The sequence below is a fragment of the Roseovarius mucosus DSM 17069 genome (assembly GCF_000768555.3).
In the GTDB taxonomy this organism is placed as follows: Bacteria; Pseudomonadota; Alphaproteobacteria; order Rhodobacterales; family Rhodobacteraceae; genus Roseovarius; species Roseovarius mucosus.
In genome coordinates, this window is the sequence record NZ_KN293990.1 from 1 (window position 1) to 85,327 (window position 85,327).

Below are 85,327 nucleotides of genomic sequence, written 5' to 3' on the forward strand. Positions count from 1 at the left end.
GGAAGTGAATCATGTTCTCATAACCGCGTCGAGGGCCGACTTTTTCAGCAGCCTGTTAAGGCTCTGCGCAGCATCCTCCAATGCCCTGAGGTCCGCAGTGCGGGACGAAGCTGACGCTGGCCTATCCGCAGAAGTGCATCCCGAGCACTCAGGCGACGGCATTCGCGATGCGTATGTCCCTCCCAGGAGGTGCATCGAAAAGACGGCCGTATTCCCGAGTGAACTGCGTCACGCTAGCGTAACCGACCGTGTGGGCTGCCTGCGCGATCTTCGCGCCCTCTGCCAGCATGAGCCGCCTCGCTTCAATCAGGCGAAGCTGCTTCTGGAACTGGAGAGGCGAAAGGGTCGTGATGGCGCGGAAGTGCTTGTGGAACGCGGGCTCACTCATTGCGGCGGCCTCCGCGAGTTCCTCGACCCTGATCGGACGGGCGTACTCCCGCCGCAGGATATCGACCGCGCGCGCGATCCGTCCCGCGTGGCTGTCCGGCACCCCGAGCGCAGCGATGGCGGGGCCGTGAACCCCCATGAGAAGCCAGTAATGCAGCTCGCGCAGCAGGCCGTCGGCAAGGACCGAGAGGGCCTCGGGCCGATCCAGCAGGCGCGCAAGTCGAAGGGAGGCATCGATGACCTCTGTGTCAATCGGCTCCACCCTCACGGGCGGCGCTTTACCCGACCGCACGGAGACGGCCGAGCGCAATGCTCGCAGGATCGCGGGGTCGAGTTCGAGCACGAGCGCGTAGTAGGGTTCCGCGATGCTAGCGTGGGCGATCCGGCTGACTGTCGGGATATCCGCCGCGATGACCATCGCCTCCCCCGGCGCATATTCGAAGCTCGCGCCCAGCGTCGTCACACGCTTCCTTCCCTGCAGCAGCATGGCGATCACGGGCTTCTGGACGGCAACCATCAGCTCTCCCGGGTGCAGGGCACGCACTACGGACAGGCCTCGGGCCGGAGTCGGCGCCGAACCGTCGGGCCCGGCATTGGCGTCGGCGAACCGGCGGCAATGGACGAGCAACTGAGCAAGGGGCGAACTGCTTTGGGCAATGGTCATGCAATATCTTATGTTCTGGATTGGCCTGCCGGGGAAGGGAATAATGGAAACAGGCAAGTCTTGGCGAGGTTCAGGCAACTACAAGCGCCGGCGCACTTTTATTTCAGAGTGACACCATGACACCCTGAAAGGACACTCCCATGAGCAAGATCGCTCTCGTCACCGGCGCCAATCGCGGCCTCGGTCGCAACACCGCTCTCGCCATCGCCAAAAGCGGCGGCGACGTCATCGTCACCTATCGCTCGAACGCCGGGCAAGCACAGGAGGTCGTGACCCTCATCCGCGAGATGGGGCGCCAGGCCGTGGCGCTGCCCCTCGACGTTGCCGACACCGCAAGTATTCCGGCCTTCGTCGAAAGCCTGCGCTCGGAGTTGCGCAACACTTGGGGCCGCGACAGCTTCGATCATCTAGTCAACAATGCCGGGCATGGCGAATTCGCCCTGATCGATGAGACCACCGAAGCGCAGTTCGATGGCCTGTTCGCAGTCCATGTGAAGGGCGTCTTCTTCCTCGCTAAAGCCCTTCTGCCGCACCTGGCCGACGGCGGGCGGATCGTGAATCTTTCGTCCGGCCTGACGCGGATCTCCTTCCCCGGCTTCGCGGCCTATTCGGCGGCAAAGGCGGCGGTCGAGATGCTCACGGTTTACATGGCGCGGGAATTCGGAGCGCGGGGCATCGCGGTAAACACGGTTGCTCCGGGTGCCATCGAAACTGATTTCGGCGGCGGTCTGGTCCGCGACAATGCCGAGGTGAACGCTCAGTTCGCGGGGATGACGGCGCTCGGCCGCGTCGGGCTGCCGGACGACATCGGTCCGATGATCGCCAGCCTTCTGCGGGACGACAATCGCTGGGTGACTGCACAGCGCATTGAGGTGTCGGGCGGCCAGACGATCTGATCACCCTGCATGACGCGCCGGCTCCCTCGGCGCGTCATTTCATTGGCCGATCTATGTTGCGAGAGTGGAGCGTGACGGGCCGCGCCTCGCCCCCGTTGGGCTCAAAGCGATCATGCGGCGCTGCGGCGGGCCGCATGACCGGCTCGGCGGTGCCGCAAGACGCTCGCGGCCCTCTCCGGACGTTCGCCTGGACCACCAACCCCGCGGCGCAGCTTCTCCAAACCGGACATTCACAGGACCGCGCTGCATCGCGTAGGAGCCAGAGGTCCTCAGTGCGAAACGCAGCGCCACATCGTTGCGGTTGCTCCAAATTTAGTTTGTGTTTATTTTCTGTCGAGCATATCGGCGTATGCCTCAAACATGAGGTGTGCTTCGGGCCACTTATCATCGATTGTAAGCAATGCTTCTAGCACATGATGATCGCCTTCCCGTTTAGCCTTTGACATTGCCCAGAGAAGGTAATCCAAAGTAATCGGGCTTCCCGCTGCTTCAAACGCATATGTATTATTGATTGGAGCGTGAGATGGAAACCTCGCATTTTGCACTTCAATCTTCTCTCGAAGTTGCTCTGACTTAGCTCGTAAAGAAGCCGCTTCTGCTCGCGCAGCGGCAGCTTGATGCGCGGCGACAGTTTCTTGAGCTGCGGCCAGCTGCGCCTTAAGTGCATGCAATTCTTCTTGAGTTGGGCGGGGCGGAACTTCAATTGGGCCAAGAGCTCTGAGTAGGGCTTCTAGGGAAGCTCCGTACTGATCCTCATTTCTAAAATCTCCATAAAGCTTTCCTTTAAGAAAACCAGGAAGCGGCACATCCTCAAGAAGCAATGGCAGGACAACTACCCGCTGTTCATCAATCTCTCGATTTGATGCAATATCTAGCTCTCGCTGCACCCAAGCACTTTCAATCGATACGCCCGAGAGAAGAGCGCAAACATGGTCCACTTGATCAAGGCCATCTCTGATTTTCTCAATCAATGAATCACCGATGTTGATTTCGGCCTCATCAATCCAAACTGTATGCCCATTCGCTCGAAGGTCAGCGGCGAGCTTCCTAGCAAAGGGTTTGTCAGGATGCGAGTGGCTAAGGAAAACGTAAGACATGTTGCGCTTCGTCGGTCTTTGACCGGCCCTCCGTATGAAAATAATTTGGCGCCGTATCCGCCACCGCGCATCGCTCTACTACGCTTGCTGCCGCGCGACCCACTGGGTGTGTTCTCGCGAGAAGGCCTGCTCCGCATCGTTTACGAACTCAGAAAAATTCTCCTCCTCATTTATTTCCTCGACACGATTCTGAATTATTCCGATTTCGTGAGCGGTAAGAGTGTATGAGGAGGCTAGTTCATTGAACTTTTTGATCTGCGTCCAGCCAATGAAAGAAGAGGCCATGACAATCACCGGCTCGATGGGCCAGAGTTCCCAATTCGGGTATTCCACTCGGGTAAGCGCCAGACCAATGGCGACCGCGTACGCTGCGATGCCCAGAAACATCCATCGCTTGCTCGCTCGCTTGTTGGCACCGGCCTTCGCCGCATACCATTTTCGCTGATCCTTGATCCGATGCTCTAAATAGAACACTTTCCGCTGCTCAAGATTAAGCGAACGAACTTCTTCCATGCTTGCCGGGATTTGTTGTTTAGCAGCGCTGTCAGGCGGCATCTTGTCACCAATGAAGCGATTGGCCTTTAAAATGGCCAGAAGATGTTCCCTGAACTCCCCTCTCGGTATAGTGATGGAGTCCGCATCCTCGAATGGGCTGGACCTCATCACAAAGCGCCACGACGAGGTCTTAATCGACTCCGCTAGCGCTCTTCCTCGATACCAATCTTGCTCAGGTTTCATCCAACTCCGACAGATGAGGACGCCTAACGAAGCAAGGAGAACAACCGCATAAACGATGAAGAAGGTGGGTTCCTTGCTCCAATTCATCGAAAGAACTGCAGCTAAGAACAGCAGAGCGTATTCAATTCGAATCAGAGAAAGATAGGTGGATTGCGACTTGGCGGACAAGTCGCCGGCAGTCTCGTACAGCGCCGGATACTCAAACATAATCTAGGGCACCAGACGGCGGATTGCAGACACAATAGAGGCCGAGTTCCATGCCACCATCTCATCCGCGCAGTTAACGACCGACTGAGGAGTGCGCTGCTCTCCCCAGCGTTTTATCCCGAGAATTGGTTTGCCGATTTTCTTTGCGAAATCCATTTCGTATTGAATCCAGTCACTGTGGTTTACATACATGCCGGAGACTATCACTACGCACTGAACTGGCCGAATTTGGCGCTTCATCTGCTCGCCTAATTCTTCAGAACTCATGCCCACGAAGGCTTTGTCCTCGGGTACAGAGTAGTTGGACCACTTGAAATTTTGTGCATCGTTCAGAAACTTGACGGCCCTCGTGTAGCGGTCACTGTATTTCCAAGCATGGCTGATGAAGAGCTTATGGTCGTGTAGGTAAGGCATTGAGTCCTCCTTCTCGCGTTACTCTATGTCAGCATTACTGACGCGCCAAGTGCGAGTCGGGCTGGGACGGGAATGATAAGCGTACATGTTACCCCGATTCAGTCGACAGTGGGAACGCTGGCCTTTCCCCTTGTCCCGTTCCTGCCAACATCCACGCGGAAAGCCAAGGTTTTCCGCTCAACACGTCGATGGTTGACCATCAATCTTTGCATGTCATACGCAACGCCCTCCCATTGAGATGAGGAGACCTCTTTGAACAAAGGTCATGTCCGCAGCTGCTGACCAGGTCACCGGCTCGCCGGCTTTCCAATCTTCTGTGATTGGAATCGAGCAGTAAAATATGGCCAAAGCGGACATCCGTTGATCCTGCGGAGAACGACCACTTCCCGCCCTTGATTCCGATGATTACGTAAGGTCGTTCGACCTCCTTCCAGGTCCCATTGTGATCGAAACTCGATTGATAATAGACAATTATCACCATACGATCGTCGAAACTAAGGAGCAGACGTGACCCATCCCGGAATCCTTGTTCGCCAAGAATGCCTTGACCCCAACGGCCTCTCCGTGACCGACGCCGCACAGGTGCTCGGGTGCAACCGTCAGACCCTCAGCAACCTCCTGAACGGGCGATCCGGCATCTCTCCAGAGATGGCGCTGCGCCTTGAGAAGGCGTTCGGCACCTCCGCCCGCTCCTGGATGGAACGACAAATGAACCACGAGCTGGAAACGGTCATGGCGCGCGCCCATGAGATCGAAGTCCAGCCATTTACGAGGCAGACCCCATGAACCCCGTTGAAATCGAGCAGGCCATTTCCGACCTCGCCGAAACCCCCTTTGATGCGGCCGAATTTCCATTTGCCTTCCTTGAGGCCTTCGGGCGCAAGGCGACCGAGATCAAGAAGCTGCGCAAGGGCGACACCAACAAGTCGGACCTGGGCGGAGTTCTGCAACGCAACAACATCCACATGGCAACCTGCGCGCCGGGTGAGGTCTCCCAGACCCTCGCCGCACTGAAGGACAGCCCTGCCACGACCAAACACAAGGCCAAGTTCATACTCGCGACAGACGGCCAGACCTTCGAGGCCGAGGATCTGATCGGCGGCGACACCGTGGCCTGCGCCTACAAGGACTTCCCCGACAGCTTTGGCGTCTTCCTTCCCCTCGCAGGCATCTCGACCGTCAAGCAGATCAAGGAAAGCGCCTTTGACATCAAGGCGACGGGCCGCCTGAACCGCCTCTATGTTGAGCTGCTGAAGGACAACCCCGATTGGGGCAAGGCCGAGCGTCGGCACGACATGAACCACTTTATGGCGCGGCTGATCTTCTGCTTCTTCGCGGAAGATACCGACATCTTCACCACCGCCGACCTGTTCACCGGCACGATCGACCGCATGTCGAACCGCGACGGCACCAACACGCATGAGGTCATCAGCGAAATTTTCCGCGCGATGAACGTAGCCACCAAGGACCGCGCCAGCGCAAACCTGCCCCGTTGGGCCGATGCCTTCCCCTATGTGAACGGCGGCCTGTTCTCCGGCTCGACCGAGGTGCCGCGCTTCTCCAAGATCGCACAGCGCTATCTCAGCCATATCGGCGGGCTGGACTGGACCAAGATCAACCCCGACATTTTCGGCTCGATGATCCAGGCGGTCGCGGATGAGGGCGAACGCTCTGTCCTCGGGATGCACTACACCTCTGTGCCGAACATCCTGAAGGTGCTGAACCCGCTCTTCCTCGATGATCTGAACGCGGCGCTGGAGGAGGCAGGCGACAACGCCCGTAAGCTGCTGAACCTGCGGTACCGCATCGCCAAGATCCGGGTGTTCGATCCAGCCTGCGGGTCGGGCAACTTCCTTGTCATCGCCTACAAGCAGCTTCGCTCGATCGAGGCCGAGATCAACCGCCGTCGGGGCGAAGCCGATCGCAAGACGGACATTCCCCTGACCAACTTCCGCGGCATCGAGATCCGGGATTTCTCGGCCGAGATCGCACGCCTGGCGCTGATCATCGCGGAATACCAGTGCGACGTGACCTATCGCGGTCAGAAGGAAGCGCTGGCCGAGTTCCTGCCGTTGGACAGTCAGAACTGGATCACCTGCGGCAACGCTCTGCGGCTAGACTGGCTGTCGATTTGCCCGCCCACGGGGACAGGCGTGAAGTTCCAATCCGAAGATCTGTTTCAGACGCCTTTGGATCAGGCTCAGATCGACTTCGATAACGAGGGCGGGGAAACCTATATTTGCGGCAACCCTCCATACAAGGGCGCGAGGAAGCAGGAGCCATACGAGAAAAACGATCTTGAGAGAACATTTAAGGGACATGCTGACTTCAAAGATGCTGACTATGTGACAGGGTGGTTTCTCAAGGCATTTGATTTTGTTTCGAAAACACCCGCTGCTTTCTCATTCGTTGCTACAAGTTCCATATGTCAGGGGGAGCAGGTCCAGTTCATATGGCCACGCATGTGGGCTGAAGGACAGGAGATACACTTCGCGCATACTCCTTTCAAATGGCAGAACAATGCTACCGATAACGCTGGTGTTTACGTCGTAGTGGTGGGTGGCCGTAGAAAAGGTTCGGGGCAGAAGTTCATCTACGAGGATGACACGAAGAGATCTGTGGGCAATATCTCGCCTTATTTGACGGCGGGCGAGAACGTTGTTGTTCGATCAGCAGATCGTCCAATCTCCCAGCATCTATCAAAAATGATAATGGGAAATATGGCTAGGGATGACGGCCATTTAATTCTGTCACCAGACGAAGGGCGCGCCCTACTAGAGGCAGAACCGTCGGCCGAAGCTTTTTTGGTTCCATTGTTGGGAACCAAGGAAATCGTGGGCGGAACATTCCGGTATGCTCTGCATCTAAAAGAGGCTACGCAGGAAACTTGGTCGAAAATTCCTTCGATCGTAGAGCGAGTAGAACGAGTAAAATCATTCAGGATGTCTTCAAAAGCCAAGACGACCAATGGTTACGCGTCAGTTCCGTATCGTTTTGCTCAGTATTGCCATAGGAGCGAGCCTGCTTTGGCTTTTCCCTCTGTGACGCCGGAGGAGCGAAGCTTTACAACACCAATCCTAATTGCCTCTGATACGATGGTCACGAACCTTGCTTATATCACCTATGGTTTTTCGATGTTTGAATTGTCACTTGCATCCTCCACAATGCATCTAGCGTGGGTTCGCGCGGTGTCCGGGCGTCATGGAACAGGTGTAAGATATACGCCATCAATTTCATTTCATACCTTCCCCGTCCCAAAGCTGACCGAGAAAAACCGTGAAGACCTGACCCGCTGTGCCGAAGACATCCTTCTGGCGCGCGAGGCGCATTTCCCGGCCACCATCGCGGACCTCTACGATCCTGAAAAGATGCCCGCCAACCTCCGCGCGGCCCATGACCGCAACGACGAGACCCTGGAACGCATCTACATCGGCCGCCGCTTCAAGAACGACACCGAACGCCTCGAAAAACTCTTCGACATGTACACCAAGATGACGACGAAGGTTCCGGCCTGAGATGTTCGCTCGTGTTCCCTACGCCGACCTCAACTCCCGACAGCGGGAAAACTACAACTTTCACAAGCTTGCGGCCCGCATGGCGGACTACGGGTTCAACTGCATTCGGCTGACGGATGATTGGCAGGGAGCCGATTTCATCGCGGTTCACGTTGACGGTGAAACCTTCCTCAAGGTGCAGTTGAAGGGGCGACTGGTCATCGACCGGAAGTACCTCGGCAAACAGATCTACGTCGCCTTTCTGCACGGCGATGAGGCCTATCTCTACGACCATGATGCCTTTGTTCGGCACCTGGAGACGAATGGACTGATCGGGGATGCCAGCGTGACCTGGCATGACAAAGGTTTCCGCAGTTGGCCCAGCCCGCCAGCATGGGCCATCACCTATTTGCAAGACTACAGGATTTCCGCATGACCAAGTCTGTTCCCTCTGTTTCCGTTTCCTATCCGGCCAATGGCAGCTCCACCAAGTCCAACGAGCTTGGGATGCGCACTATGCAGGAGCGCGCCTATGAAAAACGGGGCGAGCAATACCTGCTGATCAAGTCGCCGCCCGCCTCGGGGAAAAGCCGGGCGCTGATGTTCATCGCGCTCGACAAGCTGCACAATCAGGGTCTGAAGCAGGCCATCATCGTGGTGCCGGAGAAGTCGATCGGATCGAGCTTTGCCGATGAGCCGCTGTCGAAGTTCGGATTTTGGGCCGACTGGACCGTCGCGCCGCGCTGGAACCTCTGCAACGCGCCCGGTGGTGACAGCGGCAAGGTAGGGGCGGTCGGCAAGTTTCTGGAAGGCGACGACCAGATCCTCGTTTGCACCCACGCCACTTTCCGCTTTGCCGTCGACAAGTTCGGGATCGAGGCCTTCGATGACCGGCTGATCGCGGTGGACGAATTCCACCATGTCTCGGCCAACCCCGACAATAAGCTGGGCGCGCATCTCGGCACCCTGATCGCCCGTGACAAGGCGCATGTGGTCGCCATGACCGGATCGTATTTCCGCGGCGACACCGAGGCCGTCCTGTCGCCCGAGGATGAGGCGCGGTTCGAGACCGTGACCTACACCTATTACGAACAGCTCAGCGGCTACACCTACCTGAAGACGCTCGACATCGGGTATTTCTTCTACAGCGGTTCCTATGCCGACGAGTTGCTGAAGGTACTGGACCCGACCGAGAAGACGATCCTGCACATTCCGAACGTCAATTCGCGCGAAAGTACGAAGGACAAGCATCGGGAAGTCGAACACATCATCGACGCCTTGGGCGATTGGCAGGGCACTGACCCGGCCACGGGCTTCCAGCTGGTGAAGCGCCCCGATGGGAAGGTGCTGCGGATCGCCGACCTGGTGGATGATGATCCGGCCAAGCGAGACAAGGTTTCCGCCTCGCTCAAAGACCCGAGCCAGAAGAACAATCGCGATCATGTGGACATCATCATCGCGCTCGGGATGGCGAAGGAAGGCTTCGACTGGATCTGGTGCGAACACGCCCTGACCGTAGGATATCGTTCGAGCCTGACGGAGATCGTGCAGATCATCGGACGGGCCACACGGGATGCAAAGGGCAAGACCCATGCACGCTTCACCAACCTGATCGCTGAACCGGATGCTTCGGAAGAAGCGGTACGCGAAGCCGTCAACGACACGCTGAAGGCCATCGCGGCGAGCTTGCTTATGGAGCAGGTGCTGACGCCCAAGTTCGAGTTCAAACCGAAGACCCCAGCCAATACGGCACAGGACGGCTTCGACTATGGCGAGAATGGTTATGACGACAGCAAGTGCAATGTGGGCTTCAACGAAGAGAAGGGTACGTTCCAGATCGAGATCAAGGGCCTGACCCAGCCCAAGAGTCCGGAAGCGAACCGCATCTGTGAGAACGACCTGAACGAGGTCATCACGGCCTTCGTGCAGGACAAGACCACGATTGAACGTGGGCTGTTCGATGAGGAAATGGTCCCGGAAGAGCTGACCCAGGTGAAAATGGGCAAGATCGTTCGCGACAAGTATCCCGAGCTGGACGAGGCCGATCAGGAGGCCGTGCGCCAACATGCTATTGCCGCGTTGAATTTCACGCAACAGGCCAAGAAGGCACTGTTGGGGGATGGCACCGACGCGCCGTCCAACACCGCCTTTGTCGATGGCGTTCGCCAGTTCGCCCTGAGTGTCAAAGAGCTGGACATCGATCTGATCGACCGGATCAACCCGTTCAGCGAAGCCTACGCAATCCTCGCCAAAACCATGAGCGAGGAGAGCCTGAAAGAGGTGGCGGCCGTGATTGAAGCCAAGAAGATCAAGTTGTCCCCCGAGGAAGCTCGAGACCTCGCCAAGCGCGCTGTGAAGTTCAAGCAGGAGCGCGGGCGGTTGCCATCATTGACGTCCACGGACGCGTGGGAGAAACGCATGGCCGAAGGCGTGGCCTTCCTTACCCGAATGAAGCAGGAGGCGATGAATGGCTAACAACTTTACGGACGATGATGACGCCCTTCTCGCTGAATTGGGGATCGAGGTCGAAAAGAAAAAGCAGGTGAAGCGCACCCCCCGGGAAGAGCGGATCATCGCCGGGTTCGAGGATATTCAGAAGTTTGTTTCTGAAAATGGACGCCTGCCGCGCCATTCAGAGGATGGTGACATCTTTGAGCGGCTCTATGCAGTGCGCCTAGAACGGTTGCGGGAGCTTCCTGAAGCAATGGACCTCCTTACTGATTTTGACGGCGGTGGCCTTCTATCCGGTGCAGCCCCATTGGTAGAAGACGAAGAACTGGACGACGATGAGCTTCTTGCTGCGCTCGGTGTGGAAGTGGAAACGTCACCAATTATGGAGTTGAAACATGTCCGATCGGCCGTCGAACGCAAGGCTGCGGAGGACGCCGCCAATCGCCAGAGGTGCGAGGATTTCGATAAATTCAAACCGCTCTTTGAAAAGGTGCAGCGAGAACTGGATAATGGTGAACGTGAGACGCGCCCATTCGAATTGAAAGCCGAAATCCAAAAAGGACGCTTCTTTATCGTTGAGGGGCAGAAAGCGTACGTCGCGGAGATGGGGGAGAGCACTCTCACAGATCAAGGGCGCACGGATGCCAGGTTGAGGGTCATTTTCGACAATGGCACGGAAAGCAACATGCTGATGCGCTCTCTACAGCGGGCTCTAAACAAAGACGACGCAGGTCGCCGGATCACGGAATCCGTTGCAGGCCCACTTTTTTCTGACGCCCCAGAGGAAGGTGACAGCACAACTGGCACGATATACGTTCTACGCAGCAAATCCGAACACCCCATGGTCGCCGAGAACCGCGATCTGGTCCACAAGATCGGTGTTACGACACTTGGTGTTGAGAAGAGAATTGCAGGCGCACAGCTGCAGCCTACCTTCCTCATGGCGCAAGTAGAAGTGGTGGCGACCTATGAACTCTACAACATCAACCAGACCAAACTGGAGAACCTGATCCATCGTATCTTTGGGGCGGCCCAGCTCGACATTCAAATCCCAGATCGTTTCGGACGCCCCGTGACCCCGAGAGAATGGTTCCTCGTTCCACTATTTGTGATTGATGAGGCAGTCGAGAAGATCCGGGATGGCTCCATCACGAACTTTCGCTACAATCCAGATAGTGCAAGTCTGGTACCGAGAGAGAGTATCTAACCGCGCTGGCCAACTGAGCCTCAATATTCATCGCTTCTGTTGACCAACTTGCTCCCGGAGATCACGTGCTCCCACTTCGCGTCAGGCCAAAACCGCGAGAAACTCTGCCGTCGTTCCTATCCAGGATGGCGGCGGCAAATGGCTGCGGATCGGCCCAGTTTTCGATCGAAATGGGATTTTCTATAAAGCGTGTTCTGAACCTTGAACCATGGCCGCTCGAACGGCTCTGTCAAATGGCAGGTATCGATGAGCACGAGATGGAAGACTTGGTCTCCTGGACAGGAACTAGCATTGGAGAAGCGAGGACGCGCTTTCGGAATGAAGTCTTTGTTTCACGCGCTCTTCGAAATCCGACGGTCAGAGGCTGTCCCGCCTGCTTGAGTGTCAATGTGCATTCAAAACTGACCCGGTTTGATCATTTAAAAATGACCCGCCCCTGAGGTGGCAAAGCCCACAGGCGAGCGGCCTTCAAATAGCAGGCTCGTCTGTGGGCTTTGCTTTTTTCAGGTTCAGGTTTTGTTGCGGGATTTGCTTTGGGCGAAGCGGAAAGATGTGTTCCCGGTCTCGATGATGCTGCAGTGGTGCGTGACGCGATCAAGCAGGGCAGTCGTCATCTTGGCGTCACCGAATACAGACACCCACTCGCCGAACTCAAGGTTGGTCGTGATGATGACACTGGTGGTTTCATACAGTTTGCTGATCAGATGAAACAGCAGCGATCCGCCGGATTTTGGAAACGGAATATAGCCAAGCTCGTCGATGATCACGCAATCCAGCGCTGTCAGTTGCTTGATGATCTTTCCGGTGTTTCCCTCAGCCTGCTCCGCGATCAGGGCATTGATCAGATCGACGGCGTTATAGAACCGAACCCGCTTGCCCTGATTGACCAGGTTGGTTCCCAAGGCGATCGAGATATGCGTTTTGCCGGTGCCGGTTCCGCCGACAAGAATGATGTTGTGCGCGTCCTTGGTGAACTGGCCAGAGCAGAACGGGTCGATCTGCGCTTTGGTGACGGTCGCAGCGCCATAATCGAAGGTGGCAAAGTCCTTGTGATGGGGGAATTTGGCAATGCGCATCTGATATTGAATGGATCGCACGCGGCGTTCCTGAGTTTCCGCGTCGATCAAGGTCTTCAACGCTGTTGTCAGGCTGGGCGGCGTGCGGGCGGACAGCAAGTCTGCCGCGCAGGCCGCCATCCCATGGAGTCTGAGGGCTGCAAACTGATCGATGAGGGCGTTCATGCTGCCGCCTTCCCGGCGTCACACAGCGCCTCATATCGCTTGCAATCGGCCTCGGGCCGCAGAGTCAGCTGCGGGTAGGTATGGGTGTCCTCCAGCGGCGGGATCGTAGGTTCCAGCAACTGATTGACCAGGTTGATGATCGCGGGCAAGCGCAGGGTGTGCTGTTCCAAAGCCATGTCGCAAGCCGTCTCGACCACGTCAATGCCATGCTCAAGTGCCAGCAGCAGCAGGTCGACAAACTCCCGGTCGCCGCCGCATCCGCGCATGTAGTGATCCTTGATCTGTTCCATCGCCTTGGGCAGTTCCCAGCCGACAAAGGGGGCGCCATCCCGCAGGGCGCCGGGCTTGCGATCGAGCAACGGCACATAGTGCCAAGGTTCAAAATAGCTGATATTGCGCGTAAAACGGCGTTTGTGCTCGGCGATGACCTCGTTGCACACAACCGCGACGATCCGATCGGCATAGGCGCGCAACGAGACATGGCGCCCCGCGTGTTCGGACGGCACGCTGTAGCGATTGCTGTCGTATTGCACCAGGCAGGTGGATCTGACGCGCACGGCTTTTTCGACATAGCCATCAAAGGGGCGGCCCAGTGGGCGCAACACGATCTTCTCATCCGCAAAAACGTCGGCAATCGTGCGATCCTGCTGATCGGGATGCCGACGGTTTGCCAACTCCTCGCAGCGCAGCCGCAGCCAGGCATTCAGCGCATCCAGATCGTCAAAGGCAAGCCTGGGAGTGAACAGCTCGCCTCGCAGAAACTGCACCTGGTTCTCGACCTGACCCTTCTCCCAACCTGACGCGGGGGTGCAGGCGACAGGCGTGAGGACATAATGGTTCATCAAGGCCAGAAAGCGTGGATGAAAGATCCGATCCTTCGATCGCGAGACATAGGTCACCATGGTTTTGGGGTTGTCGATGATCACACGGCGCGGAACACCGCCGAAGAATGCAAGCGCCCGCACGAAGGCATCCAGCACCATCTCCTGCTTCTCATTCAGATAGGTCACGACGAAAGGCTTGCGGCTGTTGCACAGACGGAAATGAGCGACATGAACCTTGTGCTCGACGCCGCCCAACATGACATACTCCTCGCTCCAGTCGAACTGAAGCGCATCGCCCGGCGCGAAATACAGCGGAATGAATGCATCACTCGTATCGGTTCCCGATGACTTCTTGAGCCCGCCGACAAAGCGCTGAACCGGTGAATAGGAGCCCGTGTAACCCTCCGCAACAAGCGCCTCATAAAGCTTCTTCGCGGTGCGACGCTCACGGCGGCGAAGCTGCAGATCGTGCTTGAAAAACTCCCTGAGGCGCGCCTCGAATTGCGCGTTCAGCTTGTGGCCAACGCGTAGTTGCCGTTCCCGATACTGCGGTTGCTCCGGGTCCTTCAGATACTTCTTGATCGTCGTCCGTGAGATCCCAGTCTCGCGCGCCACAGCCCGGATGCTGCGGCCATCGCCCAAGATCCAGCCACGGACCTTCATTGCCGTTTCCATCAGTAACACCTGCTCTTCCTCCGCGCCAAAACGCACGGATGTTAACAATGCAGGTGGGTCAATTTTAGATGATCATAACCCACCCAAGTGGGTCACTTTTGCATGCTGATTCACATCGAAGGCGTCCAGTTCGGATCGGCTTGCCCGGAACGACACCGCCTCGCTCGGATCGCGCATCGCGATCCCCTCGCCCGCCTCTTCTTTCGCGAGCCGGTTTACGTGGCGCGGGGAGATGCCGAACGCAACTGCGAGGTCCTTCGCGCTCTCGCCTGCCGCAAAGCGCCGCGCAACTTCGATGCGCTCTTCAAGCTTCAGGTTTTTCGCTGGCCTCGGCACGGGTCAGACCCCTCGGACAAAATGTGCAAACATTGGACATATCCTGCCAACGTCTTCCTTCTCTCCTTCGCTTATACTTCAATACATCAAAGCGCACAATATTACATTTTGTGCTTTGTATATTTTTGCGGGGCTTGTCGACGCTATTAAGGCCCCGCGAAGCGCAACATGGAACGGGCGAAGTCCTCATCGATGCTCGCCAACCAGTTGGAAAAAAGCTGCCCAAACTTTTCTAGAGCGGCACGCGACGACAGGCAAACCGAGCGCCAGAGCCAGCCCCCGATCAGGCACCAGGAACACGACAACGGCCCGCGTTAAATGGCGCGGGTCACGCCCTCAGACGGCGTCGCGATGCTGTTAAGGGCGAGCGTCGGACCCCTGCGGATCTGAAGACCCGCAGGGGTGTCTGGGTCAGTGACCCAGTCCCTGGGAGCGGAGGTCGTCATCGCGACTGCGGGCGATCAGCGCCTCGGTCTCGAGGCTGTCGAGGGGCTCGGGATGGGCGTCTTCAAAGAAGGCGGCGAGGTAGGCCTCGAAGGCCATGTCGGCTTGCAGTTCGGCGACGTCGATGGATCGTTCGAGTGGCATGATGTGATCGGCCCCATCGGAAGGTTTCTTCGTAGAACCCGCTAAGGGAGAACGAAGCCTGAGCTTGTCTTACTGCGTGGTGTTTCTGATGACCTTGTATGCCGTTGATCTGCCTATGCCGAGATGTTTTGCGGCCTGGGCTACGGATTTTCCGGCACCGACAAGATCTTGGAGGGCTGAGATTGTCTCTGGTGGCAATGTCGGCCGTCCAGGGTTGCGACCATGCTTTCGGGCGTTGATCAGGCCATCTTTGGTGCGCTCTGAGATCAGGCGGCGCTCGAAATGCGCAATGCAATGCGGGCCTGAACAAGGGTGAAGCGCGCCACTCGCTGGCGAAAGCCGTCTTTGCCCACTCGCAAGGGCGCATTCATGATCGCTCTGACGCGGCACAACAGAAATGCGCCATGGCACTCAACCTCGCCATTGCTGCCATCACGTTCTGGAACACGATCTATATGGACAGAGCGGCCAGCCACCTTGCGCAGACCAGCCCGCTCTACGACGCCAAGCTGCTTCCACACACGTCACCGCTCGGGTGGGCGCGCTGAACCGGACCGGGGAGCGGCGGCATCCGCGGTATTGGCTACGGCTCGCGGAGACAACGATATCGCAGTGTTCATCGTAACCCAAACAAGCACAGCTCAAACAGGGGAAGAGCTGGATCAGACGCCCCTTGGAAAATCACAGATCCACCCGTGGATAAGGTCGAGAAAGGCCCGTAGGAGCAAAAGAGATTGAAATCTGTAATGGAAGAATGGAAGATAAGTCATTGTCCGCGAGGAGATGCCCGATGGGCGATGACGACGCGAAACTTTCGAACCTAAATTTGAAGATCACCGCCGACGAGCGGTGGGCCTTCAAGGAGCTCTGTGTCCGGCACCGGATGAGCCAAGTCGACGGTTTCCGTCTGGCGGCCCGGCTTCTGGAAGACCACCTCGAAGCGAATAAGAAAAAGAGTGAAGGCGAATAGATGAACACCCAGACGACGAACACTTCCCTCGCCGATTTTATCTGGAAGAACGCAGATGACCTCTGGGGCAACTTCAAGCACGTCGACTTCGGCAAAATCATCCTGCCCTTCACACTGCTGCGCCGTCTGGAATGCGTTCTTGAGCCGACTCGGGATCAGGTTCGCGAAACTGTCAAGAACATGAAGGACAGCCCGATTGACCTGGGCGTGATCCTCCGGACCCAGACCGGGTACCCGTTCTACAACACCTCGAACTATGACCTGCGCAGCCTCGGCGCGACCCGGACCCGCCAGAACCTTGAGGATTACATCGCCTCCTTCTCGGACAACGCGCGGGTCATCTTTGAACAGTTCGACTTTGCCAATACGCTCGCCCGGATGGACAAGGCCGGGGTCCTCTACAAGATCTGTCAGAACTTCGCCGCCATCGACCTGCACCCGGACGCGGTTCCGGAACGGGTGATGTCCAACGTCTACGAACACCTGATCCGCCGTTTCGGGGCGGAGGTAAACGAGGCGGCTGAGGATTTCATGACCCCGCGCGACGTAGTCCATTTGGCAATCGAGCTGCTGCTCGACCCGGATGACCAGATGTTCATCGACAATCCGGGGCTCATCCGGACGCTCTATGACCCCACCTGCGGCACCGGCGGTTTTCTGTCCGACGGCATGGAACATGTGAACGCCCTGCGCGACCGATATTCCATCGCTCCGGTCATTGTGCCCTATGGGCAGGAGCTGGAACCGGAGACCCACGCGGTCTGCCTCGCCTCGATGCTGCTCAAGACCGTCGAGTCCGATCCGGGTCGGGACCTGTCCAAGAACATCAAACTGGGCAGCACCCTGTCCGACGACAAGCTGACCTCTGACAAGTTCCACTACTGCGTCTCGAATCCGCCCTTCGGGAAGAAGTGGGAGCAGGACCAGACCGCCGTGGTCCGGGAACATCAGGAAAAGGGGTTCGAGGGCCGGTTCGGCCCCAAGCTGCCGCGGGTCAGCGACGGGTCGATGCTGTTCCTCCTGCACCTCCTCAGCAAGCTGGAGACGCCGGAGCGCGGCGGCGGGCGGGCGGCGATCGTCCTGTCCGGCTCGCCCCTGTTCAACGGGAATGCAGGTCAGGGTGAATCCGAGATCCGGCGTTACCTGCTGGAGGAGGACGTGGTCGAGGCGATCATCGCTCTTCCGACCGAGATCTTCTTCCGCACCGGGATCGGCACCTACATCTGGCTTCTGTCCAACAAGAAGCCGGCCCACCGGAAGGGCAAGGTCCAGCTGATCGACGCGACCGCGATGTATGAGCCCATGCGCAAGAGCGAGGGGAACAAGCGCCGCCGGGTCGGGGACGACCAGATCCGCCAGATCGTTCAGATGTACTCCGACTTCAGCCCGACGAGGGAGAGCCGCCTGTTCGACAGCCGGGACTTCGGCTACCGCCGGGTGAAGGTCCTGCGGCCGCTGCGAAAGAAGATCGTGATCTCACAGGAGGGTCTAGAGGCGCTCGAGTCCGAGAAGGCTTGGGAGCGCCTGACGACCGACTCGCGGGCCCTCTGGCTGAAGCTGCTCGACCGGGAGATGGGCGCGACCCATGACTGGCACTGGATGGCGACCTGGCTACGGAAGAACTCCGGCGCGATGATCAGCCAGCGGACTGTCCCGGCCGCGTTGATCAAGGCGTTCCAGAAGGCCTTCGGCGTGCACGACCCGGAGCTTGACCCGGTTCGGGACAAGTCCGGCGCGGTCATCCCCGATGACGACCTCACGGATTTTGAGAACATCCCGCTGGGCACCGACATCCGGGATTACATGGCGCAGGAGGTGCTGCCCCATGCGCATGACGCCTATGTGGATGAGACGTTCCGCGACGAATACGACGGCCAGGTGGGCATCGTGGGATACGAGATCAACTTCAACCGTTATTTCTATGAATACCAGCCGCCCCGCGATCTGGAGGAGATCGACGCAGAGCTGAAGGCGGTCGAGGCCGAAATCGCGGCGGTGCTGGCGGAGGTGACGGAATGAGTTACCGGAGCCATGCCGAGGTGAAACCCGCAAATGCGCCATGGATTGAGGAAATCCCGGCGCACTGGGATGAGCGCCCCTTCTATGCTGTCGCGAAGGAGCGGCGGGCGAAGAACACCGGGATGAAAGAGGATAACCTCTTGTCCCTCAGCTACGGGAATATCGTCCGCAAGGACATCAACACCCCGAACGGCCTGCTTCCCGAGTCTTTTGAGACCTACCAGATTGTCGAGCCGGACGACGTCGTTTTCCGGCTTACCGACCTTCAGAACGACAAGCGCAGCTTGCGGTCTGCGATCTGCCCAGAGCGGGGGATCATCACGTCAGCCTATCTGGCTGTGAGGTCGGAGGGGGTGCTGCCCGGTTTCATGAATTACCTGATGCGGGCCTATGACGTGCAGAAGGTCTTCTATTCTATGGGCGGCGGGATGCGCCAGTCACTTGGGTTCGAAGACGTGCGGCGGATGTCAGTTGTCGCCCCAAATCTCGATGAACAGACCGCCATCGCCCGCTTCCTCGACCGAGAAACCGGCCTGATTGACGGCCTGATCGAAAAGAAGACCCGGTTCATCGCGCTGCTGAAGGAAAAGCGGGCGGCCGTGATCACCCATGCGGTGACCAAGGGCATCGACCCGGACGCGCCGATGAAGGACTCAGGGCAGGACTGGCTGGGCCGCGTGCCCGCCCATTGGGATGTGGTCCCGGCAACCGCGCTGTTTACGGTAAGTGGCGAACGCGCTCGGGAAGGCGATCAGATGCTGTCGGCGACCCAGAAGTATGGTGTGATCCCGCTGGCGGAATACGAGGCGCTGGAACAGCGTCAGGTCACAATGGCGGTGGTCAATCTCGACATGCGCAAGCATGTCGAACTCGGTGATTTCGTGATCAGCATGCGCAGCATGGACGGCGGGCTCGAGCGTGCCCGCGCCGTTGGCAGCGTCCGGTCATCCTACTCCGTCTTGAAGCCCGGACCGGATGTCGAGGGGCGGTTCTATGGCGCGCTGATGAAATCCAGCCTGTACATTCAGGCCCTACGCCTGACCTCGAACTTCATCCGCGACGGACAGGACCTGAACTTCGGTCACGTCCGCAAGGTGAAGCTGCCGAAGCCGGATCTTCGCGAACAGGCGGCTATCGCCGACTATATCGAAGCCGAAACCGCCCGCATCGACGGCCTGATCTCCCTGACCGAGCGCAGCATCGACCTCCTGCGCGAGAAGCGCGCGGCGCTGATCACCGCTGCCGTGACCGGCAAGATTGACGTGAGGGCGGCGGCATGACTTTTGGCGCGGACCGATCGGTTTCTTATTGCTTTGGTAGGATTCCTGCCCTATCTAATGTCTTAACAAGACCCGCCACGCCTCGGACGGAACCTCGGTTTCGCACTGCGCACCCCGGCGGGTTACTTGTTTTCAGGGTATCGCTTTCGCGGCACGGGGGTGCCGCATGAAGTTTGAAAAACCCGCCGTTTCCCTCCCTGATCAGATCGAACTGCTCAAGCGCCGCGGCATGATTATCGGGGACGAAGCCCAGGCACAGCACTACCTGAACTTCATCTCCTACTATCGGCTGAGGGCCTATTGGCTGCCCTTCGAGGTGCCCGCCGCGAGCAACGGCGACCACGCCTTCCGTGACGGGACAACCTTCGAGGATGTGCTGACCCTCTACATCTTCGACCGCGAACTGCGGCTGCTGGTCCTGGACGCCATCGAGCGGGTCGAAGTGGCCCTGCGCGCGCAATGGGCGCATCACATGGCGATGACCTATGGCCCCCATGGCTATCTCGAGCAGGGCCACTATGCCCATATCGGGCGTCATGCGTCCGCCGTTGCCGAGTTGAACAAGGAATTCACCCGCTCGCGCGACACGTTCGCGACCCACTATCGCGACAAATACACCTCGCCGAAGCTGCCGCCGGTCTGGATGGCGGCAGAGGTCATGTCCTTCGGGTTGCTGTCGAAATTCTACAGCGACCTGAAACTGCGCAGCGATAGGAACGCCATCGCAGCCCCCTTCGCGCTGGACGAAAAGGTGGTCACGTCTTTCGCCCATCATATCAGCCATGTCCGCAACATCTGCGCCCACCATGGCAGGCTGTGGAACAAGCGCTTCACGGTGAAGATGACCACACCAAGATTTCCTGCGAAGCTGCCCGTCGCCATGCGAGATGCCGATCCACGCTATCTGCACAACACTCTGGTGACGCTCGATTATCTTTTGGCCCTGATCGCGCCGAGCAATGAATGGAAACAGCGCCTTGTTGCGCTGATCGACGGCTGCCCGTTGGCCGATCCTGCCAGCATGGGCTTTCCAGCGGATTGGCGCGTCAGATCGGTATGGAAGGTATGAAAATGCCGGTTACTGCCCAATCAAAGCTGGCAAAACTCCTGAAAGAGGTGGCCGCATGACCACAGGCGAAACCTTCGGCCGGACCATCCAGCTTTTCCTGGTCGACGGGAAGCCCACGGGCTTGCGCAAGGCGACGATCCACGGCTGGACGGGTCTTTTGTTCGTCAGCGGCGCCTCGGCCTTCGGCGACCTAACTGCCCGGGCCGAGGTGGACCGGACCGGGGTCTATATCCTGTCCGGCCCGGACCCGGACAAGCCCGGCGTGACCCGGGTCTATATCGGGTCAGGCAACTCAGTGTCCGAAAGGATCGAACAGAGCGCGAAGAAGCGTGACTTTTGGGAAACCGCGATCACCGTCACGACCAGCGACGACGACCTGTCCAAGGGGCACGCCGAATACCTCGAGGCCCGGCTGATCCGGGTTACCACGCAGGCAGGCCGGGTGACGCTTGACAACGGCACCCAGCCCGACACCGACCGCCGCCGCCTGCCTGAGGCGGATGTCGCGAACATGGAGCAGTTCCTCGCGAACCTGCGGATTATCCTGCCGGTCATCGGGCTCGACATGCTGAAACCTCAGCCCCGCGCCGTGACTCAGGTCGCGAAACCCGCTGATGATAGGACCGCCGAAGAGGTCCATTTCGAGATCCGCCACAAGAGCGGCGTCCAGGCGACCGCCGTCGAAGAAGACGGTGAGTTCGTGGTGCTGGAGGGGTCCGAGGCCCTGATCGGGACCGGGTATGTCCAGCAGAGCTATGGTGGCCTTAAAGACAAGATGATCGCCGAGGGCGCCTTGGTGCCGCACGCGGAGGACCGGATGCGCTTCGCCAAACCCTGGCCGTTCAGCAGCCCGTCAGCCGCCGCGGCGGTGGTGCTTGACCGGAACAGCAACGGGCGGCTGGAGTGGAAGGTTCGGGGGTCGAAGTTGAATTATCACGAGTGGCAGCAGGCGCAGGCCGGCGGATCGGAGGTGACGGAATGAGCGACCTGCATCACGAGAAGCACCTCGAGTCCTACATCGTCCAGAAGCTCGCCGCGTCGGGCTGGTTGGTTGGGTCGACCGACGCCTACGACGCGGACCGTGCCATGTACCCGGAGGATCTGGAAGCCTGGCTACGGGCCACCCAGCCGCAGAAATGGGACCGCCTACAAGCGATGAATGGCGACAAAACCCTGACGGTCGTCATGGACCGGATAGAGACGGCGCTGGAGAAACAGGGGATGGTCCAGACGCTGCGCCGGGGCCTTTCGATCGCCGGTGCCGGCCACCTCGACCTGTCCGAGGCGGCCCCGGAGGACCAGCGTAACGATGCGGTCCTGCACCGCTACGCATCGAACCGGCTGCGGGTCGTGCCGCAGCTGAAATATCACCCGGGCCGCGAGCTCGCCATCGACCTCGGCCTGTTCCTGAACGGCCTGCCGCTAGCCACGGTCGAGCTGAAGACGGATTTCACCCAGTCGGTCGAGCACGCGAAGGCCCAGTACCGGACAGACCGCCACCCGGCCGATCCGATCACGAAACGCACGCACTCGCTCCTGACGCAGCATCGGGGCGCCGTGGTTCATTTCGCGATGTCGGACAGCGAGATCTGGATGACCACCAAGCTCGCGGGCGAGGACACCTTCTTCCTGCCCTTCAACAAGGGGGATAACGGCCGGGCCGGCAACCCGGCGCGGGCCGACGGTGAATACCCCGTCGCCTATTTCTGGGAGGAGATCTGTCAGCCCGACGCGTTCCTGCGGATCTTCCACAGCTTCGTCTATGTCGAGAAGAAAAACGTGGTCGACCTGAAGGGGAACTGGTCGGTCAAGGAGACCCTGATCTTCCCCCGGTTCCACCAGTTCGACGCGGTCAACAAGATGATCGGCGACGCGAAGGAGAAAGGCCCGGGGCACCCCTACCTGTGCGAGCACAGCGCCGGGTCCGGAAAGACCTCCACCATCGCCTGGACGGCGCATGACCTGGTGAAGCTGCGCCGGGACGACGGGACGCCGATCTTCGACACGGTGATCATCGTGACGGACCGGAACGTGCTGGACGGGCAGCTGCAGGACGCGGTCCAGCAGATCGACCACCAGAAGGGGCTGATCGCGGCGATCGACCGGGAGACCTCGTCGAAGTCGAAGAGCGAGCAGCTTAGCGAGGCGATGCTGAAGGGCACCCCGATCATCGTGGTGACCATCCAGACCTTCCCCTTCGCTATGGAGGCGATCCTGACCGAAAAGTCCCTCCGGGACCGGAACTTCGCGGTGATCATCGACGAGGCGCATAACTCCCAGACCGGGAACACAGCGTCAAAACTTCAGGCGACGCTGGCCCTGTCGGCCCGGAAGGACGCGGCGGACATGACGGTCGAGGACATCCTCCTTGAAATACAGCAGGCCCGGAAACGCCCGGCGAACGTGTCCCATTTCGCCTTCACCGCGACCCCGAAACATTCGACCATGATGCTGTTCGGACGGCCGACGGACCCGACGAGGCCCGCGTCGGACGACAACCTCCCGGTCTCGTTCCACAAATACGAGATGCGGCAGGCGATCGAGGAGAAGTTCATTCTCGACGTGCTGCGGGGCTACGTGCCGTACAAGACCGCGTTCAACCTCGGTCAGGAGATCGTCGAGGAAAAACGGGTCGACGGGAAGGCGGCCAAGCGGGCCCTGGCGAAATGGATGACCCTCCATCCGACGAATGTCACCCAGAAGGTCCGCTTCATCATCGAGCACTTCTCGAAGAACGTGGCCCACCTGCTTGACGGGAAGGCGAAGGCAATGGTGGTCACCAGTTCCCGGGCCTCTGCGGTCCGGTACAAGCGGGCCTTCGACGCCTTCATCGCCGCGAACCCGGAATACGGCAACATCCGCGCCCTCGTCGCCTTCTCGGGCAAGCTGACCGGGCGCGAGGTGATGCACCCGAACGACGAGCTGCTGCAGGGGGACGCGTTCGTCGTTGAGGAGGACGCGGAGTTCACCGAGGTGAATATGAACCCGGACGCCGGCGGCAAGGACCTGCGCCACGTTTTCGACCGGCCGGAATACCGGGTCATGCTGGTGGCGAACAAGTTTCAGACCGGGTTCGACCAACCGAAGCTGGTCGCGATGTATGTGGACAAGAAGATCGCGAACGCGGTCGAGATCGTTCAGACCTTCTCCCGCCTGAACCGGACCTTCCCTGGGAAGGACCAGACCTTCATCATCGATTTTATAAACGATCCGGACGTGGTCCGGGCCGCTTTTGCCCAGTATGACAGGGGCGCCAAGATCGAGGAAGTGCAGGACCTCAACGTCATCTATGACCTGAAGGAGTTCCTCGACGATCAGGGGGTCTATGACGACACACACGTCCTCGACTTCCAGAAGGCCCGGTTTCGGACAGCGACAGCCGCTGCTACCGGCACCGATGACGAGGCGGCACACAAGGCGATGTACGCTGCGACGCAGGAACCGACCGACACCTATAACCATCGGCTCACGGAGCTTCGAAACCGGGCCACAGAGGCCGAGGACGCCTGGCAGAAGGCGAAAGCGGTCGGGAACGAGGACGGGATGAAGTGCGCCGATCACGAGCGCGAACAGGTCGAGACGGCGATCGTGTCGCTGACGGATTTCAAGGCGGGCCTAGCTCGGTTCGGACGCCTTTACGCCTATGTCGCGCAGCTGGTCGATCTCGGTGATCCGGACCTTGAGGTCTTCGCCGCTTTCTCGAAACTGCTCGCGAACCGACTGAATGGGGTTCCAGCGTCCGAGATCGACCTGCACGGGATCGCGCTGACCGGCTATGACATCGTGGAGCGAGAGGAGCCTAGCAACGGCGAGGATGAGGAGCCCCCCACCCTCGACCCCATAAAGGGCGGCGGCGGCGGCGGACGGCCCGGTGCCCTACCGGTCTACATGCAGGAGCTGATTGAGCGCCTGAACAGCCTCTTCGGAGAGGCGACCCCGCTCGAGGACCAGGTCGCTTTCGTGAACCAGGTCGCCGCAATTACCCGCCAGAACCCGGTTGTGATGGCCCAGATCGACAAGAACAGTAAGGATCAAGCGATGAAGGGGAACCTCCCCGGCGCGGTGCAGGCGGCAGTGGTCCGGGCCATGTCCTCGCATAGCGCGCTCGCCACGCTTCTCCTTAGCAAGGATCGGCAGGCACTGCCGATCCTTGAAGGGGTGATCTACGAGATCCTGAAGCGGGGCGAGGCGTTGGACCTCACTCCTGATTGATCCAGCAGAACTCTTGATGCGATGAAAAAGTGGGGAAAATGGCAGCGTCCAAGAGCGTTCACTGAACGTACCCGCGCCGCTTCTTCACCGCTGCAAGCTTCATCAAAGCGGTGATGGCCTTGCCTTCATCAGGGTGGGTCTCGACCATCATCTGGCCACGGAAGCCAATCCGACCCCACTCGCGCACGAGGCTCGCGCGACCGAAGAGGTCGCGTTGCACGCTCAGCCGATAGAAACGACGCATGTTGCGCGCCGGATCGATCCGGCGCATCTGCACGTCGGTCGGGAAGACATCAAGCTGGATCGGACTATGGTACATGTAGTGATCGACTAAGGTTTTCTACACAATATCAGGTGGAAACCTGCGCTTCCATCTCGATTTCCCCGCGAGGGGAACAGGGGGCTCACGCCCCCTTCTCGAACTTCATGACCGGGATACCGAGCCTCGAAGCCTTGTCGGCGAGGTTCTCCTGGATACCCGTGCCCGGGAACACAAGAACACCCACCGGCAGGACGTCCAGCATGGCGTCGTTGCGCTTGAAGGGTGCAGCCTTGGCGTGCTTGGTCCAGTCGGGCTTGAAGGCCACCTGTGTCACGCCGCGGGACTCGGCCCATTTGGCGGCGATGAGCTCTGCGCCCTTGGGGCTACCACCGTGCAGGAGGACCATGTCGGGGTACTTGGTCCGGACCTGGTCGAGCTTGCCCCAGATCAGGCGGTGGTCGTTGAAGTCGGTCCCGCCGGTAAGGGCGACCTTGGGGCCTGCGGGCAGCATCACCTCGGCCTCCGCGCGGCGCTTCGCGGCCAGGAAGTCGCGGCTGTCGATCAGCGCGGCGGTCATGTGCTGGCGGTTCACCATCGAGCCGGTGCGGGGGCGCCAGGTGGAGCCCGTGCTGATGGACGAACTCGGTCGCGGCGTGATCGCGCATCAAGTCCATGCAATTGCGCCGTTCGATGAGCGTCAGGCCTTCGGCCGTCAGGCGCTCAAGCTCGGTGGATTTCACCTCGGAGCCGTCCTGCTCGCGCTGGAGGCGGCGCTGCGCCTGTTCGTTCTCATCGAGCGACCGCTCGATCCGGGCCGTGGCGCGGTGGAAGAGGTTGACCTGGCCCCAGAGCACCTCTTCGAGGTCGGGTTCCATGCGGGTGTCTTCCAGGGTCGCGACGAGGGCGTCAAAGATGTCGGCGACGGCGACCGCGAGGCGCTGCCCATCAGGCATCGGGCGCGGATCGGGCTCGTCAAAGGGGCGGTAGCCGTAGAGCTGCAGCTCGTCGAGCGCATGGGCGGTCTGGGATGCGGTGTGGGCGGGTTCATATGCGTCGTCATGGGTGTGGATCGTCATCGGTTCTTGCCTCCGGGCCTGTCTCGTCCGCGCGTCATCCCGCGCGGCCTTCATGGGCTGCGAAAGCCGTCACGGGGGCCGCCCCTTCACCCCCTCTTTGGGGCCGGAACGCATGTGGAGGAGGACGGGGGGCGGCTGATTTGCCTTTCGCGATGCAAAGCGAGGGCTCGTCCCTCGCGGCGGAAATCAGTCGCCCCCCATCCTTAAAGGGGCGGCCCCTTTGACGGCCGCCTGCCCATCTCTTGAAGGCCGCTCGGGCGACGGGTGGATGAGTATGGCCCGGGATGAGGCGAAGGCGACGATCCAGAGCCACGACAGGGATCCGTGACCCCTGCCCCGCAGCCCCGGAGTGCCCCCTGCGCGATGCTGCTCAGCCTGACAGGCGATGCCGATCCTCGGGCCCGATCTGACCTGCCAGATGCTGGCGCAGCGCGTCCGCGCCGTGCACCCGGAGATCATCGTTGAAATCCCCGAGACGCGGCTCCAGCACCCGAGCGGCAATTCCGACCTCGGTTGCTCTGGCGCTCAACCTCTCTGCCGCGCGTTGCCCGGCCGGATCGCGGTCGATGGCGATGTAGAGGCGCTGCACCCCATCCGGCAGCTGGACTGCCCCGAGGTGACCCGACGAGAGCGCCGCCCAGACGGGCAGGCTGGGCATGGCCTCGACAAGGGACAGCATGGTCTCGATGCCCTCGCCGACGACAAGGATGTCGTCATGCGGGGTCAGCCTGACGGAATTGCCGAGGAGGTGACCCATGGCACGCCGCTGCGTCTCGACTGGCGCTTTCCCCTTTCCGTCAGGTGCCAGCCAGGTGCGATGCACGCCCTGCACGGCCCCTGCCCCATCGGTGACCGCGGCGATCAACGCCGGTCTGGGGAGGCTCCGGGTATGGCCCTCATCCCGATGCCAGCACTTCGGGTGGAAGCGCAGCGCATTCGTCAAGCCGCCTTGGGTGATGCCTCGGGAGCGGAGGTAAGTGTCGGCAAGCGTGCCTGCGACCGACACCGAGGCTGCAAAGAGCCGCGCCGCCGCCGCTGGTGTGCCACCGGGGGCCTTGGTCTTCCTTGGCACCGGCGCATCCGGGTAGACCGGCTGCGGACGGCCCAGATGCGCCCGGGCCTCGGCCAGAAGATCGGGAAAGCGGGAGATTCCGGTCCGCTCGCGGATGATGTCGAGAAGATCACCATGCTCGCCCGTGGCGCCGTCGGTGAACTTGCCGGCCGCGCCCGGTCCCGACGCGGGCCCGATCAACCGTACAAAGAGCGACCGGCCAGGGTTGTTCTGCAAATCGCCCACGATCCAGTAGGATCCTACCCGCCGTCCGGCGGGAAGGTAAGCGCGACACACGCTCTCTGCGTTTTCCGCCAGTGCGCGGATCACATCTTCGGTCTCGGAATACATGGCTCAGCACCCTCCGCGCGCATGTAGTCCCGTCACATAACAACGTGCAAGCAGACGATCCAGCACTTTGACCCCGCTCGCGTCCGTCGGGCAAAAGAGCCGCAGCTTCCAGCTGATGATCTCCGAGAAGAAGCCATCGGCTTTGAGCCGGTCCTTCGCGGCTTCCGTGAAGCCGGAAAGCTCGATGCGGTTCACCCCCATGACGCGGGAGCGGTGGAGTTCCATCCCCTCGGCCAGCCGCACCACGGTCTTGCCCTCCAGAACGAGGGCATGGACTTGGGGCGCCGTGAGTTGCGGCGCATCCGCAGCCAGCGTGGTTGCAACCCAAGACGGCGAGACTCGGCGGCCGATGATCCGCTGCCCGTCGTCGGTCTGCAGCCGGTAAACGCGGGTCTCATCTTGGGGGAGCTGCTTCCAGATCGGCAGCAACAGCCCCGCCACGATATGCAGGGTGGACTCGCTGAACTCGGGCACCTCGGCCAGTTCCACGGTCCAGGCGGTAACGAAGGCCGCGCGGTCGGCTTCCAGCCAATGCGTATCCTCCATGATTTTCGCTGGGACCGTGCTGGCATCAAGCGGCCGGATGAGCCGCAGGCGGGGCTCGATGGTGCCGTCATCCAGCATCAAGCTGGTCGCGGGCACCTGCACCGCCGCCCGGCCCGAGCGGCTGTTGACAAGAAGGCGCGCCTTCGGGTCATCGAGCCAGTCGAGCGCATCCGCGAGGGAGGTCGGCGTGTTGCGACGCTTTTCTGCGATGGTGAGAAGCTGGGTTTCCGCGCCGGAGCCGGGATGGGTGTAGATCACCCGAGCGTCGGTGACGCGGAAGCTCTCGGCGCGCAGGGTCTCGAGCCCGAGGTCATAGACCCCGGCGGCGATGGCCCCCTCGATCCGTTGGTCGAGGAGTTCCTCGAAGGCCGAGAACAGGACCGCCTGCATGTCGATCGTCAGTGCCAGCAGGCGATTGAGGAAGGTCGTGATCAGCGGCAGGTCATCCTTCAGCCCGTTGTCATCGGTCAGGATGAGGCCGGTTGCATCCTCGAAGGCCCCGAGCGAGCAATCCGCCACATCGCCGCGATAGATGCGGCGATAAAGCTGGCGCAGGGCGTCGCGGGCATAAGGCGACTCAAGGTTGTCCTCCGGCCGGAACAGCCCCTGTCCGCCGGTCTGGCGCTGGCCCCGCGTGATGGCCCCCAGCGTGTCGAGCCGGCGCGCGATGGTCGAAAGGAACCTCTTCTCCGCCTTCACATCCGTGGCGACCGGCCGGAACAGCGGGGGTTGCGCCTGATTGGTGCGATTGGTGCGGCCCAAGCCCTGAATGGCAGCGTCGGCCTTCCAGCCGGGTTCGAGCAAGTAATGCACCCGCAGGCGCTGGTTCCTGGCCCCGAGATCCGCGTGATAGCTGCGCCCCGTGCCGCCCGCATCCGAGAAGATCAAGATGCGCTTCTGGTCATCCATGAAGGCGGCGGTTTCCGTGAGGTTGGCAGAGCCCGCCCGGCTTTCCACGACCAGGCGGGCGGCAGAGCCCTCGCCTTCGCGCACGATGCGGCGCGAGCGGCCCGTCACTTCCGCCACGAGATCGGTGCCGAAGCGCTGGACGATCTGGTCGAGCGCCCCCGGCACAGGCGGCAGGCTTGCCAGATGCTCGATCAGCGCATCGCGGCGGCGCACCGCCTCGCGGCATTCCACCGGCTGGCCATCGCGCGTGACCGGGCGCGAGGAGAGGTTGCCTTCGCTGTCAGTGAATGGCTCATAGAGCTGCACCGGGAAGGAATGGGCGAGGTAGTCCAGGCAAGCCTCTCTTGGCGTGATATCCACCCGCACATCGTTCCACTCGTCCGTGGGGATCTCCGACAGGCGGCGCTCCATCAGCGCCTCACCTGTCGAGACGATCTGGATGACAGCCGCATGGCCAGCCGCGAGATCGGCGTCGATGGCGGCGATCAGGGTGGGGGTTTTCATCGAGGTCAGCAGATGGCCGAAGAACCGTTGCTTGGCGGACTCGAAAGCCGAGCGGGCGGCGGACTTGGCCTGGCGGTTCAGCGTACCGCCGGATTCGCCAGTAATGTTGGCCGCTTCCAGCGCCGCGGACAAGTTCCGATGTATGACTCCGAAGGCGAGCGCATATGCATCATAGATCCCGCGCTGCTCCGGCGTCAGCGCATGTTCCAGCATCTCGTATTCGACGCCGTCATAGGACAGCGAGCGCGCCGTGTAGAGGCCAAGCGACCGCAGATCGCGGGCCAGCACCTCCATCGCGGCAACGCCGCCAGCTTCGATAGCTTGCACAAATTCCGCCCGCGTCGAAAACGGAAAGTCCTCGCCACCCCAGAGCCCGAGGCGCTGCGCATAGGCGAGGTTGTGCACCGAGGTTGCGCCGGTGGCCGAAACATAGACCACGCGGGCATTGGGCAGCTTGTGCTGCAGACGCAGGCCCGCCCTGCCCTGCTGCGAGGCCGTGACATCGCCGCGCTCGCCTTTCGATCCTGCGGCATTGGCCATGGCATGGCTTTCGTCAAACAAGATCACCCCGTCGAAATCCGCCCCGAGCCAGTCGACGATCTGGTCGACGCGGGATTTCCTGGCGCCGCGTTCTTCCGAGCGCAACGTGGCATAGGTGGTGAAGAGGATGCCTTCGGTCAGCGGGATGTCTTTGCCTTGCGCAAAGCGCGACAGCGGCGTCACCAGCAAGCGTTCCTGCCCGAGTGCGGACCAGTCGCGCTGCGCATCCTCCAGCAGCTTGTCGCTTTTGGAGATCCAGAGCGCTTTGCGCCGACCCTGCGCCCAGTTGTCGAGCACAATCCCAGCCGACTGGCGGCCCTTGCCCGCCCCGGTGCCGTCGCCAAGGAAGAAGCCGCGGCGGAAACGGACGGCGTCAGCGGCATCGTCCGGCGCGGCCGAGACCATGTCGCCGGTCTCATCCACGCACCAAGACCCGGCAAGATACGCGCCATGCGCCTCACCCGCGTAGATCACGGTCTCAAGCTGGGCGTCGGAGAGCAGGCCGTCGCGGAGGACGCCGCCTGGCAGCTTGGGGCGATAGGTCGGTTTTGGCGGTGCGACCGAGGCCATGGCCGCAGATTGCACAAGCTTGGTCGGATGCGGTTCCGCTCCGGGGATGTCGATCGCCTGCAGACGGAAGGTCTCATAAATGGCATCCGACAGGCGCGCGGTATTGGCCTCCTCAGTCGCATCGCGCAGCGTGTAGGCCAGATCCTCGGCCTCGATTTGTGCACTGGACTGGTGGGGCTGGGCCGCAGGGGTTACGCGCGATGGGCTGATGCCACTGCGCGTGGCGCGGGCAGGATTTCCCGGGAAGGAGGAGGTGGGGCGATTTGCTGCCGCTATGTCAGGGTCCAGCGCGAGGCGTGGGGGGACACCTGCGGAAATCTGTGACAGCAAGGTGGCGATATCGGGCGATGGCGCACGCGTCAGATCGGCGGTGATGCCGCCCGCCTCACCGCACCGGCATTTGTCGAAGACCGAAAGGCGGGTCTCGAAGCTGGTGCCGTGCTTGGCAAAAGCAGCACCGGACACAGCGCCCGTGAACACCAGATGCGCGGTCTCGGTCAGGCGTGTGAAGGTCTCGGCCCAGGCCGGGGCATCGGGCGCGAAACCCGCACCCGTGATCGCGATCAGCCGACCGCCGGGGGCCAAGCGCGCAAGCGCCGAGCGCAGATGCCGTGCCGTCGCCTCGGTCGTCCGACCAGCGACATTGGCCACAGCCGAGAATGGCGGGTTCATCAGGATGACGCTCGGGCGCAGGTCCGCGTCGAGATGATCATCGATCTGCGCGGCGTCGAAGGTGGTAACGGGCCGCCCCGGAAATAGGCGACGCAGAAGATCGGCGCGAGTGTCGGCCAGTTCATTGAGTATCAAGCTGCCGCCTGCGATTTCGGCCAGGATCGCCAGAAGCCCGGTCCCGGCCGAGGGCTCGAGGACCAGGTAACGGGGCTTGATCTGAGCTGCCGCCATTGCAGCCAGTCCCATGGGCAGCGGCGTCGAGAATTGCTGGAAGCGCTCCATCTTCTCGGACCGCCGGGTATGCGTGGGCAAGAGGCCTGCCACCTTGGCAAGGATCGGCAGCAGGGCAGCGGGCGAGCCCGCCCGGGCCAGAAGCGCGCGGCCGAACTTCCGCAGGAAGAGGACAAGCGCCACCTCGCCCGCCTCATAAGCGAGCTTCCAGTCCCAGGCACCATCGGCATCGGAGCCGCCAAAGGCGTGCTCCATCTCAAGCCGCAGGCGCAGCGCGTCGATCTGGAAGCCCTTCGCCAGATCGGGCTGCAACGCTTCGGCGACGGCGAGGATCGCGGGCGCGGGATTGCGAGATGGAACGGGAACGGGAGGCGCAACAGGCGCGAGATAGGTCATCGGGAAACTCCGGAATGAGGGACAGGATCAGGCCCGGACACCCTCTCTCGGGCACCCTCAGGCCTGATCTTCCCCGGCCACCCTCTTCCTCTCGAACCGATGCTTGGCAGTCGCTCGGCTTGATTTTGTTCTTGTTATGTTCTATATTGGGGATCAAGCAAGCAAGGGAGTTTCCCCATGGAAAGCACAACGTACGCGCTGCCCGCGACCCCTAAGCAGATCGCCTATGCGCGGTCACTCGCCTTGCGCAACCAGACCCTCCTGCCTTGGGAGGTTCAGCAGGACCGCCGGTCGTTGAGTGCTTGGATCGAGGCGCAGGCCCAGCTGAAGCCGGTCTCCGACATGGATCGGTTGCCGACGTCGAAGCAGGTGGCCTTCGCGGAGAAGCTTGCTCGGATCAAACGGCGCGCCGTTCCGGATGAATGCTTCCGCGACAAGGGGCTGATGTCGAAGTGGATCGACGGAAACAAGTGAGCACGGCACCGGCTGGCTCCGGCCTTCCAGAGCTTCTGCCATACCGTGGCTTGGCAAACCGAGCGTGGTTGCCAACCTATAGATTGGCAGATTAGCCCCTCGGGACATCAGCCTCGGTCATACTCCTGTCCGAAGGACCAAGGTCTGGTCCCGACGGCGCGCCGGGAGGCACATCGCATCGAGATTCGGCAACCACCGCAAGTCGCCGCCGTCTCTCAAACCCGCGTCTTCATATCTCCCACCACTTGGGGCTAGCCCCTCAGTTCTTTGGAAATCTCAATATTGGAGCGTCCATAACGCTGGAAAAGTATCCTGATCAAAGACAACTATAGTGGTCTCTTGGGGCAGAGGCGTCGCCGCCCTCAGCGCGTCTATGGGAAGCCCAGAAGACCGGCGGACTCAGTCCATCTTTGGAAGCCATGTGTTTTGCCGGAATGACCTCTCTTTCGTCCGGCGAAATGCTGCTCGTAGTGCGTCCGGAGGTGAGGGCAGACAGTCCAAAGCCTCAAAGAACACCTGATGGTCACATGGCTTCAAGTGCGTGACCTCCGCGCTATTGTCATTAGCCGGTTTCATTTCTTCGGACCTCCAAGGGCGCTTGCGCTGTAACTCGTCAGCCGACAGCCGTAACCGAGTAGTGCGGTGTCCCATTCCAAACAAGATCCCAGGATGCGCCCGGTCGGACGTTCTGGATCGCGTGCGGCTCGAAGCAGACCAAGCAATTCCCACCCGGCGCAGGCGCCCGGACCGAGGGGTAGATCAGACCCCGCGATCCAGCCCGGCGAAGATGTTGGGCCAGGCTTTGGCCCTCGGGATAGCCGACAGCCGGATCCGGATGCAGTGCGGGATGGCCTGGCTCGTCGGTCATGTCATCTAAGACGCCGATGAAATCCGCCAGCAGTTCCACATAGCGGGCGCTGTCATGATAGCTGCCCACAAAGCCGAGTTCGCGCGTGCGGTGCCAGGCCACTTCGCTGACGGACACCATCACGTCCCATGCGCAGTACCAGGCGCCGCGCTCTTCGGTGTTGAAGCGGTTTCCGCCGACGCGGGTATAGGTGAAGGCGGCGTTGACATGACTGTCGCCATAGATGCGCAGATCACGGCTGCGGCGTTGCCAGGCCAGCTCGCGCGGGTCCAGATGCGGGTTGCGGCCACGTTCCGCCAGTAGACGGCCGCTGGTCAGGCCCTCGATTTCTGCCAGGATCTCCATCTCGTCATCGGTATCGACGAGACCACGCAGGGATGGCGGCTTGTGGTAGGTGGCGGGCAGGAGACGAACGAGACCACGATCAGAAATCTCGGTCTGCTTCATGCCCCACCACGCAACGCATCAAGATAGGTCCGAACCGCGAGGATCTGTGGCAAGCCCCCGTCGATGGCGGTATCAACCGGACGGCTGCCCCCAAAGAGCGGCCCCGTGTTCGGTCGGGTGAACCAGCTTCGCGCGAGCGGTTCGGAGAAGTAGAGCTCGAGCGATTTGTAGATGCCGATCACCGCACTGAGCCGCAGCAGCTGGTCCTTGGTCAGTTCCCCGGCGAAGTCCGGCTTCTTGGCGCGCTTCCACGTGCTCTCCGACATGTCGGCAAGGCCAGCCGCTTCCTTGAGGCTGAGACCCCAGGCATCGGCCACGCGCGCATAAGCCTTCAACGCGACGGCGTTGACCTGTGCGGGTTCCCGGATTTTCTCTGCGACTTGCATGTCGTCCTCCATTGCGCTCAAGATAGTTCATATGGCCCCAATGTAAAGATCAAATGAACCACTCGCCGCCGCTGATGATCACCCGAACCGTCGCCCTCTTTCGGTGAACGTGTACTCGTTCACGATGATCCCCTCCTCGATGGCCTCATCCGAGGTGAGGTGGTCGTATTCCGCCTCAAGCTGGCGGTAGAGCCAGCGGGCTAGATCGCGCAGAGCCTCGGTCACGACTTCCTCGGCATCCTCGGTCGGCGGCTGCCAGGTCGGGCTGTCGCGCGTGACGTCCACCGACATCGAGTATTCGTGGTAGTAGCGCCCGCGATGGCTGACCTCGGCGGCGAGCTGGTAGAAGTTCCGCCGCTGTATGGCCTGCAGCCGATCCGCGATACCATGCAGCGTCACGTCCGTGGTCGCGTAGTCCCGGATGCGCGCGGCCGCGCCCTTGGCGTGGGACCAATAGCCCTCGAAGCAAGCCCCGTCGCCCTGGCTCCAGAAGCCGGAGAACCAGATGCAGGGCTTGGCCCGCGTGCCGCCGCCCATCAGCCGGACGGGAGTGGTCTTCAGTCGAATGCCGAGAATTTCGCAGACCCGCTCGAAATCCTCGTAGACCGCATCCCACCAGTCATCGTGGGGTCCAAGCTCGCGATACCAGCTACGCGCCTTTTCCTTGGCGGCATCCGAGAGTTCGGGGAACTGGTAGACCGTGGTGCAGATGAGTTCAGGCATCGACGTCCTCCCCGTTGAGCGCGGCTGCCAGCCATTCTTGCGTGCTGGTCCAGTCGATGGATTTGCGCGCGCCGAGATCGATGACATGCGCGCCACCGCCGAAGGCGTCGAGGCGGGGTCGGGAGCAGGTCAGGGCATACTGGAACCCCCAGAGGCCGGTGAGTTCGAGATCTTCCGCAAGGCGCAGCACGAAGCGGATGACGGCTTCGACATCGCCGTGTTCGTCATCATGGATCCAGAGGCTGCTGCCCTCGGGGGCATCCTGCTGCACGAGATCGAAGCCAGGGACATCTGGGTCGTCGGCGTCCTGATCAGCCGCGCGCAGATCGTGAAACAGCGCGAGTGCTCGGGCCGCCTTTTCAGGAGTGCCGACGTCGAGCAGGCATGAAAAATGGGTGAAGTAATCCGCCATGGGGACCTCCTGAATGGGGAAGACCCGGCCGAGCGGCCGGGCACTGGATTGGGGTGAAGGGATGAGCGGGGGCGATCAGCCGGTTAGCTCGTCGCCCACCGCCTGTCGCGCGGCATGCGCGCAGAGCATCTGCCGGTAGAAGCGCTTACGCGCTGCCCGGAAGCCGCGAACCGCGAGCCTGTTCGGGTGCAGCGCCCGGACCGCCGCGCGCAGGACGGCGTAGGGTGAAGCCGTCACGGGCAGGCCGAGGCGCTGATAGGCTGGATCAGTCATCTCAGCTGACCTCGACCACGGGCGAGGCGAGATGCGGATCGACCAGCGCCTCGATCTGCGTAGTGCGGCCCATCCAAGGTTCGGGCCGGATGGCTTTCACCCAATCGGCGAAGCTCGGGATGAAGCCGAGATCTTCCTTCACATGCTGCTCGCCGACCCAGCGGGTCGGGATGACGCGCCCGGTCGAGAGGGTGAGGGTCGGGCCGAAGATCGTCTCGGCCATGAAGATGCCCTCGGCATGGTGGCGCAGCGCCCGGTGCCGAAAGTCAGCGGTGATCTCCTTGCTGGCGTCAAACCAGGCATGCACGGCGATGAAGTCGTCGACCGTGCCGCCCCATTTCTTCACCGAGGACAGGGCGTGGAGATAGGGATGTGCCATCGCTACCCCCTCAGAAATCATGGGTGGTGAGTTCGGACGACGTGAAACGTTCGTTGAACTCGAGGTGGATGCAGCGGGCCGCAGCATCGAAGCAGAACTCGCCGTAAGCGCCGTCGTTGTTCTCCCAGCCGCAATGGGTATCGGAGAGCAAGTCGTAGGCAAGCTGCTCGACGAGATCCTCCAGCGTGAGCTGCCGCATCTCGACCTCAGGGTTGTCCCATGTGAGCGCCGCGTATTCGATCTCGGTCTCCGGGAACTCGACCGCGGTCTCGCCCGACCATGCGCCGATGCTTTCGATCTGGCCGCTGTCACCGGCACCATCGAAGGTCACGGTGACATGGGTGATGCCGGCAGCCATGAGACCGTCAAACAGGCGATCCTTGTTGCCGGGACGCAGCGCGTCGATCCGGGCCGCGCGCGCGGCATGGGCTGCGAAAATCTGGGCCATGTCGACGGTCGAGGGTGCCATCGGCGGCGTGAGGGTGGGTTCAGTCAGGGTCATCGGGTGTCTCCGGTGAGGGGAAGGGATCGGAGCCAGGCCGGGCGATCTCTCTCCCCCGGGGCAAGCTCCAATTCCCCCCTGCCCTCCTCTGTCTCTCAGGCCTCACGCCGCGACCTGCAGGACCCGGGCGGCGAAGGCGCGCCAGAGCGGATCGACGAGCCGCGCATCGAGAAGATCGGCGCGATGGCGCAGCCGCTGCGCCAGATCGGGCTCGCCCCAGGCAGCCACGCGGCCCGCCTGCGCGCGCAGCTGGCTCGCCTCGGTCACGACGCCACGTGCCTCAGCCGCGCTCGTCACCGGGTGGCACCAGGCGACGGCATAGTCACTGGCGGCCCCCGCCAGCACAAGGCGCTCGTCGCGGTCGAGGATCGCCAGAAGCTGGGGCGCGGCGTCAGGGGCGATCCCCTCAGCATGATCGATCGCGCCCTGCATGGCCTCAGCCAGCGTTGCGAAGCGGGAGAGGACCAGAGGGGCGGCCCGGCCCAACATCAGATCAGCCGGCGCGCGGCGCGACAGGGTCAGGGCGAAGGGTTGACTAAGGTCAGCGTCGCCAGCCGGAATGTGCGGTGGGATGCCCCGCGCGCGGGCGGTCGGGTGGATCGGCAAGGGCAGGTCGAACATGGGAGTATCTCCGACGGCGCGGAAAGCCTCTCTCCCCGCTTCACCGTCAAAGACAAAACCGCTGCCCTCTTCCTCGAAGGGGCAGCGGTGATAGGTCCGATGGACCCTCAGAGCTTACCGAGGGCCCGCAGGCTCAGCTCCGTCCCCGCACCGACGATGATGTGGTCATGCAGCGTCAGCCCAAGGTACTTGCACCCCTTCTGGATCTCCTTGGTCATGCTGAGATCGGCCTCCGACGGCGTCGGATCGCCGGACGGGTGGTTGTGAATGAGGATCAGGGCGCTGGCGTTCAGCATCAGCGCCCGCTTGATCACCTCGCGCGGATAGACCGGGACATGGTCGACCGTGCCGGTCGAGAGAAGCTCATCGGAGATGATGCGATTCTTGCGGTCGAGATAGAGGACGTGGAAGCGTTCGATCGGGCCGCGGACGGTCAGCGCGCAATAGTCCATCAGCGCCTGCCAGCTGCCGATGACCGGGTTTTGGCTCAGGTAGCGGCCGAGGATGTCACGGGCCTCGAGGACGATGGTTTCTTCTTGGGGAGTCATGGGGGTTCTCGCTGAATTGCGCAGGCCAAAGCCCCCTGCCCTCTCGGGGCGGGGCCAGTGGCATGCATGTGGAAGGGAAAGCGCGACCGCCGCGCGCGAGGGCGGTCGCGTTGTCGGGCCCGGCGTCAGCCGACCCGGTCGAGGAGCTTCTTGGCGCGCCCCTCCATTTCGAGGCGGGCGTCCTGCTGGGTCCTGTCGCGCGCAAGCCGCGTGATGCCCTGCACAAAATCGAAGATGCTCTCGGGCGGGCGGCCCTCTTCCATCAGCACCTTCTCGATGATCTTGCCGGAATCGGCCTTCGAGAATCCGCGTTTGCGCAGGAAGTCATCCCGATCCTCATCCGTGCGCGCGACGATCTGCTGCCGCGCCGCCTTGATGCCGTTCACGAAGCCCTGCGGCGAGGAATTGGCGAAGCGGGTCAGCGCCGGGGCGGCCTCATGCGCGAAGCGAGAAGCGGCGTATTTCGAGTGGCGGATCTTGATCTCCTGGAAATCCTCGACGCCCCAAAGGTTGCGGTTCTGGCACACCGCCCGCAGGTAGAAGCTCGCCATGCCGAGGGTCTTCGCGCCCACCTCGGAATTCCAGCAGTAGAAGCCCCGGAAGTAGAGATCGGGGGAGCCATCCGGCAGCCGACCCGCCTCGATCGGGTTGTGATCGTCGACCAGAAACAGGAAGACATCGCGGTCCGAGGCATAGAGCGTGGTCGTGTCGCGGCTGATTTCGACATCGGGGTTGTAGACCCCGGTCGACCAGTCAAGCACCCCCGGCACCTTCCAGCGCGTGTCGCCCGTGCCATTGCCCGCGATGCGCTGCACGGCCTCGACCAGCTCATGGTCATGGATGCGGCCATAGTCGGGGCCAGTCACCGCGCGCAGTTCGGTGCGACCGTCTTCCGTCTCGAAGGTCTTCACCTGCTCGGCCCGGTGGTTGGTCAGACCGTATTGCAGGTTGATACCCGCCAGCGGCGCGGGCAGCTGGCGCAGGTAGGTGGCCGGGGCTCCGACGATGCTGGCCAGCTGGCCGAAGGCCCAATGCGTGGGCGCGACCGGCTCCTGCGCTTTCGGCAGCATCAGGTGCAACCGTTCGGGATTGTCACGCGCGGCCTCGACGCGGATGTCGGCTGTCTGCACCACACGGCTACGGCTGCGTTCGGAGCGGCCTTTCACATTGGCCCAGAGATCATCGAGCGACAGATACCGCTCGTCATCCGGCCGGTTGAACCATTCGGACGACACCCGCCCGTTCCGCTCACCCCGGCTCACATCCACTTTCCAGCCACCAGCCCGCGCCGGCGCGACCGGATCCAGAACTTCTACAACGCCCATCGGCTATCTCCCGTGACAGGCGCCAGGAGCCACTCTCCCAGCCTTCAACCTGTCACCGGGAAACCGGCCCTTCTCTTACTCTCAAACACGGATGTGAGGGGCGGCTATGCGGACAGAGCGGACGTTGCGGCCCTTCGACAGTTGTCCGCACTCCCGCCCGAAGCGGACACGGCCATCGTAGCGTCTGGCAGCTTCTGGCTTCTACCTGAGAGCTTGATTGTAGCGTTCTCTAAGTTCCTCGGTCCAAGTGTTCCAAAGGTTGCACTTGGACAAAATCAGATATCTTGCGACTTGCTGAACGTTATAGACCTCATAAGGCCCAAGACGGTTGGTCTCAGAGGAAAATGCGTGGGCAGTCATTTTGTTGCGCAAGTACTCGCTAAAATTGATCGCGTCCGGGAGTGAAATCTGACGATCTCTAACCTCAGCACCATCAGAATAGTCCGAAAGCTGATTTAGCATTTCATATACGGGCACTTCAGATTGGCCACCTCGGGTCACCCAATCAATCGTTCTTTCCGGATCAATCCCAGCTTTATGCAAACGTTCTTTGAATTTTCTCAGGAACTTAGGCTCCCAGTAAGGCGTTCCCTTAATATTTCGCGGATTTTCTCTACTTGCCTTTACGCCGAGATCAAGCTCTTCGATGGCCGAATATGCAAGGTTTATCGCTACAGACGTTCTCACACGCGAGGCAAAATTGGCAGTGTGTTTTTCAAACGCCTGCCCATACCGAGGATGCATTGACCATGGCGTTACACTCTCGGTTTCGTAACTCATTGCCAGCTTATGAATTGCATAGACAAGCCTATTGTTTCCCCAAGCTGCAGCAGCGACTGCTACTGCAACCGGAAGGGTGTCGCGATAAGTAAACCATTGAAATAGGCCATCTCTTCGAAAAAGGTTCTCAAAGGTTATCTGCCGATCTGCTTGGTCATCAGAGAGTTCGAACCCGGAAGTAGGTGGGTTTTTAACTACCGGGAATCCCTCAAGAATGACGTTCGCTGCGCAGACCAATTGAATAATATTGTTCGCCTCGGTTTGCTCTGTCTCAAGCATAAGCAACCTCCCGACTTGTTGTCCTTCCTGTCGGATACCTATGTCCTCTAACGCACTGGCCTGGGCTAATTCGCTCATACCAGTTTCGGAGAAGGCATATCGCGTAGATGGGTCAGGAATGTCTCGTGTGGACCAGTTTGCAGTGGCGCAAATTGAATGGATCAAATCAATTTCACTGGGTCTGAACACAAGGAAGCTACAAAACTCTGGCATTGGTCCCCCGTGAAATGTGTATAATCTGTAATCGTTCGGCCCAACTTTGCAAAGCCCGCTTGCTGCGCATTGCAGACACTGGTCCTGCCCGCGGCACGCGTAACTGTGGACTCGAAGCTACCTTGCGGCAGTGCCCCGAGCCCGGCGAGTTTCCCCGCCGGGCCCGCGGGGGAGACACCGTTCTCAGAACGGGATCTCGTCGTCGCGGTCGACCAGCTCGGGGTTTTCGTTCTTGGCCGACTTCGGGCGGCTCAGGAAGTCGACCTTCTCGGCGATGATCTCGCAGCCGTAGCGGTCGTTCCCCATGCTGTCGATCCACTTGGTGTAGTGGATGCGGCCGTGGACGAGGACCTTCATGCCCTTTTCGCAATGCTCCGCGACCGTCTTGCCGAGACCGTTGAAGCAGGTGATGCGGTGCCATTCGGTGTCCATGACCCGGTAGCCGTTCTCGTCGCGCAGCACGCGACCTTCCGAGAGGCGGGGGCGCGAGGTGGCGAGGCTGAAGTTGGTGATCTTGGTGCCGCCCTGAGTGGTGCGGACTTCGGGGGTCTGACCGATGTTGCCGGCGAGGATGACGATGTTCTGCATGGTAAGCTTCCTTCTGTGTCCTGTCTTCGGGACCGTCCCTTCGACAAGACCCGGAAAAAGCCCGTCGGGTGACGCGTGCACGGTGGGCGGAACGGCCGCCGGAAACCCCCAGAGGACCGGGGTGGAGCGGGCAGCCCCAAAGGGGGCAACACGGCCCGGGCTGACGCGGGGTTGCGCGCGAGAGCCCGAACGGGATTAGGGGATTGTCAGTCGAAGGGATGGCCCAGAAGACAGAGATACGCGGGGAGCCCATGCCGGACCCTGTCACCCTGCCAATCGGGGCAACTTGACCCCCAGTTCAGCACCTCACTGGCGGCGACGACAAACAACACCCCGCCACCCCTGCCCTTGCCTTCCGGGAGTTGCAGCGCCCCACTGCGGCGGAGTATCGATACCGGGACATTCAGGACACGGAGCGCATCAATGGCTGATTTCGATCTCGACGCACTGTCGCTCGGCGAGCTGAAGAAAATGCAGAAGGACGTCGCCAAGGCGATTTCAACCTATGAGGATCGGCAGAAGGCGGAAGCCCGCGCCAAGGTAGAAGCTCTCGCCCGGGAACTGGGCTACTCCTTTGCCGAACTTGTCGGCACCGATACGAAATCCGCGCGCGCGCCTGCCGCGGCAAAATACCGGCATCCTGAAAACCCGGCACTCACCTGGTCGGGCCGGGGGCGCAAACCGCAGTGGTTCGTTGAGGCGTTGGAGGCGGGGAAGACCGCGAGCGACCTGGCCATCAGTTGAAGACTTGACGTACGCGATCCGGCTCAGAGCGGCCGTCCGACTTCATCGCACGAACGGTTGTTTCATTTGGAGCCTAAGCTGCCTAGCAGCGCCTTCCGAAGTCTGGGAGGAAGCCACTAAAACGGCCAGACCTTGTTCTGTGGCTGTCTCTGATAGGTGCACTCTTTGTGAACGCTTGCCGCATTGTGCCTATTGGTTCATGGGATTGGCGAACCTTATCTCCCGCTCAACATAAGCGAGTATTTTGGGTGCCCAGTAGTATCCGTATGGATATTTCATTGTATCCGCTTCGTCGAATTTCGCAGCCGTTCGTTTAACACATTCACTAGGCAAAATTGCGTCTACTTGCCTCTTCATTTCAGCACTTGTGGCTGCACCAACGTTCTCGGCCGGTCCAAAATAAATCGAACCAAGGCGACGACCAACTTCGAGCGTATTCGACTCTAAGATAACAACTGATGAGAGCGAGACTACCCGTCTGGAAACTCGTATACAGAGGGTCTCGATCACCTTCCAATCGCCACGGTTCAAAGCTTTCTCGGTGCTCATGATCGCTACGATTTCGTCTAACGAGCCCACTACGGCATCTCTTTCCTTGGCCGGAAGGAACGAATGAGAGTACTGCCTTACTATGCCCAGGACAATTTGGAACTCGTGAGGATCGGTATTTGCCATCCAACCGAACTCGCCGTGGATCAATTCGGCGTAATCCCACAGATGGCTGCCGAAGTAGCCGAGGTTCAATGCCGCTACTAGACGTTCTCGAGGGAAGGCATAAGCCTCCGGAAGGGTAAAGTTGGGGAAATGGGTTTTGAACGTTGACGGGTTGGTACCTAGGCTTCCCACTATATCGTCCCAGAACAGGAGGCTGACAGCTGACTTGCCCTCACTGACCCTTTTATCGGAGTACAACCTCACTTCCATCTGAAGCTTTGCGTCACGATCCCGAGTGGTCGCAATATATATCGTGTTGAGTGCAGGCTCGAAAGCGTCGGAATTCTCCACTTCCGCTTTAACTAGATCGATCTTCAACGGTGCTGCGTACCGTTTGCATTGAACTCCGATCTTCCGTCCGATGTCGTCCGGCCCGAAGATATCGACACCTTGCTGTTGCTGACCCGGACGACCGTTCGCGGCCAGATCAGGCGAATTCCAACGGAGACGTAGAGCATCCAAGGCAATGGCTTCGAAATCCTGCCAATTCTTCGGTTTCGGGACTTCGAGAGAATGAATTGATGTCATTGATTTCCTTGGGTGGCCGGTTGTTTCACAGTGTATACTTTACTGGCACGAAGCATAAAAGCGGACGTTCAATGCCGCAACGCAAACGGCTGCTCCGTTCGGCACAGCGGACCTTCGCCCATCACGCAGCGAACGCCCGCTCCCCCGCCCTGCGCGCAGCAATGTATCCGCCAACCGGCACACGGGCGGTCCTCAGATCGGCACCGACGATCATTCGGTCGCCGATAGACTCGGGGCGCACCTGCGCCGTGCCCGGGCGCTGGAGAAGTGAGGCCGAAGCCTCACCCGAAGGGATCGTACTCCGAGACGATCATAACCTCGTCGCCGTCGATTTCATCGGCGGGGACGGCGCCGTAGGATCCATCCCCTGCCTGGAAGACGACGATCGAGACCATGAGGGTGGCGGCGAGGGAGGCTGCGAAGGCGTGTGCATCTTTGCGGGACATCTGTTTGGCTCCTGTCTTGGAGGCGGGGGACCATTCCCCGCGCGACAGGACCCCGCAGGCCCGAATACTGGCTGACATCACCGGGTGCGTTCGGCTCGTCCGAATCCGCCCGGCGGCACGGGCGTGCCCGTAGTCCGACCCCTCGCGGGTTGATCTCGAAGACGGGATTCGGGGCAAGGAAGGGAATGGCGAGCGGGGGATAGTGCCCTGACGACTGGAGCCGGTTGTCCCGCTGATGCTTTTGCCTCCAACCTCCCGGCCTAGATCTTGGTTGAAGACGTCCTTCCTTGGGGATGGTTCCTTTGGCGCCCCGCGACATCCGGGACAAGGTTGTGATGGATGAGAGGCCCGCGCTTGGACGGGCCCCTCGGTTTCAGTTGGGCTCAGGCGGCCAGGTCCGCGCCCCCTGCCCTCTCGCCCTCTTCATCGCCGACGATTTCAAGTCGCGCATTGCGGTATCCTTCCTTGGCGATCCAAAGCTCGGCCGCGGTGATGGATTCTGCCAAATGCAGCAGCTCGGTGTTGCCGCCGAAGTCCAGAAGCACGCGCACCTGCCCGGGCTTCGGATCCTCGGCCACCTCGAAGACGAGGGTGCTGTCAGCGGAATGGCTGCGCATGATGGTCACGAGGATCACCCCGTCCGAGGAGAAGTTGCCCTCATGCAGCGTGAACGACGCGGGAGCCGTCCAGGTCGGATAGGCCCGGGGCGGCTCCTTCTTCACGAGACGGCCTACACCGTTCGAGCGCTCCCAGGCCGCCAGCTTCTTGGTGAAGCGTGCCGGGGGCTTGGGGCTGCCGTCGGTGTAGCGAATGAGCGCCCCGAGGGGGGCTGTGTCGATGATGGTTGTTGCAGACATGATTCCTCATTCCGAATGCGAGTAATCGCACTCATCTTATTGATATTGTTATGTTATAGGGTGATTGGGGGCGGAATGCCCGCCCCCCTGCTGGAACACGTTACTCTGCGGCCAGCATCGACGCGCCTTCAGCAGGCAGGTCATCCGTCAGGAATGCAGGAAGGTCAGCCTCACTGACGCTGTCGGCCACTTCGGCATCGACATCCGCCCCCTGCCCTTCGGCATGGCCCTCACCGTCCAGCGCCACGAGATCGTTCCGGCGCAGGACCTCGGGCAACCAGCCGCTGCCCTTCAGCAAGCGCTCGGCCTCACTGGCCATCTCGCCTTTCTTCAGGTGATCGAGGCGTTGGGCAGTCCCCTCCCCTTTCGCCTCGCGCACGGCCTCGAGGATGCGGGCCTTGGGCACGCGGTTGAGATAGGTGTCGACCGTCGGCTCCCAGCCCGCCTCGACCATATCGAGACCTGTCGCGCGCGCCACGAGATCGGAATGCGCCATACGACGGGTCAGACCGCTAGCAGAGATGCCTGCTCCGTAAGGATTCACCTTCTCATGCAGCGCGTTGACGCCGAAGCTGAGGCAATGCGCCAGCAAGGCCAGCCGACTGCCCTGGTCGAGAACCGTCAGATAGTCCCAGAGCGCTGCATCGTCGCCAAGCGGGAGATCGGCTTCCCATTCCGCGTGACGCTCGTCGACCAGCTTTGCCACCACGCTGTCCTTCAGATCGGGCGCCTGCGCCGACATGTAGACGTGACGCACGGATGCCTCGAGACAGCTGCCTGAAACAGAGGAGGTGCGGAACGTGTCCGTCACCAGCTTCAGAAGCAAAAGCGTCAGCGCGACATCCGGAGAGCGCCCGATCGCTTCACGCAGCGCCAGCGTCCGGTGGGCCGTCAACTCCATGACCAACCGCTCGGGCAGTGGCTTCAGCGCTCCGTCATCCTCATCCTCCGGCAAGTCAGCTCCGATCGGCTGGCCACCCGACATGATGACGGTTCCGCCATGAGCGGCACTGCCATGGCCATCGGTGAGATCACGATAATCCCCCTGCTCCGCCACCGCAGGATCAGTACCATCCTGGACCGCGGTCTCCTCAACGGGCTCATCTTCTGGACGCACATACCCGCGATAAACTGCCAGCGCGCCGTAGCGGTCGAGCGTGACGAATGCCCCTGCCCGCCCGATCTCCTCCGCGTCGAAGATCAACGGCCGGGTCTCGATCTTTTCCATCTCCGCTTCCAACACGCCAAGCCGCGTGTCAATCTCATCGGGAATTTCATCCTGACCCGCGTGTTCCTCTTCCATCGCGCGATACTCGGCGAGCAGCTTGGCATGAGCCGCGCCTTCGTCATCCGTCATCGGTGCCGGATCACCGGACAGGGACCGCAGGCCGTGGCTGTAGCCGTAGGGCAGGTCAAGCGCGACCTCGATCCACTTCCAGCCCTCAAGCGCAACCGTCTCAGCCTCGGCCTGGAGTTTTTCCGTCACCAGCCGATCGAGCAGGGCAGGGTCCTCCAACCAACCGCCGTCATCGCCCTGGAAGAGGTCATGCAGCATCGTACCACCCGCCGCTTCATAGGCATCAACATTCACGAAAACCGCGCGCCGGTCGGACACCCTGACCGAGGTCTCGGTCAGCATGCGCCGGATCTGGAATGGCTCCTTGTTCCAAGATGAATTGATCACATCCCAGACCTGAACCTGACGCACGTGATCGGGGTTCACGGTGAAGGCCATGAGCTGCTCCAGCGTCATGCCATCCTCGGCATAGACCTCAAGCAGTGCAGGGGCGACAGAGGCAAGTTTGAGGCGCTGTTTCACGATCTGCGGCGTCACGAAGAAGGCAGCAGCAATCTCAGCATCGCTCTGACCCTTGTCGCGCAGGGACACAAACGCGCGGAACTGGTCGAGCGGGTGTAGGGCGACGCGCTGCATGTTTTCTGCAAGGGAATCGTCCTCGGCCAGGATCGCGGACCCCGCATCACGCACGATATAGGGAATGGGCGTCGTCTTCGCCAAACGCTTCTGCTTCACCAGCAAGGACAATGCTTGGAACCGACGACCCCCGGCTGGGATTTCGAATTTGCCGGTCTCGATGCCATCGTCAGCCAACACGGGCCGCACGCTCAAGCTCTGCAACAGACCGCGGCGGGCGATGTCTTCGGCCAGTTCCTCGACGGACACGCCAGCCTTGATGCGCCGCACATTGGACTGGCTCAGCATCAGCTTGTTGAAAGGGATATCCCGGGATGGGGACAGGGTGATTTTCTGGACAGCTTTGGTCATCAGGTATTCTCCACGACGGGCGCCGGAAGCCACTCTCCCGATCTCACTTCCCGTCACCCTCAAACCAACACTCCTTTCCCTCTCGATGATCGTATAGTTGCCAAGAGGCGACTTAACAGCTGTTAAGTCAGGCCAACCGAGCACCGAAGACGTCGAAACTTAACAGCTGTTAAGCCGCACTTCGCCGACCGATCAAAGCCATGACCATCGGACCGCAAGAGAATTCGCCCGCCGCGGCCTTGGACGTCAGCGCCCGCAAGTATCCACCCGGAGACCTGATTTCGGAAAAACGTTCCAGCATAGCCACGACGACGATCGAGGCTTGCTCTGGTCCCATGCAGCGTTGCGCTTCTTCCCAAGCGGAAACACTGATCCCCATGGCCGGCCGTACATGACAAGCCGCGTCGAAAAGTTGGTGCCAGTGTCGAATGTCGCCCTGATAGAAAGTCTTGAGCGAGGGACAGCCGGCGATTACCAGGTGGAGTGGGATTTTCGGCACCCGCCTCGTGTCATGCTCTTCACCGTCAGCCACGGGCTCACCCGTATCATCATCAGGCGCGCCGCCCGCCGCCCCGCCTTTTTCTAAGGCAGGTTCAAGATCTATAGATTTTTTATTTGAATTATGATGGTGACGCTCAAAATGGGCATCATTGGTGTTCATTTCTTTTGTTTCAGAGCCGTCAATGACCTTACGCGCCTGGTCAAGTAGGGTCTCCAGTTCAGTCCGAAATGCCGACAGATCCTCAAGCGAAAGCTTACGGCGAAGAGCGCGGGCTGTGAGGGCGGCCGTGTCGCTGAGCTGGTCCCATAGGCCAAGCCCGGGCAGGATCTCCTCGCCGAATTCCGCCAGAGCGGCCATGTCGCGGCGCATAAGGCTCACCACCTCCCTCAGTCGCCGCACACGGTCCTCAGCCTCACGCACAGCCTCTGCGGCCCGTGCAATCTCCTCTGCCCGGCAATAGAGCGGGGAGAGGTCGAAGCCGAAGGCAACGCGATCTTCGCCGCGCTTGCGCACATACCGCTTCCCATTGGGGCTATCGCGCCGCGTGAGCAAGCCTGCCTCTACCAACCGGGCGAGGTGACGGCGCATCGTCGAGCAAGGCATGCCGTTCAGCCGCTCGCAGATCGCCTTGTTGGATGGGAAGACGACCATCTCGGTGTTCCCGCCAAGCGCATCGTCCGGAAAGAAGCTGAGAAGTCCCTGAAGAACGGTCAGATCGCGCTCGGAAACCCCAAAGGCCGCCTGTGCCTTGGACAGCTCGCGGAGGAGCTCCCACTTGTTGACGGGCTTGCCGGGAACAGACGCCTCAGGACGCTCGACCACGCGCAGATGGGCGTGCGATATCGGCCGCATAAACGGCGAAATCGGTGTGTAATCCATGATGTCATTCACGAAGGCAAAATTTCCCTGGCCCGCGAATCGCTTTGCGCTTGCGGGAAAGGGGCCAGATCGCTACATTCAGAGGTGCGAAAACTGAAGTTTTGTAGCGGGCTGGTCCCGTGCGAAACCTAAGAAAGGTCTCGTGAAGCTTGCTTCTCGGGGCCTTTTTCTTTTCTGCCTGTCTCGTGCCTCCTTTTTGATTGTTGCTCTTCCTCAGTCTTCCGAACGCTTCCAGCGCTCGTGAAGCTCGGCGATCAGCTGCGGGGCGTTGCCCTCAAGCCAGCTGACAAAATCGCTCTCCTCGGCCTTCAACTCGAGCTTGAGTTGCTTTCCACGACGTCCGGTCGTGACAGTGGCGGCACCGACCCCCGGAATCACCGTGCCGGGCCGCCTGCGAGGGCGAGACGAGGATGTGGTCTGTTCGGGCTTCCCTGCAGCAGAGAGGACGGCCAAAAATGCATGATCGGATTTCTCGTCAATACCGCCTTGGTAGGATGTCTTGGCCTCACCCGCCAAAACTGCAAGCAGTTCGCGATCGGCATCCGTAGCCCCCAGCAACTTCTTGAGCTCTTCCCACCTGGGCCGACCAATGCCCGGAGCGGCACCGATGGCGAGGACCAGGTCCTCCCCAACGGTGCGGACCACGCTTAACAGCTGCGACACTCCTGCCTCGGTCAGATTGAGAACCTCGGCGACACCCTTGTTAGTGCGTTCGGATGCGCTCAAATGGTCACCGTCGAGCAAGGCTGCGGCAACAAGCGCACGTTCGATGAAGCTTAGATCCCGCCGCTCCTGGTTCTCTAACAGCTGATCACGAAGTGCCTGATCCCCCTCCATCTCTGTGACAATGGCGCGGACCTTGATCCCAAGTTCTCTGCAAGCTTCCAGTCGACGACGGCCATAGATCAGGCTGTAGCGATCACCCTCAAGCGGCCGGACGAGGATTGGTACTCGCTGTCCGTTCTTGGAAATTGACGCCTTGAGGCCCTCAGTCTCGATCTGCAGCCGGTCATCGAGCCGACCTGTGGTTTCGATTTGGTCAGGCTCGATTTCGAAAACGCCGCCGCGCAGCCTGCGCCCCTCAAGAGCATCGGGCGCATTGCGCAGGGTCTGCAGTGGCAGTCCCAGTTTAGGCTTTCTTGCCATTGCGTCCCCACGTGTTCTGGATGATCGCCGCGATCTCGTCGTTGACGGCGTTCATGGATTCGATTGCACGATCGAAAGTCTGACGCGTGAAATCCTTCTTGTCGGCCTCGTAGAGCGTCTGCTTCGTCAGCCCTGCATCAGAGATCGCAGTCGACTCAACCATGTGGTTGGTCAGCACTGACCTGCCGAACAGACCCCGGATGAAAGCAATGACCTCGGTCTGCGGGGCATCACCCACTTTGTAGCGGGTCGGCAGAAAGCGCAGCCAGTCGAAGCGAAGGTTTGCGCCAGCATCCCGGATGACGCCAAGCAGATCAGCGGTCATTCGCAGAAACTGCGACATGGACATCAGATCGAGCATTTGCGGGTGAACGGTAACAAGCACCCCTGAAGATGCTGAAAGGGCGGACATGGTTAAAAAGCCAAGCTGCGGCGGACAGTCGATGACGACGACGTCGTAGTCCGCTTCGACACTGTCGAGCGCGTCACGCACACGGGCAAAGAATGCGCGGGCGCCGCCACGCTGAATGGCTGCCGGCGTCTCATGTTCGAATTCCATGAGCTCGAGGTTCCCGGGAATCAGGTCAAGACCACGGATGTAGGTCTTGCGGATCACGTCCGAGATCGGGACCGGTTCATCGTAGCGAACCGCATCATACAGCGTGCCACCCTCCATCAGGTCCAGCTCAGGCTGGATGCCATGCAGCGCGGAAAGGGATGCCTGGGGGTCCAGATCGATCGCAAGGACACGATATCCCTTGAGAGCCAAGCGCTGTGCAAGGTGAGCGGATGTTGTCGTTTTCCCGGACCCTCCTTTGAAGTTCACAACAGAAACAATCTGAAGCTCGTCACCGGCACGACGCCCCGGAACGTAGGTTCCAGGCTTCTTCGCGTTTGCCTCAAGGGCGTGGCGAATCTCCCAGATATCATCGAGGGTATATCGCCGGTGGCTGCCCGCAGTGGTTTCGACGTCAGCGATCTTTCCTTCTCGATGAAGCTTGCGAAGGTAGGTATGATCGACTCCAAGCAACTCGGCCGCCTCGCCGCTGGTCAGGCTGCGCATGACTTTTTTGGCGTCGGGAGGGAAGTGGGCAGCACGTTGCGCATGAAGATTGGACGCAAGAAGCTCTGCGTAGTGCCCGATGGCAATGTCCAGGTCCTGCTCAGCTTCGCTCATCTCTGCCTCGATTCGTGGGCGCGTTTTTTATGTGATCGCGCGTTATTTATCGAGACTATTGCCCGAGCTATCAGATTCGTGCAAGCTCTTTCTAGATTTGGTGTCAGTCGCTGCGTCATGCACAAGAGTAGCTAGGGTTTGGGGCAGGCTTGCCTTCGGAACCCGTCGGATATACATTACAAAACGTATATCCACATGGGAGGTCACGATGCAGGTCGCAAAATGGGGCAACTCGCTGGCCGTCCGTTTGCCAGCGGAGCTCGTCCGAGAGCTTGGTCTCAAGGAGGGTGATCAGATCGACCTGGTCAAGGACGACGGTCGGGTCAGAGTCCGTCGCCTTGCTCGTGCGGATGAGGTGCTGACCGGCCTGCGTCGCTTCCGGGGCAAGTTGTCCGCAGCAGAACGTCTGAGCCGCGGCGACGCGCATGAGCGCTGAGTTCGCGGACACGAATGTCGTTCTTTACCTGCTCGACGACGGCCCGAAGGCCGATCGCGCCGAGGTCATCCTGGGGCAGGGGCCCCGGATCAGCGTTCAGGTTCTAAACGAGTCACTGGTGAACTGCCGCCGCAAAGCTGGCCTCAGTTGGGAGGAAACAGCGGCCTTTCTCGAAGGCGTGCGCGCCTTGTGTCCCGTCGAGGATCTCACCGTGCAGACCCATGACGTCGGCCGCGCTTTGGCGGAACGCTACGGCTTCTCGATCTACGACGCGATGATCGTGGCCAGCGCTTTGGTTGCGGGGTGTACCACGCTATGGAGCGAGGACATGCAAGATGGCCTGCTGGTCGAAGGCCAGCTTCGCATCGTCAACCCCTTTGCATGAGCGGACAACTTCTGAGTCTGGTGCTGGCCTTAGCCTTGTAATCCTTCCATGTCGTGCATGATTTGCGGGGTTTCTGGGCTACTCAAGCAGCCCCAGCCTCTCAGCCCGCTCCATTAGCATCTTCACAGAGGAAGGCTGCCAGCTTGTCCGCCCGCGTGGTGTGCGTTCGCGCATCGCTTCCAGCCGGGTGCAGATCGCCTGAAGCGTGATGTCGGGGTCCGCGCCCTTGATGGCAGCGACGATGGCGGGCAGACGGTCGTCGGTTTCGCGGCGCCCGGCGCGGGCCAGCACCTCGGCCGGCAGGAAGCCGTCGCGGACAAAGGCCTTCACAGCGCGCAAGAGACGGCTTTGAGTCCAGCGACGCGCCTCGGGCAAGGGGCCGTTGATGATGCGCACCACGTCTTCCCAAGCCAAGTCGGGCCGCAGGCGGCGGACGTGGGGCACCCAGTCCTGTGCCGTCTCGTTCAGACGCTCAATGTAGCCGTCCTGTCGGGCCAGCCTCACCTTGCGCAGCGCCGCCGGATCCCGCGCGCGCAGGCCCGGATTGCCGCCAACCCGGCCTTTGGTCCGTGCGCTGGCCAGGCCAGCCTTGGTGCGTTCGCGGATCAGGGCGCGCTCGAACTCGGCCGCGGCGCCGAGGACCTGCAGGGTGAACTTGCCCTGAGGCGAGGACGTATCGATCGGATCGGTCAGCGAGCGGAAGAAGGCTCCCTTCGCCTCCAGCCGCTCGATCACCTCCAGCAGATGCGAGAGGGATCGCGCGAGGCGGTCGATCCGCACGACGACCAGCGTGTCGCCTTTGCCGATGCGTTCCAACACCCGCGCAAGCACCGGTCGCGCACGATTGCCGCCCGAGGCCTGTTCTTCATGGATCTCGGCGCAACCCGCGGATTTCAGGGCCTGCGACTGGGGCAGGGGGGTCTGATCTTCGGTCGATACATGAGGTAATCGCGGCGGCGCTGATCGAATGGATGGTGCAAGCTGCGGGGATAGAAACCTTGAAGGAGATACCCCTATGCCCATGTTTGCCGCCCTTGATGTGTCCAAGAAAGAGACGCAGGTTCATATCGTTGATGTGTCTGGAAAGTGCGTCTGGCGCGGAAAAGTGTCGACCACCCCGAGCGACATTGCGACAGTGCTGCACCCCTACGCCAAACAGCTTGAGAAAGTTGGCCTTGAGACGGGCAGCTGGAGTTCGTGGCTCTACCATGGCCTGACCGATCTGGGTTTTGACGTCGCTTGCATGGACGCACGCCAAGCGCACGCCGCGCTTTCGGTGACAGTTAACAAGACCGATGCAAACGACGCCGAAGGTCTCGCGCATCTGTTGAGAACCGGTTTGTTCCGCGACGTGCGTGTGAAGCCATGGTGCGACCTGCGCAGACGGGCATTGCTCCGGGCCCGGGCGACGCTGGTGCGGACGGTCATCGATCTGGGCAATGCCATCCGCAGTGCCCTGCGATTGTTTGGCTTCAACATGGCCGCGGGCTCCGGCTCGGGAGGCGCGCGCGCTTTTGAGCGTCGGGTCGAACAGCACCTTGCCGAACAGCCTGGGCTTGTTCCCGTTGTGATGCCCTTGCTTGATGCCTGGCGCGCCGCACGAAAACAGGTGGCCCGGCATGAAAGTTCGATCCGGGCCGAAGTCCGGACAGATGAGCGGTGTCAGCTGCTGATGACTGTCCCGGGGGTCGGCCATTTGAACGCGCTCGGCTTCGTAGCTGCGATCGGAGACACCAAGTCCTTTCCATCAGGGCGCACGGCAGCGGCCTGGATCGGCCTGACTCCGCGACGATACCAATCAGGTGAGATCAATATGCAGGGCCGGATTTCGCGTCACGGCGACAAGCTGTTGCGGTCCTACCTCTATGAGGCCGCCGCCCACATCCTGACCCGCGCCAAGACCGACAGCGCCCTGAAACGATGGGGCACGGACCTGCGCGAAAAGATCGGCTTCAAACGCGCGAACGTGGCAGTGGCACGAAAACTCGCTGTGACGCTCTTTGCCATGTTGCGCACCGGCAAGCCATTTGAGGCAGAGGGGGTGCCAGCGTAATCAGTCAATAAGATCCACTGCTGATCGGCAGTGGTGCGTCCGCCGGGACGCCGAGCCGGTTCACCGCGTTACGCTCGCTGCAGACCCAACCGGGAGCACTGCGTTTCGAAACATTGCGGGAGCCGTTATCGGAGCTCATCATGCGGCGGCACATGTCCGACCGCGAAGACAACCCTGACCCCGGATAGGCGGACCAAGCCACATAAGTTCAGCTGCCCAGAAGACAAAAAACGCCGCCCTTATGGCGACGTTCAAGAGAAGAAGTGCTTGACCCATAGTCCGCGATTAGACAACGCGGGCATAACCGATCAGGGGCATCAAAACAGTCTTTTTGCAGTTTCATACATCGCTAATAAACGACCATTTGCCTGCGGGTGCGGGCGATTGGTTTTCCCAACCCACCTTAACTACTCTACCCTTTGGGTTGGATGCGTCTTGACATGAGCAAGTTGAGTCGCCATTTATCTAGACAGATAGCTAGCTAGAATGGTGAAAAACGATGTGGACTGTTCAGGATGCAAAAAACAAATTCAGCGCGGTGGTTGACGCAGCACTTGCCGGCACGCCGCAAGAGGTGACGCGCCGAGGCAAGCCAGCGGTGGTCGTCCTGTCTTCGGATGAGTACCACCGGCTCCTGGAGGGTGCGGTAAAGGCGCGCGAGAGCTTTGCAGAACATCTGATGGCATTTCCCGGTAGGGATATCACGCGCGCCTCGGCCGCCCCGCGTGATGTAAGCTTCTGATGTACATTCTCGACACTAACGTCATCTCGGCCGTGCGCCGTCCGGACCGAGCTCCGCAAGTGGCGGCCTGGTTGCGCGGCAAGGCTGAGCAGGAACTTTTTCTGAGTGTTATCACGCTAGGCGAAATTGAGCGCGGCATTCGCCAGCAGGAGACCCGCGACCCTATGTTTGCCAGCGACCTCCGTATGTGGCTAGATCGAACGGTCTTGCTATTCTCGGACCGACTGCTTGCTTTTGAGGCCGAGGATGCACGCATCTGGGGGCGGCTCTCAGCCGAGATTGGCCATACCGGTGCTGATCTGATGATCGCCGCGTCGGCGCTACGTCATGGCGCTGTCGTCGTGACCGGGAATATCAGTGACTTTGCGCCGACCGGTGCTGCGTTGGAAAATCCGTTCTAGGCTGAGTGCCCTGTCATAGGGCAGGGGGGTCACAACCCCGCCGCTTTGGTCAGGTTCACCCGGAAACGGTCGCGACGGCGCTGGTAGCGGCGGGTCATCTCGGCCGAAGCGTGTCCGAGCTGCTTCTGGACGTAGCGCTCGTCCACTTCTGCCGAACTGGCAAGCCCGGCGCGCAACGAGTGACCAGAGAACAGCGCCAGACGTTCTTTTTCAGGCAGCTCGGATCGGATGCCGGCATCCAGGACCGTGCGCTTGATCAGACGGGCCACATGTTTGTCGTTCAGCCGCGTTTCCGAGGCGCGTTTGCCATCACGCGAGATGCTGACGAAGACAGGGCCGAAGTCGATCTTGGCGAAGTGCAACCACTGTTCCAGAGCATGCACGGGGCAGGTCTGGTTCTTGGAGCCGCGGCCGACCTCGACTTCGCGCCAGCCGGTCTTGGCGTTGAGCCTCAGGAGCACGCCCTTGTCGAAGATCTCGATCCAGCCGCCGGAATCTGGTGTGTCGTCTTTGTGCACATCAAGACTGACGATTTCTGAACGGCGCAGACCTCCGGCGTAGCCCAAGAGCAGGATCGCCCGATCCCGGAGCCCGCGTAGATCGAAAGGAAGGGTGGCCACCATCGCAAGAATATCTTCGGCCAAGATGGCTTCCTTTTGTACCGGGGGCCGTGCGTGCTTGCGCTTGATCCCGGCCAGCACTGTCGCGATGTGCCGGTTCTTGCGATCGAGCGTGAACCCCCGCTGAGCGTAGTTCCAGGCGAGACCCGAGAGGCGCCGGTCGATTGTCGAGACCGATAGAGTAGGGGAAGAGCCCGAACCGGACGCCAGATCCGCGAGATAGAGCCCGATCATCTCAGGCGAGGGCGGCAGCGGCTCGGTGCCTTTCATCCGGCACCAGCGTGCAAAATGCGCCCAGTCCTTAGCGTAGGCCCTTAGCGTGTTGTCCGAGGCAGCGGCGCGGGCGTAGTCGCGGGCGGTTTCGACCAAGCGGTCGAGTGCGCCGGATCCGGCCACAGAGGAAGGAAGTGTGAGAGCCTCATTAGGCCCAGCTTCGCTGTTGTTGTCCTCGTTGATTGAAGACCCGCTTGCCGCCGCTGAGCGCGATTTTGTCGTTCTGCCGAGGTTTTTGAGACTGGGTGCCATGTGTTTTCAATGGTTTGCGGTTTTTTCATTTTGAGATTGAGTCGGGGTTATTGAGACTGTAGAGGGAAGTGAGTCGATATTTATGAGACTATCCCGCAGCCGCGCATTGATCAAGATATGTCCGATAATTTCCCAGCTGACAAGGATTGGAACGCGGCTGAGCACCGCGCCAAAGTGCTTGCTGGCCTGCCAGAACAGCTGACCCAGGATGATGCTGAACAGGCTATGCGCCAGCTTGATGTCAGCCGCGCGACACTGTTTCGCTGGCTGAAGAGGTTCCGTGAGGATGGTCGCACCTCGGCTTTGTTACCCAGCCCGCGTGGGCCGAGGCGCGGCATGCAGCCGCTTGACCCTGATGTGGAAGCCATCGTCTCCCGTCTGTTCAAAGACCTTTACGCCACCCGCCGCAAACCTACAAAAACGCGGTTTTGGGGCGAGATCGCTGCCAATTGCAAAGATCTAGGGCTGGCCCCACCCTCCATCCGGCGTCTGGGACGTTGGCTGGAGCGACACGACCAAGCGAAGCTGATGGCCAAGAGGGAGGGTAAGGACAAAGCCGAACGCCGTCACCTGGCTACACCCGGCACCCTCACAGCGGAGCATCCCCTGGATATCGTTCAGATCGATCATACCAAGGCTGATGTCACCGTGGTCGATCCCGTGACCCGCCGTCCGTTAGGCAGGCCCACCCTGACAGTTGCGATCGATGTGCATACCCGCATGGTTCTGGGGTTTCACCTGTCGTTGGAACCGCCGTCGCTTTTGGCTGCGGCGCTTTGCCTTACCCATGCGGTGATGGACAAATCGCATTGGCTTGTGGCGCGCGGAATCGGCACGGAGTGGCCAGCGCGGGGCATCCCCAAAAGGATTCATGTGGACAATGGCGCGGAATTCCATGCCCACGCCTTCAACATCGCCTGTTCCGAGTACCAGATTGATCTGCAGCATCGCCCACCCGGCACGCCACGCTATGGCGGCCATATCGAGCGGCTCATTGGCACGATGATGGGGGCTGTGCATTTGCTGCCGGGCTCGCATTTTTCGAACATCTTTGAGCGAGGTGATCTTGATGCCGAAGCCGAGGCGGTGATGACGCTTAGGGAGCTGGAGGTCTGGTTAGCGCTGGAAATCACCGGCTCCTACCACGCGCGGGCACACCGGATGCTCGACACGACCCCGATTGCGGTATGGGCCGCTGGGGTGGATGAGGTTGCGCTGCGCATGCCCGCCGATCCGCGTCAGTTTATGGTCGATTTCCTGCCGTCCGAGCAGCGCGTGCTGCAACGCGATGGTTTGCATCTCTTCCATATCCGCTACTGGTCGGACGAGTTGCGCTGGTTGATGGGCCGCGAAAGCCGCAAATATATGCTCAAATACGACCCTCGCGACCTCTCGCGGATCTTCGTGCTTACCGAGGATGGGATCATCGAGGCCCGGCCTGCCGATCTGACGCGACCAGCGATTACGCTCTGGGAGCACAGGGCGGCGCGGCGCGCTTTACGCGAAGCCGGGCGCTGTGCGGTGGATGAAGAGCTGATCTTCTCAACCATTTTGGCGCAGCGTGACCTCGTGGACAGCGCTGAGCGGCAGACCAAGGCGATGCGACGCCATCAGGCGCGGCGTTCGCATCTGGAACCCGGTCCGATGATCGATGTGACGCCAGGTTCAGAAGCGCCGGAAGCCCTGCCTACACCAGAAAAGAAAGCCAATGCGCTACTGGATCATCCAGGTTTCGCTGTCGAGGAATGGTATGATGACTGAGTTTCCCCATCTTTATCCTGCCGCCCGCCAACTGGCCGCTCTAAACGCCGAAGAACGTATTCACCGCATCCGCGCTGACCGTTGGATCTCCTATCCGCGCGCAGAGGCCGCTCTGGCGAAGCTCGAAACGCTGATGTCATTCCCTGAACGGGCCAGAATGCCGAACCTGCTCATTGTCGGTGAGAGCGGCATGGGCAAGACGATGATCATCGAGAAGTTCACCCGCGATCACCCCGCCAGCTTCGATGAGACCACCGGCCGATTACATATGCCGGTCGTTGCGGTGCAGATGGTGTCCGGACCGGACGAGAGCCGTTTCTATCGCCGGATTCTGGCGGCGATCGGTGCTCCTGAGCCGCCACGCGCGACGCTCGCTGTGCTCGAAAGCCTAGCCCTGCGGCTTCTGTCTGAACTGCGCCCCGGCATGCTGGTGATCGATGAAATCCATAGCCTGCAGGCGGGCACGATCCGCGAACAAGCGCGGTTCCTGAACATGCTGCGTTTTCTGGGCAATGAGTTGCGCGTGCCACTGGTCTGTGTCGGCACTGCGCAGGCGCGCAACGCGCTGCGCACCGACAATCAACTTGTCCGCCGCTTTGAGGCTTTTGCATTGCCGCCCTGGCGGGACGGGGAGGATGTCATTGGATTGATCAGCACGCTTCAACGGACCTTGCCGCTGCGGTGCGAAAGCCAGATCGATGAGAAGATGCTCACACGGATTCTGAGTGTCACTGGCGGTATCACCTCCGGCATTTTCTCGGTGATGTCACAACTGGCGATCGCCGCTATTGAGAGCGGAGAGGAGCGGATTGTGCCGAGCGATATTTCAAGCGCCGGCAAACTGCAGGCGGTTTTGGGAGAACCTGTGTGACGGGGCTGGGCCGTCTGCCGGTTGTTTTCCCACCTGAAATCGACGAGCGGCTTTCGTCGTGGTTCGCAAGAATGGCGGCGTTCTATGCCATGACGGTACCGGAGTTTCTTGGTGAGCTCGGTCTTCTCCAGCGCGATGTGTTCGATTTGGAATGGCGTCTTTCGGCAGGGGAGGGGGCCTTAATCGCAGCTCGGACTGGGGTTTCGGAGGTGGCGTTGCAGGCGATGACATTTCAGGAAATCACACCGGACGCGCGGATCATGATAGCGCGGAAGACCCGGCATCACTGCCCATCTTGTCCGGCGGATGTTCACCGCAAGGCTCCGAGCTTTCCTTGGATGTTTCAGTGCCCAATTCACAGCATAGATTTTCGTGATGTTGGCGGTGCCATCCTACCTGACATCTTGGGGTCTGCGCATCTCGCGGCGCTGCAGTCACATGCCAAAACTGGGGCTGCTGTTCTGGATTCTTGGGCCCGAGGAGAAGGGCAGGGGGCTTTCGGGCCGGTCGAGATGTTGCTCTTTCTGACGACACGGCATCGCCGGGCGTCGCCACCGAATGTTTCAGAGCAGCCTCGGATGTCATTAGGGACCCGGCGCGACTACCATGCATTTCTGACCACACCGATCATTCGGCAGGCCCTAGCCGTCATCGTACCGGAATACGATCACGTTGCGCCCGTGTTGGTCAAACCGGTCCGCCCCGGTCTGCATGCTCTGGCCCAAGGCTCGCTGTTGCAGGCCTTCGCATTGACGGTTGGTATTGGCCGGATCGCGGAGGATCCTGTCGCTCGGGTGATAAAGGTCTTGCTTGCCAGCGACGCCGACGGTCAGGAGCGGGTGAAGGATGTGCTTAGGGCATGGCCTCTGTCGGTGAGGCGACGTATCTCAGCAAGGCTCTGGCGCGCTGAACGCGACGAGAGAGTCCGCCAGACCGCCGAGAAAGCCGCACGTGGACGCCAGTCTCATAAACTCCGGTATGTCCAGTCTCACAAATGTCGCTACAGAATCTCATGAACCCCGGTATGTTTTTCAGGGAAGTGCTTGAATCTCACTAATTCCGGCATTCCGACACGCTGAGCGCGATTTCCGGGTGATTTCCTGCATATCGCTGATCATAGTTTGTGATGTCCGATAATGCAAACTTATTGGACATAACGCAGGGGCGCAGAGTGGGGCGGTTTGCACATCATACTGTGGACGAAAGCGCCGCGATAGATTAGGGTTGTGGTATGACATATCTGTCCTCCACGATCTCCGACGACCTGAGCACCCTATCGCAACTGCCGGGCTGGGTCACCGCCACGCGTGCTGAAAGCCTTGAAGATGTTGCGTTTTTGTCTGGCGCGGCGCTGTGTCATCTGGATGTTGTGTTGGGATGCGGCCCTGTGCCCCAAGCCTTGTTGCGGGATCGGCTGGGCCTGCGGGCGGCAGAGGCTTGTGTTGCCTTGTCCGGTCGCCCCGAGCGGGCAGGGGACTTGCGAGACGCGGTGCATCTGATGCGCCGCGGTGGCCTGCCGGGACCGGCGGGAGAGGTCTATCAGTCGTGGCGGCGCGCGGCAGGCCGAGCGGTGACGGTGAAGGCTTTGGGCCGGGCCTTGCCGGCTGTTGTGCCGGCCCAGATCGCCGCGTGGATCGATGCCGGGCAGGGCGCCTTGGTGGCGCGCGCCGCGACCGTTCTGGAAACCGTGTTGATCGAGGCGCCACGCCAAGAGGTGCCTGCGCTGATCCTTGCCGATGCGGCCCTCGCCCAGGCGCTTGGCTGGGATCATCTCGTGCCGCTGCTGGCCGCGGGACTGAAACGCGCCGACCTGCGCAAGCGAGGCGAAGAACTACGCTTGGCCTGTCATCGCGCGCTCATCTCTTCGGCGGTCGAGGCCGTGCGCCTGTCGGCTGACCTTTCGCGCCGGGCGGCGCATTTGACGGCGGTCGCGCCAAAGCTTCGGGCGAAGGGGGCGGACGACGCGGTCGAGATGTTCCTTTCCCGCGACGCGGTGGCGCCCTCGGCTCTGCCCCTGCCGGACCGCGCCGCGCGGCGGCTGTGTGACCGGCTGGTCGATCTCGGCGCGGTGCGTGAGCTGACCGGCCGCGACACCTTCCGGCTCTACGGGGTGTAGCGATGGCGAAGGATCGCCCTGAGCCGGAGCTTGATCGCGAGTTGACCGACCTGCCGCCCGATCTGCGCTGGCGCGAATGGATGCGCCGGATCGAAGCGGTTCTGTTTGCCAGTGCCGCGCCGGTGCCACGTGAGGATCTGGCGCGGGTCGTGGGGCAGGGGGCCTCGGTCGATCTGCTGGTTGAGGACCTTGCCGCCGATCTGGAGGGGCGGGCCTTCGAGATCGCGCAAGTTGCCGGCGGCTGGATATTCCGGACGCGGAGCGCCTATGCGCCGGCGATCCGCGCCGCGGCGGATGTCGGGGATCAGCTGCTGGATCTGAGCGAGTTCGATGTCGCGGTCCTCGCGGCCATCGCTTACCACCAGCCGATCACCCGCGACAGGCTCAAGGATATCTTCGGCAAGGAGATCAGCCGCGACCTGATCGGTCGGCTGCATGCGCGCGAGTTGATCGGGACCGGGCCGCGGTCGCCTCGACGCGGGGCGCCCTATACCTTCGTCACCACCGAGCAGTTCCTTGTCGCGTTTGGGTTGGAGAGCCTTCGCGATCTTCCCGATCGCGAGCAGCTGGTGGATGCGGGGGTGGTCGGCTCGGCTTAGTGGCCTAGCGGCAATCGGTCGTGCGGCTCGTTCACATGGCGTTAGTGAATTTCGAATATTTCGAGTATTTCGAGTATTTCGAGTATTGCGATTGTTTCGAATGGAAGCTATCCTATATCTAACTCAAGTCGTGAGAACTGGAGAGACAAGATGAACGCCCTCAGAAAAGAGGCGTTTTTTGATCGCTTGCCCGATGAGGTGGAGATCAAGAACGCTGAACAACTCAGAACAATTGTCGCTTCCCAGATCAAGGAAGGCGAGCCCACTACGCTGTCGCTTGCCCTTGAAAGCGGCGAAGTCCACACCGTAACCCTTGCACCGGCCCTCACAGCATCTCTTCTCGAGGTGCTGCGCCTCGTATCGAGCGGTCGCGGGTTTCGGATGATCCCGGTAGAGGCCGAGCTGACGACACAGCAGGCAGCAGACTTGCTCAACGTGTCGCGTCCATTCCTGGTGAAGCTTCTTGAGGAGAAAGAAATTCCGTTCACGAAGACAGGACGGCATCGCCGCGTCCGCGCGAATGATCTGTTTGCTTACAAAGAAAAGCGTGACGCTGCCAGATCAGACGCGTTGGGCGATCTTGCGGTGATGGATGCCGAGGACGGCCTTATATGAGCCGATACGCAGATCGGTTCACGGCTCTCCTCGATGCATGCGTCATAGGCGGCGCGCTTCGTAGAAATATGCTGCTCAGCCTTGCCGAGGCCGGACTGTTCCGGCCCCGGTGGAGCAGTCGCATTCTGGACGAGACTCAGAAAGCCATCTTTCAGATCACGAAGGGCGAGACCGACGGTGTGCGTCAGAGGGCGGCCATAGAAGCCGCCTTCCCAGAAGCTTTGGTGACGGGCTATGAAATTTTCGAAGAGAAACTTGCCCTCCCAGACCCTGACGACAATCATGTCCTCGCCGCCGCCATCGCAACGTCAGCGTCCGTTATAGTGACGGACAATCTAGCCGATTTCCCGTCCGAGGCCCTGGACCCGCACGCCATCCAGGCGATTTCCGCCGACGACTTCATCGCCGACACAATCGAGTTGGATCCCTCGGAGGCCATTCTGGCCCTGCGCCGCATGCGCGAGCGTTTCAGGAATCCGGCGCTCAATGCTGCGTCGCTGATTCACAAGTCAGAAGCACAGGGCCTTTTGCAGGTTGCAACATTCATGGATGAGTATCAGTCTTTCCTGTGAGGAAAAGGCCGATGGCTACTCATAGTAGAGTCATCCGATACTATCGGCGAATGTGGCCCAACTCTAAGTCGCACCTTTTACGTTACTCGGTCCATGGTAAAACGCACCAGCAAGCCGAGGCACATCGAAGAATGCCTCAAGCCGTTCGGCGTTTTCCTCGACAAGCCGCTTCGCCTGCTGTGGCAGTTCGGCACTTGCCCGCGCGAAGTCATCAAGCGCAATCGGTTCGAGCGTTGGAACGGATGTCAGACGAAGCATGCGGTCTCGCCCGATCAACAGCCCTGCCTGACCGAGGGCGTTCTGACTTTGTAGGTGCATCGCGCTTTCGATGATAGTTCTCCAGTGGAACATGCCGCCGCGCTTGATTTGACCATCAGTCATACGAAGGTCTTGATCGCCACAACCAAGGCTCAGGATTTCGATTTTGTGCCTGTCGACGTTGAAACAGCTCATGGCATCCACCAGCGCCACCATGACGGGGTTGTTCGCCCAAACACCGCCATCGGCAAAGTGCCGGGTGCCGTTTCGGTAGGTCGAGAAGAACGTCGGTGCAGCGGATGTCGCCAATGCCACCGTGACCAGTTCTTCCTGCCAGTCGAGGCGGAAGTCAGGGTGGTGCGGGGTCTTGAGGACGTTGACCTCGTTGAACCCATCGAAAGCGGGAATGTTCAAACGCACATTGACCGAGCCCAGTTTCCTGTTGCCAAAGCGGTCTCGAAGCGCTCGCTCCAAGGGTTCGCGGTTGTATCGATAGACGGCAAGATCGCTGGCGAACTGGTAAGCAGATCGCAGCGCGCGACCAATTCGAGTTGGCGGAGACCAAGGCCGGGGAAATATTTCCGACCCGTGGCGCATATAGATTTCCAGAACCTCCTCGGCGCGCATTCCTGCTGCCATGCCGAGTGCGATTATTCCTCCGGTTGAAGTGCCAGCGATCATGTCGAAGTAGCTAGCTGCCGAACCGCCCTTCAAGAAACGACGCTCGCATTCCGCCAGCACCGCCGCAGGCAGAATGCCTTTTATGCCGCCGCCATCAATGGACAGTATGCGAAGATCATCTGCGGGCCATTCGAGTTGATCTCGACGGTGAAAGATGGTGCCCTGCGAGCGGCGGGATTGAGGTTGTGCCATGAAATATCTCCATAAGTACCGCCAACCTGGATCGCCCGCCTGACTGACTTCTGATGTGTTTGCCGGTCCCAAACCATTTTCCCGAAGCGAGCCAGCTTTCGTAGCAGCTCAGCCAGTTGGACGCCCAGGGAATGGTCGTATTGCTGATCAGGTCATCTGGCGACCATTGATCCGCTTCGTCGTCGAAGAGGCAGAGGAATGGCCCCGTACGCTCTGTTCGCGGATGAGACACGTAAACATGCGGTAGGGACCCTTCTTTGTTACCGAAACGCCTTTGCAATGTCGGTTCAAGAACCTCAACCAGTGGCTGCAGGTACAGGTTTGATCTGCCTTCGAGCAATAGGGGTTCCGTATACTCTACCCGCAGCCGGTACGTCGTTCTGTGTGGCTGCAGATGCCCCTCCCAGACACATGTTCGCTGGCTCAGCCGGTCGCATGACCATTCGGGATAGACATCGGCCATGTCCGCAATCTGATCACCAACAGTTATCATCAGGTACATTGCCCCCCATGTTCGTATTCGCGCGTGCAGGCCTCACGAGACCTGGTGCGGATGCGATCCCAGCACCAAGAGCCGGAGCAGCCAAGGACGAAACTGGTGCCGCAGGTTTCAAATGCCCGCTCGATGTCATGCCGAGCGCACCATGTTCGAGCTGGACAGTCTGTGCACGATGATAGGCCTGCAGAGCGGTCTCACCGGCCTTTTCGCCGAACAGATCGTCAAACGTCGATTGGATTACTGCCGGATCGAAGCCAACCCGCTTTAGGTTTTCGAGGCGTTCGATGAGGGTGAGCAAGTCCGCCGCCCAAAGCTGTTGATCGCTCCTTTGGGTCGGCCAACGATCGGTAAAGAGGTCCGGGTAATGTGCCGGATTGCGAACTTCAAGCAACCGCAGGTTCTGTTCGGCATTGCGGATCTGCCAGCGCATACGCTTGGCAATCGCAATCACTTCATCGACCAAACTGTCGTTTCCAGGGCCGCCATCGATTGCAATTGCTGCGATAATGGCGGCCGGGGGTTTGCGTTTGCCACGGTGATCGTCGTGCTTACGATACCGTTTATCGCGGAACCTTTTGATCAGTTGTAGGGCAACCACGCGAGGCGATTTCTGGTCGAGCGGGACGTGGCCTGGCATCGGGTGAGTGTCTGCCTTTTGCAGCGCCAGACCAGACGTCTCATTTGACAGCCGCGTGGCCAGTTCGGTGTAGGTTTCGCCATCGACGAGGTAACGACGCGCGTCGAAGCGCTTCTGAAACGTCTCGCTGATCTCGACGTGAGCATTGAAGTGATTGGCAAAACCCTTCGGGTTGACCTCCTTTTGGTACCGCTCGTCCGTCTCGGGCTTGTAGTGAAACAAGGTCGCCACGCGTTCGGGGGTCCCGTCGATGCGAACGACTGGCATCAGATCGACCGTGACGCCGTCTGGGTAGGTAACCGTGATACAGCGGCTGTTTTTCTCAATCAGATAGTCGTAATACGTGCTGCCATTTTCGCCTTTGATCGCCTTGTACAATTGCTCAAGCACCCATGCGGGGTCGGTACGAGGAGGGATCGCGATCTCGAGCACGGCGTCAACGTCGTGCTGGTCGGTCTTAAGGCGTGACCGAGTTGCCGCGTGAATTGCAAAGCTGCCGGATGGATAGACCTCAAGCACTAAGTCCTCGAGAGGGCTACCAGGGCGGTCGACATGCTGTGCGAGTCCACGAAAATGCCTGTCGGCTTCATCGTGCATGGAGCGGGTGATCTGAACGGCGCGCGCAACGTCCATCAGCGCAGCTTCAACGGGATCGATCTCCAGGCTGCGGGCAAAATCTTCGAGGTTCGTCCTGATATTCATGTTTTTCTGCCCCCTCAGGCTTGACGGATTCCCCGATCCGTCCTACAGTTTTTGACGCTTTCGTAGGATAGAAAGTCAAAAAAGAAGCCGCGAGCAAGCGGCGTGAATCCTACGATATCGTCATAGTAACATATGCGGGAGCGTCATGTCAAATTCTACGGATTCCAACGGCGGGTTTGGTGACAGGTTGCGGCTAGCTAGAGAGGCGCGAGGGATCAACCAAACAGAGCTTGCGGCGAAAACAGGGTTACAGCCATCAGCAATCGGCCACTTCGAGAAGGAACGGCGCAAGCCTTCCTTTGCAAACATTCGGACCCTCGCCAAAGCATTAAGCGTTACATCAGACTACCTGCTCGGCAGGACTAACGACATGGCCGGGGCAACGACGGCTTTTCGCGGTGAAGAAAATTTATCGGATGACGACCGAGAACATATCCAGATGATGATCGACCTCATGAACCAAAGAAAGTCGGGTAAGTGAGCAAATTCCGAATTCAAATGGCGCGGCGCCAAGGCGAGCTCAAAGCAAGAGAGAAGGGCTACGATACCTTCCCCGTTGATCCGTTTGTGATTGCGGAGCGCGAAGACATCTTTGTCGAGCCAAAGGATCCGGGCCAGGTTGGCGTGAGCGGCGGGATCATCTTCCATGATGACAGCGTTGGCATCTTCTACGCCACCAATATCAAGAGCGAAGGGTTTCGAAGGTTCACCGTAGCGCACGAGCTTGGCCACTATTTTCTCGAGGGGCATCCCGAGGAGATTTTGAAAACTGCGCCGATCCACATTTCAAGAGCAGGGTTTTCACAAGGGACCAGCTCGATAGAGCTAGAGGCGGATCATTTTGCGTCTGGGTTGCTAATGCCCTCCAAGCTGGTTGGTGAGGTGATTGGGGGAAACCGTGTCGGTCTGGATGGCATCGTCGCGCTAAGCCAGCTGGCAGAATGCTCGCTTACGGCCTCTGCTATCAGAGCCGCCGAATGTTGCGACTATCCGATGGCGGTCGTAGTCAGTTCCGGTGACAAGGCCGCATACGCTTTCTTGTCGGAAAGTTTCAAGAAACTCGACAAGCTCACGTTCCTCAAAAAGGGTACTCCGCTGCCGAGAACCCATACCCTGCGTTTCAACGCTGATACGCAAAACATCCGGTCCGCGCGCTCGATATGTGGGCAAACCAGCCTTGCTGAATGGTTCTCTTGCGCGCGACGGCTTGCGTTGGATGAAGAGGTTATCGGTCTCGGCGCTTACGGCTTTACTCTCACAGTCCTTTCCAGCGAAGAACTTGCCGACGACCCTGATGGCGAGGACTACGAAGAGGAAGCCTCATTGATTGAAAGCTGGACCCCCAAGTTCGCTCGAGGTCGCTAGCGTAACCTTACTCACCAACTTCCGGATTCTCGTTATGTACTTGACGCTGGAAGTAGGTAGCCCCGCTGTCATTGGGGAGTGGAAAGAACCTGGGGATCAGGCTGCTCGGAGACGCCTTTCGCCGAGCCTTCCATCCAGGACTGCGGCCCGAACCGTTGCCACGCGATGTGCGCCCTGCGGGGTCCAGCGCATTCGGCGCTTCTTGCCCATGCGATCGTTGGCGATCTCGTTAACCAAACCTTCAGCCCGCGATGTCGATACCGCTTTCCCATTTCGACGCCGTCGACCATAATCGACAAGTGCCGCGCGATTGTATTCTAGATAGGTCTGCAGCTCCATTGTGCGCGCAACGGCCGAAAACGCTGCGTCGTTCGTTCTGCCAACAGTTTGGCTTCGCACGCGCATGCCAAATTCGAACAGCGTTTCAATCGCTTCAAATGCCCGAGCCGTTTGGCCATGCCATATGCGCCAACGCAAGTTTTCTACCAGCATCTCGACCGCGAGGCTGTCGGCGGCTTCCAGCAAAGAAAACAGGGTTTGGAATGTCGTTTCCACATGTCGGATGCGTATTGAAATATGCCACCAGTCCAGGATGTGATTGATCTCCGCACCGGTGGCGTCGCGCATCAGTCGTGGCAATGCAGGGTCACCATCTGAGAGAACCGTAACAGCGGTCCCATCACGCCATCCGGTGGTTTCCAGGTTTCTTCGCAGATATAGGCGGTGTCATCTCAGGGTCTGGTTGCTGTTTGAACAGCCAGACCAACCTCCAGACTGTTCAACTTGCGCTCGCTCAAAGGCAAGGTCGAGGTCATCGAACTCGCTCCACCCGCAGTGCAAACCGAACTCACCCCCGGTCAATCCAGCCGTGAGGGATATATGCCCCTCGACACCTTTGTCGACGAAGTAATGGATCTGTTCCTCCGCAAGCCGACACCCAAGGAAATTCTGGTGGAACGCGTCGGCTTCCTACGCTGGGCGGAACGCGACGGAAACTTCGATCAAGCTGTCGAGATCCTGAATGCTCCGAGAGATCCAGCCCATCAGCCGCCAGTGGCCCAGTAAGTCGGTGAATGTGGGTAACCGCCAATCAGACGATGGCCGAACTTCAATGAAGACGCGATGAAAGGAAGTATTATGAGCAAAAACAGGAAGCGAAGCAAACGAACGCGGCGGTGGCTACTGACCCGTCGAGCCGTTCTCGCAAGTGGTTCGGCCGCATGGGCGTTGACGGGATTCGGCTTTAGAATGCCAACCTTGGCTCAAGAGATCTCGGTTGCCGCGCCTACGGAATTCCTTCCAAGGGTTCCGGTGTCCTTTGAGGTCAATGGTGTGATGCAGGATCTTGAGCTAGATCCGCGCACATCGCTCCTCGACGCTCTCCGCGAAACGATCGGACTCTCCGGCACCAAGAAAGGCTGCGATCATGGCCAGTGCGGCACTTGCACAGTCCATATCGACGGTAGGCGGGTAGCCTCTTGCTTGACGATGGCGGCACAGGTTGCCGATCACAAAGTGATAACCATCGAAGGGCTCGGGGATGATGATACGATCCATCCGATGCAGCAAGCTTTCATTGATCACGATGCGTTGCAATGCGGCTACTGTACGCCCGGGCAGATCATGGCCGCGGTGGCCTGCGTACGCGAAGGTCACACGAACAGCGAGGCCCAAATCCGTGAATACATGAGCGGTAACTTGTGCCGCTGTGGCGCCTATCCCGGAATCGTCGCTGCTATCCAGGATGCAGCCCCAAAAATGGAGGGTTGACCCATGCAGCCAATTTCCTACGCCCGGCCGGCTTCCCTTGCTTCCGCCATCTCCACGCTTGCCGCAGGCGGTGCCAGCACGCGTGTGCTCGCGGGAGGAACGACCTTGTATGACCTCATGAAGCTCGATGTGGAGCAGCCCGAGCGAATCGTCGACATCAATAATCTCGGCGAACTTGCCGCCTTCGATACCTCCGGAGACGAGCTGGTTTTCGGCGCCCTCGCACGCATGAGCGACGTGTCAGCGGATGCCCGTCTCACCAACGAGTTTCCAGCGCTCTCAGAAGCGCTGTGGAAGGCCGCATCGCAGCAACTCCGCAACATGGCGAGTCTCGGCGGCAATCTCCTGCAGCGGACCCGCTGCGCTTATTTCCGGCACGGCGCTCCGTTCGCGTGCAACAAGCGTTCGCCCGGATCCGGGTGTGCGGCGATCGAAGGTCTTAATCGGGGCCACGCACTCTTCGGTGGCTCTGACGCTTGTATTGCCACATACCCTGGCGATTTCGCGGTGGCGCTCGTGGCCTTTGATGCACAAATCGATATCGCTGGCCCTGATGGAGAGAGGACCATCCCCCTCTCCGCGTTGCACCGGCAGCCCGGCGATAATCCGCGCCACGATACGATCCTCCTGCCAGAGGAGATCATTGTTCGGATACGAGTTCCAGCCGACATTGTCGGACGTGCCTCGACCTATCACAAGATCCGAGATCGCGAGTCCTACGCCTTTGCCGTGGTCTCCGCGGCAGCGGCGGTACGCTTTGAGGCGGGCGTTGTGGCCGATGCGCGGCTTGCGCTTGGGGGAGTGGCCACAGTGCCCTGGCGTGCCCGCGAAGCCGAGCGATCGCTCCTTGGCAAGCCATTGACACCTGAGACCGCCCGCGCGGCCGGCGAACTCGCCTTTACCGACGCGGCCACCAGACAACACGACGCCTTCAAGGTAGAACTCGGCGCCAATGTCGTTCGAGACGCACTGCTCATTGCAAGCGGGAGATTCTGACATGCAAACTCGATCCTATACTGAAATCCCGCGTGTCGATGCCTATGATAAAGTGCGCGGTACGGCGACCTACGGAACTGACAATAATCCAGCCGGCCTCACGCATGGAGCCTTTACAACCGCCACGATCGGAAAGGGTCGCATAGCGGCCATGGATCTGTCGGCGGCCAAGGCCGTCGACGGCGTCAGGCTGATCGTGACCCACGAGCAGACCGGAACCCTGAAGCCGGCGCGCTTCATTATGCAGCACGGCTTTGCCTTTCAGAGCTATTCGCCGGTTCTGACGCCGCAGGTGGCATATCGCGGGCAGCCGGTTGCGCTTGTCGTGGCTGACACACTTGAAGCCGCAATAGACGCGGCCTCACGTATCCTCATCACATATGAGGAAGTGCCCTTCGCGTCTGCACTAAACAGCAAGGGTGCGGAAGCCGTTCCGCAGACTGAGGCCGCCACAGCTTGGCCAATTGAAGACATTGTTGTCGGCGACGCCGAGGCGGCCTATTCGGCTGCGCCGGTCAAGGTTGATGGGACTTACACCATGTCTCAACAGCACCAAAATCCTATGGAGCTCATCGGAACCGTGGCAGCGTGGGACGGCGACCACCTTACCGTCTATGAAGGTACACAAAGTGCCGGTGCCTGCAAGTTCGGCCTCGCCGAACAACTGGGAGTTTCTGCGGACAATATCACAGTTATCTCGCCCTACATCGGTGGTGGCTTTGGTCAAAAGAATACCATGCAGTCGCAGCAGGTTCTCACAGCCTTCGCGGCACGTGAACTTGGAAGGCCAGTCAAGGTAGTCGTGCCGCGAAGGCAGGTCTTCCACGATTCGAGCTTCCGGCCGGCCACGCGTCAGCGCGTGCGCCTGTCAGCCGACAGCACTGGCCGTTTCACAGCGGCGATTTATGACGTCGATGCGCAAACATCCATGCATGACTTCTTTCAGTCTGAGCATGCCGACACTGCCGCCCGTCATTACGGCTATGGCGCGTTCCGCAGCTTTGCCCGGCTGGTACGCACCGATACGCCCACGCCGGGCTATATGCGAGCGCCCTTCGAACATGCTACGGCATTTGCCATAGAGAGCGCGGTTGATGAACTTGCGTACGAGCTCGAGATGGATCCCGTGCAAATCCGGCTCTTGAACGATACAGAAACTGATATCGTATCCGGTCTGCCGCACTCTTCGCGGCACGTATCCAAGTGTCTCAGTCGCGGTGCTGAGATGTTTGGCTGGGAGAGGCGAACACCGGCGCCGCAGTCGATGCTCGCCGAAAACGGCGACCTCATCGGCATGGGGGTTGCCATCGGCCTTTATGCCGGAGCAGGTGGTCCCAATCGCGCCACTATTCGTGCAACCCGTGAAGGCGTGATCGAGATCAGCCTCGGCGTCCACGAAATGGGACAAGGCATCCGGACCGCGATCGCCAACGTCGTTGCGCGACACCTCAACGTGGCGCCGGAGAGCGTGACGGCGATCCTTGGCGATACTCGCAGCGGCGTGCCGCAGATGCTGACGGCCGGCTCCTGGGGCTCTGCCTCATCAATTCCCGCTGCCGAGGCAGCCTGCGAGGCGCTGCGCAACGCGCTCGACGCACTCGGCACGAATGCCCCCGAGGGGTCATCACCAGCAGAAATTCTTACACTCGCTGGCCGCAGCGAGCTTTCGGTTAATGCCGCAACATTCGCACCTGGCCAAAACAAAGAAGCCTTGGGCGAAATTGACACCGGCCATGTCGCACCGACAGGTCCGATGTATCCCGACTTCGTCACCTACAGCTATGCGGCGCATTTCGTTGAAGTCCGGATAGAATCGACCACGCGCCGCATCCGCATACCAAGAGTGGTCAGCATGTTTGATTGCGGGCGTGTTTTGAGCCCACGCACGGCGCGCAGCCAGGCAATCGGTGGCGTCGTCTGGGGTGTCGGCGGCGCCTTGCGCGAGGCCGGAGAGGTGGATGAGCGCTATGGTGGGGTCCTCAACGCCGACATCGCCGAGTATCTGGTGCCGGTCAATGCGGATATAGGGTCGATAGACGTCGGCTTCATCGATGAACCCGATCCGATGGTGAACCGGTCTGGTATAAAGGGCCTTGGTGAGGTCGTCCTTGCAGGCGTAGCCCCGGCGATCACCAACGCCGTCTATCATGCGACCGGGATACGCGCACGCCACCTGCCAGTTCGTATCGAGGACTTGATCTGATCAGGCAGGCTGTGGCCTCCTCTGGTGTCCGTAAAGCCGGGTGTTGCGTGGAAGTGGAAATCATCAGAGGGTCAAGCGGCGTTGAGTTGCCTGACTACAAGTCTTCCGTCCAAAGCTGCCGCTCTTACAGTAGCGACCATGTGGACAGCCCCTGATGAATACCGCATTCGCTGCTTCTATCCCATTAGAACTTTGGCGATTCCGTTGACCAAGCCTTCGGACTATGGTGTTGAGACGGCTTTGTCTTGCCGCCGCCTGTGCCCACAGTCGATGAGAGCAGACACGTGACGGGTCAGGTAGCTCTGGAGCCTCATCGTTCGGGCCGCTGCCGACAGCGCCGGTTCTCCTGAAGCATCTGCCCCGCGTGGAGCGGATAATCGCCCAGATTATGGTGGCCAAGTTCGGCGACCACCTCCTGTTTTGCCGCCAGGTCGAGATTTGCGCTCGTCACGGAATTATATTGGACCGGGCCACCCTAGGCAACTGGGTAGGGCGCGCCTGATTTCACCTGCGCCCCACTGCAGATCACGATAGGGAGCGGGTAAAGGGTGCATACCATGTGTTCATGGATGAAGCCCGCGCGCCCGTGTTTGATCCCGGGCGACGAAAACCGACTACTTCTGGGCCATTGTCGCCGATGAACGGGGTCATGGCGGCACTGCCCTCCCGTGGTGATGCCCTACTAAGCGCGCGACCGCAGTGCCGTTAATGCCCTCGGCTTCCCCAAGGGCCCAGGGACGATGGTTCATTGCTGGACGCATGCGCGTCGGCGGATCGCAAAGCGCCTGGAAAAGGACGGCTCACCGTTTCGTACATAATTTGTACACTTATGTCGGTCGTCCTTTTGAACAATCGCTACGTCATAACAACCAACCCCTCATCTTGCCTACTCCCCTTAACTTTCAAAGTGCATTAGGGTCGGAAAAGCCGCTTTGCACCGGATCGTCGGGGCGGGCTAAGCTCCATGCATTCGTTACACTTGTGTAATCTCGATACCCCATTCGGGCAATGGGTTGGGCTGCGGTCGTTGCGAAGAAGCCATCTCTTAGGAACTCATCCTTGATATGCGTTTGCACGACTTCGCCGACTATGATGAATTTGTCGATCAGCACGCCGTGCCGATCCTTGAGTTGAAACGCATCAACCGTCACGCATTCCAATGCGGCGGGACTGGCGGCAACGAAAGGCGCCTGAATCTCGACAGGCCGACCCTCCTCAAGGCCTGCCAATTCGAACTCATTAATCTCTTCCGACACATTTCCAGACGAAATGTTCATCGCATGGGATAATTCAGCAGTTACGAGAGAAAAGCTGAATTCCCCGGAGTCACGCGCATTGGTATACGAGTGTTTTTTTCCTTCGCTGGCGAACATCACCATGTCCGGCCCGGAACCCACGCCGTTAAAAAACGAATAAGGCGCGAGGTTGGGTACACCCTTCGCATTCAGGGTGCCGATCCACCCAATCGGTCTGGGTGCGATGATTGCCTTGAAAGGGTTAAAAGGCAGTTCGTCAGGGCGTTTACTCCCATAGTGCATTACTGAAAAATCCTTTCGTGCGAGACCGAACGCGCTTGAGATTGGAGCTGCGTTGGAGTTTCGGATAGTGTTCTAGCCCGGCTTCCTATTCAGCATGCGGATCACGGGCTTTCTCAGCGGCAAAAGTATCAGCAAGACCGCTAGCCCCAGCATAACCGCGCTTGCCGGACGCTCCAGGAAGACCGAGGGATCGCCGCGCGCGATCACCAGCGACCGGCGCAAGTTCTCTTCCATCATCGGGCCCAGGATGAACCCCAGCAGCACCGGCGCGGGGTGGAACCCCCGCCGCATCAGCAGGTACCCCAACATGCCAAAGATCAGCGTCACGAACACGTCGAAAACGTTGTTGGCCACGCTGTAGGAACCCAGGCAGATGAAGAAGATCACCACCGGGTGCAGGATTCGCCCCGGCACGGTTATGATCTTCACCAAGAGGCCGATCAGCGGCAAGTTCAGGAAAAGCAGGATCAGGTTGCCCAGCCAGAAACTGACCAGCAGCCCCCAGAACATCGCCGGCTCGTTCGAGATGAATTGTGGCCCCGGCACCACCCCGTGCATGATCATTGCGCCCAGCAGGATCGCCATGACCACGTCGCCGGGAATCCCCAGGCTCAAAGTCGGTATGAAGGCCGCCTGCACCGCGGCGTTGTTGGCCGCCTCGGGCGCGGCTACGCCCTCGGGCGCACCCCGACCGAACCGGGCAGGGTCGCGCGCGATCTTCTTCTCGGTGGCATAGGCCATGAACGCCGCTACCGTCGGGCCTGCGCCGGGCAGCGCCCCGATCATTGAGCCCACTGCGGTGCCGCGCAACGTCGGCAGCCACAGCCGCGATAGGTCCTTTCGGCTGGGCAGCATGGATCCCAGCGACAGGTCCCGCACCATGCTTCGGGACCCGTCCGTAGACGGGCTCGCCATCTTGCGTACGATCTCGGCGACTCCGAACATACCCATTGCAACCGAGATCAGGCTGATCCCGTCCGTCAGTTCCAGAAACCCGAAGGTATAGCGCATCGCACCAGAATTGATGTCCATACCTACGATCCCTAGGATCAGGCCGAACACCACCATGATCAGCGATTTCAGCGGCGATCCACCCCCGATCGTGCAGGCCGCCACGAGCCCCAAAACCATCACCGCGAAGTATTCAGTGGAATTGAATCGCAACGCGATCTCGGCGATCGCGGGTGCAAAGGCCATGACCACAAGGATCGAAATTGAACTGCCACAGAAAGATGCCACCGCGTTGATGAACAGCGCGAAACCCGCCCGTCCCGACTGCGCCAGCGGATAACCATCAAGCGCAGTCACCGCGGTCGAGGCGGTGCCCGGCAGGTTCAGCAGGATCGATGAGATCGACCCACCATATTGCGCACCGTAGAAGATGCCGGCCAGCATGATCAGCGCCACGGTCGGGTCTAGCCCGAAGGTCAGCGGCAGCGCGACTGAAATCGTGACCATCGGTCCAATCCCCGGAAGCGCCCCCACGAAAGTCCCAATGCAACAGCCTAGAAAGCAGTAGAAAAGCGCCTCCGCGGTGAAGGCCGTCTCAAAGCCCAGCGCGATATTTGACAGCAACTCCATGTCTAAAACACCGGCCAGATGTCGGAAGAAACCGGCTCCAGCGGCAACCGCAGGACCGCGACGAACAGGAAATATCCCACCGCCCACAGCCCCGCGATGATCCCCGCAACGGTCAGTGGCGTTATGCGGTCGGGCTCGGCGGCCACGACCAGCAGGACCATCGCCATCGTGGCCGGGAACAGTCCGATCGTCTCTAGGAGGCCGGCAAACGACGCTAGCGCCAACGACACGCAGAAAAGACCGCGCAGGTTTCGCGTGTCTTCCTCTGTCTCCTCCTGTCGCTCGAACAACAGGCCAATACCCAGCAGGACCATTAGCCCACCAAGTCCCAAGGGGAAGAAACCCGGCCCGATCCGGCGCATCGTGCCGATGGACAGCTCGATTCCGCCATAGATTACGAAAAGACCGAAGCCAATAATCACGATGCAGAAGGCATCGTGCGCAACATTGCGTTTGCGTAGCATTCCGCGGAACTCCATGTGCCGGTCAAGATGGCAAGACCGGGCGCCGCGCTGATCACCCGCAGCCCCCGGTCCTTGCCGCTGCAATCGCGTTAGTCAGCTTGTGCGTTGGCCGCGTTGGCGATGTCACCCCATTTCTTCACTTCCGAGGAAATGAAGGCGTTGAGCTCGCCAAAGGCCATGTCGCCCTTGGAAATGCCACTCTTGGCGAAATAGTCCGTCACCGCGTCCGACGCGATGGCGGTCGTCACCGCGTTGTTGAGCGCCTCGGCCACGTCGGCAGGCATGTCCGCAGGCCCGTGCATCAGCCACCAGGCGATCAGATCGAAGCCCTCGAAGCTTTCATTAATTGGCGGCACTTCGGGCGCCACTTCCGAACCGGCGGCACCGCTAACGCCCAGCGCCCGCAGCTTGCCCGCGTCCACGTTCTGCTTGGCTGATACCGGATGGTTGAACATGAAATCCACCTCGCCCGACATCACCGCCGCCAATCCTACAGCGCCGGACCCGAACGGCACGTGGATCATATTCGTATCGCTCAGCGTCTTCAGCAGTTCGCCAGCCAAGTGCGTTGACGTGCCATTGCCAGTCGAGGCAAAGGTGACACCCTCGTCCGCCTTGGCCGCCTCGACCAGGTCGTCCAGCGTCTCGAACTCGGTATCGGCCCCTACAACCAGCAGCGTCGGCGTGTAACCAACAAAGGCGATCGGGGTCACGTCGCTTTCGGGGTCGTAGGGCAGCTCGGGAAAGATCGATTTGTTGATCGCCAGCGTGCCCACCGTGCCCATGGCGATGGTGTAGCCATCCGAGTCGGCGCTCACCACGTCCTGGGTGCCGACACTGCCACCAGCCCCCGCGCGGTTCTCCACCACTACGGTCTGACCCAGCTCCTCCGACATGCCCTCGGCGATCAGCCGACTGACCGTATCGGTCGAAGTTCCGGCAGCGAAAGGCACGATCATTGTGATAGGCTTATCAGGGAAAGACTGTGCGAACGCGCCTCCTGCCAAGCCCAGAGTTGCGGTCAGCGAGACCGCCAGAATATTGCGAATTGAAGTCATGATATTATCTCCCTCGCGTACCAGTTGGCGCGCGCTTTCTTAGCAGCGCACAAGGCGTGCGCCTGAATTGGCCCGCAGGAACACGACATGCCCCCTGCTGCTGCAGCCGATCATTATAACCACTGGTCACTCTGTCAATAAAAATCGATATTCTTTCTTTTGCCTTGAGGATTAAAGTTTTATCGATAATAGTAGACTCAACACTCGACACCAGTATTTGAACGAACACACGCAAGCGAGGTACGATGCGCTACGTCAGGTATAAAAAAGATGGTCAGGCCCGACTGGGCGCCATGATCGATTCGGACATCGTCGATATCGAAGCCGCTTGGCCCGATGCGCCCAAGACAATGCGTGCCCTGATCGGTGCGGAGGCCGATGTGCACGCCACCTTGGCCGACCGCCTGGCCCAGCCCGGCGCGGCGCGCAGACCTCTTGCGGACTGCAAGCTGTTAACACCGATGCCCGACCCGGGCAAAATTGTCTGCTTGGGCCTTAACTACGCCGATCATGCCAAGGAAGGCGGGCACGCCGTGCCCGAGTACCCCGCGCTTTTCCTTCGAGCGTCCAGTTCCATGATCGGTCCGCAGGATCCGATGATCCTGCCGGAATGCTCTGAACAGCTCGATTACGAGGCAGAACTCACCATTGTCATCGGCCGCAGCGGCCGTCACGTCTCGGCCGCCGAAGCCGCTTCAGTGATATTTGGCTACACTGCTTTCAATGACGGCAGCGTCCGTCATTACCAGCGTCTCACCGCGCAATGGACTGCGGGCAAGAATTTCGACGGCACAGGCGCGCTTGGCCCCTGCATCGTCACCGCTGACGATCTTCCAGACCAAGCCAGCGGACTGAAGATCCAGACGCGCCTTAACGGCAACGTCATGCAAGACTCCAACACCGACCAGATGATTTTCGGTGCTTTCCGCACGGTCGAGATCCTATCAGAAATAATGACGCTCGAACCCGGCGACCTGATCGCTATGGGCACGCCCGCTGGGGTTGGCCATGCGCGCAGACCGCAAGTATGGATGCGAGACGGTGACACGGTCGAGGTCGAGATTGAAGGCATCGGAACGATCCGCAATCCTGTCGTCGCCGAGAAGGTCACCGTGTAAGACCGAATGCGGGAGAATACAGCCAAATGACAATGGCCCAAAAGTCTTCGGAATCCGGTGGCGAGTTCCGCTCGCGAACCAGCGAAACCCACATGCGAATCCGCGATGACGTGATCAGCGGCAAGCTGAAGCCGGGAGCCAAGCTCAAGATCGAGCATCTCTCGCGCGAAATCGGCGTTGGCGCCACCCCTGTGCGCGAGGCACTCAGCTCGCTCGTCTCGGACGGCCTCGTCGTGCGAGAGGACCAACGCGGCTTTCGCGTGGCCGGGATCAGCAGCCAGGAATTCGACGAACTGCTTTACGTGCGCTCCTGCGTAGAGGAGCGCGCCTTGCGCCTGTCCATTGAGCGCGGCGGTCCCAACTGGGAAGAGGGCATCGTGTTGGCCAAATACAGGCTGCGCGCCATCGCGCCGTCGGACCGCTACGACCCCCAGTGGGAACGCCACCACCGCCAGTTTCACTTGGCGCTGAACGCGGGCTCTGGCTCGGGCACGCTATTGCGCCTCTGCAGTCAGTTCTTCGATGAAAACAGCCGCTACCGTCATCTGTCCCGCTGCGGTGGCGGGCGCGCGCCGCGTGACCTCTCAGATGAACATGACGGCATCGCCGAAGCAGCGCTCGCGCGAAACGCCGACCTCGCGGTCGAGCGTCTGATGACCCACTACAATCGCACCGGCAAGCTGCTGCGGCAGGCGATCATGGAAGTAGAGCAAGGCGCGCAATAATGCCAAAGCGACTGACTCTGACCTTCGACAACGGCCCGTGGCCCGGCGCGACCGAACAACTGCTCGATTTTCTCGCCGCGCGGAATCTCAAGGCGACGTTCTTCGTCGTAGGCCGGCAGCTCGAGGAATCCGCCGCACGTGGACTTGCCGAAAGAGCCCGCGCCGAGGGACACTGGATCGGCAACCACACCATGACCCATGGCGCACCTCTGGGCAACGAGGATGGCCGCGCCCGCTACGCCGAAGAGATCGGCGCGGCACAGGAGGCGCTCGGCGAGCTGGCCCATCCGCGCAAGTTCTTCCGACCCAACGGCAGCGGAGCCATGGGCCAGCACCTGCTCTGTCCCGAGGCTGTGGACTACCTGAGATGCAACAACTACACCGTTGTCACCTGGACCTCCGCCCCCGGTGACTGGAGACCGCCGCACACCCATTGGACCTTAGGCGCATTCGAGGCGCTCGACCGTGACGACTGGACCGTCCTCGTGCTTCACGACCGTTTCATTGCTCCACAGCTCGACGTGCTGGGCCGATTCTGCGACCGGGCTCAGGAGTTGGACGTCGAATTCGTTCAGGATTTTCCGGCCCGCTGCATGCCCATCGAAAATGGCCACGTTCACGACATCACCGAAGAAATCAGCGCCCTCGCCTGACGCCACGACGGCCCGAACTACAGGAAAAATCCCATGTATGACACGCGATTCCCGACTAGCCTCGTAGGCAGCTACCCGCAACCAGACTGGCTGATTGACCGCGAAAAACTCCGATCCAAGGGGCCGCCGCGCGTCCGCGACACGTCACTCTGGAAAATGGCCGAGGCCGACTTGGCCGAGGCCCAGGATGCCGCCACGCGGCTGGCGATTCTCGACCAGGAAGAGATTGGGCTTGATATCATCACTGACGGCGAGGTGCGCCGCGAAAGCTATTCCAACCATCTCGCTACGTCTCTAAACGGTCTCGACCTCGACAACCCCGGCACCAAGACGGGCCGCAGCGGCCGCCCCATGGTGGTGCCGCGCGTCGTGGGGCCCATTCAGCGCCGCGAACCGGTAATGGCCCGCGAAGCTGCCTTCCTGCGGCAGAATAGCAAGCGGCTCACCAAAATGACCCTGCCGGGTCCCTTCACTATGACAATGCAGGCCCTCAACCAGCATTACGAGGACGAAGCAGCACTCGCCATGGCCTATGCCGACGTACTGCGCGAGGAGATCGCCGACATATTTGCCGCAGGCGTCGACATCGTGCAGCTGGATGAACCCTACATGCAGGCCGAACCCGAAGCGGCCCGCGCCTTTGCCATCCCGGCCATCAATCGTGCCCTTCAAGGCGCGGCGGGACGCACAGTGATCCACATGTGCTTCGGTTATGCCTACATCATGGACCGGGCCAAGCCCCAAGGCTATTCGTTCCTGCGCGAACTGGAAGAGTGCACCGCCGACGAACTGTCGATCGAGGTCGCACAGCCGGGCCTGGATCTGTCGCTGATCGAGGGCATGAAAAAGGACTTCCTGATCGGCGCGCTCGACCTCGGTCGCGAGACGTCAGAAACCCCCGAAGAGGTCTGCGACAGGCTCGTCGCCGCGGCAGAGCGCATCCCGGCCGCCAACATAGTGGCGGCACCGGATTGCGGGATGAAGTACCTTCCGATCGATCTAACCAAGGCAAAACTGTCAGCCCTTGTAGAAGGCTCAGCCATGGCACGTTCCCTTCTTAAATGAACGCTCGATGTAAATTGATTCGAAGTATGCGGTAGCAATCTGCGGTGTTGTTTAAAATATCAGACTGATTGCTGCTCAGTTTGAGAAGTGCTCGATCAGCCGGGTATGACAGGCGCCGGTCGCCTCGAAGCCAATCCGCACCGGCTGATCGTAGCTGGCGAGCGCTGCAGACAGCCGCTGGAAATCTTCCAACGTGTTCTCACTGTCAAACGTCGGCTGCGCTTCTTGCCGGGATGCCGATCAGCACTTCATGGCGGTGTTTGGAAGTGTCTATAGCGACCAGCACGGTCGAAGAGGTAGAATAGGTGGCGGTCAGCCGGTCTCCTCAGCGGTGTGGTTCTCCAAAACCACGGTTGAGACCTGGGACCCGGTTATGCCACCCGCTACGCAATTTGAAGGCTGCGCGTGTGGTCATAACCTCTTGGCAGCGCTTTTTCCCGATGTGCTACGTTATCTGTCATTGTTCCCTAATTAATCAGAATCCGGCCTGAAATTGTCCCATGGAATCAATGGTGATTTGTACCCTTAATTTTAATTTTGTATCGTATCGTTAATGGGAGTGGAAAGCATCTGGGGTTCAAGCTGCATTGAGGTGTCGGGCTGACAGTCTTCCGTCCAGCACGGCCGCTCTGACCGTAGCGACCCTGTGGGCTCCCCTTGGTGACCACCGCATTCGCTGCTTCTTCCCCATTCGGACATTGGCGATTTCGTTGACCAAGCCTTCGGCCCGGGATGTCGAGACTGCTTTTCCTTGCCGCCTCCGGCGCCCGTAGTCAACAAGGGCGGACAGTTTGTGCAACAAGTAGGTCTGGAGGTCCATCGTTCGAGCCGCTGCCGACAGCGCTGCTTCACTTATTTCCCCAGCGGTGCATTCGCGAGCCTGCATGGCATATCGGAATAGGATTCCGAGTTCTTCCAGCGCGCGTTGCGTCTGCCCATGCCATATGCGCCATCGTAGACGTTCCACAAGCGCCTCGACATCGGAAGTCCCACTGTTTTCAATCCGCGACAGCAGGGTGTAAAACGTTGTCTCCACATGCCTGATGCGGGCGGATATGTGCCACCAGTCGAGGATGTGTTTGACGTTTCCATTGGTTGCGTTTCGCACAAGACGCGGAAGGGCGGGATCGCCATCAGACAACACCGTGACAGCTGCACCCGGCCTCCAGCCAGCGGCTTTGAGATTGGACTTTAGGCATTCCAAGGGATGGTCTGCCCCGGCCAGACTCAATCCAAAGCGGCGTTTGCTGCCTGTTTTGCTCTCGATTGATCCGACAACGACTTCAAAGTTCCGCCTTTGATATTCGGGTCTTGAGCGGACATAGGCGCTATCCAGAAATACTGTCATCTCGGATCTATCAGGTTGAACTTCCAGGGCCTTTTGAATTTCGGCACACTGGGTTTCCAAGCCATCCGCGACAGAGGCAAGACGGTTGCGGATTGTCGTGTGGTTCTGTCTGGCGCATGGTGTTAGCGCGTTCAAAAGGCGCGCAGCTTCACGAAAGCTATGGCGCGCGGCCAGATCGGCCTGCAGCTTGTAAAGCTCCGGCGTCGCCTGTCCCGGGATTACCCGCGTGAGCGGCGAGAATGCCGCAGTGCATTCTGGAAAACCCAGGAAACGGCACATGCAGATGCGGACCCGTGGTGCATGGACGGTTACACGGCCGAACAGAGTATCGATCCGACGTGAACGGCGGTCATGGATGGGCAAATAGGTTTGACAGGTCGGGCAAACCCGTTCGATCTCACTGATTTCCTCTACCTGATCTTGCAGAACTGCCCTTTGGATCTCTCTCAGGATTACCTTCCCTTCGGCAAGGCTTAACCCGAGATCTTCCGCGGAAGCCTCCGTCAAACTCCGCTCCAGAATACTGATTTCATGGACCCGACGCTCGCACCAGCCGAATTCCGTCTCGATCCTGATCTGTACTTTCATCGTCAACCCTCCTGTCATCACAGCAAGAGAATAGGTTGCTCGCGCTCTGAACCCCCAGAACTTTTCCACTCCCCAGTGACACCCCCGCACGGGCGATCTAATCGTGATCGGGGCCGACAGCTTCACCATTCAGGGAGAGCCAATCCGTGACCGCGAACGCCTGATCTGGTTGCTGGACTTGCGACCCAGTGCCTGAGTGGCTGCTACGGACGGGTCCGCGTTGCGTGGAGTCGATCCCGCAGCGCGCTACCGTCGTCACCCGGATCCTGCTTCAGGCGCGTTTGACCAGGCGGATCAGGAATAGCAGGATCACCGCACCAACCGTGGCATGAATGATGGCACCGGCAATTCCGCTGCCAACACTGAGCCCCAGTCTTGGCAGAATGAGGCCAGCCACAAACGCGCCAACAATGCCGATCACGATATTGCCCAGCAGGCCATAGCCGTAGCCTTTGACGATCAGCCCTGCGAGCCAACCGGCCACGGCGCCAACGAGGAGTATAACGAATAGACTTTCGAGAGCCATCTTGGGTCCTTCCCATTCTTCGCACGCCCATCCGAGAAATCCGGATGAAACGTACCGCAGGAGCGCCGCATCATGCGGCAACAACCCTGTCACTCTGGCACTATCAGAAACGAACGATCGGCGCTTGGCCTCAATGGCGAGATCGCTGATGTTCTCATCTCACAGCCAGTTTGCCTCTTATCTCACATTACCAACCGTCCAGATAGCACCTTCGCGCCATTTCCGGCGATTCCCGGCCGCGCGGAAGCCTTTTCAGCGACAACGGTGATGAAGCTCAAACTCGACATCCGTCCCGACATTGCGGCCCTGATGCAGGCCGAAATCGCCGCCGGGGAAAAGGCGGTGTCCGCCGCCATGCGAGAGGCGGGCACCTCCCTGAAATCCGCCTGGCGGGGCCAGATCACGGGCGCGGGGCTGGGCACGTGGCTCGGCAACAGCATCCGTCTGGCCAGCTTCCCGAAATCCGGCGACAGCCTGAACGCGGCGGCGCTGGTCTGGTCCAAGGCCCCGGTGATCATCGGCGCGCATGACACCGGTCCGCTGATCCGGTCGAAAGACGGGTTCTGGCTGGCGATCCCAACACCGGCTGCAGACAAGAGCAGCAAAGGCGGTCGCATCACCCCCGGTGAATGGGAGCGCCGCACCGGGCTTCGCCTGCGCTTTGTCTTTCGTCGCCGTGGACCCAGCCTGCTGGTCGCCGAAGGGCGCCTGAACACCAGGGGCCGCGCGGTGGCGTCCCGCTCGAAAACCGGGCGCGGGTTGACCACCGTGCCGATCTTCCTGCTGGTGCCGCAGGTCAAGCTGCGCAAGCGGTTGGATCTGGCGCGGGATGCCGACCGGGCGGCGGACGGCGTGCCGAGGCGGATCGTGGCGAAGTGGGTGGAGGGACAGATAGGCTGATGGCTGCACCGCGGGATGGTCCGGTCGTTAGCCGCAGGCGTTGCGCAGACTGACCGAAGCGGCGGCAATGCGGAGGGGCCACCACTTGCTACATGCGATCACTTCGCAGCGGCGACCGTCACTCACGGCGTAAAGCGGTCGCCAGCCTGCTATGGATTTCGGTAACCCCGAACCGGCTATTCACGCATCGCGGACAGCAGAGCATACATCGCCCAGCTTAGACTGCCTAATTTCCATCGATCGAAATACCTTGATCTCCGATCTTGATTTGAACGCCGCTTTGGCTTTCTTGATAGTACAAGTAGCCAACAACAACGAGACCGACAACGAGCAGGCCAATAAGCAAGTACAAAGTGTTGCGGTTCATGGTTGCGTGTCCTGTATAATGGATAAAGCTCAGATCACCTGTATGCCCGTTCGATGGCAATGACCACTGGAACCGTCCTTGTCGCCCCGACTCTGTGGCAAACTGGATGATTAACGGAGAAACTCGTTCGTAACTCGTCAGTGAAGGTGAAAAACTGTAAATACTAACAAGAGTTGGCTGCGACCTGCCGACTGCGGATGCAGCATCCGAGAAAAAATAAATAGCCCGACTCGGGCTTTTTGCAGCGGTCTGCAATGGCTCCAATAATCGAATAGCAAATGCCCACCACCCGCGAAACCGTCCTCGCCGCGCTGCATGCGCGGTTGCAGTCCCTTGCCGCCCTTGTTCTGCGCGACGGCCAACCGGGCGAACCCGAGGTGACGTTGTCGCCGCCGCGCTATCACCATCAACACCGGGCCGAGCTCGAGGTCGTCTTCCAGTCCGGAACCGAGCGTGCCAGTGCCTTCGACACGCTGACCGCCAGTATTGGCACCGCACTCGTCGCCGATCGTACGCTGGGAGGCCTCTGTGACTGGGTCGAGGCCGAGGCGCCACAGCCGGCAGATCTGCCTGTCGAAGGCGCGGCCATCCTAAAGGCGGCCGCAATTGCGGTCGTCCTTCACTATTCACTGAGCGATCCGCTGTCCGGGTGAGAGCGCGGAGGCGCGCGCAGATGTAAAGGCTCTGTGCGCCGACAAGGCCTGCCCGAATGTCAGGCTGCCAGCTTATCCCAGTCACCTGCGGACAACGTCCGGCACAGATCCCTGATCGCGAACTCGGACATCCTTACCGGATCAAACGCGCCGTCGATCAGATAGCGCGACAGGATCTCTTCCTTGATGCGGGAGGCCTTGATCAGATGCATGGTCCATTCGTGGAAAAAGCGGTCCTTGGCATCCCCGGCACAGAGAATCTGAATGTCGCGATGTCGATCATCCAGCACAATGCGCATGAAACATTTGGCAACGGCCGTCCGGTCTCCCTCCAGAAGCTGCAAGAAGCTCCGCTCGCCAACAATCAATGCGCCGGTAATGCCGTCACGCTCATTACTGACGCGGGATTTCTGCAGGATCTGATCGATAGCCTCGAACACCATGCCTTCGTGGGTTGATGCGTAGATGAGCCGGGTGAGTTGCATAGCCATTCCTTTGCATGCGGCAGAGTGAGTGATTATCGCGGTAAGTTACCGGTTTAAGGGTGCCAGACTCAATTGGATAGGGGTCCGAACGCTCCGATCGGCGGTGCCTGACCGAGAGAGACCAAATAACTCAGGACAAGCGGCGAACGTCGCAAGACCCTTAAACAACGATATAAGGAGACCCCTATGGCACATGCGCAAGGCGCGCGGGCGCAGATGGCGCTCGGCTTTGAGATAGTTTACGGCACCCCGTCGGTTGGCGGCTTCACCAGGATGCCGTTGCAAGCACCTCGCTCGGATCTGAACAGGCGCTTCTGAACTCAGAACTCTTGGGCTATGGCCGCGATCCGCTTGCCCCGATCAAGGACGCGGTGACGGCGGATGACAATGTCGTGGTGCCGATCGATGCCGCAGGCTTCGGGTTCTGGCTCAAGACGGCGTTCGGTGATCCGATCACCACCGGGATTGGCCCATGGACCCACGAGTTCCGGTCGGGATCATGGACGCTTCCCTCGATGTCGATCGAGATCGCCATGCCCGCGGTGCCGCGCTATGCGATGTATACCGGCTGCGTGCTGGATCAGCTCAGCTGGCAGGTCCAGCGCGCAGGGTTGCTGACGGCAACCGCACGTCTGGTGGCGCAGGGCGAGGCGATTGCCACCACATCCGCAGCAGGCTCGCCCACCGATCTGCCGCTCCGGCCATTTCAACGGCGCAATCTGTCAACGCCGGACTAAGACTGCACCAATCGCCGGAGCAAAAGTGCGCCACTTTTCTGGGTTTGGCCGGAGTAAAACTGCGCCACTTCGTTGGGTTTAGGTTTGTCCATAGGCCCGCACGGCGGAGTGCCCCCACAGAGCAACGAAGCTGTGCGGGGCTGTGGTCAAACCGGGCCGGGGTGCGGGGATTGTAGTTTAGGCTCTGCCCGATTGACGGCTGTGTTTGAGGCGGTAGCTTTCACCGTTCATTTCGAGGATGTGGACGTGGTGGGTCAACCGGTCGAGAAGCGCGCCTGTGAGGCGCTCAGACCCGAAGGTGCTGGTCCATTCATCGAACGGCAGGTTGGACGTCACGATAGTTGATCCTCGCTCGTAGCGTTGCGAGAAGACCTCAAACAGCAGCTCAGCGCCGGTTTGTGACAGCGGCACATATCCCAACTCATCGATGATCAGCAGGCTGTATTTGCTCAGTTGCTTCTGCAGACGTAGCAGGCGCTTCTCATCTCGTGTGTCATTGTTCCCTAATTAATCAGAATCCGGCCTGAAATTGTCCCATGGAATCAATAGT

Annotated in this window: 83 protein-coding genes and 8 pseudogenes; 43 read left to right on the forward strand and 48 right to left on the reverse strand. The window is 60.3% G+C overall.

Annotated elements, in window-relative coordinates:
* Nucleotides 1-148: 148 nt before the first annotated feature.
* Nucleotides 149-1,051, reverse strand: a complete 903-nt coding sequence (locus ROSMUC_RS17295; RefSeq protein ID WP_052115436.1) for an AraC family transcriptional regulator — start codon at nucleotides 1,049-1,051, stop codon at nucleotides 149-151.
* 140 nt (nucleotides 1,052-1,191) lie between these two features.
* Here ROSMUC_RS17295 and ROSMUC_RS17300 point away from each other — a divergent pair, with 140 nt between their 5' ends.
* Nucleotides 1,192-1,947 (forward strand): SDR family NAD(P)-dependent oxidoreductase, encoded by a 756-nt coding sequence (locus tag ROSMUC_RS17300; protein WP_037275654.1) that lies wholly within the window; start codon nucleotides 1,192-1,194, stop codon nucleotides 1,945-1,947.
* Between the two features lie 323 nt (nucleotides 1,948-2,270).
* On the opposite strand, the gene ROSMUC_RS17305 is transcribed toward ROSMUC_RS17300, so the two are convergent.
* From ROSMUC_RS17305 to ROSMUC_RS17315, 3 genes are all read right to left on the reverse strand, one after another.
* Nucleotides 2,271-3,044 (reverse strand): toll/interleukin-1 receptor domain-containing protein, encoded by a 774-nt coding sequence (locus ROSMUC_RS17305; RefSeq protein ID WP_075571767.1) that lies wholly within the window; start codon nucleotides 3,042-3,044, stop codon nucleotides 2,271-2,273.
* Between the two features lie 78 nt (nucleotides 3,045-3,122).
* Complete coding sequence (locus tag ROSMUC_RS17310) at nucleotides 3,123-3,989, reverse strand: DUF4231 domain-containing protein (protein ID WP_037275658.1); 867 nt, start codon at nucleotides 3,987-3,989, stop codon at nucleotides 3,123-3,125.
* 3 nt (nucleotides 3,990-3,992) lie between these two features.
* Complete coding sequence (locus ROSMUC_RS17315; RefSeq protein ID WP_037275664.1) at nucleotides 3,993-4,403, reverse strand: TIR domain-containing protein; 411 nt, start codon at nucleotides 4,401-4,403, stop codon at nucleotides 3,993-3,995.
* Nucleotides 4,404-4,910: 507 nt separating this feature from the next.
* Here ROSMUC_RS17315 and ROSMUC_RS17320 point away from each other — a divergent pair.
* The 6 genes from ROSMUC_RS17320 to ROSMUC_RS21765 all read left to right on the forward strand — a co-directional run bounded on the left by ROSMUC_RS17320 (nucleotide 4,911) and on the right by ROSMUC_RS21765 (nucleotide 11,995).
* Entirely contained in the window at nucleotides 4,911-5,189 is a 279-nt protein-coding gene (locus ROSMUC_RS17320) for a HigA family addiction module antitoxin (RefSeq protein WP_037275665.1), read from the forward strand.
* Nucleotides 5,186-7,918, forward strand: a complete 2,733-nt coding sequence (locus ROSMUC_RS17325; protein ID WP_037275667.1) for a class I SAM-dependent DNA methyltransferase — start codon at nucleotides 5,186-5,188, stop codon at nucleotides 7,916-7,918. The genes ROSMUC_RS17320 and ROSMUC_RS17325 overlap by 4 nt, the downstream gene beginning before the upstream one ends.
* A 1-nt stretch (nucleotide 7,919) precedes the next feature.
* Nucleotides 7,920-8,333 carry a hypothetical protein gene (locus tag ROSMUC_RS17330; protein ID WP_037275670.1) on the forward strand — a complete coding sequence of 138 codons (414 nt, stop codon included), beginning with the start codon at nucleotides 7,920-7,922 and terminating at the stop codon, nucleotides 8,331-8,333.
* A complete protein-coding gene (locus ROSMUC_RS17335; protein WP_037275672.1) occupies nucleotides 8,330-10,372 on the forward strand; it encodes a DEAD/DEAH box helicase in 2,043 nt (680 codons plus the stop codon). Before ROSMUC_RS17330 ends, ROSMUC_RS17335 begins: the two co-directional genes overlap by 4 nt.
* On the forward strand, nucleotides 10,365-11,555 hold the full coding sequence (locus ROSMUC_RS17340) for a GIY-YIG nuclease family protein (protein ID WP_037275673.1): 1,191 nt from the start codon (nucleotides 10,365-10,367) through the stop codon (nucleotides 11,553-11,555). Before ROSMUC_RS17335 ends, ROSMUC_RS17340 begins: the two co-directional genes overlap by 8 nt.
* A gap of 65 nt (nucleotides 11,556-11,620) precedes the next feature.
* Nucleotides 11,621-11,995 carry a TniQ family protein gene (locus ROSMUC_RS21765; protein WP_075571768.1) on the forward strand — a complete coding sequence of 125 codons (375 nt, stop codon included), beginning with the start codon at nucleotides 11,621-11,623 and terminating at the stop codon, nucleotides 11,993-11,995.
* A 69-nt stretch (nucleotides 11,996-12,064) separates the two neighbouring features.
* Here the strand turns inward: ROSMUC_RS21765 and istB are convergent, their stop codons facing one another.
* The 4 genes from istB to ROSMUC_RS21115 form a co-directional block, all read right to left on the reverse strand.
* Nucleotides 12,065-12,796 carry an IS21-like element helper ATPase IstB gene (istB, locus tag ROSMUC_RS17350; RefSeq protein WP_037275675.1) on the reverse strand — a complete coding sequence of 244 codons (732 nt, stop codon included), beginning with the start codon at nucleotides 12,794-12,796 and terminating at the stop codon, nucleotides 12,065-12,067.
* Entirely contained in the window at nucleotides 12,793-14,331 is a 1,539-nt protein-coding gene (gene istA / locus ROSMUC_RS17355; RefSeq protein ID WP_206018473.1) for an IS21 family transposase, read from the reverse strand. The genes istB and istA overlap by 4 nt, the downstream gene beginning before the upstream one ends.
* A gap of 36 nt (nucleotides 14,332-14,367) precedes the next feature.
* A complete protein-coding gene (locus tag ROSMUC_RS17360; protein ID WP_245875228.1) occupies nucleotides 14,368-14,631 on the reverse strand; it encodes a helix-turn-helix domain-containing protein in 264 nt (87 codons plus the stop codon).
* Nucleotides 14,632-15,042: 411 nt separating this feature from the next.
* Nucleotides 15,043-15,219, reverse strand: a complete 177-nt coding sequence (locus ROSMUC_RS21115) for a hypothetical protein (protein ID WP_170062588.1) — start codon at nucleotides 15,217-15,219, stop codon at nucleotides 15,043-15,045.
* Between the two features lie 287 nt (nucleotides 15,220-15,506).
* Between ROSMUC_RS21115 and ROSMUC_RS17370 the strand changes: the two are divergent.
* The 7 genes and pseudogenes from ROSMUC_RS17370 to ROSMUC_RS17400 all read left to right on the forward strand — a co-directional run.
* Nucleotides 15,507-15,758: pseudogene (locus ROSMUC_RS17370) on the forward strand (Tn3 family transposase); the annotation flags it as partial.
* A 251-nt stretch (nucleotides 15,759-16,009) separates the two neighbouring features.
* A complete protein-coding gene (locus ROSMUC_RS17375; protein WP_037275677.1) occupies nucleotides 16,010-16,189 on the forward strand; it encodes a hypothetical protein in 180 nt (59 codons plus the stop codon).
* Nucleotides 16,190-18,208 carry a type I restriction-modification system subunit M gene (locus ROSMUC_RS17380; protein ID WP_037275679.1) on the forward strand — a complete coding sequence of 673 codons (2,019 nt, stop codon included), beginning with the start codon at nucleotides 16,190-16,192 and terminating at the stop codon, nucleotides 18,206-18,208.
* Nucleotides 18,205-19,488 (forward strand): restriction endonuclease subunit S, encoded by a 1,284-nt coding sequence (locus ROSMUC_RS17385; RefSeq protein ID WP_037275682.1) that lies wholly within the window; start codon nucleotides 18,205-18,207, stop codon nucleotides 19,486-19,488. The genes ROSMUC_RS17380 and ROSMUC_RS17385 overlap by 4 nt, the downstream gene beginning before the upstream one ends.
* Nucleotides 19,489-19,654: 166 nt before the next feature.
* Entirely contained in the window at nucleotides 19,655-20,557 is a 903-nt protein-coding gene (locus tag ROSMUC_RS17390) for an Abi family protein (RefSeq protein WP_037275684.1), read from the forward strand.
* A 55-nt stretch (nucleotides 20,558-20,612) separates the two neighbouring features.
* A complete protein-coding gene (locus tag ROSMUC_RS17395) occupies nucleotides 20,613-21,539 on the forward strand; it encodes a GIY-YIG nuclease family protein (protein ID WP_037275686.1) in 927 nt (308 codons plus the stop codon).
* Nucleotides 21,536-24,769, forward strand: a complete 3,234-nt coding sequence (locus ROSMUC_RS17400; RefSeq protein WP_037275689.1) for a type I restriction endonuclease subunit R — start codon at nucleotides 21,536-21,538, stop codon at nucleotides 24,767-24,769. The genes ROSMUC_RS17395 and ROSMUC_RS17400 overlap by 4 nt, the downstream gene beginning before the upstream one ends.
* A 58-nt stretch (nucleotides 24,770-24,827) precedes the next feature.
* Here the strand turns inward: ROSMUC_RS17400 and ROSMUC_RS17405 are convergent, their stop codons facing one another.
* From ROSMUC_RS17405 to ROSMUC_RS17420, 4 genes and pseudogenes are all read right to left on the reverse strand, one after another.
* Nucleotides 24,828-25,088: a WGR domain-containing protein gene (locus ROSMUC_RS17405; protein ID WP_037275691.1), complete on the reverse strand. Its 261-nt coding sequence runs from the start codon at nucleotides 25,086-25,088 to the stop codon at nucleotides 24,828-24,830.
* 85 nt (nucleotides 25,089-25,173) lie between these two features.
* Nucleotides 25,174-26,107 (reverse strand): annotated as a pseudogene (locus ROSMUC_RS17410) (DUF2493 domain-containing protein).
* 370 nt (nucleotides 26,108-26,477) lie between these two features.
* On the reverse strand, nucleotides 26,478-27,509 hold the full coding sequence (locus ROSMUC_RS17415; protein ID WP_037275692.1) for a DUF7146 domain-containing protein: 1,032 nt from the start codon (nucleotides 27,507-27,509) through the stop codon (nucleotides 26,478-26,480).
* A gap of 3 nt (nucleotides 27,510-27,512) precedes the next feature.
* Nucleotides 27,513-31,877 (reverse strand): strawberry notch family protein, encoded by a 4,365-nt coding sequence (locus ROSMUC_RS17420; RefSeq protein WP_037275693.1) that lies wholly within the window; start codon nucleotides 31,875-31,877, stop codon nucleotides 27,513-27,515.
* A 177-nt stretch (nucleotides 31,878-32,054) separates the two neighbouring features.
* Between ROSMUC_RS17420 and ROSMUC_RS17425 the strand changes: the two genes are divergently transcribed.
* Nucleotides 32,055-32,351, forward strand: coding sequence for a hypothetical protein (locus ROSMUC_RS17425; RefSeq protein ID WP_037275695.1), 297 nt, complete (start codon nucleotides 32,055-32,057; stop codon nucleotides 32,349-32,351).
* A gap of 613 nt (nucleotides 32,352-32,964) precedes the next feature.
* Here the strand turns inward: ROSMUC_RS17425 and ROSMUC_RS17430 are convergent.
* The 12 genes from ROSMUC_RS17430 to ROSMUC_RS17485 form a co-directional block, all read right to left on the reverse strand.
* A complete protein-coding gene (locus ROSMUC_RS17430; RefSeq protein ID WP_037275697.1) occupies nucleotides 32,965-33,666 on the reverse strand; it encodes an RES family NAD+ phosphorylase in 702 nt (233 codons plus the stop codon).
* On the reverse strand, nucleotides 33,663-34,064 hold the full coding sequence (locus ROSMUC_RS17435) for an MbcA/ParS/Xre antitoxin family protein (RefSeq protein WP_037275700.1): 402 nt from the start codon (nucleotides 34,062-34,064) through the stop codon (nucleotides 33,663-33,665). The genes ROSMUC_RS17430 and ROSMUC_RS17435 overlap by 4 nt, the downstream gene beginning before the upstream one ends.
* A 66-nt stretch (nucleotides 34,065-34,130) precedes the next feature.
* A complete protein-coding gene (locus tag ROSMUC_RS17440; protein ID WP_037275702.1) occupies nucleotides 34,131-34,775 on the reverse strand; it encodes a hypothetical protein in 645 nt (214 codons plus the stop codon).
* A complete protein-coding gene (locus ROSMUC_RS17445; protein ID WP_037275705.1) occupies nucleotides 34,768-35,187 on the reverse strand; it encodes a hypothetical protein in 420 nt (139 codons plus the stop codon). Before ROSMUC_RS17445 ends, ROSMUC_RS17440 begins: the two co-directional genes overlap by 8 nt.
* 75 nt (nucleotides 35,188-35,262) lie before the next feature.
* Nucleotides 35,263-35,460 carry a hypothetical protein gene (locus tag ROSMUC_RS17450; protein WP_037275708.1) on the reverse strand — a complete coding sequence of 66 codons (198 nt, stop codon included), beginning with the start codon at nucleotides 35,458-35,460 and terminating at the stop codon, nucleotides 35,263-35,265.
* Between the two features lies 1 nt (nucleotide 35,461).
* Nucleotides 35,462-35,839 (reverse strand): DUF6915 family protein, encoded by a 378-nt coding sequence (locus tag ROSMUC_RS17455; protein ID WP_037275710.1) that lies wholly within the window; start codon nucleotides 35,837-35,839, stop codon nucleotides 35,462-35,464.
* Nucleotides 35,840-35,849: 10 nt separating this feature from the next.
* The gene (locus ROSMUC_RS17460) at nucleotides 35,850-36,341 is read right to left on the reverse strand and encodes a DUF6878 family protein (protein WP_037275712.1); all 492 of its coding nucleotides are present in this window, start codon (nucleotides 36,339-36,341) and stop codon (nucleotides 35,850-35,852) included.
* Nucleotides 36,342-36,443: 102 nt separating this feature from the next.
* Nucleotides 36,444-36,962, reverse strand: coding sequence for a hypothetical protein (locus tag ROSMUC_RS17465; protein WP_037275714.1), 519 nt, complete (start codon nucleotides 36,960-36,962; stop codon nucleotides 36,444-36,446).
* Between the two features lie 107 nt (nucleotides 36,963-37,069).
* Nucleotides 37,070-37,510, reverse strand: a complete 441-nt coding sequence (locus tag ROSMUC_RS17470; protein WP_037275716.1) for a JAB domain-containing protein — start codon at nucleotides 37,508-37,510, stop codon at nucleotides 37,070-37,072.
* 125 nt (nucleotides 37,511-37,635) lie between these two features.
* Nucleotides 37,636-38,835: a hypothetical protein gene (locus ROSMUC_RS17475; protein ID WP_037275718.1), complete on the reverse strand. Its 1,200-nt coding sequence runs from the start codon at nucleotides 38,833-38,835 to the stop codon at nucleotides 37,636-37,638.
* Between the two features lie 201 nt (nucleotides 38,836-39,036).
* Nucleotides 39,037-39,894, reverse strand: a complete 858-nt coding sequence (locus tag ROSMUC_RS17480) for a hypothetical protein (protein ID WP_146005705.1) — start codon at nucleotides 39,892-39,894, stop codon at nucleotides 39,037-39,039.
* A 396-nt stretch (nucleotides 39,895-40,290) separates the two neighbouring features.
* Nucleotides 40,291-40,695: a single-stranded DNA-binding protein gene (locus tag ROSMUC_RS17485; protein WP_037275723.1), complete on the reverse strand. Its 405-nt coding sequence runs from the start codon at nucleotides 40,693-40,695 to the stop codon at nucleotides 40,291-40,293.
* 423 nt (nucleotides 40,696-41,118) lie between these two features.
* Here ROSMUC_RS17485 and ROSMUC_RS17490 point away from each other — a divergent pair, with 423 nt between their 5' ends.
* Entirely contained in the window at nucleotides 41,119-41,439 is a 321-nt protein-coding gene (locus ROSMUC_RS17490) for an H-NS histone family protein (RefSeq protein WP_037275725.1), read from the forward strand.
* A 189-nt stretch (nucleotides 41,440-41,628) separates the two neighbouring features.
* Here the strand turns inward: ROSMUC_RS17490 and ROSMUC_RS17495 are convergent, their stop codons facing one another.
* From ROSMUC_RS17495 to repA, 7 genes are all read right to left on the reverse strand, one after another.
* Nucleotides 41,629-42,681 (reverse strand): hypothetical protein, encoded by a 1,053-nt coding sequence (locus tag ROSMUC_RS17495; RefSeq protein WP_037275727.1) that lies wholly within the window; start codon nucleotides 42,679-42,681, stop codon nucleotides 41,629-41,631.
* A gap of 281 nt (nucleotides 42,682-42,962) precedes the next feature.
* Entirely contained in the window at nucleotides 42,963-43,127 is a 165-nt protein-coding gene (locus ROSMUC_RS21120; RefSeq protein WP_170062589.1) for a hypothetical protein, read from the reverse strand.
* Nucleotides 43,128-43,510: 383 nt separating this feature from the next.
* Nucleotides 43,511-43,984: a hypothetical protein gene (locus tag ROSMUC_RS17500; protein WP_037275729.1), complete on the reverse strand. Its 474-nt coding sequence runs from the start codon at nucleotides 43,982-43,984 to the stop codon at nucleotides 43,511-43,513.
* Nucleotides 43,985-44,084: 100 nt separating this feature from the next.
* Nucleotides 44,085-46,268, reverse strand: a complete 2,184-nt coding sequence (locus ROSMUC_RS17505; RefSeq protein WP_037275731.1) for a ParB/RepB/Spo0J family partition protein — start codon at nucleotides 46,266-46,268, stop codon at nucleotides 44,085-44,087.
* 169 nt (nucleotides 46,269-46,437) lie between these two features.
* Nucleotides 46,438-47,649 (reverse strand): plasmid replication protein RepC, encoded by a 1,212-nt coding sequence (repC, locus tag ROSMUC_RS17510; RefSeq protein WP_037275733.1) that lies wholly within the window; start codon nucleotides 47,647-47,649, stop codon nucleotides 46,438-46,440.
* Between the two features lie 213 nt (nucleotides 47,650-47,862).
* Nucleotides 47,863-48,795 (reverse strand): plasmid partitioning protein RepB, encoded by a 933-nt coding sequence (gene repB, locus ROSMUC_RS17515; protein WP_037275734.1) that lies wholly within the window; start codon nucleotides 48,793-48,795, stop codon nucleotides 47,863-47,865.
* Nucleotides 48,779-49,972 carry a plasmid partitioning protein RepA gene (repA, locus tag ROSMUC_RS17520; protein ID WP_009503867.1) on the reverse strand — a complete coding sequence of 398 codons (1,194 nt, stop codon included), beginning with the start codon at nucleotides 49,970-49,972 and terminating at the stop codon, nucleotides 48,779-48,781. Before repA ends, repB begins: the two co-directional genes overlap by 17 nt.
* A 208-nt stretch (nucleotides 49,973-50,180) precedes the next feature.
* On the opposite strand from repA, the gene ROSMUC_RS17525 reads away from it, so the two are divergent.
* Nucleotides 50,181-50,408, forward strand: a complete 228-nt coding sequence (locus tag ROSMUC_RS17525; protein WP_037275735.1) for an AbrB/MazE/SpoVT family DNA-binding domain-containing protein — start codon at nucleotides 50,181-50,183, stop codon at nucleotides 50,406-50,408.
* Nucleotides 50,398-50,793 (forward strand): PIN domain-containing protein, encoded by a 396-nt coding sequence (locus ROSMUC_RS17530; protein WP_037275737.1) that lies wholly within the window; start codon nucleotides 50,398-50,400, stop codon nucleotides 50,791-50,793. Before ROSMUC_RS17525 ends, ROSMUC_RS17530 begins: the two co-directional genes overlap by 11 nt.
* A gap of 78 nt (nucleotides 50,794-50,871) precedes the next feature.
* On the opposite strand, the gene ROSMUC_RS17535 is transcribed toward ROSMUC_RS17530, so the two are convergent.
* Complete coding sequence (locus ROSMUC_RS17535) at nucleotides 50,872-51,762, reverse strand: recombinase family protein (protein WP_037275802.1); 891 nt, start codon at nucleotides 51,760-51,762, stop codon at nucleotides 50,872-50,874.
* Between the two features lie 46 nt (nucleotides 51,763-51,808).
* On the opposite strand from ROSMUC_RS17535, the gene ROSMUC_RS17540 reads away from it, so the two are divergent.
* The 3 genes from ROSMUC_RS17540 (at nucleotide 51,809) to ROSMUC_RS17550 (ending at nucleotide 53,989) form a co-directional block, all read left to right on the forward strand.
* The gene (locus ROSMUC_RS17540; RefSeq protein ID WP_037275739.1) at nucleotides 51,809-52,846 is read left to right on the forward strand and encodes an IS110 family RNA-guided transposase; all 1,038 of its coding nucleotides are present in this window, start codon (nucleotides 51,809-51,811) and stop codon (nucleotides 52,844-52,846) included.
* Nucleotides 52,847-53,345: 499 nt separating this feature from the next.
* Nucleotides 53,346-53,588: a type II toxin-antitoxin system Phd/YefM family antitoxin gene (locus ROSMUC_RS17545; RefSeq protein ID WP_037275741.1), complete on the forward strand. Its 243-nt coding sequence runs from the start codon at nucleotides 53,346-53,348 to the stop codon at nucleotides 53,586-53,588.
* Entirely contained in the window at nucleotides 53,588-53,989 is a 402-nt protein-coding gene (locus ROSMUC_RS17550; protein WP_037275743.1) for a type II toxin-antitoxin system VapC family toxin, read from the forward strand. Before ROSMUC_RS17545 ends, ROSMUC_RS17550 begins: the two co-directional genes overlap by 1 nt.
* Before the next feature lie 29 nt (nucleotides 53,990-54,018).
* On the opposite strand, the gene ROSMUC_RS17555 is transcribed toward ROSMUC_RS17550, so the two are convergent.
* Complete coding sequence (locus ROSMUC_RS17555) at nucleotides 54,019-55,134, reverse strand: tyrosine-type recombinase/integrase (protein WP_102106014.1); 1,116 nt, start codon at nucleotides 55,132-55,134, stop codon at nucleotides 54,019-54,021.
* A 117-nt stretch (nucleotides 55,135-55,251) separates the two neighbouring features.
* Between ROSMUC_RS17555 and ROSMUC_RS17560 the strand changes: the two genes are divergently transcribed.
* From ROSMUC_RS17560 to ROSMUC_RS17590, 7 genes are all read left to right on the forward strand, one after another.
* Nucleotides 55,252-56,895: a Mu transposase C-terminal domain-containing protein gene (locus ROSMUC_RS17560; protein ID WP_037275745.1), complete on the forward strand. Its 1,644-nt coding sequence runs from the start codon at nucleotides 55,252-55,254 to the stop codon at nucleotides 56,893-56,895.
* Nucleotides 56,843-57,766 carry a TniB family NTP-binding protein gene (locus ROSMUC_RS17565; RefSeq protein WP_245875229.1) on the forward strand — a complete coding sequence of 308 codons (924 nt, stop codon included), beginning with the start codon at nucleotides 56,843-56,845 and terminating at the stop codon, nucleotides 57,764-57,766. The genes ROSMUC_RS17560 and ROSMUC_RS17565 overlap by 53 nt, the downstream gene beginning before the upstream one ends.
* Nucleotides 57,767-57,837: 71 nt before the next feature.
* A complete protein-coding gene (locus ROSMUC_RS17570) occupies nucleotides 57,838-58,782 on the forward strand; it encodes a TniQ family protein (protein WP_037275747.1) in 945 nt (314 codons plus the stop codon).
* A gap of 215 nt (nucleotides 58,783-58,997) precedes the next feature.
* On the forward strand, nucleotides 58,998-59,882 hold the full coding sequence (locus ROSMUC_RS17575; RefSeq protein ID WP_037275749.1) for a DUF1403 family protein: 885 nt from the start codon (nucleotides 58,998-59,000) through the stop codon (nucleotides 59,880-59,882).
* 2 nt (nucleotides 59,883-59,884) lie between these two features.
* Nucleotides 59,885-60,481, forward strand: a complete 597-nt coding sequence (gene scpB, locus ROSMUC_RS17580) for an SMC-Scp complex subunit ScpB (protein ID WP_037275751.1) — start codon at nucleotides 59,885-59,887, stop codon at nucleotides 60,479-60,481.
* Nucleotides 60,482-60,631: 150 nt separating this feature from the next.
* Nucleotides 60,632-61,096: a helix-turn-helix domain-containing protein gene (locus ROSMUC_RS17585; RefSeq protein ID WP_037275752.1), complete on the forward strand. Its 465-nt coding sequence runs from the start codon at nucleotides 60,632-60,634 to the stop codon at nucleotides 61,094-61,096.
* Complete coding sequence (locus ROSMUC_RS17590; RefSeq protein ID WP_037275754.1) at nucleotides 61,093-61,668, forward strand: PIN domain-containing protein; 576 nt, start codon at nucleotides 61,093-61,095, stop codon at nucleotides 61,666-61,668. Before ROSMUC_RS17585 ends, ROSMUC_RS17590 begins: the two co-directional genes overlap by 4 nt.
* 63 nt (nucleotides 61,669-61,731) lie before the next feature.
* On the opposite strand, the gene ROSMUC_RS17595 is transcribed toward ROSMUC_RS17590, so the two are convergent.
* The 3 genes from ROSMUC_RS17595 to ROSMUC_RS17600 are packed head-to-tail and all read right to left on the reverse strand — an operon-like array spanning nucleotide 61,732 to nucleotide 64,637.
* Nucleotides 61,732-62,799 (reverse strand): CBASS cGAMP-activated phospholipase, encoded by a 1,068-nt coding sequence (locus ROSMUC_RS17595; protein WP_052115437.1) that lies wholly within the window; start codon nucleotides 62,797-62,799, stop codon nucleotides 61,732-61,734.
* On the reverse strand, nucleotides 62,723-63,301 hold the full coding sequence (locus tag ROSMUC_RS21790; protein ID WP_483867450.1) for a type II CBASS E2 protein: 579 nt from the start codon (nucleotides 63,299-63,301) through the stop codon (nucleotides 62,723-62,725). The genes ROSMUC_RS17595 and ROSMUC_RS21790 overlap by 77 nt, the downstream gene beginning before the upstream one ends.
* Complete coding sequence (locus ROSMUC_RS17600) at nucleotides 63,276-64,637, reverse strand: nucleotidyltransferase domain-containing protein (protein ID WP_037275756.1); 1,362 nt, start codon at nucleotides 64,635-64,637, stop codon at nucleotides 63,276-63,278. The genes ROSMUC_RS21790 and ROSMUC_RS17600 overlap by 26 nt, the downstream gene beginning before the upstream one ends.
* 145 nt (nucleotides 64,638-64,782) lie before the next feature.
* Here ROSMUC_RS17600 and ROSMUC_RS17605 point away from each other — a divergent pair, with 145 nt between their 5' ends.
* On the forward strand, nucleotides 64,783-65,118 hold the full coding sequence (locus ROSMUC_RS17605; RefSeq protein WP_037275758.1) for a helix-turn-helix domain-containing protein: 336 nt from the start codon (nucleotides 64,783-64,785) through the stop codon (nucleotides 65,116-65,118).
* A complete protein-coding gene (locus tag ROSMUC_RS17610) occupies nucleotides 65,115-66,002 on the forward strand; it encodes an ImmA/IrrE family metallo-endopeptidase (RefSeq protein WP_037275761.1) in 888 nt (295 codons plus the stop codon). The genes ROSMUC_RS17605 and ROSMUC_RS17610 overlap by 4 nt, the downstream gene beginning before the upstream one ends.
* Nucleotides 66,003-66,098: 96 nt before the next feature.
* Here ROSMUC_RS17610 and ROSMUC_RS17615 read toward each other — a convergent pair.
* Nucleotides 66,099-66,716, reverse strand: a pseudogene (locus tag ROSMUC_RS17615) (ISKra4 family transposase); the annotation flags it as partial.
* Nucleotides 66,717-66,785: 69 nt separating this feature from the next.
* On the opposite strand from ROSMUC_RS17615, the gene ROSMUC_RS17620 reads away from it, so the two are divergent.
* The 4 genes from ROSMUC_RS17620 to ROSMUC_RS17635 all read left to right on the forward strand — a co-directional run bounded on the left by ROSMUC_RS17620 (nucleotide 66,786) and on the right by ROSMUC_RS17635 (nucleotide 70,971).
* A complete protein-coding gene (locus tag ROSMUC_RS17620; protein WP_037275763.1) occupies nucleotides 66,786-67,067 on the forward strand; it encodes a hypothetical protein in 282 nt (93 codons plus the stop codon).
* A gap of 192 nt (nucleotides 67,068-67,259) precedes the next feature.
* Complete coding sequence (locus ROSMUC_RS17625) at nucleotides 67,260-67,772, forward strand: (2Fe-2S)-binding protein (protein WP_245875231.1); 513 nt, start codon at nucleotides 67,260-67,262, stop codon at nucleotides 67,770-67,772.
* Nucleotides 67,773-67,775: 3 nt separating this feature from the next.
* Nucleotides 67,776-68,768 carry an FAD binding domain-containing protein gene (locus tag ROSMUC_RS17630; protein ID WP_037275764.1) on the forward strand — a complete coding sequence of 331 codons (993 nt, stop codon included), beginning with the start codon at nucleotides 67,776-67,778 and terminating at the stop codon, nucleotides 68,766-68,768.
* A gap of 1 nt (nucleotide 68,769) precedes the next feature.
* Nucleotides 68,770-70,971 (forward strand): xanthine dehydrogenase family protein molybdopterin-binding subunit, encoded by a 2,202-nt coding sequence (locus tag ROSMUC_RS17635; protein ID WP_037275765.1) that lies wholly within the window; start codon nucleotides 68,770-68,772, stop codon nucleotides 70,969-70,971.
* 71 nt (nucleotides 70,972-71,042) lie between these two features.
* Here the strand turns inward: ROSMUC_RS17635 and ROSMUC_RS21490 are convergent.
* Nucleotides 71,043-71,315 (reverse strand): annotated as a pseudogene (locus ROSMUC_RS21490) (ISKra4 family transposase); the annotation flags it as partial.
* 20 nt (nucleotides 71,316-71,335) lie between these two features.
* Between ROSMUC_RS21490 and ROSMUC_RS21770 the strand changes: the two are divergent.
* A complete protein-coding gene (locus ROSMUC_RS21770; RefSeq protein WP_102106015.1) occupies nucleotides 71,336-71,473 on the forward strand; it encodes an IS66 family transposase in 138 nt (45 codons plus the stop codon).
* Between the two features lie 400 nt (nucleotides 71,474-71,873).
* Here the strand turns inward: ROSMUC_RS21770 and ROSMUC_RS17645 are convergent, their stop codons facing one another.
* The 4 genes from ROSMUC_RS17645 to ROSMUC_RS17660 all read right to left on the reverse strand — a co-directional run bounded on the left by ROSMUC_RS17645 (nucleotide 71,874) and on the right by ROSMUC_RS17660 (nucleotide 75,612).
* A complete protein-coding gene (locus ROSMUC_RS17645) occupies nucleotides 71,874-72,509 on the reverse strand; it encodes a flavin reductase family protein (protein WP_037275767.1) in 636 nt (211 codons plus the stop codon).
* A 72-nt stretch (nucleotides 72,510-72,581) separates the two neighbouring features.
* Nucleotides 72,582-74,090, reverse strand: a complete 1,509-nt coding sequence (locus ROSMUC_RS17650) for a tripartite tricarboxylate transporter permease (protein ID WP_037275770.1) — start codon at nucleotides 74,088-74,090, stop codon at nucleotides 72,582-72,584.
* Between the two features lie 2 nt (nucleotides 74,091-74,092).
* The gene (locus ROSMUC_RS17655; protein ID WP_037275772.1) at nucleotides 74,093-74,554 is read right to left on the reverse strand and encodes a tripartite tricarboxylate transporter TctB family protein; all 462 of its coding nucleotides are present in this window, start codon (nucleotides 74,552-74,554) and stop codon (nucleotides 74,093-74,095) included.
* An 89-nt stretch (nucleotides 74,555-74,643) separates the two neighbouring features.
* On the reverse strand, nucleotides 74,644-75,612 hold the full coding sequence (locus ROSMUC_RS17660; RefSeq protein WP_037275774.1) for a Bug family tripartite tricarboxylate transporter substrate binding protein: 969 nt from the start codon (nucleotides 75,610-75,612) through the stop codon (nucleotides 74,644-74,646).
* Nucleotides 75,613-75,857: 245 nt separating this feature from the next.
* Between ROSMUC_RS17660 and ROSMUC_RS17665 the strand changes: the two genes are divergently transcribed.
* The 4 genes from ROSMUC_RS17665 to ROSMUC_RS17680 are packed head-to-tail and all read left to right on the forward strand — an operon-like array spanning nucleotide 75,858 to nucleotide 79,173.
* Nucleotides 75,858-76,730, forward strand: coding sequence for a fumarylacetoacetate hydrolase family protein (locus tag ROSMUC_RS17665; protein ID WP_037275776.1), 873 nt, complete (start codon nucleotides 75,858-75,860; stop codon nucleotides 76,728-76,730).
* A 26-nt stretch (nucleotides 76,731-76,756) separates the two neighbouring features.
* Nucleotides 76,757-77,455, forward strand: a complete 699-nt coding sequence (locus ROSMUC_RS17670; RefSeq protein ID WP_037275778.1) for a GntR family transcriptional regulator — start codon at nucleotides 76,757-76,759, stop codon at nucleotides 77,453-77,455.
* A complete protein-coding gene (locus ROSMUC_RS17675) occupies nucleotides 77,455-78,108 on the forward strand; it encodes a polysaccharide deacetylase family protein (RefSeq protein ID WP_037275780.1) in 654 nt (217 codons plus the stop codon). Before ROSMUC_RS17670 ends, ROSMUC_RS17675 begins: the two co-directional genes overlap by 1 nt.
* A 33-nt stretch (nucleotides 78,109-78,141) precedes the next feature.
* Entirely contained in the window at nucleotides 78,142-79,173 is a 1,032-nt protein-coding gene (locus ROSMUC_RS17680) for a 5-methyltetrahydropteroyltriglutamate--homocysteine methyltransferase (protein ID WP_037275782.1), read from the forward strand.
* Between the two features lie 87 nt (nucleotides 79,174-79,260).
* Here the strand turns inward: ROSMUC_RS17680 and ROSMUC_RS17685 are convergent.
* Both ROSMUC_RS17685 and ROSMUC_RS17690 read right to left on the reverse strand, forming a co-directional pair.
* A pseudogene (locus tag ROSMUC_RS17685) lies at nucleotides 79,261-79,489 on the reverse strand (IS110 family transposase); the annotation flags it as partial.
* 261 nt (nucleotides 79,490-79,750) lie between these two features.
* Nucleotides 79,751-81,109: an ISKra4 family transposase gene (locus ROSMUC_RS17690; protein WP_037275819.1), complete on the reverse strand. Its 1,359-nt coding sequence runs from the start codon at nucleotides 81,107-81,109 to the stop codon at nucleotides 79,751-79,753.
* Between the two features lie 82 nt (nucleotides 81,110-81,191).
* On the opposite strand from ROSMUC_RS17690, the pseudogene ROSMUC_RS21775 reads away from it, so the two are divergent.
* A pseudogene (locus tag ROSMUC_RS21775) lies at nucleotides 81,192-81,305 on the forward strand (head-tail joining protein); the annotation flags it as partial.
* Between the two features lie 75 nt (nucleotides 81,306-81,380).
* Here the strand turns inward: ROSMUC_RS21775 and ROSMUC_RS17695 are convergent.
* Nucleotides 81,381-81,635 carry a GlsB/YeaQ/YmgE family stress response membrane protein gene (locus ROSMUC_RS17695; RefSeq protein ID WP_037275784.1) on the reverse strand — a complete coding sequence of 85 codons (255 nt, stop codon included), beginning with the start codon at nucleotides 81,633-81,635 and terminating at the stop codon, nucleotides 81,381-81,383.
* 267 nt (nucleotides 81,636-81,902) lie between these two features.
* Between ROSMUC_RS17695 and ROSMUC_RS17700 the strand changes: the two genes are divergently transcribed.
* The gene (locus tag ROSMUC_RS17700) at nucleotides 81,903-82,535 is read left to right on the forward strand and encodes a DUF6441 family protein (RefSeq protein ID WP_037275787.1); all 633 of its coding nucleotides are present in this window, start codon (nucleotides 81,903-81,905) and stop codon (nucleotides 82,533-82,535) included.
* Nucleotides 82,536-82,761: 226 nt separating this feature from the next.
* Here the strand turns inward: ROSMUC_RS17700 and ROSMUC_RS21125 are convergent, their stop codons facing one another.
* Complete coding sequence (locus tag ROSMUC_RS21125; protein ID WP_170062590.1) at nucleotides 82,762-82,902, reverse strand: hypothetical protein; 141 nt, start codon at nucleotides 82,900-82,902, stop codon at nucleotides 82,762-82,764.
* A 278-nt stretch (nucleotides 82,903-83,180) separates the two neighbouring features.
* On the opposite strand from ROSMUC_RS21125, the gene ROSMUC_RS17705 reads away from it, so the two are divergent.
* Nucleotides 83,181-83,555 (forward strand): hypothetical protein, encoded by a 375-nt coding sequence (locus ROSMUC_RS17705; RefSeq protein WP_037275790.1) that lies wholly within the window; start codon nucleotides 83,181-83,183, stop codon nucleotides 83,553-83,555.
* A gap of 59 nt (nucleotides 83,556-83,614) precedes the next feature.
* Here ROSMUC_RS17705 and ROSMUC_RS17710 read toward each other — a convergent pair whose 3' ends face one another.
* A complete protein-coding gene (locus tag ROSMUC_RS17710) occupies nucleotides 83,615-84,040 on the reverse strand; it encodes a BLUF domain-containing protein (RefSeq protein ID WP_052115440.1) in 426 nt (141 codons plus the stop codon).
* Between the two features lie 186 nt (nucleotides 84,041-84,226).
* Here ROSMUC_RS17710 and ROSMUC_RS17715 point away from each other — a divergent pair.
* Nucleotides 84,227-84,761: pseudogene (locus ROSMUC_RS17715) on the forward strand (phage tail tube protein); the annotation flags it as partial.
* Nucleotides 84,762-84,954: 193 nt separating this feature from the next.
* Here the strand turns inward: ROSMUC_RS17715 and ROSMUC_RS17720 are convergent.
* Nucleotides 84,955-85,272 (reverse strand): annotated as a pseudogene (locus ROSMUC_RS17720) (ATP-binding protein); the annotation flags it as partial.
* Nucleotides 85,273-85,327 lie beyond the last annotated feature (55 nt).

Excerpts from the sequence above, each read along its gene's own strand:
- ROSMUC_RS17420 (WP_037275693.1), bottom strand. The coding sequence starts at position 31,877 with ATGACCTATCTCGCGCCTGTTGCGCCTCCCGTTCCCGTTCCATCTCGC.
- ROSMUC_RS17585 (WP_037275752.1), top strand. The coding sequence starts at position 60,632 with ATGAACGCCCTCAGAAAAGAGGCGTTTTTTGATCGCTTGCCCGATGAG.
- repC (WP_037275733.1), bottom strand. The coding sequence starts at position 47,649 with ATGGATTACACACCGATTTCGCCGTTTATGCGGCCGATATCGCACGCC.
- ROSMUC_RS21120 (WP_170062589.1), bottom strand. The coding sequence starts at position 43,127 with ATGTCCCGCAAAGATGCACACGCCTTCGCAGCCTCCCTCGCCGCCACC.
- ROSMUC_RS17550 (WP_037275743.1), top strand. The coding sequence starts at position 53,588 with ATGTACATTCTCGACACTAACGTCATCTCGGCCGTGCGCCGTCCGGAC.
- ROSMUC_RS17310 (WP_037275658.1), bottom strand. The coding sequence starts at position 3,989 with ATGTTTGAGTATCCGGCGCTGTACGAGACTGCCGGCGACTTGTCCGCC.
- ROSMUC_RS17385 (WP_037275682.1), top strand. The coding sequence starts at position 18,205 with ATGAGTTACCGGAGCCATGCCGAGGTGAAACCCGCAAATGCGCCATGG.
- ROSMUC_RS17405 (WP_037275691.1), bottom strand. The coding sequence starts at position 25,088 with ATGTACCATAGTCCGATCCAGCTTGATGTCTTCCCGACCGACGTGCAG.
- ROSMUC_RS17435 (WP_037275700.1), bottom strand. The coding sequence starts at position 34,064 with ATGGAGGACGACATGCAAGTCGCAGAGAAAATCCGGGAACCCGCACAG.
- ROSMUC_RS17400 (WP_037275689.1), top strand. The coding sequence starts at position 21,536 with ATGAGCGACCTGCATCACGAGAAGCACCTCGAGTCCTACATCGTCCAG.
- scpB (WP_037275751.1), top strand. The coding sequence starts at position 59,885 with ATGGCGAAGGATCGCCCTGAGCCGGAGCTTGATCGCGAGTTGACCGAC.
- ROSMUC_RS17530 (WP_037275737.1), top strand. The coding sequence starts at position 50,398 with ATGAGCGCTGAGTTCGCGGACACGAATGTCGTTCTTTACCTGCTCGAC.
- ROSMUC_RS17375 (WP_037275677.1), top strand. The coding sequence starts at position 16,010 with ATGGGCGATGACGACGCGAAACTTTCGAACCTAAATTTGAAGATCACC.
- ROSMUC_RS17315 (WP_037275664.1), bottom strand. The coding sequence starts at position 4,403 with ATGCCTTACCTACACGACCATAAGCTCTTCATCAGCCATGCTTGGAAA.
- ROSMUC_RS17455 (WP_037275710.1), bottom strand. The coding sequence starts at position 35,839 with ATGGCACATCCCTATCTCCACGCCCTGTCCTCGGTGAAGAAATGGGGC.
- repB (WP_037275734.1), bottom strand. The coding sequence starts at position 48,795 with ATGGCAAGAAAGCCTAAACTGGGACTGCCACTGCAGACCCTGCGCAAT.
- ROSMUC_RS17440 (WP_037275702.1), bottom strand. The coding sequence starts at position 34,775 with ATGCCTGAACTCATCTGCACCACGGTCTACCAGTTCCCCGAACTCTCG.
- ROSMUC_RS17545 (WP_037275741.1), top strand. The coding sequence starts at position 53,346 with ATGTGGACTGTTCAGGATGCAAAAAACAAATTCAGCGCGGTGGTTGAC.
- ROSMUC_RS17605 (WP_037275758.1), top strand. The coding sequence starts at position 64,783 with ATGTCAAATTCTACGGATTCCAACGGCGGGTTTGGTGACAGGTTGCGG.
- ROSMUC_RS17565 (WP_245875229.1), top strand. The coding sequence starts at position 56,843 with ATGCGCTACTGGATCATCCAGGTTTCGCTGTCGAGGAATGGTATGATG.
- ROSMUC_RS17680 (WP_037275782.1), top strand. The coding sequence starts at position 78,142 with ATGTATGACACGCGATTCCCGACTAGCCTCGTAGGCAGCTACCCGCAA.
- ROSMUC_RS17415 (WP_037275692.1), bottom strand. The coding sequence starts at position 27,509 with ATGTATTCCGAGACCGAAGATGTGATCCGCGCACTGGCGGAAAACGCA.
- ROSMUC_RS17660 (WP_037275774.1), bottom strand. The coding sequence starts at position 75,612 with ATGACTTCAATTCGCAATATTCTGGCGGTCTCGCTGACCGCAACTCTG.
- ROSMUC_RS17650 (WP_037275770.1), bottom strand. The coding sequence starts at position 74,090 with ATGGAGTTGCTGTCAAATATCGCGCTGGGCTTTGAGACGGCCTTCACC.
- ROSMUC_RS17395 (WP_037275686.1), top strand. The coding sequence starts at position 20,613 with ATGACCACAGGCGAAACCTTCGGCCGGACCATCCAGCTTTTCCTGGTC.
- ROSMUC_RS17460 (WP_037275712.1), bottom strand. The coding sequence starts at position 36,341 with ATGACCCTGACTGAACCCACCCTCACGCCGCCGATGGCACCCTCGACC.
- ROSMUC_RS17525 (WP_037275735.1), top strand. The coding sequence starts at position 50,181 with ATGCAGGTCGCAAAATGGGGCAACTCGCTGGCCGTCCGTTTGCCAGCG.
- ROSMUC_RS17560 (WP_037275745.1), top strand. The coding sequence starts at position 55,252 with ATGTCCGATAATTTCCCAGCTGACAAGGATTGGAACGCGGCTGAGCAC.
- ROSMUC_RS17390 (WP_037275684.1), top strand. The coding sequence starts at position 19,655 with ATGAAGTTTGAAAAACCCGCCGTTTCCCTCCCTGATCAGATCGAACTG.
- ROSMUC_RS17445 (WP_037275705.1), bottom strand. The coding sequence starts at position 35,187 with ATGGCGGATTACTTCACCCATTTTTCATGCCTGCTCGACGTCGGCACT.
- ROSMUC_RS17570 (WP_037275747.1), top strand. The coding sequence starts at position 57,838 with ATGGCGGCGTTCTATGCCATGACGGTACCGGAGTTTCTTGGTGAGCTC.
- ROSMUC_RS17380 (WP_037275679.1), top strand. The coding sequence starts at position 16,190 with ATGAACACCCAGACGACGAACACTTCCCTCGCCGATTTTATCTGGAAG.
- ROSMUC_RS17575 (WP_037275749.1), top strand. The coding sequence starts at position 58,998 with ATGACATATCTGTCCTCCACGATCTCCGACGACCTGAGCACCCTATCG.
- ROSMUC_RS17600 (WP_037275756.1), bottom strand. The coding sequence starts at position 64,637 with ATGAATATCAGGACGAACCTCGAAGATTTTGCCCGCAGCCTGGAGATC.
- ROSMUC_RS17425 (WP_037275695.1), top strand. The coding sequence starts at position 32,055 with ATGGAAAGCACAACGTACGCGCTGCCCGCGACCCCTAAGCAGATCGCC.
- ROSMUC_RS17450 (WP_037275708.1), bottom strand. The coding sequence starts at position 35,460 with ATGACTGATCCAGCCTATCAGCGCCTCGGCCTGCCCGTGACGGCTTCA.
- ROSMUC_RS17500 (WP_037275729.1), bottom strand. The coding sequence starts at position 43,984 with ATGTCTGCAACAACCATCATCGACACAGCCCCCCTCGGGGCGCTCATT.
- ROSMUC_RS17645 (WP_037275767.1), bottom strand. The coding sequence starts at position 72,509 with ATGCACTATGGGAGTAAACGCCCTGACGAACTGCCTTTTAACCCTTTC.
- ROSMUC_RS17470 (WP_037275716.1), bottom strand. The coding sequence starts at position 37,510 with ATGACTCCCCAAGAAGAAACCATCGTCCTCGAGGCCCGTGACATCCTC.
- ROSMUC_RS17705 (WP_037275790.1), top strand. The coding sequence starts at position 83,181 with ATGCCCACCACCCGCGAAACCGTCCTCGCCGCGCTGCATGCGCGGTTG.
- ROSMUC_RS17505 (WP_037275731.1), bottom strand. The coding sequence starts at position 46,268 with ATGACCAAAGCTGTCCAGAAAATCACCCTGTCCCCATCCCGGGATATC.
- ROSMUC_RS17335 (WP_037275672.1), top strand. The coding sequence starts at position 8,330 with ATGACCAAGTCTGTTCCCTCTGTTTCCGTTTCCTATCCGGCCAATGGC.
- ROSMUC_RS17555 (WP_102106014.1), bottom strand. The coding sequence starts at position 55,134 with ATGGCACCCAGTCTCAAAAACCTCGGCAGAACGACAAAATCGCGCTCA.
- ROSMUC_RS17655 (WP_037275772.1), bottom strand. The coding sequence starts at position 74,554 with ATGCTACGCAAACGCAATGTTGCGCACGATGCCTTCTGCATCGTGATT.
- ROSMUC_RS17670 (WP_037275778.1), top strand. The coding sequence starts at position 76,757 with ATGACAATGGCCCAAAAGTCTTCGGAATCCGGTGGCGAGTTCCGCTCG.
- ROSMUC_RS17340 (WP_037275673.1), top strand. The coding sequence starts at position 10,365 with ATGGCTAACAACTTTACGGACGATGATGACGCCCTTCTCGCTGAATTG.
- ROSMUC_RS17295 (WP_052115436.1), bottom strand. The coding sequence starts at position 1,051 with ATGACCATTGCCCAAAGCAGTTCGCCCCTTGCTCAGTTGCTCGTCCAT.
- ROSMUC_RS17695 (WP_037275784.1), bottom strand. The coding sequence starts at position 81,635 with ATGGCTCTCGAAAGTCTATTCGTTATACTCCTCGTTGGCGCCGTGGCC.
- ROSMUC_RS21790 (WP_483867450.1), bottom strand. The coding sequence starts at position 63,301 with ATGTACCTGATGATAACTGTTGGTGATCAGATTGCGGACATGGCCGAT.
- ROSMUC_RS21115 (WP_170062588.1), bottom strand. The coding sequence starts at position 15,219 with ATGCCACTCGAACGATCCATCGACGTCGCCGAACTGCAAGCCGACATG.
- ROSMUC_RS21125 (WP_170062590.1), bottom strand. The coding sequence starts at position 82,902 with ATGAACCGCAACACTTTGTACTTGCTTATTGGCCTGCTCGTTGTCGGT.
- ROSMUC_RS17590 (WP_037275754.1), top strand. The coding sequence starts at position 61,093 with ATGAGCCGATACGCAGATCGGTTCACGGCTCTCCTCGATGCATGCGTC.
- ROSMUC_RS17665 (WP_037275776.1), top strand. The coding sequence starts at position 75,858 with ATGCGCTACGTCAGGTATAAAAAAGATGGTCAGGCCCGACTGGGCGCC.
- ROSMUC_RS17540 (WP_037275739.1), top strand. The coding sequence starts at position 51,809 with ATGCCCATGTTTGCCGCCCTTGATGTGTCCAAGAAAGAGACGCAGGTT.
- ROSMUC_RS17465 (WP_037275714.1), bottom strand. The coding sequence starts at position 36,962 with ATGTTCGACCTGCCCTTGCCGATCCACCCGACCGCCCGCGCGCGGGGC.
- ROSMUC_RS17595 (WP_052115437.1), bottom strand. The coding sequence starts at position 62,799 with ATGGCACAACCTCAATCCCGCCGCTCGCAGGGCACCATCTTTCACCGT.
- ROSMUC_RS17430 (WP_037275697.1), bottom strand. The coding sequence starts at position 33,666 with ATGAAGCAGACCGAGATTTCTGATCGTGGTCTCGTTCGTCTCCTGCCC.
- ROSMUC_RS17480 (WP_146005705.1), bottom strand. The coding sequence starts at position 39,894 with ATGCTTGAGACAGAGCAAACCGAGGCGAACAATATTATTCAATTGGTC.
- istB (WP_037275675.1), bottom strand. The coding sequence starts at position 12,796 with ATGAACGCCCTCATCGATCAGTTTGCAGCCCTCAGACTCCATGGGATG.
- ROSMUC_RS17690 (WP_037275819.1), bottom strand. The coding sequence starts at position 81,109 with ATGAAAGTACAGATCAGGATCGAGACGGAATTCGGCTGGTGCGAGCGT.
- ROSMUC_RS17710 (WP_052115440.1), bottom strand. The coding sequence starts at position 84,040 with ATGCAACTCACCCGGCTCATCTACGCATCAACCCACGAAGGCATGGTG.
- ROSMUC_RS17475 (WP_037275718.1), bottom strand. The coding sequence starts at position 38,835 with ATGGGCGTTGTAGAAGTTCTGGATCCGGTCGCGCCGGCGCGGGCTGGT.
- ROSMUC_RS17675 (WP_037275780.1), top strand. The coding sequence starts at position 77,455 with ATGCCAAAGCGACTGACTCTGACCTTCGACAACGGCCCGTGGCCCGGC.
- ROSMUC_RS17330 (WP_037275670.1), top strand. The coding sequence starts at position 7,920 with ATGTTCGCTCGTGTTCCCTACGCCGACCTCAACTCCCGACAGCGGGAA.
- ROSMUC_RS17490 (WP_037275725.1), top strand. The coding sequence starts at position 41,119 with ATGGCTGATTTCGATCTCGACGCACTGTCGCTCGGCGAGCTGAAGAAA.
- ROSMUC_RS17495 (WP_037275727.1), bottom strand. The coding sequence starts at position 42,681 with ATGACATCAATTCATTCTCTCGAAGTCCCGAAACCGAAGAATTGGCAG.
- repA (WP_009503867.1), bottom strand. The coding sequence starts at position 49,972 with ATGAGCGAAGCTGAGCAGGACCTGGACATTGCCATCGGGCACTACGCA.
- ROSMUC_RS17630 (WP_037275764.1), top strand. The coding sequence starts at position 67,776 with ATGCAGCCAATTTCCTACGCCCGGCCGGCTTCCCTTGCTTCCGCCATC.
- ROSMUC_RS17485 (WP_037275723.1), bottom strand. The coding sequence starts at position 40,695 with ATGCAGAACATCGTCATCCTCGCCGGCAACATCGGTCAGACCCCCGAA.
- ROSMUC_RS17700 (WP_037275787.1), top strand. The coding sequence starts at position 81,903 with ATGAAGCTCAAACTCGACATCCGTCCCGACATTGCGGCCCTGATGCAG.
- ROSMUC_RS17300 (WP_037275654.1), top strand. The coding sequence starts at position 1,192 with ATGAGCAAGATCGCTCTCGTCACCGGCGCCAATCGCGGCCTCGGTCGC.
- ROSMUC_RS17325 (WP_037275667.1), top strand. The coding sequence starts at position 5,186 with ATGAACCCCGTTGAAATCGAGCAGGCCATTTCCGACCTCGCCGAAACC.
- ROSMUC_RS17635 (WP_037275765.1), top strand. The coding sequence starts at position 68,770 with ATGCAAACTCGATCCTATACTGAAATCCCGCGTGTCGATGCCTATGAT.
- ROSMUC_RS17305 (WP_075571767.1), bottom strand. The coding sequence starts at position 3,044 with ATGTCTTACGTTTTCCTTAGCCACTCGCATCCTGACAAACCCTTTGCT.